The 112,959-nt window shown below is 70.5% G+C and carries 111 protein-coding genes, 3 tRNA genes and 1 other RNA gene (1 of these 115 only partly in view); 54 read left to right on the plus strand and 61 right to left on the minus strand.

Features of this window, described 5'->3' with window-relative positions:
• Together FLW16_RS32880 and FLW16_RS32885 are read right to left on the minus strand one after the other, a co-directional pair.
• The coding region (locus tag FLW16_RS32880; protein ID WP_142564051.1) for a DUF222 domain-containing protein at positions 1-723 on the minus strand (723 nt) is incomplete at its 3' end.
• A 150-nt stretch (positions 724-873) separates the two neighbouring features.
• Positions 874-1,503, minus strand: a complete 630-nt coding sequence (locus tag FLW16_RS32885) for a TetR/AcrR family transcriptional regulator (protein WP_221891407.1) — start codon at positions 1,501-1,503, stop codon at positions 874-876.
• Positions 1,504-1,575: 72 nt separating this feature from the next.
• Between FLW16_RS32885 and FLW16_RS32890 the strand changes: the two genes are divergently transcribed.
• Entirely contained in the window at positions 1,576-3,141 is a 1,566-nt protein-coding gene (locus tag FLW16_RS32890) for an FAD-dependent oxidoreductase (RefSeq protein WP_142564055.1), read from the plus strand.
• Between the two features lie 182 nt (positions 3,142-3,323).
• Positions 3,324-3,980, plus strand: coding sequence for a GNAT family N-acetyltransferase (locus FLW16_RS32895; protein WP_142564057.1), 657 nt, complete (start codon positions 3,324-3,326; stop codon positions 3,978-3,980).
• Between the two features lie 78 nt (positions 3,981-4,058).
• Here the strand turns inward: FLW16_RS32895 and FLW16_RS44050 are convergent, their stop codons facing one another.
• Positions 4,059-4,592: a hypothetical protein gene (locus FLW16_RS44050; protein ID WP_185949700.1), complete on the minus strand. Its 534-nt coding sequence runs from the start codon at positions 4,590-4,592 to the stop codon at positions 4,059-4,061.
• 226 nt (positions 4,593-4,818) lie between these two features.
• Between FLW16_RS44050 and FLW16_RS32910 the strand changes: the two genes are divergently transcribed.
• Positions 4,819-7,815, plus strand: a complete 2,997-nt coding sequence (locus tag FLW16_RS32910; protein WP_142564060.1) for an AfsR/SARP family transcriptional regulator — start codon at positions 4,819-4,821, stop codon at positions 7,813-7,815.
• 257 nt (positions 7,816-8,072) lie between these two features.
• Here FLW16_RS32910 and FLW16_RS32915 read toward each other — a convergent pair whose 3' ends face one another.
• Genes FLW16_RS32915 through FLW16_RS32925 form a run of 3 tightly spaced genes read right to left on the minus strand, consistent with a single transcriptional unit; the run spans position 8,073 to position 10,653 of the window.
• The gene (locus FLW16_RS32915; protein WP_396686883.1) at positions 8,073-9,551 is read right to left on the minus strand and encodes a methyltransferase; all 1,479 of its coding nucleotides are present in this window, start codon (positions 9,549-9,551) and stop codon (positions 8,073-8,075) included.
• Positions 9,552-9,562: 11 nt separating this feature from the next.
• Entirely contained in the window at positions 9,563-10,153 is a 591-nt protein-coding gene (locus FLW16_RS32920; protein ID WP_142564063.1) for a TetR/AcrR family transcriptional regulator, read from the minus strand.
• Positions 10,150-10,653, minus strand: coding sequence for a GNAT family N-acetyltransferase (locus tag FLW16_RS32925; RefSeq protein ID WP_260615829.1), 504 nt, complete (start codon positions 10,651-10,653; stop codon positions 10,150-10,152). Before FLW16_RS32925 ends, FLW16_RS32920 begins: the two co-directional genes overlap by 4 nt.
• A 95-nt stretch (positions 10,654-10,748) precedes the next feature.
• Here FLW16_RS32925 and FLW16_RS32930 point away from each other — a divergent pair, with 95 nt between their 5' ends.
• The 3 genes from FLW16_RS32930 (at position 10,749) to FLW16_RS32940 (ending at position 13,333) form a co-directional block, all read left to right on the plus strand.
• Complete coding sequence (locus FLW16_RS32930; protein ID WP_221891408.1) at positions 10,749-11,216, plus strand: helix-turn-helix domain-containing protein; 468 nt, start codon at positions 10,749-10,751, stop codon at positions 11,214-11,216.
• A gap of 65 nt (positions 11,217-11,281) precedes the next feature.
• A complete protein-coding gene (locus FLW16_RS32935) occupies positions 11,282-12,067 on the plus strand; it encodes an SURF1 family protein (protein WP_142564067.1) in 786 nt (261 codons plus the stop codon).
• Positions 12,068-12,136: 69 nt separating this feature from the next.
• The gene (locus FLW16_RS32940) at positions 12,137-13,333 is read left to right on the plus strand and encodes an amidohydrolase family protein (RefSeq protein WP_142564068.1); all 1,197 of its coding nucleotides are present in this window, start codon (positions 12,137-12,139) and stop codon (positions 13,331-13,333) included.
• 11 nt (positions 13,334-13,344) lie between these two features.
• Here the strand turns inward: FLW16_RS32940 and FLW16_RS32945 are convergent, their stop codons facing one another.
• From FLW16_RS32945 to FLW16_RS32985, 9 genes are all read right to left on the minus strand, one after another.
• The gene (locus FLW16_RS32945) at positions 13,345-14,112 is read right to left on the minus strand and encodes an ABC transporter ATP-binding protein (protein ID WP_142564070.1); all 768 of its coding nucleotides are present in this window, start codon (positions 14,110-14,112) and stop codon (positions 13,345-13,347) included.
• Positions 14,109-14,936, minus strand: a complete 828-nt coding sequence (locus tag FLW16_RS32950) for an ABC transporter ATP-binding protein (RefSeq protein ID WP_221891409.1) — start codon at positions 14,934-14,936, stop codon at positions 14,109-14,111. The genes FLW16_RS32945 and FLW16_RS32950 overlap by 4 nt, the downstream gene beginning before the upstream one ends.
• Positions 14,933-15,763, minus strand: coding sequence for an ABC transporter permease (locus FLW16_RS32955; protein ID WP_142564072.1), 831 nt, complete (start codon positions 15,761-15,763; stop codon positions 14,933-14,935). Before FLW16_RS32955 ends, FLW16_RS32950 begins: the two co-directional genes overlap by 4 nt.
• Positions 15,760-16,737 (minus strand): ABC transporter permease, encoded by a 978-nt coding sequence (locus FLW16_RS32960; RefSeq protein WP_142564073.1) that lies wholly within the window; start codon positions 16,735-16,737, stop codon positions 15,760-15,762. Before FLW16_RS32960 ends, FLW16_RS32955 begins: the two co-directional genes overlap by 4 nt.
• A gap of 22 nt (positions 16,738-16,759) precedes the next feature.
• A complete protein-coding gene (locus FLW16_RS32965; protein WP_142564075.1) occupies positions 16,760-18,325 on the minus strand; it encodes an ABC transporter substrate-binding protein in 1,566 nt (521 codons plus the stop codon).
• A 24-nt stretch (positions 18,326-18,349) separates the two neighbouring features.
• The gene (locus FLW16_RS32970; protein ID WP_142564077.1) at positions 18,350-19,072 is read right to left on the minus strand and encodes a DUF1684 domain-containing protein; all 723 of its coding nucleotides are present in this window, start codon (positions 19,070-19,072) and stop codon (positions 18,350-18,352) included.
• A gap of 97 nt (positions 19,073-19,169) precedes the next feature.
• A complete protein-coding gene (locus FLW16_RS32975) occupies positions 19,170-19,505 on the minus strand; it encodes a YkvA family protein (protein ID WP_142564080.1) in 336 nt (111 codons plus the stop codon).
• Positions 19,506-19,703: 198 nt separating this feature from the next.
• Positions 19,704-20,693, minus strand: a complete 990-nt coding sequence (locus FLW16_RS32980; RefSeq protein WP_221891410.1) for an LLM class F420-dependent oxidoreductase — start codon at positions 20,691-20,693, stop codon at positions 19,704-19,706.
• A 26-nt stretch (positions 20,694-20,719) separates the two neighbouring features.
• Positions 20,720-21,367: a TetR/AcrR family transcriptional regulator gene (locus tag FLW16_RS32985; RefSeq protein WP_231513926.1), complete on the minus strand. Its 648-nt coding sequence runs from the start codon at positions 21,365-21,367 to the stop codon at positions 20,720-20,722.
• A gap of 154 nt (positions 21,368-21,521) precedes the next feature.
• On the opposite strand from FLW16_RS32985, the gene FLW16_RS32990 reads away from it, so the two are divergent.
• The gene (locus FLW16_RS32990; protein ID WP_142564082.1) at positions 21,522-22,130 is read left to right on the plus strand and encodes a hypothetical protein; all 609 of its coding nucleotides are present in this window, start codon (positions 21,522-21,524) and stop codon (positions 22,128-22,130) included.
• A gap of 3 nt (positions 22,131-22,133) precedes the next feature.
• Here FLW16_RS32990 and FLW16_RS32995 read toward each other — a convergent pair whose 3' ends face one another.
• The 7 genes from FLW16_RS32995 to ffs all read right to left on the minus strand — a co-directional run bounded on the left by FLW16_RS32995 (position 22,134) and on the right by ffs (position 28,582).
• Complete coding sequence (locus FLW16_RS32995; RefSeq protein ID WP_142564084.1) at positions 22,134-23,201, minus strand: aspartate-semialdehyde dehydrogenase; 1,068 nt, start codon at positions 23,199-23,201, stop codon at positions 22,134-22,136.
• Positions 23,198-24,472 (minus strand): aspartate kinase, encoded by a 1,275-nt coding sequence (locus FLW16_RS33000; RefSeq protein WP_030508661.1) that lies wholly within the window; start codon positions 24,470-24,472, stop codon positions 23,198-23,200. The genes FLW16_RS32995 and FLW16_RS33000 overlap by 4 nt, the downstream gene beginning before the upstream one ends.
• A 99-nt stretch (positions 24,473-24,571) precedes the next feature.
• Positions 24,572-25,102 carry a DUF5063 domain-containing protein gene (locus FLW16_RS33005; RefSeq protein WP_079320095.1) on the minus strand — a complete coding sequence of 177 codons (531 nt, stop codon included), beginning with the start codon at positions 25,100-25,102 and terminating at the stop codon, positions 24,572-24,574.
• The gene (recR, locus tag FLW16_RS33010) at positions 25,095-25,694 is read right to left on the minus strand and encodes a recombination mediator RecR (protein WP_142564086.1); all 600 of its coding nucleotides are present in this window, start codon (positions 25,692-25,694) and stop codon (positions 25,095-25,097) included. The genes FLW16_RS33005 and recR overlap by 8 nt, the downstream gene beginning before the upstream one ends.
• A 3-nt stretch (positions 25,695-25,697) precedes the next feature.
• Positions 25,698-26,048: a YbaB/EbfC family nucleoid-associated protein gene (locus FLW16_RS33015; RefSeq protein ID WP_079320096.1), complete on the minus strand. Its 351-nt coding sequence runs from the start codon at positions 26,046-26,048 to the stop codon at positions 25,698-25,700.
• Between the two features lie 176 nt (positions 26,049-26,224).
• The gene (locus FLW16_RS33020; protein ID WP_142564088.1) at positions 26,225-28,444 is read right to left on the minus strand and encodes a DNA polymerase III subunit gamma and tau; all 2,220 of its coding nucleotides are present in this window, start codon (positions 28,442-28,444) and stop codon (positions 26,225-26,227) included.
• A gap of 42 nt (positions 28,445-28,486) precedes the next feature.
• Positions 28,487-28,582: signal recognition particle sRNA small type (gene ffs, locus FLW16_RS33025), an RNA gene on the minus strand.
• Between the two features lie 86 nt (positions 28,583-28,668).
• Here ffs and FLW16_RS33030 point away from each other — a divergent pair.
• Positions 28,669-28,754: transfer RNA gene (locus FLW16_RS33030), tRNA-Ser, on the plus strand.
• Positions 28,755-28,862: 108 nt separating this feature from the next.
• On the opposite strand, the gene FLW16_RS33035 is transcribed toward FLW16_RS33030, so the two are convergent.
• Positions 28,863-29,588 (minus strand): SDR family oxidoreductase, encoded by a 726-nt coding sequence (locus tag FLW16_RS33035; protein WP_142564091.1) that lies wholly within the window; start codon positions 29,586-29,588, stop codon positions 28,863-28,865.
• 105 nt (positions 29,589-29,693) lie between these two features.
• Between FLW16_RS33035 and FLW16_RS33040 the strand changes: the two genes are divergently transcribed.
• Entirely contained in the window at positions 29,694-30,539 is an 846-nt protein-coding gene (locus tag FLW16_RS33040) for a LysR family transcriptional regulator (protein ID WP_142564093.1), read from the plus strand.
• A 47-nt stretch (positions 30,540-30,586) separates the two neighbouring features.
• On the plus strand, positions 30,587-31,444 hold the full coding sequence (locus FLW16_RS33045; RefSeq protein WP_142564095.1) for an MBL fold metallo-hydrolase: 858 nt from the start codon (positions 30,587-30,589) through the stop codon (positions 31,442-31,444).
• Positions 31,445-31,452: 8 nt separating this feature from the next.
• Here FLW16_RS33045 and FLW16_RS33050 read toward each other — a convergent pair whose 3' ends face one another.
• Positions 31,453-32,991, minus strand: coding sequence for a phospholipid carrier-dependent glycosyltransferase (locus FLW16_RS33050; RefSeq protein WP_312847173.1), 1,539 nt, complete (start codon positions 32,989-32,991; stop codon positions 31,453-31,455).
• Positions 32,992-33,144: 153 nt separating this feature from the next.
• On the opposite strand from FLW16_RS33050, the gene FLW16_RS33055 reads away from it, so the two are divergent.
• Together FLW16_RS33055 and FLW16_RS33060 are read left to right on the plus strand one after the other, a co-directional pair.
• Complete coding sequence (locus FLW16_RS33055) at positions 33,145-34,005, plus strand: neutral zinc metallopeptidase (protein WP_142564097.1); 861 nt, start codon at positions 33,145-33,147, stop codon at positions 34,003-34,005.
• A 56-nt stretch (positions 34,006-34,061) separates the two neighbouring features.
• Complete coding sequence (locus tag FLW16_RS33060) at positions 34,062-34,358, plus strand: type II toxin-antitoxin system VapB family antitoxin (protein ID WP_142564099.1); 297 nt, start codon at positions 34,062-34,064, stop codon at positions 34,356-34,358.
• Positions 34,359-34,499: 141 nt separating this feature from the next.
• Here the strand turns inward: FLW16_RS33060 and FLW16_RS33065 are convergent.
• The 4 genes from FLW16_RS33065 to FLW16_RS33080 all read right to left on the minus strand — a co-directional run bounded on the left by FLW16_RS33065 (position 34,500) and on the right by FLW16_RS33080 (position 36,117).
• Positions 34,500-34,584, minus strand: a tRNA-Ser gene (locus FLW16_RS33065).
• 61 nt (positions 34,585-34,645) lie between these two features.
• Positions 34,646-35,113, minus strand: coding sequence for a tRNA adenosine(34) deaminase TadA (tadA, locus tag FLW16_RS33070; protein ID WP_221891412.1), 468 nt, complete (start codon positions 35,111-35,113; stop codon positions 34,646-34,648).
• Between the two features lie 17 nt (positions 35,114-35,130).
• Positions 35,131-35,613: a tRNA adenosine deaminase-associated protein gene (locus FLW16_RS33075; RefSeq protein ID WP_142564101.1), complete on the minus strand. Its 483-nt coding sequence runs from the start codon at positions 35,611-35,613 to the stop codon at positions 35,131-35,133.
• A gap of 15 nt (positions 35,614-35,628) precedes the next feature.
• Positions 35,629-36,117 carry a tRNA adenosine deaminase-associated protein gene (locus tag FLW16_RS33080; RefSeq protein WP_030508646.1) on the minus strand — a complete coding sequence of 163 codons (489 nt, stop codon included), beginning with the start codon at positions 36,115-36,117 and terminating at the stop codon, positions 35,629-35,631.
• A gap of 138 nt (positions 36,118-36,255) precedes the next feature.
• On the opposite strand from FLW16_RS33080, the gene upp reads away from it, so the two are divergent.
• The 6 genes from upp to FLW16_RS33105 all read left to right on the plus strand — a co-directional run bounded on the left by upp (position 36,256) and on the right by FLW16_RS33105 (position 40,314).
• Entirely contained in the window at positions 36,256-36,894 is a 639-nt protein-coding gene (upp, locus tag FLW16_RS33085) for a uracil phosphoribosyltransferase (RefSeq protein WP_142564103.1), read from the plus strand.
• A 174-nt stretch (positions 36,895-37,068) separates the two neighbouring features.
• Positions 37,069-37,287 (plus strand): hypothetical protein, encoded by a 219-nt coding sequence (locus tag FLW16_RS33090; protein ID WP_142564105.1) that lies wholly within the window; start codon positions 37,069-37,071, stop codon positions 37,285-37,287.
• Between the two features lie 75 nt (positions 37,288-37,362).
• On the plus strand, positions 37,363-37,539 hold the full coding sequence (locus tag FLW16_RS44055) for a hypothetical protein (RefSeq protein ID WP_167748364.1): 177 nt from the start codon (positions 37,363-37,365) through the stop codon (positions 37,537-37,539).
• Entirely contained in the window at positions 37,536-38,066 is a 531-nt protein-coding gene (locus FLW16_RS33095) for a PH domain-containing protein (protein WP_139575509.1), read from the plus strand. The genes FLW16_RS44055 and FLW16_RS33095 overlap by 4 nt, the downstream gene beginning before the upstream one ends.
• Positions 38,067-38,204: 138 nt before the next feature.
• Entirely contained in the window at positions 38,205-39,527 is a 1,323-nt protein-coding gene (locus FLW16_RS33100; protein WP_142564107.1) for a helix-turn-helix domain-containing protein, read from the plus strand.
• 97 nt (positions 39,528-39,624) lie between these two features.
• Positions 39,625-40,314: a FadR/GntR family transcriptional regulator gene (locus FLW16_RS33105; RefSeq protein WP_139575507.1), complete on the plus strand. Its 690-nt coding sequence runs from the start codon at positions 39,625-39,627 to the stop codon at positions 40,312-40,314.
• A gap of 73 nt (positions 40,315-40,387) precedes the next feature.
• On the opposite strand, the gene dnaN (FLW16_RS33110) is transcribed toward FLW16_RS33105, so the two are convergent.
• The 3 genes from dnaN (FLW16_RS33110) to FLW16_RS33120 all read right to left on the minus strand — a co-directional run bounded on the left by dnaN (FLW16_RS33110) (position 40,388) and on the right by FLW16_RS33120 (position 43,686).
• A complete protein-coding gene (gene dnaN / locus FLW16_RS33110; protein WP_142564109.1) occupies positions 40,388-41,479 on the minus strand; it encodes a DNA polymerase III subunit beta in 1,092 nt (363 codons plus the stop codon).
• 69 nt (positions 41,480-41,548) lie between these two features.
• Positions 41,549-42,196, minus strand: a complete 648-nt coding sequence (locus tag FLW16_RS33115; RefSeq protein ID WP_142564111.1) for a response regulator transcription factor — start codon at positions 42,194-42,196, stop codon at positions 41,549-41,551.
• On the minus strand, positions 42,187-43,686 hold the full coding sequence (locus FLW16_RS33120) for a sensor histidine kinase (protein WP_260615832.1): 1,500 nt from the start codon (positions 43,684-43,686) through the stop codon (positions 42,187-42,189). The genes FLW16_RS33115 and FLW16_RS33120 overlap by 10 nt, the downstream gene beginning before the upstream one ends.
• A 132-nt stretch (positions 43,687-43,818) precedes the next feature.
• Between FLW16_RS33120 and FLW16_RS33125 the strand changes: the two genes are divergently transcribed.
• From FLW16_RS33125 to FLW16_RS33145, 5 genes are all read left to right on the plus strand, one after another.
• Entirely contained in the window at positions 43,819-44,682 is an 864-nt protein-coding gene (locus FLW16_RS33125; protein WP_142564113.1) for an ABC transporter ATP-binding protein, read from the plus strand.
• Positions 44,679-45,428 carry an ABC transporter permease gene (locus tag FLW16_RS33130; protein WP_142564115.1) on the plus strand — a complete coding sequence of 250 codons (750 nt, stop codon included), beginning with the start codon at positions 44,679-44,681 and terminating at the stop codon, positions 45,426-45,428. Before FLW16_RS33125 ends, FLW16_RS33130 begins: the two co-directional genes overlap by 4 nt.
• A 78-nt stretch (positions 45,429-45,506) precedes the next feature.
• The gene (locus FLW16_RS33135; protein WP_260615833.1) at positions 45,507-46,298 is read left to right on the plus strand and encodes a helix-turn-helix domain-containing protein; all 792 of its coding nucleotides are present in this window, start codon (positions 45,507-45,509) and stop codon (positions 46,296-46,298) included.
• A 124-nt stretch (positions 46,299-46,422) separates the two neighbouring features.
• Entirely contained in the window at positions 46,423-46,887 is a 465-nt protein-coding gene (locus FLW16_RS33140) for an SRPBCC family protein (RefSeq protein ID WP_142564119.1), read from the plus strand.
• Between the two features lie 159 nt (positions 46,888-47,046).
• Positions 47,047-47,781: a metallophosphoesterase gene (locus FLW16_RS33145; protein WP_142564122.1), complete on the plus strand. Its 735-nt coding sequence runs from the start codon at positions 47,047-47,049 to the stop codon at positions 47,779-47,781.
• Here FLW16_RS33145 and FLW16_RS33150 read toward each other — a convergent pair.
• Positions 47,778-49,712: a family 10 glycosylhydrolase gene (locus tag FLW16_RS33150; RefSeq protein ID WP_142564124.1), complete on the minus strand. Its 1,935-nt coding sequence runs from the start codon at positions 49,710-49,712 to the stop codon at positions 47,778-47,780. The genes FLW16_RS33145 and FLW16_RS33150 overlap by 4 nt on opposite strands.
• Before the next feature lie 189 nt (positions 49,713-49,901).
• On the opposite strand from FLW16_RS33150, the gene FLW16_RS46045 reads away from it, so the two are divergent.
• A complete protein-coding gene (locus FLW16_RS46045) occupies positions 49,902-51,413 on the plus strand; it encodes an N-acetylmuramoyl-L-alanine amidase (protein WP_142564126.1) in 1,512 nt (503 codons plus the stop codon).
• Between the two features lie 22 nt (positions 51,414-51,435).
• On the opposite strand, the gene FLW16_RS33160 is transcribed toward FLW16_RS46045, so the two are convergent.
• Positions 51,436-52,755 (minus strand): carotenoid oxygenase family protein, encoded by a 1,320-nt coding sequence (locus tag FLW16_RS33160; protein ID WP_185949701.1) that lies wholly within the window; start codon positions 52,753-52,755, stop codon positions 51,436-51,438.
• 14 nt (positions 52,756-52,769) lie between these two features.
• Complete coding sequence (locus tag FLW16_RS33165; protein WP_142564128.1) at positions 52,770-53,327, minus strand: hypothetical protein; 558 nt, start codon at positions 53,325-53,327, stop codon at positions 52,770-52,772.
• 94 nt (positions 53,328-53,421) lie between these two features.
• On the opposite strand from FLW16_RS33165, the gene FLW16_RS33170 reads away from it, so the two are divergent.
• From FLW16_RS33170 to FLW16_RS33180, 4 genes are all read left to right on the plus strand, one after another.
• Positions 53,422-53,970: a PadR family transcriptional regulator gene (locus FLW16_RS33170; RefSeq protein WP_142564130.1), complete on the plus strand. Its 549-nt coding sequence runs from the start codon at positions 53,422-53,424 to the stop codon at positions 53,968-53,970.
• 217 nt (positions 53,971-54,187) lie between these two features.
• A complete protein-coding gene (locus FLW16_RS33175) occupies positions 54,188-54,514 on the plus strand; it encodes a TULIP family P47-like protein (protein ID WP_185949702.1) in 327 nt (108 codons plus the stop codon).
• Positions 54,511-54,756, plus strand: coding sequence for a hypothetical protein (locus FLW16_RS45590; RefSeq protein WP_260615839.1), 246 nt, complete (start codon positions 54,511-54,513; stop codon positions 54,754-54,756). Before FLW16_RS33175 ends, FLW16_RS45590 begins: the two co-directional genes overlap by 4 nt.
• Positions 54,717-54,986, plus strand: coding sequence for an ester cyclase (locus FLW16_RS33180; protein WP_260615852.1), 270 nt, complete (start codon positions 54,717-54,719; stop codon positions 54,984-54,986). The genes FLW16_RS45590 and FLW16_RS33180 overlap by 40 nt, the downstream gene beginning before the upstream one ends.
• 26 nt (positions 54,987-55,012) lie before the next feature.
• On the opposite strand, the gene dnaB is transcribed toward FLW16_RS33180, so the two are convergent.
• Positions 55,013-57,889 (minus strand): replicative DNA helicase, encoded by a 2,877-nt coding sequence (gene dnaB, locus FLW16_RS33185; protein ID WP_260615841.1) that lies wholly within the window; start codon positions 57,887-57,889, stop codon positions 55,013-55,015.
• Positions 57,890-58,180: 291 nt separating this feature from the next.
• On the opposite strand from dnaB, the gene FLW16_RS33190 reads away from it, so the two are divergent.
• Positions 58,181-59,512, plus strand: a complete 1,332-nt coding sequence (locus FLW16_RS33190; RefSeq protein WP_142564136.1) for an MATE family efflux transporter — start codon at positions 58,181-58,183, stop codon at positions 59,510-59,512.
• A 1-nt stretch (position 59,513) separates the two neighbouring features.
• Here the strand turns inward: FLW16_RS33190 and FLW16_RS33195 are convergent, their stop codons facing one another.
• The 7 genes from FLW16_RS33195 to rpsF form a co-directional block, all read right to left on the minus strand.
• A complete protein-coding gene (locus FLW16_RS33195) occupies positions 59,514-60,257 on the minus strand; it encodes an amino acid ABC transporter ATP-binding protein (RefSeq protein WP_142564138.1) in 744 nt (247 codons plus the stop codon).
• A complete protein-coding gene (locus FLW16_RS33200; RefSeq protein WP_142564140.1) occupies positions 60,254-61,162 on the minus strand; it encodes an amino acid ABC transporter permease in 909 nt (302 codons plus the stop codon). The genes FLW16_RS33195 and FLW16_RS33200 overlap by 4 nt, the downstream gene beginning before the upstream one ends.
• Entirely contained in the window at positions 61,159-62,040 is an 882-nt protein-coding gene (locus FLW16_RS33205) for an ABC transporter substrate-binding protein (protein WP_142564142.1), read from the minus strand. The genes FLW16_RS33200 and FLW16_RS33205 overlap by 4 nt, the downstream gene beginning before the upstream one ends.
• Positions 62,041-62,219: 179 nt before the next feature.
• A complete protein-coding gene (rplI, locus tag FLW16_RS33210; protein ID WP_142564143.1) occupies positions 62,220-62,666 on the minus strand; it encodes a 50S ribosomal protein L9 in 447 nt (148 codons plus the stop codon).
• An 18-nt stretch (positions 62,667-62,684) separates the two neighbouring features.
• Entirely contained in the window at positions 62,685-62,921 is a 237-nt protein-coding gene (gene rpsR / locus FLW16_RS33215; protein WP_030508621.1) for a 30S ribosomal protein S18, read from the minus strand.
• An 86-nt stretch (positions 62,922-63,007) separates the two neighbouring features.
• Entirely contained in the window at positions 63,008-63,550 is a 543-nt protein-coding gene (locus FLW16_RS33220) for a single-stranded DNA-binding protein (RefSeq protein ID WP_142564145.1), read from the minus strand.
• Between the two features lie 102 nt (positions 63,551-63,652).
• Complete coding sequence (rpsF, locus tag FLW16_RS33225) at positions 63,653-63,943, minus strand: 30S ribosomal protein S6 (RefSeq protein ID WP_030508619.1); 291 nt, start codon at positions 63,941-63,943, stop codon at positions 63,653-63,655.
• A 271-nt stretch (positions 63,944-64,214) separates the two neighbouring features.
• On the opposite strand from rpsF, the gene FLW16_RS33230 reads away from it, so the two are divergent.
• Positions 64,215-64,460: a hypothetical protein gene (locus FLW16_RS33230; protein WP_260615843.1), complete on the plus strand. Its 246-nt coding sequence runs from the start codon at positions 64,215-64,217 to the stop codon at positions 64,458-64,460.
• A gap of 61 nt (positions 64,461-64,521) precedes the next feature.
• Here the strand turns inward: FLW16_RS33230 and FLW16_RS44060 are convergent, their stop codons facing one another.
• Positions 64,522-64,698 carry a hypothetical protein gene (locus FLW16_RS44060; RefSeq protein WP_179155065.1) on the minus strand — a complete coding sequence of 59 codons (177 nt, stop codon included), beginning with the start codon at positions 64,696-64,698 and terminating at the stop codon, positions 64,522-64,524.
• Positions 64,699-64,877: 179 nt separating this feature from the next.
• Between FLW16_RS44060 and FLW16_RS33235 the strand changes: the two genes are divergently transcribed.
• Positions 64,878-65,669, plus strand: coding sequence for a deoxyribonuclease IV (locus FLW16_RS33235; RefSeq protein WP_142564148.1), 792 nt, complete (start codon positions 64,878-64,880; stop codon positions 65,667-65,669).
• A 49-nt stretch (positions 65,670-65,718) separates the two neighbouring features.
• On the opposite strand, the gene FLW16_RS33240 is transcribed toward FLW16_RS33235, so the two are convergent.
• From FLW16_RS33240 to FLW16_RS33255, 4 genes are all read right to left on the minus strand, one after another.
• The gene (locus FLW16_RS33240) at positions 65,719-66,954 is read right to left on the minus strand and encodes a glycosyltransferase 87 family protein (RefSeq protein ID WP_142564150.1); all 1,236 of its coding nucleotides are present in this window, start codon (positions 66,952-66,954) and stop codon (positions 65,719-65,721) included.
• Between the two features lie 114 nt (positions 66,955-67,068).
• Entirely contained in the window at positions 67,069-68,436 is a 1,368-nt protein-coding gene (locus FLW16_RS33245; RefSeq protein ID WP_142564152.1) for a glycosyltransferase family 87 protein, read from the minus strand.
• Positions 68,437-68,539: 103 nt separating this feature from the next.
• Positions 68,540-71,425, minus strand: a complete 2,886-nt coding sequence (locus tag FLW16_RS33250) for a transglycosylase domain-containing protein (protein ID WP_142564154.1) — start codon at positions 71,423-71,425, stop codon at positions 68,540-68,542.
• Between the two features lie 82 nt (positions 71,426-71,507).
• A complete protein-coding gene (locus FLW16_RS33255) occupies positions 71,508-71,891 on the minus strand; it encodes a DUF5318 family protein (RefSeq protein ID WP_142564157.1) in 384 nt (127 codons plus the stop codon).
• A 125-nt stretch (positions 71,892-72,016) separates the two neighbouring features.
• On the opposite strand from FLW16_RS33255, the gene FLW16_RS33260 reads away from it, so the two are divergent.
• Both FLW16_RS33260 and FLW16_RS33265 read left to right on the plus strand, forming a co-directional pair.
• Positions 72,017-72,655 (plus strand): PadR family transcriptional regulator, encoded by a 639-nt coding sequence (locus tag FLW16_RS33260; RefSeq protein ID WP_142564159.1) that lies wholly within the window; start codon positions 72,017-72,019, stop codon positions 72,653-72,655.
• 13 nt (positions 72,656-72,668) lie between these two features.
• A complete protein-coding gene (locus FLW16_RS33265) occupies positions 72,669-73,748 on the plus strand; it encodes an inositol-3-phosphate synthase (RefSeq protein WP_142564161.1) in 1,080 nt (359 codons plus the stop codon).
• Between the two features lie 93 nt (positions 73,749-73,841).
• On the opposite strand, the gene idi is transcribed toward FLW16_RS33265, so the two are convergent.
• Positions 73,842-74,441 carry an isopentenyl-diphosphate Delta-isomerase gene (gene idi / locus FLW16_RS33270; RefSeq protein ID WP_142564162.1) on the minus strand — a complete coding sequence of 200 codons (600 nt, stop codon included), beginning with the start codon at positions 74,439-74,441 and terminating at the stop codon, positions 73,842-73,844.
• Between the two features lie 101 nt (positions 74,442-74,542).
• Here idi and FLW16_RS33275 point away from each other — a divergent pair, with 101 nt between their 5' ends.
• Complete coding sequence (locus FLW16_RS33275; RefSeq protein WP_142564164.1) at positions 74,543-75,841, plus strand: MFS transporter; 1,299 nt, start codon at positions 74,543-74,545, stop codon at positions 75,839-75,841.
• 15 nt (positions 75,842-75,856) lie between these two features.
• On the opposite strand, the gene FLW16_RS33280 is transcribed toward FLW16_RS33275, so the two are convergent.
• A complete protein-coding gene (locus FLW16_RS33280; RefSeq protein ID WP_142564166.1) occupies positions 75,857-77,119 on the minus strand; it encodes an adenosylmethionine--8-amino-7-oxononanoate transaminase in 1,263 nt (420 codons plus the stop codon).
• Entirely contained in the window at positions 77,120-78,556 is a 1,437-nt protein-coding gene (locus tag FLW16_RS33285; RefSeq protein WP_142564168.1) for a CCA tRNA nucleotidyltransferase, read from the minus strand.
• A 142-nt stretch (positions 78,557-78,698) separates the two neighbouring features.
• Here FLW16_RS33285 and FLW16_RS33290 point away from each other — a divergent pair, with 142 nt between their 5' ends.
• The 8 genes from FLW16_RS33290 to trxA all read left to right on the plus strand — a co-directional run bounded on the left by FLW16_RS33290 (position 78,699) and on the right by trxA (position 88,271).
• Positions 78,699-79,235: an aminoacyl-tRNA deacylase gene (locus FLW16_RS33290; RefSeq protein ID WP_142564170.1), complete on the plus strand. Its 537-nt coding sequence runs from the start codon at positions 78,699-78,701 to the stop codon at positions 79,233-79,235.
• A gap of 46 nt (positions 79,236-79,281) precedes the next feature.
• A complete protein-coding gene (locus FLW16_RS33295; protein ID WP_142564172.1) occupies positions 79,282-81,528 on the plus strand; it encodes a hypothetical protein in 2,247 nt (748 codons plus the stop codon).
• A 93-nt stretch (positions 81,529-81,621) separates the two neighbouring features.
• Positions 81,622-83,220, plus strand: a complete 1,599-nt coding sequence (gene murJ, locus FLW16_RS33300) for a murein biosynthesis integral membrane protein MurJ (protein WP_142564174.1) — start codon at positions 81,622-81,624, stop codon at positions 83,218-83,220.
• Between the two features lie 418 nt (positions 83,221-83,638).
• The gene (locus FLW16_RS33305) at positions 83,639-85,156 is read left to right on the plus strand and encodes a protein kinase family protein (RefSeq protein ID WP_142564175.1); all 1,518 of its coding nucleotides are present in this window, start codon (positions 83,639-83,641) and stop codon (positions 85,154-85,156) included.
• A 60-nt stretch (positions 85,157-85,216) separates the two neighbouring features.
• Positions 85,217-85,807, plus strand: a complete 591-nt coding sequence (sigM, locus tag FLW16_RS33310; RefSeq protein ID WP_142564177.1) for an RNA polymerase sigma factor SigM — start codon at positions 85,217-85,219, stop codon at positions 85,805-85,807.
• The gene (locus FLW16_RS33315) at positions 85,797-86,786 is read left to right on the plus strand and encodes an anti-sigma factor (RefSeq protein WP_185949704.1); all 990 of its coding nucleotides are present in this window, start codon (positions 85,797-85,799) and stop codon (positions 86,784-86,786) included. Before sigM ends, FLW16_RS33315 begins: the two co-directional genes overlap by 11 nt.
• Positions 86,787-86,939: 153 nt before the next feature.
• A complete protein-coding gene (gene trxB, locus FLW16_RS33320) occupies positions 86,940-87,869 on the plus strand; it encodes a thioredoxin-disulfide reductase (protein WP_142564181.1) in 930 nt (309 codons plus the stop codon).
• A 78-nt stretch (positions 87,870-87,947) separates the two neighbouring features.
• Entirely contained in the window at positions 87,948-88,271 is a 324-nt protein-coding gene (gene trxA, locus FLW16_RS33325; RefSeq protein WP_030508599.1) for a thioredoxin, read from the plus strand.
• 97 nt (positions 88,272-88,368) lie between these two features.
• On the opposite strand, the gene FLW16_RS33330 is transcribed toward trxA, so the two are convergent.
• On the minus strand, positions 88,369-88,989 hold the full coding sequence (locus FLW16_RS33330; protein WP_139575468.1) for a GNAT family N-acetyltransferase: 621 nt from the start codon (positions 88,987-88,989) through the stop codon (positions 88,369-88,371).
• Positions 88,990-89,341: 352 nt separating this feature from the next.
• Between FLW16_RS33330 and FLW16_RS33335 the strand changes: the two genes are divergently transcribed.
• Together FLW16_RS33335 and FLW16_RS33340 are read left to right on the plus strand one after the other, a co-directional pair.
• On the plus strand, positions 89,342-90,574 hold the full coding sequence (locus FLW16_RS33335) for a PLP-dependent aminotransferase family protein (RefSeq protein WP_142564250.1): 1,233 nt from the start codon (positions 89,342-89,344) through the stop codon (positions 90,572-90,574).
• Positions 90,575-90,878: 304 nt separating this feature from the next.
• Complete coding sequence (locus FLW16_RS33340) at positions 90,879-91,829, plus strand: D-alanine--D-alanine ligase (protein WP_142564183.1); 951 nt, start codon at positions 90,879-90,881, stop codon at positions 91,827-91,829.
• Positions 91,830-92,586: 757 nt separating this feature from the next.
• On the opposite strand, the gene FLW16_RS33345 is transcribed toward FLW16_RS33340, so the two are convergent.
• The 8 genes from FLW16_RS33345 to rpmH all read right to left on the minus strand — a co-directional run bounded on the left by FLW16_RS33345 (position 92,587) and on the right by rpmH (position 98,221).
• A complete protein-coding gene (locus FLW16_RS33345; RefSeq protein WP_142564185.1) occupies positions 92,587-93,588 on the minus strand; it encodes a ParB/RepB/Spo0J family partition protein in 1,002 nt (333 codons plus the stop codon).
• Between the two features lie 299 nt (positions 93,589-93,887).
• Positions 93,888-94,661: a ParA family protein gene (locus FLW16_RS33350; protein WP_142564187.1), complete on the minus strand. Its 774-nt coding sequence runs from the start codon at positions 94,659-94,661 to the stop codon at positions 93,888-93,890.
• A gap of 322 nt (positions 94,662-94,983) precedes the next feature.
• Complete coding sequence (gene rsmG, locus FLW16_RS33355) at positions 94,984-95,667, minus strand: 16S rRNA (guanine(527)-N(7))-methyltransferase RsmG (protein ID WP_142564189.1); 684 nt, start codon at positions 95,665-95,667, stop codon at positions 94,984-94,986.
• 198 nt (positions 95,668-95,865) lie between these two features.
• Positions 95,866-96,360, minus strand: a complete 495-nt coding sequence (locus FLW16_RS33360; RefSeq protein ID WP_142564191.1) for a R3H domain-containing nucleic acid-binding protein — start codon at positions 96,358-96,360, stop codon at positions 95,866-95,868.
• A gap of 18 nt (positions 96,361-96,378) precedes the next feature.
• Complete coding sequence (gene yidC / locus FLW16_RS33365; RefSeq protein ID WP_142564193.1) at positions 96,379-97,329, minus strand: membrane protein insertase YidC; 951 nt, start codon at positions 97,327-97,329, stop codon at positions 96,379-96,381.
• A 4-nt stretch (positions 97,330-97,333) separates the two neighbouring features.
• Positions 97,334-97,648 (minus strand): membrane protein insertion efficiency factor YidD, encoded by a 315-nt coding sequence (yidD, locus tag FLW16_RS33370; protein WP_079314210.1) that lies wholly within the window; start codon positions 97,646-97,648, stop codon positions 97,334-97,336.
• Positions 97,645-98,022: a ribonuclease P protein component gene (rnpA, locus tag FLW16_RS33375; protein WP_079314209.1), complete on the minus strand. Its 378-nt coding sequence runs from the start codon at positions 98,020-98,022 to the stop codon at positions 97,645-97,647. The genes yidD and rnpA overlap by 4 nt, the downstream gene beginning before the upstream one ends.
• A gap of 61 nt (positions 98,023-98,083) precedes the next feature.
• A complete protein-coding gene (rpmH, locus tag FLW16_RS33380) occupies positions 98,084-98,221 on the minus strand; it encodes a 50S ribosomal protein L34 (protein ID WP_015772801.1) in 138 nt (45 codons plus the stop codon).
• A 434-nt stretch (positions 98,222-98,655) separates the two neighbouring features.
• On the opposite strand from rpmH, the gene dnaA reads away from it, so the two are divergent.
• From dnaA to FLW16_RS33425, 9 genes are all read left to right on the plus strand, one after another.
• Positions 98,656-100,308, plus strand: a complete 1,653-nt coding sequence (gene dnaA, locus FLW16_RS33385) for a chromosomal replication initiator protein DnaA (protein ID WP_142564195.1) — start codon at positions 98,656-98,658, stop codon at positions 100,306-100,308.
• Between the two features lie 522 nt (positions 100,309-100,830).
• Complete coding sequence (dnaN, locus tag FLW16_RS33390) at positions 100,831-101,970, plus strand: DNA polymerase III subunit beta (protein WP_030508588.1); 1,140 nt, start codon at positions 100,831-100,833, stop codon at positions 101,968-101,970.
• Positions 101,971-102,074: 104 nt separating this feature from the next.
• A complete protein-coding gene (gene gnd, locus FLW16_RS33395) occupies positions 102,075-103,019 on the plus strand; it encodes a phosphogluconate dehydrogenase (NAD(+)-dependent, decarboxylating) (protein ID WP_142564198.1) in 945 nt (314 codons plus the stop codon).
• A gap of 241 nt (positions 103,020-103,260) precedes the next feature.
• Positions 103,261-104,448, plus strand: a complete 1,188-nt coding sequence (gene recF / locus FLW16_RS33400) for a DNA replication/repair protein RecF (protein WP_142564200.1) — start codon at positions 103,261-103,263, stop codon at positions 104,446-104,448.
• Entirely contained in the window at positions 104,438-104,971 is a 534-nt protein-coding gene (locus FLW16_RS33405; protein WP_312847174.1) for a DciA family protein, read from the plus strand. Before recF ends, FLW16_RS33405 begins: the two co-directional genes overlap by 11 nt.
• A 367-nt stretch (positions 104,972-105,338) precedes the next feature.
• A complete protein-coding gene (gyrB, locus tag FLW16_RS33410; RefSeq protein WP_142564201.1) occupies positions 105,339-107,285 on the plus strand; it encodes a DNA topoisomerase (ATP-hydrolyzing) subunit B in 1,947 nt (648 codons plus the stop codon).
• Between the two features lie 28 nt (positions 107,286-107,313).
• Positions 107,314-109,815, plus strand: coding sequence for a DNA gyrase subunit A (gene gyrA / locus FLW16_RS33415; RefSeq protein WP_142564203.1), 2,502 nt, complete (start codon positions 107,314-107,316; stop codon positions 109,813-109,815).
• Positions 109,816-110,032: 217 nt separating this feature from the next.
• Positions 110,033-110,740, plus strand: coding sequence for a DUF3566 domain-containing protein (locus FLW16_RS33420; RefSeq protein WP_260615848.1), 708 nt, complete (start codon positions 110,033-110,035; stop codon positions 110,738-110,740).
• A gap of 155 nt (positions 110,741-110,895) precedes the next feature.
• Positions 110,896-110,972: transfer RNA gene (locus FLW16_RS33425), tRNA-Ile, on the plus strand.
• Positions 110,973-111,517: 545 nt separating this feature from the next.
• Here FLW16_RS33425 and FLW16_RS33430 read toward each other — a convergent pair.
• Both FLW16_RS33430 and FLW16_RS33435 read right to left on the minus strand, forming a co-directional pair.
• Positions 111,518-111,754, minus strand: a complete 237-nt coding sequence (locus tag FLW16_RS33430) for a hypothetical protein (RefSeq protein WP_142564205.1) — start codon at positions 111,752-111,754, stop codon at positions 111,518-111,520.
• 11 nt (positions 111,755-111,765) lie between these two features.
• On the minus strand, positions 111,766-112,377 hold the full coding sequence (locus FLW16_RS33435; RefSeq protein ID WP_185949707.1) for a TetR/AcrR family transcriptional regulator: 612 nt from the start codon (positions 112,375-112,377) through the stop codon (positions 111,766-111,768).
• Between the two features lie 54 nt (positions 112,378-112,431).
• Here FLW16_RS33435 and FLW16_RS33440 point away from each other — a divergent pair, with 54 nt between their 5' ends.
• On the plus strand, positions 112,432-112,959 hold the 5' portion of the coding sequence (locus tag FLW16_RS33440) for a hypothetical protein (protein WP_142564209.1). 498 nt of this gene lie beyond the right edge of the window; the window shows 528 of its 1,026 coding nt (coding positions 1-528); its start codon is at positions 112,432-112,434; its stop codon lies beyond the right edge, outside the window.

Here is a 112,959-nt window from a genome sequence, read left to right on the forward strand (position 1 = left end):
GTCTTCCCCGTCGGGGTCGAGCACCGCGCGTAGGTAGCGGCCGGCTTTGGCCACCTCCGCCGCCCCGGCCTTGCCCGCCAGCTCCAGCAGGATCGGCTCGGCCAGGGCGGCGTGCTCGTCACTCAACTGGGCGGTGGCCGTGCAGATCGCCTCCACCACCCCCGCCGCCAACCCACCCTCAGCGAACTTCTCCCGCACCCGGGGCAGACGCGCCAACTCCACCGCCAGCGTGAGCAGGCGGCCCGCCCCCGCGACGCTCATTCCCGCGGCGGCGCGCAGCCAACTACGGGTGGAGGCATGCCCATGCCGCTTGGCCTGCCCCGCACCATGCACCCGCCCCACCCGATCCGCCAACGCGGAGGTGATCCGATCCCGCGCGAACAGCAAATCCTCAGCCTCAGCAAGACAGATGCCCGCATCGTCCGGCAACGGCGCCAACGCCAACGCCTGCGCCGACTCCCGAAGAGAACCCACCAACACCCACGACGACCGGCCCCGACCCGCACCGGCTTCACAACCACCGGCACTATCGGCGCTCGCGTTGTCGCCGGCGTCCTGACTCGCGTCCTGTGGCAGCTCGGGGTCGGTGATCGGGAAATGCTCACGGGCGAGCGAACCTTCGGACAACCACAGAGGGGAATCGGTGGTCAGCCGATCCCACCAGTCCCCGTCGACATCATTCGAACGACGAAGGTGCTCGGGATCAGAGTCGAACAGATCCATCACACCCCCTCAATTGATTCGAAAACCTGTATGAATTCTTTCACTGCTCGTCACTCTCAGCAACCGCCAGAAGCTAATAGTTGGAGCAGCAGGTCAACCCGAAAAAAGGGGCAATAACGGCGCCACTGAGAAAAACGCCGAAGGCGCTACTCAGAAAGCGGCGACGGCGCGTTCGACGGCTTGCAGGGCACGGTCGAGCAGGGTGACGCGGTCGGCGATCACGTCCTGCATGGGATCGCCGGCGCGGATCCTGTCGATGCTGGCGATGTACACGGCGCGATAGGCGGCGACCACCAGGGCGGCCGCGAGCCTCGGAGCCGGGTCGGCGGGGTCGCTTCCGGCCGCCTCGGCAAGAAGGCCGGCGAGCACGCTCTCGAACTCCTCGACCAGTTCCCTCGTCCGGGCCCTGAGCGCGGGCGAGTCCAGGATCACCTGCCAGAACACCTCGTATCCGGGGGCGATCCCGCCGAGCGGGTGGCCTTCCCTGAGCATGCGGAGGAACAGCAGGCGCAGCGCGACGAGAGGGCTCTCCCCCTCGGCTCGCTCACGTACGGCCCGGGTGACCAGCTCGACCGCCTCGGGGTAGCGGTCGAGGAACAGGTCCTCCTTGCGGGGGAAGTAGTTGAAGACGGTCTTGGTCGAGACTCCGGCCGCTTCGGCGACCTCGGCGACCGTGACGTCGTCGAACCCGCGCTGCATGAACAGGCCCGAGGCCACGTCCGAGATGAGCTGGCGAGTCTGCCGCTTCTTCCGCTCCCGCAGCCCCAAGGTCTCCGTCACCCGCCTCATTCTAGTTGCTAAAAACTTATAGTGACAGTAAGTTTATAGCAACGGTAACTACGGGGAGGACGAATGTCGTACGACGTGGTTGTGGCCGGCGGAGGGCCGGTCGGCCTGATGCTGGCCTGCGAGCTGCGGCTGGGCGGGGCGTCGGTCGTGGTGCTCGAACGGCTGACCGGGATCGACCCGACGCTCAAAGCGGGCTCACTCAACACGCCCAGCGTGGAGGCGCTCTACCGGCGGGGCCTGCTGCCCGCGCTGCAGGAGGTGCAGGAGCGGGCGATGGAGCTCGTGAAGGCCTTCATGCGCGGGCATGCCTCCGCCGAAGGGCCGCGCCGGACTCCGCCCAGGTTCGCCGGCCACTTCGCCGGGATGATGCTGAGCGCCGATCTGCTGGACGCCGACGACCCTGACCTGTCCGGGCGGGGACCGGCCACCGAGATCGGCCTGGTGCCCCAGCAGCAGCTCGAAGAGATCCTCGCCGTACGCGCGGCCGAGCTGGGAGTCGAGGTGCGGCGCGGTGTGGAGGTGACGGGCTTCACCGACGACGGCGAGCAGGTCACGGTCACCACGACCGGCGGCCCGGTGCACGGCCGCTGGCTGGTGGGCTGCGACGGCGGCAGGAGCACGGTGCGCAAGCTGGCCGGCTTCGAGTTCCCCGGGACGGACCCGGAGATCACCGCTTACCAGGCCGTCGCGGAGATGGAGGGCACCGATCACCTCGGCATGGGCTGGCAGGCCACACCCACCGGGGTCTACTCCTACGGGCCGGTGCCCGGGCGCATCCTCGTCGCGCGCTTCGACGGCGGCGCGCCCGGCAGGGCCGACAAGACCACGCCGGTGACGACGGAGGAGCTGCAGGAGGCGGTCAGGTACGTCACGGGCTCCGACGTGGTCGTCAAGGAGATCACATCGGTCACTCGGTTCACGGACAACGCGCGGCAGGCGGCGACCTACCGGATCGGCCGGGTGCTGCTGGCCGGCGACGCCGCGCACGTCCACTCGCCCTTCGGCGGCCAGGGGCTGAACCTGGGGCTGGGCGACGCCGTGAACCTCGGCTGGAAGCTCGCGGCGGTCGTACGCGGACAGGCGCCGGAAGGGCTCCTCGACACCTATACGCGGGAGCGGCACCCGATCGGCGCCTGGGTGCTCGACTGGACGCGTGCCCAGATCGCCCTGATGCGTCCCGACGCCCACGCGCGAGCGGCGCGGGCGGTGGTCGCCGACCTGATCGGGACGGTCACCGGCACCACCTACTTCGTGAAGAAGATCTCCGGCGTCTGGCAGCGGTACGACATGCCCGGCGGCAGCGGCCACACGTTGGTGGGACGCAGCGTGCCGGACTACGAGTTCGAGGACGGCTCACGGCTCGCCGACCACCTCCACGACGGTCGCGGCCTGCTCGTCCGCCAGAGCGGATCCGGACTCGACGGCACGGCGGTGGACGGCTACGGAGACCGGGTCGCCACCGTCACTACGGCGATACGCGACCCGCACGCTCCCGGCGCGCTCCTCGTCCGCCCGGACGGCGTCGTCGCGTGGGCGGAGGACCCGGAAACCACCGATTCCGAGGGCCTCGCGAACGCGCTGGGGACCTGGTTCGGCACGCCCGCGGACGTCCCCGCCGCCCTCCGCTGAACCGTTCGCCGGACATCGTGGATCTTTGGCCAAATCTTTACCCTGGCCGCCCGCCGCACGGCACCCGAATCAACGCTCTGACCTGCGGTTTCTCCTCCGAGCACACCCCTTAACCCATACCCCGCCAAGATGTCTCGTGTCATTTGGTATCAGCCGTGGTCAGCAGCCCCCATCATGTGCTCATGCCCGCTTTTGTCACCCTGTCCGGGCGCTCCGTGCGCCTGGAACCGCTCAGCCTCGCGGCGCTCGACGACCTCGTCGCCGCGGCGAGTGAAGACCGTTCGACATACGCCTTCACTCGCGTTCCCGCTGGCCGGGATGAGATGGTCTCCTACGTGGAGGCCGCCTTGGCTGAGCAGGCGGAGGGCCGCACGCTGCCCTTCGCCATCCGGTGGCTGCACACCGACCGCGTGGTCGGTGCCACCCGTCTGATGAACCTGGAGTACTGGCAGGGCCCGATGCCCTGGCCGCCGGGGACGAAGGGCGCGGTGGGCGAGGTCCCGTCCGTCGCGGACATCGGGTACACCTGGCTCGCCGCGTCGGCCCAGGGCACCGGTGTCAACCGGGAGAGCAAGTATCTGATGCTCTCCCTGGCCTTCGAGACCTGGCAGGTTCACCGGATCACCCTCAAGGCAGACGTACGCAACACCCGATCCCGGGTCGCCATCGAGGCCCTCGGCGCACACCTCGACGGTGTGCGACGAGCGGACAGCCGAGGCGCCGACGACACGGTCCGAGATACCGCCTACTACTCGATCCTGAGTCCCGAGTGGCCCGCCGTACGCGATCGTCTCCGCGTGCGGCTGGGCCTCCTGGAAACGGCATCGGAAGCAGCGTGATCACCCAATAGAGAAGAGCGGCCCGTCCCGGAAGGGACGGGCCGCGTCATGCGAGGGGTGCCGGTTGGCGGACGGTCATCAGGCGTCGTAGCCGAAGTCGTCCTCGTAGGCGTTGTAGATGTCGTGCCAGGAGCCGCAGTTGACCGGGAAGCTGCTGTGCAGACCGATCTGGCAGACCTTCGCCTGGACCTGGGCGACGTCGTAGCGCCAGAAGTTGATCTGCTTGTAGCCGCCGGCGCCGCAGTACTTGTACGACTTGATGGTGGAGGACCAGTCGTCCTCGTCGTCGTCCCAGGACGACACGCGGAACTTGATGTACGCGCACTTGCCGCCCTGGCCGTAGGTGCGGTGGTCGTTGTCGTACAGCTTGCCGGTGACGTGGACCCGGTTCGACTCCTCGTCGTCGTAGTTCACGTCGACGTAGCCCCTGGCCTTGGCGAGGTGGTTGGACGACCAGTAGGTGCCCCACCAGCCGTCGTAGTCCCAGTCGTCGTGGTGCGAGGCGGAGGCGGCGGAGGCGGGGGCGGCGGAGGCGGCGGTCGCGAGGGCCGGCAGCCCGAGGGCGGCGACGGCGGTGGCTGCGGCGAGACCGAGGGTGATGGAGCGTCGCATTTCGGTTCTCCTGTTCGAGGACGATCCCCCGATGCGGGGTGCTGTCGGGGTTGCACCTCAGTGATAGGCCCGCCCGCCTGCAACCTGCTTTCAGCGCCCTCACCGTGGTTTGCAGGCTGCTTTCAAGCACCTGAACGCACACTGAACCGGCACGCTCGGTCCTACTGCCGCAGCGAGACACGATCTATCATTTGGTAGGAAAACTTGCCATTGGGAGACAGGTCACATGCCTGATCACGCCGCCGCGGACGGCCTGCGCTTTGCCGTGCTGGGACCCGTCCTGGCGTGGTGTGACGGCATCGAGCTCGACCTCGGCACGCCCTTGCAACGCTCCATTCTCGCGATGCTCCTGCTCAGGCAGGGACACGCGGTCACTCCGGACGAGATGATCGACGGCGTGTGGGGCGCGGACGCGCCGCCGCGCGCGCTCGGCGCGCTGCGCACCTACGTCTCCCGCCTGCGCACCGTCCTGGAGCCTGACCGTTCCCCGAGGACCCCGCCGCGGCTGCTGACCTCCGTGGGGCGGGGATACGCGCTGCGGCTCGACCCCGCCCGCTTCGACCTCGCCGTCTTCGAGCGCGAGAGCGCCGCCGCCGAGTCCGACCGCCGTACGGGCCGGGCCGGGGAGGCCGCCCGGCGGCTGCGCGGGGCCCTGCGCCTGTGGGCGGGCGAGCCGCTGGCCGGCGCGGTCGGCCCGTACGCCGAGCACCAGCGCGACCGGCTGGCCGAGCGCCGGATGAGCGCGGTCGAGACGCTCATGGAGCTCGACCTGGAGCTGGGCCGGCACGCGGAGATCGTCTCCGAGCTGGTCGCGCTCGCCGCGGAACACCCGCTGCGCGAGCGGTTGCGCGCCCAGCTCATGCTGGCCTACTACCGCTGCGGCAGGCAGGCCGAGGCGCTGTCGGTCTTCACCGAGACCCGGCACGCGCTCGTCGAGGAGCTCGGCATCGAGCCCGGGGCCGAGCTGGCCGACCTGCACCGGCGGATCCTCGCCGCCGACCCCTCCCTCGCCCCCACGCCCCCTCCCGTACGGCTCTCGCAGCAGGATGTCCACGATGACGCCGCGACGGCCGAGACCGGCCCGGTGATCGAGATGCCGAGACCGGCGCAGCTCCCGGCGGCCGTGCCCGACTTCACCGGACGTACCGGCCTGGTGCAGAGGCTGCTCGCGCTGCTCCGTGGGGAAGGAGCGGGAGAGGGCGTGCCGATCGCGGCGATGTCGGGCATCGGCGGCGTGGGCAAGACGACCCTGGCCGTCCATGTGGCCCACCTCGCCTGGGACCTGTTCCCCGACGGGCAGCTCTACGCCGACCTGCGGGGATACGGCGCCGAGCCCACCGCGCCCGAGACGGCGCTGGTCGCGTTCCTGCGCGCCCTCGGCATTCCGATGGACGTCATCCCCGACGGTCTGGCCGAGCGCTCCGCGCTGTTCCGTTCGCTGCTCGCCGACCGCAGGATGCTGGTGCTGCTCGACAACGCGCGCGACGCCGAGCAGGTCGAGCATCTGCTGCCCGGCTCGGCCGGCTGCGCCGCGATCATCACCAGCCGGGGCAAGCTGGCCGACCTGCCCGCGGCCCGGCTCGTCGACCTCGACGTGATGGAGCCCGAGGAGGCGCTGTCGCTGCTCGCGGCGGTCGCGGGACCCGAGAGGGTGGCGGCGGAACGGGCCGCCGCCATGGACGTGGTCGCCGCCTGCGGTTTCCTGCCGCTGGCCGTGCGGATCGTCGCAGCCAGGCTCGCCTCCCGCCCGTCGTGGACGGTGGCCTCGCTCGTCCCCCGGCTCGCCGACGAGCGCCGCCGCCTCGACGAGATGAAGATCGGCAACCTGGCGGTCTCGGCCACGTTCGCCCTCGGGTACGGCCAGCTCGACGCCCGGCAGGCGCGGGCGTTCCGGCTGCTGTCGCTGCCGGCGGGCTCGGGCATCTCGGTCTTCGCGGCGGCGGCCGTGCTCGACCTCACCCCGGCCGAGGCCGAGGACGTCATCGAGTCGCTGGTCGACGCCAGCCTGCTGGAGGCGCCCGCCCCGGGCCGCTACCGCTTCCACGACCTGCTCAAGCTGTTCGCCCGGCGGCAGGCGGAGGACGCCGAGGATCCCGCGGCCCGCGCGCTCGCCCTGCGGCGGCTGCTGGGCTTCTACCTGGCGTCGGCGGGCGCGGCGCACCGGCTGGCGTACGAGGGCAGCGCGATCGCCGACAACCTCACCGACCTCGGTGTGCGCGGCCATTCCTTCTCCTCGGCCGACGAGGCCGTGGCCTGGTTGTCGGCGGAGTCCGAGGACATGTTCGGCGCAGTCGCGCAGGCGGCCGTGGCTCAGGACGCTTCGGGCGAGGACCTGCTCGCGGCGGCCGACCTGCTGCTGGCGATGGAGCCGCTGCTGGAGTCGGGCACCAACCAGCGGGACTTCGAGCAGCGCACCTCGGCCCTGCTGACGGCGACCCGCAGGGCCGGCGAGCGGCGCGGCGAGTTGCGCTGCCGCTACGTGCTGGGCCGGGTGCTGTTCGGCGCGAACCGGCTCGCCGACGCCGAGGCCCATTTCCTCGCCGCGCGGACGCTCGGCGAGGAGACCGGCGACCACATCGTGCTGGGCGAGACGTGCAACGCGCTGGCGGTCGTCGCCGGACGGCGGCGCCGCCACACCGAGGCGCTCGAATGGTTCGACCGGGCGACGGCGGTCCACAGGGAGACGGGCAACCCCGCGGGCGAGGCGCTGGCGTCGTGCTACTCCGCCCGCGACCACCTGGGCCTCGGGCGGCCGGACGACGCCATCGCCGCGGCCGAGCGCGGGCTGGCGGTCTTCTCCGAGATCGGCAGCGGCGCGGGGGTGGCCCGCGCCCGCTACCACCTCGGCAACGTGCTGTCCTATGTCGGGCGGCTCAACGAGGCCGTCGTCCACCACGCCGAGTGCCTGGCCTTCTTCCGCGCGAGCAACCAGCGAGTCTGGGAGCAGCGGGTCTGCTACCGGCTCGCCGCCACCTTCATCGCGGCCGGGCGGTTCGCCGAGGCCGCCCGGCACGCCGAGCAGGCGCTGACCGTGAGCCGCGAGATCACCCACCCGTACGGCGAGGCGCAGTCACTGGCCGCCCTCGGCAAGGCCCTCGCGGGTCTCGGGGAGGCCGGCCGGGGCAGGCAGGCCCTGGTCAAGGCCCTCGACATCTTCACCCGGCTCGGCTCGCCCGAGGCCGACGACATCCGCACGCTCCTGCGCGAACAGGTCGAGACCTGAGTCGAGCCGCAGGTCGTCGTCGAGCCGGCTCATCCGGACGTGGTTGATCACATCGACCGCCGTTCTTCGCTTGCGGGGGCTGGAACCGCCCGGCCGGCCGCCCGTCGCCACTGGGGCGCGCAGGGGCCCGGATCCTTCCGGTGCGCCCTGTGGCGACTCGCCGCCTCACGATGACGACCGGCCGGGCTTTCGCGCGGGCTCCGAACCCCCCCGAAGTCCACGCAGGACCACTGTCGCCCGGGCCGTTCAAACTCCGATCAACGGAGGCTTGCAACCGTCAGGAAACCGTCCGCGATCAGGGGGCGCAGCACCGCGGGAGCGTCGCGGAGCACCGCGGCAGGGTCCTCATCGGTCAGCTCGGCGATCGCGGCGAGCAGCGGGCGCGTGGGCAGATCGCCGTCGCACACCCCCGCCAGGGCCGCCTCCACCGTCCCCACGGCGGCCGTACGGCGCGCGCCCCGGGTCTGCCGCAGGGCGATGCGGGAGGGGTCGTCGGCGCCGGGCGGGCCGACGCGCTCCTCCACGACGCCCTCGGCCACCTTCAGACGCGCGTCGAGCAGGTCCTCGTCGGACAGCTCGTGGGCGGCGCGCGCCGCGCGCAGGACCTCCTCGACCAGCGCGCCGGACGGGGGCTCGACCGGCTGCGTCATCTCCTCCACCCGCACGAGCGGGCTCAGCGAGCCGGAATCGTGCAGGGCGATCCAGCCGAAGCCGACGCCGGTCACGTCCATCGACTCGAACCAGCCGAGCCACTCGTCGTAACGCTCCCGGTAGGCCGAGGTGCCGTGCTCCGCGGAGTCCCGTAGCCACAGCTCGACGTACTCGGCCGGGTCCTGCACGTCGCGCTGCACGGCCCAGCCGTCGCAGCCGGTCTCGGCGAGCCAGCCGCCCACCCTGTCCTGCCAGTCCTCGCCCTTGACGTGCAGCCAGTTGGCGAGGAAGCGCGCCTGGCCGCCCTGGGCGAGGTGCCGGGGCGTGCGCCGTACGAGGTCGCGGCAGAACTCGTCGCCGCGCCGCCCGGCCTCCCGGTAGGTGTATCTGGCCTCGGGCGCGATGACGAACGGCGGGTTGGACACCACGAGGTCGAAGCGCTCACCGTCCACCGGGTCGTACATGGAGCCCTCGCGCGCCTCGGCGCCGGTCACGCCGGACAGGCCCCAGCTGAGGCGGGCCAGCCGCAGGGCCCTGCGGTTCACGTCGGTCGCGACGACGTGCTCCGCCCTGGGCGCGAGGTGCAGCACCTGCACGCCGCAGCCGGTGCCGAGGTCGAGCGCCCGGCCGACCGGGGCGGTCCAGCCGAGCTGGGCGAGGTTGGCCGAGGCGCCGCCCGCTCCCACCACGTGGTCGGGCCGCAGGGAGGGGTCGCCGGGCCGCACCTTGCGGTCGGACACCACGTACGCCGGGTCGCCCGTCCCGGTGTCCCAGGGCTGGAGGTGCACGGTGGCCTGTACGGAGTCGCCCAGGCGCACCAGCAGCCCGGCCTCGATGAGGTCCTGCAGCGGGAGGTCGGCGGCGGCCATGCTGACCGGGGCGCCCAGCCACCACAGTCGGATCAGCGTGGCGAGGGGGTCGGCGTCCCTGGTGGCGCGCAGCGCGGGCACGATCTCCTCACGGGCCAGGGCGGAGGCGGCCATGTCGCCCAGCCGCTCACGCACGCCGTCGATCGTGTAACCGGCCTCCACGAATCTGTCGCGAAGCCGCCGGACCAGGTCAGAAGGGGCGTCCACGCCTCGAATCTATCGCGGGGCTACGGCATCTTGAGGCTGTTCCAGGCGGCCTCGCCCAGCTCGCGGATCTCCTCGTCGGTGGGCTGGTGGGCGCCGGTGAACCACAGGCGGCACATCTCCTGCGCGGGGCCGAGCCACAGCACGTAGCACATGGTGGCGGGGACGGGGCGGAGCACGCCGTCCTTCATGTGCGGCCGCCACCAGTCGGCGACCTGCCGGAAGAACTCGCGCCTCGACTCGGCGACCTCAGGCCCGCCGGGCTCGTTGCGCCGGGGCGGGCGCTCGCTGATCAGCAGGCGGGCGCGCTCGGGGTGCTCGCCGCACCAGGCCATGTGCATCGCGACGATGGCCTCGATGCCGGCGCGGGCGTCCTCGTGGCGGACGAGCTCACCGACGAATGCGTCCTGGTACATGTCCAGGATCTCGGCGTAGAGCACGCCGAAGACGTGTTCCTTGCTCGTGAAGTGGTGGTAGAAGCTGCCGACGCTGACGCCGCTCTCCTGCCGGAGGCTGGCCAGGGTGGTGGCCGACACCCCGCTCTGGCTGAACCTGCGCAGGGCGCCCTCGATGATCCTGGCCCTGCCGTCTCGCCCGCTCTTCGCGTTCTTCACATAGTCAATGGTGAACCAACAGAACCTTGTTCTGCAAATGCGAGGTCGGCTTTGATCTCGACGGATGTGCCCTGTGTGTCGATTGTGGCAGAGGGCCAGGCCCTTCGCACCATGGACAGGACCCGCCGGTTCTCGGTCATGACGTCCATGCCGACGACGACCGCGCCGCGTACGGACGCCCGCCGCAGGAGGGTGCGTACGAGCCGCGAGCCCACACCGAGGTTCTGCCACCGGTCGTCCACCACGACCGCGATCTCCGCCTCGCCCTCCGCCAGGTGGCTCATGGCGTGCCCGATCACGGCGTCGCCGTGCATCGCGAGCAGCGCGTCCCGCCTGTCGTCGCGCGCGATCATGGCGCGGATCAGGCTCGCGCTCGGCCGGCCCGGGCCGACGAAGAAGCGGTTCGTCAGCGTGTCCCGAGACAGGCCTTCCACGAAGAGCCGCACCCGCTCCTCGTCGTCGCCGGGACGCGCCGCACGGATGTCCACAAGGGGCCTCACCTGAGTTCCCAACATGGACTCAGCCTCTCGCGGGCGCTCTGAGTCTGTCAAGTAGACTTAGATGCCGGGAGGATGTTGTGGTTACGATGCGCGACATGCGGCGTTATCGGGTGGACAACTGCTCCATCGAGCGAACCCTCGCCGTGCTCGGCGAGAAGTGGACGTTCCTGGTCCTTCGGGAGGCGTTCAACGGCGTCCGGAGGTTCGCCGACCTTCAGACGCGCACCGGCGCGCCCCGGCAGGTGCTGAGCGCGCGGCTGTCCCGGCTCGTGGACGAGGGCCTGCTGCGCAAGGTGCCCTACCAGGAGCCCGGCCAGCGCCAGCGCGACGAGTACCGGCTCACCCAGAAGGGCCTCGACCTCTACCCGATCATGATCGCGCTCATGCACTGGGGCGACCGCTATGTGGCCGATCCCGAGGGAGCGCCGGTCGTGGTGACCCACCGCGACTGCGGCGCGCCCGTCGCACTGCACCTGGTGTGCGAGGAGGGCCACGAGGTCGGCGGCCCGCGCGAGGTGACCCCCCGCCCCGGCCCCGGCCTCCGCCTCGGCACCCCGGCCTGACCGTGTTGACTTTCCGGGCGCCGCCCGGGGGGCGGACCGGTCATGGCGCTGCCTAGGCTGGTGGCGTGTACCGGTTCCTCCTCTCGCGCCGCTGGGTCGGGCTGCACCTGCTCGTGCTCGTGCTGATCCCCGCCTTCTTCTTCCTGGGCAGGTGGCAGTGGGGGCGGTTCGAGGAGCGGTCGGCCGACAGCGCGAGGATCACCGCCAACCTCGCCGCCGCGCCCGTGCCGCTCGACCGGCTGGACCGGACCGGAGCGTCCGTGCCGGAGAGGGACAGGTATCGCCTCGTCACCGCCACCGGACGGTACGACCCCGCCCACGAGCTCGTGGTGCGCAGGCGCACCCTCAACAGCCGCGTCGGGTTCTACGTGGTCACGCCGCTCGTCACGCCGCAGGGCGCCGTGCTGGTGAACCGGGGCTGGGTCCCGGCCGGCGCGACCGCGGACGCCCCGCCGCAGGTGCCCGCCCCGCCCACGGGAGAGGTGACGGTCACCGGACGGCTCCGCCCGGCGGAGACGCAGGACAACACCGGCATCAGGAACAGGTCCGGGCTGCCGTCCGGCCAGATCCTGCTGATCGACACGTCCCGGATCGCCGAGGGCCTGCCGTACGCGGTCTTCGGCGGGTTCGTGGAGCTGACCGCCCAGCAGCCGCAGGGCGGTCCCGCGCCCGAGCTCCTGCCCCCGCCCGACGTGGGCGCCGGAGGCGGGCTCAACCTGGCGTACGCCGTGCAGTGGTGGCTGTTCATCGGGATCGCGGTGGGCGGCTGGGTGCTGCTGGTGCGTCGGGAGGCGCGCGACCTCCGGACGGAGCAGGCGTCACAGGCCGTGACCGTACGCGCCGCAAGGTGAGCGAACGGATACCAACCGGAGACCTCGCAGCTTGTACGGTGTTATCCCTTGGCCCTACCGTTTACTACCGTGACTACGCCGCTGCATCCCGACCCAGAGCCGAGGCGGCGGGACTACGTGATCATCTCGGTCGATGATCACCTGATCGAGCCGGCCGATCTCTTCGAGGACCGCATTCCCGAGAAGTACAAGGATCTCGCGCCCAAGGTCGTGGAGACCGACTCGGGCCACCAGGTCTGGCGGTACAGCGGCGCAACCTATCCCTGCGCGGGGCTGGACGTGGGCGCGGGCCTGCCCAAGGAGCAGTGGACGCTCGATCCCGTCCGTTTCGAGGACATGCGGCCGGGCTGCTACGACATCGAGGCCCGGATCGGCGACATGGACCGGGCCGGGATCTGGGCGGCGCTGTGTTTCCCCGGCATGCTGGCGAGCCAGGCGGGGGTGGCGTTCGGCCGCACCCGCGACCAGGACCTCGGGCTCGCGCTCGTACGCGCCTGGAACGACTGGCACGTCGACGTGTGGGCCGGCACCTACCCCGAGCGCATGATCGCGCTCCAGCTTCCCTGGCTCCCCGACCCCGAGATCGCGGCGAAGGAGATCAGGGCCAACGCGTCACGCGGTTTCAAGGCCGTCGTGTTCCCCGAGTTCCCCACCCGGCTGCGGCTGCCGTCCATCCACAGCCGCCACTGGGACCCGTTCTTCGCCGCCTGCGAGGAGACCGGGACGGTCGTGTGCCTGCACACCGGCGCGTCCTCCTGGGCGCCGGTGCCCTCACCCGACACCCCGGTCGAGGCGATCACCACGCTGATCCCGGCGAGCGCGATGTTCGCCTGCGCCGACTGGCTGTGGTCAGGGGTGGCGCTGCGCTTCCCCAAGCTGCGCATCCTCATCGTGGAGGGCGGCGTCGGGTGGCTGCCGATGCTGGCCGAGCGCGCCGACTACGCGCTCGATCACCCCGTGGCCGGCGAGCCGAGCTGGGAGGGCGGCCTCAAGCCCAGCGAGGTGCTGCGGCGCAACTTCTTCTTCGGCACGCTCGACGACAGCGCGCTGAGCTCGGTGCGGCTCGCCGTTGGCATGGAGCGCGTGCTGCTGGAGGCCGGCTACCCGCGCGCGGAGTCCACCTGGCCCGACACCCAGCGGGCCGTGGCCCGCAACCTCGGCAGCCTGCCGCCCGCCGACATCGCCAGGGTCTCGTACGGCAACGCCGCCCGCCTGTTCGGCCACCCCCTGCCCTCGCGGGCCTGGCTGCGGCAGGAGCAGCTCTAGACCCGCTCTTTTCAAACCACGGGCGGGGGCAGCCGGGGGACGCTGTCGATCAGCCGTCGCGTGTAGGCGTGGCGGGGAGCGCCGAGCACCTGGGCGGTGTCGCCCCGCTCGACGATCCGGCCCCGCTCCAGCACGGCCACCTCCTGGCAGAGGGCGGCCACCACGGCCAGGTCGTGCGACACCATCACGACCGTCAGCGCGCGGGTCTCCCGAAGCTCGTGCAGCAGGTCGACGACGCGTACGCGGGTGGAGACGTCGAGCGCGCTGACCGGCTCGTCCGCGAGCAGCACGCGGGGCTCGCATACGATCGCCCGCGCGATGGCGATGCGCTGCCGCTGCCCTCCGGAGAACTCCTGCGGATAGCGGCTCGCGGCGTCCTCGGGCAGTCCGACCGCGTCCAGGGCCGCCGTGACGCGGGCGTTCATGTCCTCCCTGAGGCCCAGCGACCGGAGGGGTTCGGAGACGATCCTGCCCACCCGCTGCCGGGGGTCGAGCGACGAGTACGGGTCCTGGAACACCGTCTGCACGCCGCGCCGGAACTCCCGCATCAGGGCCCGGTCACGCGGCGCGAGATCCCTCCCCTCGTAGAGGACCTGCCCGCTCGTCGGCCTGGCCAGCCCGAGCAGCAGGCGCAGCAGCGTGGTCTTGCCCGCGCCCGACTCTCCCACCAGCGCGAGGCTGCGTCCGGGAGTGACGGCGACCGAGACGTCCGTGAGCACGGGGGCCGAGCGGCCGTAGGCGAAGCCGGCGCCCCGCACCTCCAGGATGGGCCGGGTCATGGCGTCCCCCAGTCGAGGGCACCGTCGAGACGCCGCGCGCTGCCCACCAGATCCTTCGTGTACGGGTGGCGCGGCGCGTTGACGACCTCGTCGATGCTCCCGGACTCCACCGCCGCGCCGTTCTTCAGGACGATGACGCGCTCGGCGATGCGCGAGACGACCGCCAGGTCGTGGCTGATGAACAGCAGTGCCATCCCCCGTTCCTGCACCAGGCCGTCGAGCAGCGCGAGGACGTCGGCCTGCACGGTGACGTCCAGGGCGGTCGTGGGCTCGTCCGCGATGAGCAGGGCGGGATCGCAAGCGAGGGCCATGGCGATCGCCACCCGCTGACGCTGGCCGCCGGAGATCTCGTGGGGGTACGCCCGGGCGATCCGCTCGGGATCGGGCAGCCGCACCTCCTCCAGCGCGGCCGTCACCGCCGCGTCCAGGGCTCGTCCGCGCAGGCCCCTCCTGCGCCGGAGCGGCTCGGCCACCTGACGGCCCACGCGCATGAGCGGGTCGAGGGCGGTGAGCGGCTCCTGGAAGACCGTGCTCGTCGCCCGGCCGCGCAGCGAGGTGAGCCGCCGCTCCCCCGCCCCCACGACCTCGGTGCGGCCGAGATCGGGCGCGTCGAACACGACACTGCCCGAGACGGTCATCCCGGGAGGCGTGAGACCCGTGATCGCCAGGGCGGTCATGGACTTGCCCGACCCCGACTCTCCGATCAGGCCCAGCCGCTCGCCCACGTCGAGCGTGAACGACACGTCCGAGACGAGGTCGCGGCCCTCGGGGCTCCGCACGTGCAGCCCCGCCACGGTGAGCAGGGTCACCCGATCCCCTGTCACCTCGTCCTCCTCCGGGTCGGGTCGGCCACGTCGCGCACGCCGTCGGCGATGAGGTTGACGCCGACGACGAGGACGACGAGCAGGACGCCGGGGGCGATCACCCCCGCCGGGGCGATGAACACGCTCGCCTGGGCCTCCTGGAGCATCCGCCCCCAGGAGGCGTTCGGGGGCGGTGCGCCCAGGCCGAGATAGGACAGGCTCGCCTCCGCCAGCACGGCCAGCCCGAACTGCAGCGCCAGGTTGACCGACAGCGTCGGCCAGATGTTCGGCAGCACGTGTTCGAGGGTGATCCGGGGCCAGGACGTCCCCGAGGTACGCGAGGCCGTGATGAAGTCCTGGGCCAGGACGCGCTTGACCAGCACCCGGGTGAGCCGGGCCACGATCGCCGACATCGCCAGCCCGATCGCGATGATCGCCGAGCCGAGCGACGCCTCTCGCGCGGCGGTCACGAGCATGGCCAGGAGCACGGTCGGGAAGGCGATGAGGATGTCCAGGAGGGCCGAGATCGTGTCGTCGAGCCAGCGGGTGGCGAAGCCGGCGGCGAGGCCGCCCGCCAGGCCCACGAGCCCGCCGATCAGCACCGACCCCGCTCCCGCCTCCAGGGCGACCCTCGCGCCGATCATGAGCTGGGTGAGCAGGTCCCTGCCGAGCTTGTCGGTCCCGAGCAGGTGAGGCAGGCCCGGGGGCATCAGCCGGTCGCCCGAGGTGTCGTCCGGCGCGTAGGGCAGCCAGAAGAACGACAGGACGGCCACGGCGAGGACGAGACCGGCGAGGACGCAGCCGGCGATCAGCGTCGCCGACCGGGGGACGCGGCGGCGCGTGGTCATGCGCCGTCCCCGGAGAGGTTCCCGCCGAGCGAGCGGCGCAGCCGCGGATCGATGAGCCGCTGGACGAGGTCGGCCGCGAACCCGATGAGCAGCACGGCGAACGTGCTCACCACCAGGATCCCCTGGATGACCGGGTAGTCGTGCTGCGCGAAGCCCTTCACGAGCATGCCGCCGAGCCCCGGCAGCGCGAACACGCTCTCCACCACGACCGCGCCGAGGAAGGTGGTGGCGAGCTCGATGCCCAGGATCGAGACGACCGGGACCACCGCGTTGCGCAGGCCGTGCCGCCACATCGCCCCGGTGAACGACGAGCCGAGCGCCCGCGCCGTGCGCAGATAGTCGCTGCCCAGCACGTCGAGGGTGGCCGACCGGACGTAGCGGATCAGGGAGGCGGACATGACGAGGGCGATCGTGACGACCGGCAGCGTCAGCGAGGTGAGCGCGTCGCCCGGGTTCGCCCAGTCGTCCTGGGGGAACCCACCGGCCGGCAGCACGCCGAGGTGGAGCGAGAACACCGTGATCAGCAGCATGCCGACCCAGAAGACGGGCACCGCGATGCCGAGTTGCGACAGCGCGCTGAGCGCCGAGCCATACCAGGTGCCCGCCCGGTAGGCCGCGACGAAACCGACCGGTACGGCGATCACGACGGCCAGCAGAAAGGCGAGCAGGGTCAGCGGAACCGTCACGACGAGGCGGGCGGCGATCTCGGGGCCCACGGGAAGCGTGCTGACGAACGAGGTGCCGAGGTCCAGCCTCGACATCTCGCCGAGCCACGAGACGAACTGCACCGGCAGCGGCCGATCCGTCCCGATCTGGTGACGGGCGGCCGCGACCTGCTCCGGGCTCGCCCCGACCGACAGCAGCGCGTTGGCGGGGTCGCCCGGAAGCAGGCGCAGCAGCAGGAACAGCACCACGGCGGCCAGGAACAGCGAGACGACGAGGAACGCCGTCCGGCGCAGCAGGTAGACGGTCATGAGTACGTCACAGACGAGGGCGTCAGCCCCGGCCGCCGCTCTTCTTGATGCCGTACGCGTAGAACTGCGAGTTCAGGCCGTTCACGGGGTAGCCCGACAGCGACGAGGACGCCACGACGATCTGCGGGTAGAGGTAGAGCCAGTCGCTGGCCGCGTCGGCGGCGATCTGCCGGTTGACCTTCTTGAGCAGCTCCGTCTGCCCGTCGGCCGTGTCGGACTGCTCGGCCTGCTCGACCCACTTGGTGACCTGCGGGTTGTCGTAGCCCCAGTAGAAGTCGGGGTTGCCGTACCAGACCACGTCGCGGTCGTTGACGTGCTCCTGCAGCGTCGCCGCGAAGTCGCGGTTCTTGTAGACCTTGGTGTACCACTCGTCGGCCGTGATGACGTTGATGTTCACGGTGATCCCGACCTTCGCCAGTTCCGACTTCACGAACGTCGCGACGGTCGGGTGGGGGTCGTAGTTCGGCGTGTCGAGCGTGAAGGAGAAGCCGCTCCCGTAGCCCGCCTCGGCGAGCTCCTTCTTCGCCAGGTTCGGGTCGTACGGGTTGACCGTGGTGAGGTCCTCATACCAGGGGTCGGTGGGCGGCACCATCGAGCCGATCAGCGTGCCGTACTTGCCCCAGATCGAGCTGAGCAGCTTCTTGTTGTCGATCGCCGACGTGATCGCCTTGCGGACGAGCACCTTGTCGAACGGCGCCTTGCGGTCGTTGAACGCCAGCAGCAGCTTGGTCGTCGACTGGCCGTTGTTGACCTTGTAGTCCCCGTTGTTCTCGAAGTTCGCCAGCGCGTCGGGGCTCTGCTCGCTGGTCACGACGTCGACCGCCTTGGTCAGCAGGGCGTTGTTCAGCGCGGTCGCGTCGGTGAAGTAGTGGAAAACGACCTGCTTGTTGGTCGCCGGGGTGCCCCAGTATCCGGGGAAGCGCTCAAGGCTGAGCGAGGAGCCGCGCTTCCACGTCCCCAGCGTGTAGGGGCCGGTGCCGTCCTCCGTGGTCGTCAGGCTCTTGGCCTGGGAGTTGACGATCCACACGTAGCTCAGGTTGTAGACGAGCGAGATCGACTTGCTGGAAAGCTTCACCGTGACCGTGGAGTCGTCCGGCGTGTCGATGCTCTTGATCACAGTGAGGCTGCTCTTGCGGGCCGACTGGGAGTCGGGACCGGTGACCTTCTCGATGCTGTACTTGACGTCGGCCGAGGTGAGCGGCTTGCCCGAGTGGAACTTCACGCCGCTCCGCAGCGTGAACGTGTACGTGAGCCCGTCCTTGCTCACGGTGTGGTCCTTCGCCAGCAGGCTCTCGACCTTGCCGTCGTCGGTGAGCCTGAACAGACCCTCGTAGACGTTGCCGTTGAACGCCTCCGTCGTGCCCTGTCCGCCGCCGGCGGTGTTGTCGAGGTTCTGCGGCTCGTAGAGCGACCCGATCTCGATGGTCGCGTCCGGGTTGTACGCCGCCGTCGCCCCGGCGCCGCCCGCGGAGCCGGAGGACCCTGCCGAACCGGACCCTGCCGAGCCGGAGGAGCCCGACCCGCACCCGGTGAGGGCGAGCGCGAGCACGAGTGCGGCGCCGATCAGCGACGTCGTCTTGCTGTTCACTGTTTCTCCTGGTCGGCGGGGTGATCAGTACGGCCGGAAGCCGTCGCGGAAGACGGGGAGCTTCTCCCCCGCCTCGACGGGCACGTCCAGCCGGTTCCGCGGCGGCGGCAGCGGACAGTTGTAGAAGGGTGAGAAGGCGCACGGCGGCGCGAAGGCGCGGTTGAAGTCGAGGACGATTCGGCCGCCGGGCTCGGGCTCCACCGTCAGGAACCGCCCGCCGCCGTACGTCGCCGAGCCGTTGGTGCGGTCGCCCACGACCAGGAGCAGCGTCCCCTCGTCGTCGAAGGCGGCCAGGTTGTACGGCGTGCCGTCGAGCGTGAAGGTGATGTCGCCGGGAACGGCCTTGTCACGGGTGCTGCCGGCGTCGCGGGCGTGCTCGAAGGGCAGCAGCCGCGCATCGGACACCGGCGTGAAGACGGCCTCGATCACCCACTCGGGGGCGAACGGGAAGACGTCGATGGTCTCGAAGTGGCGGATGGCGGGCGCGTCCGCGTCCCACAACCGGATGCCGTGCTCGGGCTCGCCGGTCGTGATGTGGGTCCGCTCGATCCGCGTGGTCGTGACGCTCGGTGGCCGGCCGGCGAGGGCGTCCTCCAGGGACACCTCCTCGCCCGGGGCCGGCCACAGGGTCTCCACCAGAGCGAGGTTGCCCCGGGGGGCCCGTACGGAGGCCAGCCGCTCCGCCCGCCACGCGTCCCACCCGGCACGGGCGGCTTCGATCGTGGCTGCGGAGGCGCGTAAAGACATGGCGGTAATGCTCGTTTCGGTCGGTCCGTATAAGATCAGCACCGTTGGCGATGTTTGAGCATTACCCTACAGATTAGGTAGGATTTGCGCTAATTGATCACTTTGTGGTCGGCCGCGGATTCCTCTCCCACTCGACGTACTGACCGCTCTCGCCGAGCAGCGCGGTCGCCAGCCACAGGAACACGCCGAAGTCGTCGACCACGCCGATACCGAGGAGGAAGTCGGGGACCACGTCGATGGGCGACACGATGTACGCCACGGCCATGCCGAGCATGGCGATCTTGCCCTTGGTCAGGCCGGGGTAGTCGCCCTTCACCGCGGCGCGGAGCATCCGCGGCACGGCCCGCAGCCGGGCCCCGAATCCCGGCGAGCCGGGCTTGGAGACCTCGCGGTAGGCGCGCCAGGTGGCCGCCGCACGTCCTGCCTTTACCATGAGGACACCTCCAGGGGGAGACCTCTGCCCGCTTTGCCCTCTGGTTAACGTACGGCGGCGCCCTGCCGGTTCCTCAGCCGTCCGCCATCGGGTGCTCGAACGGCTGGGCCATGGTGGGGCGACCCGGGCGGGCCGGCGGGAGCGGTGTCCCGGTCAGCGGAACGGCGTCAGGCGCCGGGCGCGAGCGCCCGTACGGTGTCAGGTTCCGGGCGCGAGCGCCCGTACGGTGTCGGCGAGCGGCAGGTCTCCACCCGGCAACGGAGCCAGCACGGGCGCGTCCAGCCCGGCCGCCAGGTACTCCCGCACCCGGGCCCGGCAGGTCGCCGCGTCGCCGTGCACGACGAGGTCGTCCACCACCTCGTCGGGGATCGCCTTCAGCGCGGCCTTGCGGTCCCCGGCCGCCCACGCCTCCTGCATGGGCCGCAGCAGCTCACCCCGGCCCAGCCACTCGTGGAACGCCGCGTACACCGGCACGGTGAGGTAGGCGGCCAGCAGGCGGCGGCCGATCTCGCGCGCCTTCGCCGCGTCCTCGGTCACCACGACGAAAAGCCGCGCGATCAGCTCGGTCTCCGGCCCCAGCTCGCCCCGCACCTTCCGTACGTCGCCGGGCGACAGCCAGTTGGTGATGGCGCCGTCGGCCTCGCGGGCGGCCAGGCGGAGCATCCCGGGCCGCAGCGCGGCGAGCACGATCTTCGGCGGCGTCGCGGGGGCCTTCTCCAGCCGGAAGCCCTTCACGGCGAAGGTCTCGTAACTCTCGGTGACCTTCTCCCCGGCCAGCGCCGCCCGCAGGAAGCGCAGGGTGTCGCGGACCCGCGCGTACGGCTTGTCGAACTCGCCGGCGTTCCAGTTCCCCACGATCACCGGGGACGACGCGCCGATGCCCAGCACGAACCTGCCGGGGGCGAGGTCCGCCAGCGTGGCCGCCGACATGGCCAGCAGGGCCGGGCCGCGGGTGTAGACGGGGACGATCGCGGTGCCCAGGCGCAGGGACGGCGCCCACTCGGCCGCCAGGGCCAGCGGAACGAACCCGTCCGCGCCGCCCACCTCGGCCGACCACGCGTCGGTGTAGCCCAGCGCGGGCAGCTCGGTGACGAGCTCCTTCGACTCGACCGGCGTCTGCCCGAAGAACGGAATCGTCATGCCCCAGCGGTCCACGGCCACCCCTTCCAAGGTCTCGACCCTGACCATACCAACCGGACGGTATGGAGTCGCGGTCACGCCCGAAGTTCGTGGACCACCTCGATGACCTCCCTGGCCACGCCCTTGATGCCGGGCAGATGCGACAGGCCGACCAGCCGGTCGACGAGCGGGACGACCCGGTCGATCAGCCGGTAGGTGCGCGCGCAGCCGGGCGAGCTGTCGTGGACCCAGAACAACACGACCCCCATCCACAGCAGCCACAGCAGCTCGGGAAGCTCCTCGCGCAGTTCGTCGTCCATCCGCCCGGCCGATCCCTCGACCACCTCCCGGTAGAGCGCGATGGCCGACTCGCGGGCGGGCGCCGACTCGGCGCTGAACGGGCTCAGGGGGTTGCTGGGCTCCGCCGCGTGCTTGAAGAACTTCACCGCGAACTCGTGGTAGGGCTCGGAGATCCGCACCCATTCCCGCAGCACACCCCCGAGCCGTCCGGCGAACGACCGCTCGGCGGCGAACACCTCATGGCAGGCCGCCTCGTGCGTCTCCTGCGCCCGGTCGTAGTACGCCTGGATCAGCTGCTCTTTGGACCTGAAGTAGTAGTAGGCGTTGCCCACCGACACGCCCGCCTCCGCGGCGATGGCACGCATCGTGGTCGCCTCGTACCCCCGATCCCTGAACAACCGGAGGGCCGTCTCGACGATCTGCTCCCGTGTACTCTCGGCCACGCTCGTCACTGTACGGCTCGGGCCCGCGTCCGGTCATGAACCGACAAGATGATCCACGGGTCGCGGCAAACCGCCTCGTGGCAGCGGGCCGACCGGCCCCCGCGTGTGGCATTGAAGACCTCAGCCCCCGTCGTCGACCGAGGAAACGAGGCACGTGGACGTCCGCCCGTCATGGCGGGGGCTGGCCGGCATCGGCACCGCCGTACTGATCTCGCTGCCCATGCAGCACGACAGGGACCCCGTCCCACCGCCGTCCCCGCCGCCCGCGGCCGATCCCGGCGTCGAGGTGAGGGGGGAGGTCTCCCTTCCGCCGCTGCTGGCCGGCACGTTCACCGCCACGGTGAAGACCTGGGACACCACGGCCGCGGACGAGCGGATCGGCCACGCGCGGGCGGCCGGCCTGCTGCTGGACGCCGGGGTGCGCTGGAAGTCGACCGGAGACTGCGCCGACCGCCGCCGTCCGTACTGCACGTCGCTGGAGGCCATCCGGTACGGCACGCTGATGCGCACCGTCGACCTGCGGCGGGACAGCGGCTGTCCGGTGACGGTCACCGGCGGCACCGAGACCGGGCACGCCGACAGCCGCTACAGCCACGGCAACGGATACAAGGTGGACCTCGCGCACAACCGGTGCCTCGACGCGTACGTCACCCGGACCTACCACTACTGGCGCACGCGCGCGGACGGCGCGGCACTGTACCGTGCCGCGCCGTCCGACGTGTGGGCGGACGAGCCCACCCACTGGGATGTGCTGTTCAGGTGACCCTTACGCGAACTCGGTCGCGACCAGGGCGGCGATCTCGGCGGTGTTGAGCGCGGCGCCCTTGCGCAGGTTGTCGCCGCACACGAACAGGTCGAGCGTGTTCGGGAAGTCGAGCGCCTGGCGGATCCGGCCGACGTAGGTCGGGTCGGTGCCCACGACGTCCGCCGGCGTGGGGAACACGCCGTTCGCGGGGTCGTCGAGCACCACGACGGTCGGCGCGGCGTCCAGGATCGCCCGGGCGCCCTCGACCGTGACCTCCCGCTCGAACGTCGCGTGGACGGCCAGCGAGTGGGTGGTCACCACCGGGACGCGGACACAGGTGGCCGAGACCTTCAGGTCGGGGATGCCGAGGATCTTGCGCGACTCGTTGCGGACCTTCAGCTCCTCCGACGTCCAGCCGCCGTCCTTGAGCGAGCCCGCCAGCGGCACCACGTTGAGCGCCAGCGGCGCCGGGAACGGCGAGTCGGCCACGTCGGGCACGGCCTTGCGCACGTCGCCCGCCACGGTGCCCATCGTCCGGTCGCCGGCGACGGCCTCGATCTCGGCGTACAGCCGCTCGGGGCCGGCCACGCCGGCGCCGGACACCGCCTGGTAGGAGGCGACGACCAGCTCGCGCAGGCCCCACTCGCGGTGCAGGGCGCCCATCGCGGCCATCATCGACAGCGTGGTGCAGTTGGGGTTCGAGATGATCCCCTTGGGCCGGTTGCGGGCCTGCTCGGGGTTGCACTCGGGCACCACGAGCGGCACGTCCGGGTCCATCCGGAAGGCGCCCGAGTTGTCCACGGCCACCGCGCCGCGCGAGGCGGCGATCGGCGCCCACTCGGCGGAGACCTCGTCCGGCACGTCGAACATCGCGATGTCGACGCCGTCGAACGCCTCCGGCGACAGCGCCTGGACGACGACGTCCTCGCCGCGCACGCTCAGCACCTTGCCCGCCGAGCGCGGCGAGGCGATCAGCCGGATCTCGCCGTACGCGTCGGACAGGTCGGTGCGGCCGGTCAGGATCTCGAGCATGACGGTGCCGACGGCACCGGTCGCGCCGACGACGGCGAGGGTGGGCTTGCGGCTCATCGTCCGGTACCTCCGTACACAACGGCCTCGACCTGGTCGGCGTCGAGGTCGAACGCGCGGTGGGCGGCGGCGACCGCGGTGTCCACCTCGTTCTGTCCCACGACGACGGAGATGCGGATCTCCGAGGTCGAGATCATCTCGATGTTCACCCCGGCGTCGGCCAGCGCGCCGAAGAACTTGGCGGTGACACCCGGGTGCGAGCGCATGCCCGCGCCGATCAGGGAGACCTTGCCGATCTGGTCGTCGTACAGCAGCGACTCGAAGGCGACCTGGTTCTGGATCTTCTTCAGCGCCGTGAGGGCCGTCTGGCTGTCGTTGGCCGGAAGCGTGAAGGAGATGTCGGTGCGCCCGGTCGCCGCGGCCGACACGTTCTGCACGATCATGTCGATGTTGATCTCCGCGTCCGCCAGCGTGCGGAAGATGGCGGCGGCCTCGCCGACCTTGTCGGGCACCCCGACCACAGTGATCTTGGCCTCGCTCCGGTCGTGCGCGACCCCGGAGATGATGGGCTGCTCCACTTCGGTTCCTTCGCTGTAGGGGTCGGATACGACCCAGGTGCCTTCCCTCGTGCTGAACGAGCTTCTGACGTGAATCGGCAGGTCGAACCTGCGGGCGTACTCCACGCAGCGCAGGTGCAGGATCTTCGCCCCGCACGCCGCCATCTCCATGGCCTCGTCGTAGGAGATCCGCGGGATCTGCCGCGCCGTACGGACGATCCGGGGATCGGCGGTGTAGATGCCGTCCACGTCGGTGTAGATCTCGCAGACGTCCGCGCCGAGCGCCGCCGCGAGAGCGACGGCCGTGGTGTCGGAACCACCCCGGCCCAGCGTCGTGATGTCCTTGCTGTCCTGGGAGACGCCCTGGAACCCGGCCACGATCGCGATCTGACCGGCGTCGACGGCCTCCTGGATGCGGCTGGGCGTCACGTCGATGATGCGCGCCTTGCCGTGCGTCGAGTCGGTGATGACGCCGGCCTGCGAGCCGGTGAAGCTGCGCGCCTCGTGGCCGAGGTTGGCGATCGCCATCGCGAGCAGCGCCATCGAGATCCGCTCACCCGAGGTCAGCAGCATGTCGAGCTCGCGGCCGGGCGGCAGCGGCGACACCTGCTGGGCCAGGTCGAGCAGCTCGTCGGTGGTGTCGCCCATCGCGGAGACCACCACGACGACGTCGTTGCCCGCTTTTTTCGTCGCGACGATCCGCTGGGCGACCCGCTTGATGCAGGACGCGTCGGCTACGGAGGAACCACCGTACTTTTGCACAACGAGCGCCACTGGAATCTCCAACGAATCAGGACGTGGAGCTCACAGTGTACTTGGACGTCCCAAACCGAGACCGGCACCGACCAGCATGTGGACGCTCGGCACTCCGGATCAGACCGTCGTGCCCTCTTCCACGACGTCCAGCCGGGTGTGCGCGACCAACGCCTGCAGGGCCCGCAGCGCCGCGCCCGCGTGGTTGCCCCAGGTGTTGAAGTAGGAGTACTGCCACCACCACAGCGCCTCGAGCGGACGGCCCGCCTGGTAGTGCCGCAGCCCGTGGATGAGGTCGGCCGCCACAGCCGTGAGGTCGTCCGACAGCCGGTAGGGGGTGACCACGGTGTCCTTGTAGGGGTCGAACACCTCGGCGTAGTCGTCCACCGGGCCGAGGCGGGCGGCGAGGGCCGTACGCAGGGGGTCGATGTCGGGGTCCTCGCTCAGCGCGGGCTCGACGTTGCCCTGCAGGATCACGTCCTGGGCGGCCCCCAGCTGGGTGCCCGCGAGGCTGACCTGGGCCACCTCCACCAGGAGAAGCGGCAGCGTCGCGTCGCCGCCCTCACCGCCGGCCAGGCGGGTGAGGCCGTCGATGAAGTTCTGCGCGTGTCCGGCGACGCGTGCGGCCAGGTCGTTCCACTCGTCAGACATCCAGCAGCCTCCGTCCTTCGAAAGCGCGGCCCAAAGTGACCTCGTCTGCGTACTCGAGATCACCGCCCACAGGCAGACCGCTGGCCAGTCGGGTCACTTTCAATCCCAGGGGCTTGACGAGCCTGGCCAGGTAGGTGGCCGTCGCCTCGCCCTCGAGGTTCGGGTCGGTCGCGAGGATCAGCTCGGTCACCTGGCCGTCGGCCAGCCGGGTCATCAGCTCGCGGATCTTCAGGTCGTCCGGGCCGATGCCGTCGATCGGGCTGATCGCCCCGCCGAGCACGTGGTAGCGACCGCGGAACTCACGGGTCCGCTCGATCGCCACCACGTCCTTCGACTCCTCGACCACGCAGATGACGTGCGGATCACGCCGCTGGTCCCGGCAGATCCGGCACTGGTCCTCTTCGGCCACGTTTCCGCAGACGCGGCAGAAGCGCACCTTCTCCTTCACTTCGAGCAGCGCGTGCGCGAGCCGCTTGACGTCGGCCGGGTCGGCCGCGAGGAGATGGAACGCGATCCGCTGCGCGCTCTTGGGACCGACGCCGGGCAGCAGCCCGAGCTCGTCGATCAGGTTCTGGACGACCCCTTCGTACATGCTCTAGAACCCCGGCAGCTGGCCGCCGAGGCCGCCCCCGAGTCCCTGCGCGAGCGGGCCCAGCTTCTCCTGCTGCAGCTCCCCTGCGGCGCGTACGGCGTCCCGTACGGCGGCGAGCACGAGGTCCGCGATCGTCTGCGCGGTCTCCTCCGGGTCGCTCGCGTCGATGGCCAGCGGGCTGATCTCGAGCTCGAGAAGCTCGCCGCTGCCGTTCACGGTGGCGACGACAAGGCCGCCTCCGGCACTGCCCTCGACCTCGGCGTCGCTGAGCTCCTGCTGCGCGGTGACGAGCTGCTGCTGCATCAGCTGAGCCTGCTCCAGCAACTGCTGGAGGTTGACATCCCCTGGATTCACGATGGTTGCGCTCCTCAGCGTCCAGCGACATGTTCGTCGCGACGAGCCTACGGCGTCCGCCCCGGTTTCCGCACCGGCGCGGCGTGCGTGTTCGCGCCGGGTCGCGGGCGGACGGACACCGGTTACCCCACCAGTCTCCGTCCATGCGGCGGCCGTCCCTCGGGCGGGGAAGGCGCTCAAGAATGATCGATTTCCTCGATGATGCGGCCGCCCAGCTCACGCTGGATCAGGGCCATGCCCGACAGCTCGCTGACGTCCGCATCGTCGTCGTTGAGCGGGTCCACGTCGTCGTCAGGACGGGAGGCCCCGCCCGTACGGCCGGGCACCGTCTCCGGCCAGGCCTGCCGTGGGCCGGTCTGGGCGGCCGCCCTGGCCGCCGAGCGGGCGGCGGCCAGGCCGGGGCTCGGCGCGGATCGCGGGCTCGGGGCCGAGGACGGCGACGGCGACGGCGACGGCGACGGCGACGGCGCGTCGTAGTCGTCGGACGGCGCGTCGGGCCACGTCTCGTCGGTCGTCCCGCCGGGCGACGCCGCGGGTGGGGCGGCCTTCCGCTCCGGAGCCGGGGCGGTGGCGGCCTGGGAAGCGGCCGGCGCCGGCGCGGGCGTGGCCCCTGTGGGCGGCATGGCCGCAGGGGGCGTCGCGGCGGGCGCGGCCGGCGGAGCCGTGGGCGCGGGAGGCGGCGTGGGCGTCTGCGGTCCGGACGGCCCGCGGGTGGCGGGGCCGGCCGGGCCGGGACCCGAGCCGCCGACGACGACATCGACACGCCAGGTGCCGCCGAGCACGTCGCCGAGCGCGGCGGCCACCACCTCGTCGCGTTTGCCCTTGAGGAAACCCTGCACGTCGCCCGGCTTCTCGAAGCCGACGGTCACGACGTTGCCCTCGACGCCGAGCAGCCTGCCCTGGGCGTTGAGGATCATCCAGGCCACCCGCTGGCGGTTCTTGATCGCTTCGAGCACCTGCGGCCAGGCCTGCTGCACCGGCCCCCCGCCGGCGGCGGGCGCCTGGGCCTGCTGCGCCTGCGGAGGCGGCGGCGCCGCCCCGGAGCCGGGCCGCACGGGCGTGGGCCAGTCGTCGGCGCTCCGCTCGGCCGCCGGGGCGGCCTGAACCTGCGGTGCCGGTGCCGGTGCCGCAGCGGCGGGCGCGGCGGGCGCCGGAGCGGACTGCGGAACCGCTTGAGTCTGGGGAGCTGCGTGCTGGGGAACGGCGGGAGCCTGCGGCGCGGCGGCGTACGTCCCGGCCGCGACGCCGCGCTCCAGCCGTTCGAGCCGGGTCAGCAGCGCGGCCTCGCCCTGGTCGGCCCCGGGCAGCAGCACGCGGGCGCACATCAGCTCCAGCAGCAGGCGGGGGGAGGTCGCGCCGCGCATCTCGGTCAGACCGGCGTTGAACACCTCGGCCGCCCGGGTCAGCTCGGCGGGGCCCATCGACGCCGCCTGCGCCTGCAGACGCTCCAGTTCGTCGGCCGGCCGGTCGAGGAGGCCGCTGCCCGCGGCCTCGGGAACGTTGGAAAGGATCACCAGGTCGCGGAAGCGTTCGAGCAGGTCGGTGGCGAAGCGGCGCGGGTCGTGCCCGCCCTCGATCACCCGGTGCACGGCCTGGAACACGGCCGCGCCGTCCCGCTTGGCGAACGCGTCGACCACCTCGTCCAGCAGGTCGCCGTCGGTGTAGCCGAGCAGGGACACCGCCCGCTGGTAGGTGATGCCGGAGTCGTCGGCGCCCGCCAGGAGCTGGTCGAGGATCGACAGCGTGTCCCGGGCCGATCCCGCACCTGCCCGTACGACCAGCGGTAACGCCGCCGGCTCGTACGGCACCGACTCGGATTCGAGGATCTCCTCCATCAGCCGCTTCAGGGTGGCGGGCGGCATCAGCCGGAAGGGGTAGTGGTGGGTGCGGGACTTGATCGTCCCGATGACCTTCTCCGGCTCGGTGGTGGCGAAGACGAACTTGAGGTGCGGCGGCGGCTCCTCCACCAGCTTCAGCAGCGCGTTGAAGCCCTCACGGGTGACCATGTGGGCCTCGTCGATGATGTAGATCTTGTAGCGCGCCGAGACGGGGGCGAAGAAGGCCCGCTCACGCAGGTCGCGGGCGTCGTCCACGCCGCCGTGCGACGCCGCGTCGATCTCGATGACGTCGAGGTGCCCCGGCCCGGTGGGGGCCAGCGCGACGCAGGACTCGCACTCCCCGCAGGGGTCGGGCGTCGGGCCCTTCTCGCAGTTGAGGGACCGGGCGAGGATGCGGGCGCTGGAGGTCTTGCCACAGCCGCGCGGGCCGCTGAAGAGATAGGCGTGGTGGATGCGGCCGCTACGCAAGGCCTGGCGCAGCGGGTCGGTGACGTGCTCCTGCCCCTTGACCTCGGCGAATGTCCCGGGCCTGTACTTGCGGTACAGCGCAAGACTCATGCCGCCTCCTCGGAGGGTCGACCCGGCCGGCGTACCCGCTAACTGAGAGACCCCTCGCACACCCGCCAGAGCCCGCTTATCCTTGCTGCCTTCCGGCCCTGGGGAGGTTCACAGGATGACGCCGCGCGAGGGGTCCGCTGGACAGTCTAGCCACTCGACGGGTGTGCGCGGGCCGTCGAGACAACAGTCGAAACCACGCCGGAAAGTGGGCTAAGCTGTCCGACGGAGGATTCGCCTAGTTGGCCTAGGGCGCACGCTTGGAAAGCGTGTTGGGGGCAACCCCTCAGGAGTTCGAATCTCCTATCCTCCGCGCTTGGTTGAGCGGCAAGAACACGAAAGGCCCGGTCCATCCAACCGGGCCTTTCGTGTGTCCGGACCTCACGATGCCGTCCAGGCCGGACGCGTGTGACGCCGTACGTCACCAGGGCACCGGCCCGGCGTCGTCGAAGAACCCGCCGGTCGGGCCGTCGTCGGGCAGGGTCGCGAGCCTGATCGCGATCGCCGCGCCCTGTTCGGGCGTACGGACGCCGCGGAAGCCGTTGAGGTCGGTCGCGCAGAAACCGGGACAGCCGGCGTTGATCAGGATGTTCGTGTCGCGCAACTCCTTGGCGTACTGCACGGTGACGGCGTTGAGGAACGTCTTCGACGGCGCGTAGGCGACGGAGATCGGGCCCGTCTCGGCACCGGGAGTGGTCTGCCGGGTGAGAGAGCCCACGGTGCTGGACATGTTCACGATCCGCGGCGACGCCGAGCGGCGCAGCAACGGCAGCATCGCGTTGGTGACGCGGATGACGCCGATCACGTTGGTCTCCACGGCCGCCCGCATCGTGGCGGGGTCGACCGTGGTGGGCGTCTGCGGCATGCCCCCGGTGATCCCGGCGTTGTTGACGAGCACGTCGAGGCGTCCCGCGCGCTCCTCGATCAGCCCGGCGGCGGCGGCCACGCTCGCGTCGTCCGTCACGTCGAGCGGCACGCCGAACGCGTCGACGCCTGCCGCGCGCAGCTTCTCCACGGCGCCCTCCCGGCGCCCCTCGTCCCGGACGCCGACGCCGACGCTCCAGCCGAGGGCGCCCAGGCCGGCCGCGATCTCGTATCCGATCCCCTTGTTCGCGCCGGTGACCAGCGCGATCGTTCCTTCGCTCATGGATCTCATCCTGGCCGCGCCCACTGCGGAACCTCCAACACCGTTTGGGTGGGCATCGATACCTTGCGGATATCGATCGCTCGCTTCCGGCGATACTGTGGCGACATGGAGACGCGTGAGCTGCGGTACTTCGTCGCCGTCGCCGAGGAGTTGCACTTCGGGCGGGCCGCGCAGCGGCTCGGAATCGCGCAGCCGCCGCTGTCGCGGGCGATCGGGCAGCTCGAACGGCGGCTCGGGGTGACATTGCTGGACCGCACGAGCCGCACCGTCACGCTGACCGAGGCCGGGTCGGTGCTGCTGCGCGAGGGCCGGGCGGCCCTCGACGCGGTCGAGGCCGCCGAGCGCCGCACCCGCCGCGCCGCACCCGCGACCGGCCGCCCCGGCCTGGTCCTCGTCACGAAGGCCGGGGCCTCCGCCGAGCTGCTGCCGAAGCTGCTCGACGCGTACGCCGCCGAGCCCGGCGCGGTCGCCGTCGACGTGCTCCTGTGCGGGCCCGGCGAGCAGGAGCGGCTGCTGCGCGACGGCCGGGCCGATGTAGGTCTGCTGCACCGGCCGTTCGACTCGATCGCCGGGTTCGACTTCGAGGAGTTGTGCACGGAGGGACAGGTCCTGGTGCTGCCCGCGGCGCACCCCCTCGCCGGCCGGGCCCATCTGCGGATGGCCGACGTCACCGCGCTGTCCGGCCTGCCCACGCCGCGCTGGCCCCGCTCCGACGGCACATACCCGGACGGCCCCGGCCCGGAGGTCCGGGACAGCGCGCAGCTTCTGCAGTTGATCCTGCTCGGCCGGGCCTCGGCGGTCCTGCCGGAGTCGTCCCGGGCTCATCTGCGCCACGACCTCGCCGCCGTGCCGGTGCTGGACGCGCCGGCGGTGACGACGGTGATCGCATGGCCGCCGCACAGCCGGTCGCACGCCGTCGCCGGGCTGGTCCGGGCCGCGACCCGCCTCTAGCCATAACGGCTGGACAGCCGGAGGACGGAGAGAGGAGGGTGGGCCGAATGGAACAGATCGACTTTCCGGCGATTCCGAAGGCGGGCGACCTCGACGTCCGGTGGATTCACGGCTCGGAGTCGGCCAAGCACAACACCGACCCCGACATCCAGGTGCACCGGTATGACGAGCACACGTACGTCCTGCGCCAGAACAAGGCGATCAACTACGAAGCGCCCTTCATGTTCCTGATGTTCGGGAACGCCCGGGCCCTGCTGCTCGACACAGGCGCGACGGCGTCACCCGCGTACTTCCCGCTGCGCCGGACGGTGGACGAGATCGTGGACCGCTGGCTGGCCGACCACCCCCGCGAGGGCTACGGGCTCATCGTCGCCCACACGCACGGCCACGGCGACCACATCGCGGGCGACGGCCAGTTCCGCGACCGCCAGGACACGGTCGTCGTCGATCCCGCCGTGGAGCACGTGCGCGAGTTCTTCGGGCTCGGCGACGATCTCGACGTTCCCGGGACCGTCGACCTGGGCGGCCGCGTTCTGGACGTGCTGGCCAGCCCCGGGCACCACGGATCCGCGGTGACGTTCTACGACCCGCCCACCGGTCTGCTCCTGACCGGTGACACCGTTTACCCCGGGCGGCTGTACGTCGCGGACTGGCCGGCGTTCGAGCAGACCATCGACCGCTTGGTGAAGTTCGCCGAGGCCCGGCCCGTCACCCACGTTCTCGGCTGCCACATCGAGATGACCAAGGTGCCGGGTGAGGACTACCCGATCCGCACCACCTATCAGCCGGACGAGCCGCCGCTCCAGATGACGGTCGAGCACCTGCGGCGGATCCGCGACGCGCTGGCGGAGATCGGGGGCCGGCCCGGCGTCCACGTCCATCCCGACTTCATCGTCTACAACTAGGGGTCGGATCAGATCCAGCCGCGCAGCAGCATGCGGCTCAGCCAGGCGTCGTACGGCACAGGCACGGCGGTGAGCACGGGCGACAGCCACCAGAAGTTGATGAGCGCGAGCAGCGTGAACGCGCCCGCCACCGCCGCCCCCGTCGAGCGCCGCGCGGCCGGCGCGCCCGGTGGCCCGAGGACGAGCCCGCATGCCAGCGCGATCGCGAGGACCATGAACGGCACCGCCGGGAGCGCGTAGAACAGGTACATCGTGCGGTCGTCGGCCAGCGCGAAGTAGAACCACGGCAGCCATCCCGCCGCGTAGGCGAGCAGGACGGCGCCCGCCCTCCAGTCACGGGTCCTCGCGTACCAGACCACCATCGCGATCAGCGCGAGCAGCCCGCCGTACCAGATCACCGGGGTGCCGGTCCCGAGGATCGCCTGCGAGCAGGAGGGCGCGCCGCACGTGCCGCCGGGCGCCTGGTAGAAGAACGCGACCGGCCGCAGCAGCAGCGGCCAGGTCCACGGGTCCGACTGGTAGTCGTGGTGCCTGCTCAGCCCCTGGTGGAAGCCGAACACCTGACTCTGGTAGTCCACCAGCGAGCGGAGCGAGTCGAAGACGAAGTAGGCCCAGCCGTTCGAGGTCGCGCGATCCCAGTTGCGGCCCCACCCCCCGGCGGAGGCGAACCACCCGGCGAACGATGCGACGTACACGACGGCGGGCACGGCGCCGAGCCAGGCGAGGCCCAGCGGCCAGTCGAGGCGGACCGCCTGCCGGTACGGCCGGCGCAGGCCGACGGCGCGCCTGGCCCCGCAGTCCCAGACGAGCGTCATGATCGCGAACGCCATGACGAACAGCACGCCGGTCCACTTGGTCGCGGTCGCGGCGCCCAGGCACAGCCCGGCCGCCAGCCTCCAGGGCCGCGGGCCGAGCCGGGGAGCGGGCCCGTTCAGGGCGGAGGCGCGATACCACTCCGTCAGGCGGGTGCGGGCCGCGTCGCGGTCGGCGACCAGGCAGGCGAAGCCCGCGAGCACCCAGAACGCGAGGAATACGTCGAGCAGCGCCGAGCGCGACAGCACGAGATGCAGGCCGTCCAGCGCCAGCAGCAGGCCGGCGAGGCAGCCGAGGAGGGTCGAGCGGGTCATCCGGCGGGCGGTCCGCGCCAGGACCAGCACGCTGAGCGTGCCCACGAGCGCGGCGACGCACCTCCACCCGAAGGGCGTGACGCCGAAGAGCCACTCTCCCGCGCCGATCAGCCATTTGCCGAGCGGAGGGTGGGCGACGTAGGCGCCGCACTCCTCGAACGTCCCGCACGCCTTGAACACGTCCGTGCCGCCGCGTGCGAACACCTGGTCGGCGCCGTCCGCGAACTGCCGCTCGACGCCGTACCTGATCAGCGAGTAGGCGTCCTTGGCGTAGTAGAGCTCGTCGAAGACGAGCGCGTGCGGCACGTCGAGACGGAAGAACCGGAGGAACCCCCCGAGAGCGGCCACGGCCAGCGGGCCGAGCCATCCGCGCCCACCCGGCATCGGCGGCACCAGCCGAGGTAAGGCGGTCAGAGGCACGCGGTGATCCTAACCCGGCAAAACGCGAAGATCAGGGTAAGACGGATCCGGCATGGCGGACCGTCAGGCATGATCGCCGCCATCCGGGGCAGTAGGCGGCCAGCAAGCGAAGCGGGAAAAACAGTGTCGGCAACGCCATCGGGAGCGTCGCAGATGGATTTCGATGACCGAGCGCAACTCGACACCTCGCAGGTCGAGGACGTCGGCGGTGGAGGCGGGTTCCGCGGCGGAGGTCTTGCCATCGGCGGCGGAGCCGCCGGCATCATCGCCCTCATCGTGGCCCTGATCTTCGGCGTCAACCCCGGCAACATCACGGGCGGCGGCGACGAGCCCGCCGGCCTGCAGCCGAGCAGCGACCTGAGCGCGCAGTGCAAGACCGGCGCCGACGCCGACCAGTCGGAGAAGTGCCGGGTCGTGGGCGTCGTCAACAGCATCCAGAAGTACTGGGGCGAGCAGATCCAGGGATACACCGGCGCGAAGACCACGCTGTTCTCCGGCGGGGTGCAGACCGGCTGCGGCGCCGCGGACTCCTCCGTCGGCCCCTTCTACTGCCCCAATGACAAGCACGTCTACCTGGACCTGTCGTTCTTCGACGAGCTGCAGTCGCGGTTCGGGGCCAAGGGCGGCCCGTTCGCCCAGGCGTACGTGATCGCCCACGAGTACGGCCACCACGCGCAGGACCTGCTCGGCACCATGAACCAGGTCGGCCAGGACCAGGGCGCGGAGAGCGGCTCGGTGCGGCTCGAACTCCAGGCCGACTGCTACGCGGGCGTGTGGGCCAAGAACGCGGTGGACACCGGCTTCTACGCCAAGCCGTTCACCGACGCCGACATCCAGGAGGCGCTCGACGCCGCCGCCGCGGTCGGCGACGACCACATCCAGGAGCAGGCCCAGGGCAGGGTCAACCCGGACGCGTTCACCCACGGCACCTCCGCCCAGCGGCAGAAGTGGTTCACGAACGGCTACTCGTCGGGCGACCCCGCACGCTGCGACACCTTCTCCGGGAGCGTCTGAGACCCCCGGCAGAGCCTCGGGCGCGAACCTTTGCGTCGTCTCCTAAACTACATACCGTGATCTTTAAGTTGGTCGGTGACGGACGGCCCTATCCCGAGCACGGACTGTCGTCCCGCGAGTGGGCGCAGATCCCGCCCCGGCAGGTCCGGCTCGACACACTGGTCACCACGAAGGCGGTGCTGGACCTGCACTCGTTGCTCGCCAAGGACTCGACCTTCTACGGCGATCTTTTCCCGCACGTGGTGCAGTGGAAGGGCGAGCTCTACCTGGAGGACGGCCTGCACCGCGCCCTGCGCGCCGCCCTCCACCAGCGCTCGGTGCTGCACGCCCGCGTGCTGGAGCTGCAGGACTAGACGCTTTCCGGGCGAGATCCTCTGCCTGACTGCTTCGGCAGCCTTACGCGCGCGCTCTGGCCGGCCGTGCCAGGCCGGTGACCCCGGGACGCGAAAGAGCCGCCGACCCCTGTGATCGGGATCGGCGGCTCTCAGGTCGAGCGGTGGAGGTGGGATTTGAACCCACGGTAGGTTGCCCTACACACGCTTTCGAGGCGTGCGCCCTCGGCCACTAGGCGACTCCACCGCGCAGCAGCTTACCGGACGAACACCACTGCGCGTGCATCCGTTTCCGTCCGCCCGCCGAGTCAGGCGCGGCGGCCCGAGAAGAACTCGGTCAGCACGGCTGCGCACTCGCCGGCCAGCACGCCCATGACCACCTCGGGCCGGTGGTTGAGCCGACGGTCCCGCAGGACGTCCCACAGCGATCCCGCGGCCCCGGCCTTCTCGTCCACCGCGCCGTACACCACGCGGTCCACCCGGGCGAGGACCGCGGCGCCGGCGCACATCGTGCACGGTTCAAGCGTGACGACGAGCGTGCAGCCCGTCAGCCGCCAGTCGCCGATCCGCGCCGCCGCCGCGCGCAGGGCGAGCACCTCGGCGTGGGCCGTGGGGTCGGCGCTCGCCTCGCGGTCGTTGCCCGCCGCCGCCAGCACCTCTCCCACCACCGAGCCCGGCCGCGGCGGGCCGAGCACGACGGCGCCGACCGGCACCTCGCCGCGCCCGCCCGCCCGTACGGCCTCCGCCAGCGCCAGCCGCATGGCGGCCTCGTACATGTCCGGCGGCGAGCCGGTCACCGCAGGCGGTCGAGCTCGTCGGCGAAGCCGAGCCGTTCGGCGATGAGGGAGAGGATGTCGGCGGGCAGCACACCCTCCTCCATGCTGAGCTCCACGAGCTCCTCCGCGCTCAGCGAGAAGTCGTCGAGCAGCTCCAGGTCGCCGACCGGGCGGATGCCGAGGTCGGGCGCGTCCTTGTCCACCACGACGCCGGCCAGCTCGGCGAAGATCTCGCCCAGGGGGTCGTTCTGCACGGCGTGCGCGTCGGAGATGAACACGCGAGGGTCGAGGTCGCCCTCATAGCGAATGATCGCGAACCACTCGTCCTCGACCTCCACGCAGAGCAGCGCGAGCTCGTCGCCGTTGAGCCCGAGGGCCTCCTGCAGGGCGTCGCTCAGATCGTCGGCGATCTCGGCCTCGCCGAGATCGACCTCGGCGCCGGCCCAGCGGCCGTCGATGCGGGCGAAACCGGCGGAGAAAAGGTTGGATCTGGAGGGCATTGCCGTCTCCCCAGGTCAGCCGATGGCGGCGTCGACGGCGCGTTCGAATGGCTGGGAGAAACCCAGCCGCGCGGCGATGCTGGACAGGACCTCGTCGGGCAGCAGGTCGAGGTCGCCTGACAGCGCGCCCAGCTCCATCTCGTCGAGCCCGAGGTCGGCGAAGATGGACAGGTCCCCGGCGGGAAGCACGCTGTCGAGCTCCTCCTCCTCGGGCACGGGCACGTCGAGGTATTCGAGAACCTGCTGCGCCAGCGGCCACTCCCAGGCGGCCGTGATGTCCGAGAGGAAGACGTCCACCTGCTCGCCGAAGACCCGTAACGCCACGAAGAAGTCATCCCCTACGGCGACCATGCCAATCGTGGTTCCCATGCTGGGGGTCTGGCGGAGGGCGTGAATGAGTCCGTCCAGGTCGGAGGTCAGCGCCACCGGGAGCATCTCCGCCTCCCAGCGGTCCTCCTCGCGATAGACGACGATGGCGAAGTCAAGAGTGTCCACGTCTGTCATCGTCTTCCCCACCGCACGGTCTTCACGCAGGCAATGGTCGCAGAATCGGAGTCGTACCGTACGGTGCTCACTCCAAATCGTGATCAAAGACTCAGCCGACGTCGAGGGTTTGCCCAGGAGACGGTAACTTCTGTTCCCATGGAGACCCTCGTCGTCGACCACCCGCTCGTCGCCCACAAGCTCACCACTCTCCGCGACGTGCGGACCGACTCGCCGACGTTCCGCCGCCTGGCCGACGAGCTGGTCACGCTGCTCGCCTACGAGGCCACCAGGGACGTCCGGGTCACCGACGTGACGGTCGACACACCGCTCACCCCCGCCCGCGGCGTACGGCTGGCGCGCCCCGTGCCGCTCGTGGTGCCGATCCTCCGCGCGGGGCTGGGGATGCTCGACGGGATGACCCGGCTCCTGCCGACCGCCGAGGTGGGCTTCCTCGGGATGATCCGCGACGAGTCCACGCTCAAGGCCCAGACCTACGCCACGCGGCTGCCGGAGGACCTGTCCGGCCGCCAGTGCTACGTGCTCGACCCGATGCTCGCGACGGGCGGGACCCTCGCCGCGGCGATCCACTTCCTGTTCGACCGCGGCGCCCGGGACGTCACCGCGATCTGCCTGCTGGCCGCGCCCGAGGGCATCGCGTACCTGGACGAGGCGTTCCGCGGCGGCGACCGCCCGATCCGAGTGGTGACGGCCGCCCTCGACGAACGGCTGAACGAGAACGGCTACATCGTGCCCGGCCTCGGCGACGCCGGTGACCGCCTGTACGGCGTCGTCTGATTTCCCGGGGGCCTGATTTCCCGAGGCCTGATTTCCCCGGGGTCTGATTTCCCTTCCTATCCGCGCGGTCCGTCCGCATCTCACCCCTGGTTACACTGCGCGCCCAGTAGGGTACGCAGTGTGATGACGACGTCACCTCGCGCTCTCGCGAGCGGCGCGCCACCAGGGAGAGCGATGATCCAGCATCCGGCCGACGAGCACTACGAACAGCTCGAGGCCCTGCTCAGGGACGAGTTCGCGGGGGTGCATCCTCCCGCGACGGTGACCCGGTGCGTTCAGGCCGCCCACCACGGCGCCATCGAGGTCACCGGACACGCGCACCCAGCACTGGTCGAGCGCATCGCCCGCAAGCATCTGCGGGTCCTGGCGACCGCCGCGACGGAGCGCGGCTGACGGCCGTCACGATCACGAAAACCCGTTGGCGGTTAGCCGCTTTACCAAACGGGGCGTCTGGGTAATGTATTGGTCATGGGAGTGGTGACGGCGGTGCAGGCGAAGAAAGTCATCAAGTGGACGCTCATCGTGTCGGCGGGGTTCTACCTGCTCACGAGACCGACTGACGCGGCCCACACGGTCCACGGGGCCTTCACAGGAATCGTCAGCGCGGCCGATTCGATGGCGCAGTTCTTCGCCACCCTGACATGAGACTTGTGACCCACGGGGATTCGGCCCCGTCGTCGGTCAACCGTTACCTCCTCCCCCACGAACACCAAGTCATCATGGTCCGGCGTCACCCCGCCGTCCTCCTGCGCCCGGTCGCCGAGATCTTCGGTGGGCTCATCCTCGCCGGAATCCTCAGCAAGTTCCTGAGCGACAACGGTGCGAGCCAGGCCCTCGCCCTCGTCTGGTGGGCCTGGCTCCTCCTGCTGGTTCGATTCGTCTGGAAGGTCGCGGAGTGGTCGGTCGACTACTTCGTCGTCACCTCCCAGCGCATGCTTCTCACCACGGGCCTCATCACGCGCAAGGTCGCGATGATGCCCCTGAGCAAGGTCACCGACATGAGCTTCCAGCGCTCGCTCCTCGGCCGCATGCTCGGCTACGGCGAGTTCGTGATGGAGTCGGCCGGCCAGGATCAGGCCCTGCGTACCGTCCCCCACATCCCCTATCCGGAGACCTTGTACCTCGAGGTCTGCCAGATGATCTTCCCCAGCAAGGACGGGGACGACGACTGACCGACGGTCCGCCGTCCGATATCTCGACACCGTGATCGAACCTTCATCGTCGTGATTCTTGACGGAGGGTTACACGATTCGGTCGCTTCGTGCCATTATGGCGACACTATTGACCCTTCCCCCGCCCTGAGAGACCAGATGCCGAGTCAGGGAACCATCGGCGACCGCGTCCGCGGATTGCGGTTGAGCAGGCGCATGTCACAGGCCCAGTTGGCCGGACCCGACCTGTCCGACAGTTACGTCTCACTCATTGAGTCCGGAAAGCGGACGCCAACACCGGTCGTCGCCCGGCTGCTCGCCGAGCGGCTCGGTTGCACCACCGAGTTCCTGCTCCACGGGATAGAACCCCGGCAGCGCATCGACACCGAGCTCGGCCTGCGACATGCCGAGCTCGAGCTGTATCACGGCGATCCCGCCGTGGCGGCCGACCGCTTCGGCGAGATCGTCAAGGCGGCGGGTGAGGACAACGCGATGCTGGCCGCCCACGCGCGCCTCGGTGTGGCGCGGGCGCTGGAGGCCCAGGGCCGCATCGGCCGGGCCGTCGAGGCGTACGAGCGGCTGCGCCGCGAGGCCTCCGCGCACCCCGAGCGCCTTGCGGATCTGCCGCTGACGGTCGCGCTGTGCCGCTGCTACCAGCGGGCCGGCGACCGGCTGCGGGCGCGCGACCTCGGCGCCCACGCGCTCGGCCAGATCGACCGGCTCGGCGTGATCGAGGGCGAGCTGGCCGTCGAGCTGGCGCTCGCGCTGGTGGAGGCCGAGACCGGCCTGCCGTACGTCGAGCGGGTGCTGTCGACCGCGGGCCCGGCGCACGCGAGCGACCGCAGCGCGGAGATCCTCGCGCTGTGGCAGGCCAGCGTCACGGCGGCCGAAGGCGAGGACTCGGCGCTGGCCGTGCAGCTCGCCGAGGACGCCCTCGCGGCGGGCCGTCCGGCCCGGATCGCCGTGCGCCGCGCACGCATCGCGATGCACTGGGCTCGCATCACCGCGGCGGATCCCGAAGGCGCCGATTTGGACCGAGCCAACGAACTCGCGAAGTCCGCGGCGGACGTCTTCGCGGGGTTCCCGGCCGAGCGGCAGGATCACGCGCGGAGCCTCGTGGTGCTGAGTTTCGTACGGTTCCGGACCGGAGACGCGGAATCCGCAGCCGAACTCGCCGGTCAGGCGCTGGATCTATTGGACGGCGTCAAGGGGACCACCGCGGCGACCGCGAACATGGTCCTGGCCGAGATCGCTTTGGCACGGTCCCAAGATCCGGCTGTCGCGCTCGACCACGCGCACGACCTGCTGGACGGCGAGGCGCCCGACCGGGAGACCGCCCGGGCCTGGCGCATGCTCGGCGACCTGTGGGGTCAGGCCGGTGCCCTCGACCGGCAGTCAGGGGCATATCGTAGAGCTCTGGAAGCGGTCGGAATCCGCGTGAACATACCGGGCTCCATGACCACGACGGTGCTCGCTCGATAGCCTCCTGGGGCTCCGGACTTGTTCTGGAGGCTCTGGAATAATGAGGGTCTACCACTCATTCCATCATCGGATGATTGGCAACCCAAAGGAGGCTGACGTGAGCCTGCGGACGGCGCAGCGGGCGTCTCTCGTGGACCAGGTGATCGACCAGCTCAAGGAGCAGATCACCTCCGGCTCCTGGCAGATGAATGCCAAGATTCCCACCGAGACGGTGCTCGCAGAGCACCTGGGAGTCGGCAGGAACACGGTCCGTGAGGCGGTCCGCGCGCTGACCCACGCCGGGCTGCTGGAGTGTCGCCAGGGCGACGGCACGTACGTGCGGGCCACCAGCGAGCTGTCGGGTGCGATGGCCAGGCGGCTGCGCGCGGCCGAGCAGCTGGAGATCCTGGAGGTCCGGCGCGCCCTGGAGGTCGAGGCGGCCCGGCTCGCGGCGACGCGGCGGACCGACGAGGACGTCGCGTCGATCGAGGCCGCGCTGGCCGCGCGCGAGAAGGCATGGTCGGACGGCGACCCCGAGGCGTTCGTCGAGGCCGACCTCGCCTTCCACGTGGCGGTCGTCGAGGCCACGCACAACAGGGTGCTGATCGACCTCTATGTCGACTTCTCCGCGGCGCTGCGGGCGAGCATCGCGGCCGCCGGCGGCTCCCTGGAGCAGAACTACATCCCCCACGACGCGATCGTGCGCGCGATCGCCGCCGGCGACGCCACCGCGGCCGAGCGGGCCGGTCACGCGTGCATGGAGCACATCCTCATCGCCCTCACCGACTCCGCCACCCTCACCTCCTGAGCCCCCCGCCCGGCGGGTCCGTACGAACGGCACCCGCGGGCCCATCAGGTGAGCACAGTCAGGCGAGCACGGCTCAGCCGAGTCGCAGGGACATGACGAGGTAGCGGAAGCCGGGGTCCTCGCCCTCGTCGGTGATCAGCGCGGGGCGGGTCGGCGAGTCCATGTGGATGCGCGCCCGCCCGGTCTCGACCCCCGCCAGCCCGTCGAGCAGGAAGTGGGGCTGGAAGGCGATCTGGATGTCCGGGCCCTCCAGCTCGGCGTCGACGACCTCCGCGCCCCTGCCGATGTCACCGCCCCCGGCCTGGATCAGCACCTGTCCCTGGGAGAACGACAGCCGGACCGCGGCGTTGCGCTCGGCGACCAGCACGACGCGCTTGACGGCCTCCACGAACGGTCCCACCTCCACGTCCGCGTGGATCGTCCACTGCGCGGTCAGCCGGGACCGGTAATCGATGAACTGGTCGTCCAGCAGCCGCACGGTCGTCGTACGCCCCTGACTCTCGAAACCCGCCACGTTGTCGCCCAGGCCGATCGCCACCTCGCCGCCGCGCAGCGACCGGGCCACCTCGACCAGCACCCGCGCAGGCACGACCACGCCGTGCTCCGCGTCCTGCCGCTCGGGATGCCACAGGAACTCGGCGGCGGCGATGCGGTAGCGGTCGGTGGCGGCCATCGACACCCGCACGCCCTCGATGTCCACGCGGATGCCCGTCAGCATGGGCAGCGTGTCGTCGCGGCTCGCGGCGGCGGCCACCTGCCCGACCGCGGTGGCGAAGGCGCCCCCGCCCACGGCGCCGACCTTCGGCGGCATCGGCGGCATCACGGGAAAGTCCTCGTCGGGCATCGTGATCAGCCCGAACTCCGCGCTGCCGCAGGTGAGCACCGCCTCCGACCCGCTTCTGACGATCTCGACGGGCCGGGCGGGCAGGCTCCGGGTGATCTCGGCCAGGACCTTCCCGGGGATCAGCACCCGCCCCGGCTCGGCGACGTCGGCCTCGACGTCGGCACGGGCCGAGACGTCGTAGTCGAAGGCGGACACCCGCAGGTCGTCTCCCGCCTCCAGCAACAGGCCCGCGAGAACGGGCACGGCGGGCCGGGCGGGCAGCACCCGCGCCGCCCACGCCACCGCGTCGGCCAGAACGTCGCGGTTAACCTGGATTTTCATCCCGACCTCCTGCCTGTGCCACGACTCGGCTCCAAAACTAGCGCCCGGCACCGACAATCCCGGCGTGCCCTACTTGCTGTTGAGGAAGGCGAGCACGGCGAGGACGCGCCGGTTGTCGTCGTCGGAGGGCGCCAGGCCGAGCTTGGTGAAGATGCTCGCCGTGTGCTTGCCCACCGCGCTGTCGCTGAGGAACAGCCGCTGCCCGATCGCGGCGTTCGACCTGCCCTCGGCCATCAGCTCCAGCACCTCGCGCTCCCGGGGGGTGAGGCGGCCGAGCGGTTCGTTGCGCGCGTTGCTCGCCAGGAGCCGGGCGATCACCTCGGGGTCCATGGCCGTCCCGCCGCCCGCGACCCGGCGTACGGCGTCGACGAACTGCTCGCCGTTGAACACCCGGTCCTTCAGCAGGTAGCCGACGCCGCCGGACCCGTCGGCCAGCAACTCCCTGGCGTACAGCTGCTCGACGTGCTGGGAGAGCACGAGGACCGGCAGGCCGGGCACCTGCCGCCGCGCGGCCAGGGCGGCCTGCAGCCCCTCATCGGTGAAGGTCGGCGGGAGCCGCACGTCCACGACGGCCACGTCGGGACGCTCGCCGACCAGGGCGGCGAGCAACTCGGGGCCGGACTCGACCGCCGCGACCACCTCGAAGCCGTGCGCGCGCAGCAGTGCGACCAGACCCTCCCGCAGCAGGTGCAGGTCCTCCGCCAGCACTACCCGCACGTGCCGCCCTCCGCTTCCCTGGTCCGCACCGTCGTCGCCAGCGCGACGGCCAGCAGGCCGCCGCCGAGCAGAATCATGCCCACGATGACCGGCCACTGGAAGGGCTCGGACACGTACAGGCCGAGGAACCACGACTTCACCGGCGATCCCACCAGCTTGAACACCATCGCGACCAGCCCCTGCGGGAACAGCGCGATCGGCCACAGCCCCCAGCACAGGCGGCCGAAGTAGCGCCACGGGGTCGTCGGCGCCGGCCGCACCCGGAACGCCCGGGGCAGTTCGATGACGGCCGTGGTCGGGCCGCCCACCGGGCTGTTCACCGCGAGGACGCCGTCGAACGCCCCGAGCCTGCGCTCGATGCCGCGCAGACCGGTGCCCTGCTCGGGGTCCGCGCCGCCGTGACCGTCGTCGGTCACCGTCACGCGCAGCGCCGGGCCCTGCGCGCTCACGTCCACCCACACCTCGGTCGCGTCGCCGTGCCGGGCGGCGTTGGCCAGCAGCTCGCTGACCGCGAAGTACGCCGCGGACTCCAGAGGGGCGGAGGCGCGCTCGGGCAGGTCGACCGTGACGTGGGTGCGCAGCGGGCTGTCCAGGGCGAGGGCGCGTACGGCGTCGCCGAGGCCGCGCTCGGCCAGCACCGGGGGATGGATGCCGCGCACCAGCCGCCGGATCTCCTGCAGCGCGGTCGCCGAGGCCTCCCTCGCCTTGCCGAGCAGCGCCCGGGCGGCCTGCGGGTCGCTTTCCAGCAGTTGCTCGGCCGCGCCGATGGTCATGCCGATCGCCACCAGACGGGCCTGGGCGCCGTCGTGCAGGTCGCGCTCGATCCGGCGCAACTCCGCGGCCTGCGAGTCGACCGCCTCGGTGCGGGCGGCGTCCAGGAGGCTGACCCGCTGGGCCAGCCTGGCCTTCTCGGTGGGCCCGAGCAGCGCGGCCGCCACCTGGCCGTGCAGGCGCACGGCCCACGGCGCGTACCAGCGCGCGCCGATCACCGCGAGCAGGATCCAGACCGCGCCCATCACCGGGTCGCCTCCGGCCGCCCACGCGACGCCGTACGCGACCGCGAGCAGCGGAGCGGCGGCCACCAAACCGCCGGCCAACGGCGCGGAGAGCAGGAAGGCGAGGTCGCGCCAGGTGGCGGGATCCTTGGTCATCCAGTTCCACCGCTTGTTGAAGGCCGGGATCGTGGGCCTCTTGTACAGGGTGCGGCCGTCGCGGTACCAGCCGTCGGCCTGCGGAACCGGCGGGGGCGGCGCGGGCCGGTACGGGTCGTCGATCGGTATGCCCGACCAGCGGGCGGCCAGCCCGCGTTGCAGCCGGGTCACGGCCCGCGCGAGCCGTACGGCCGGGGGGAAGACGGGCACCAGGCCGACCAGGAAGGTGAGCAGCACCGCCGCCAGCACCACCAGGCCGGCGGCCAGGCCCAGCAGGGCGAGGCCGGCGAGAGCGGCGCTCCGCAGCAGGGCGATGAGGGTCGGGCGAGCTGAGGTCACGGGTCCAGTCTGGAGGCCGGCGCCGGGCCGGCACAGTGGCCGAAGCCGCCCGATGGGGGTGGAGGAAAGTGCACCCCCATCGGGTCCGCAGCCGCATTCTCCGCGGACCGTCCGATTCCTAGCGTCTTGGCCATGGCAATCATCACCGTGGACCACCTACGCAAGGCGTACGGAACGAAGGTGGCGGTCGAGGACGTGTCGTTCTCCGTGGAGGAGGGCGAGGTCTTCGGCATCGTGGGCCGCAACGGGGCAGGCAAGACGACGACGGTCGAGTGCGTCGCCGGGCTGCGCACCCCCACCGCGGGCACCGTCACCGTGGACGCGGACCTGAAGGAGCAGGTCGGCGTGCAGCTCCAGGAGTGCTCGCTGCCCGACAAGATCCGGGTCGGGGAGGCGCTGGCGCTCTACGCCTCGTTCTACTCCCGTCCGGCCGACTGGCGGGCCCTGGCCGTGGAGGCCGGGCTCGATCTCCGCGCGCCCTTCGGCAAGCTGTCCGGCGGGCAGCGCCAGCGGCTGTCGGTCGCGCTCGCGCTGGTCGGAAGCCCGCGCGTCGCGATACTCGACGAGCTCACCACCGGCCTCGATCCGCAGGCCCGCCGCGACACGTGGGACCTGGTCTCGCGGATCAGGGAACGCGGCGTGACCGTGCTGCTGGTGACCCACTTCATGGAGGAGGTGGAGCGCCTGTGCGACCGGGTCGCGGTCATCTCCCGGGGGCGGGTGCGGGCGGTGGACACCCCCGCCGGGCTGGTCGCCCGCGCCGGCGGCGAGCAGCGCCTGATCTTCCAGACCGACGATCCCGTCGACGGCCTGCGGGCGCTGCCCGAGGTGGCGTCCGTCACCAGGAACGGCGCGGAGGTCACCGTCACCGGCACCGGCGACGTGCTGAGCGCCGTCACCGCCGTGCTGCCCCCGTCCCGCACCCGGGGGCTGCGCATGGAGCGCACCACCCTCGACGACGCGTTCCTCGTTCTCACCGGCAAGGAGGAGTCATGACGAAAGCGTTCGGAAAACTCGCGGCCGTGGAGGCCCGGCTCTTCCTCCGCGAGCCGATGGCGGTGTTCTTCGCGATCGTGCTGCCGGTGGGACTGCTGCTGGGGCTCGGCACGACGATCCCCGGCTTCCGCGACGCGGATCCGTCGCTCGGCGGGCAGCGGCTCGTGGACGCGCCCTTCACGGCGATGATGGTGCTGCTGTCGGTCGTGACGCTCGGGCTCAGCGTGCTGCCGGGCAGCCTGGTGATCTACCGGGAACGCGGCGTGCTGCGGCGGCTGTCCACCACGCCGGTGCGGCCGGGCGCGCTGCTGACGGCCCAACTGGTGATCAACGTGGTCGTGTCCGTGGTCGCCACCACGCTGACGCTGGTGCTGGGTCACCTGGTCCTCGGGGTGCCGTTCCCCGTCTCGCCATGGACGTTCGCCGGGGTCTTCGTCCTCGGTTCGCTCACCATGCTCGCCATCGGCCTGCTGCTGGCCGCCGTGGCGCCGAACGCCCGGGTCGTCCAGGGAGTCGGCTCGGCCCTCATGTTCCCCCTGCTGTTCCTCGCCGGGATGTGGCTGCCCCGGCCGCTCATGCCCGAAATCCTGCGCCGGGTCAGCGACTTCACGCCCACGGGCGCCTTCGGGCAGGGACTGATGGACGCCCTGGGCGGGCACGCCCCCCAGCCGCTCCACCTCGCCGTACTGGCGGGCTGGGCGCTGGCCGCGGGTCTCGCCGCGGCCCGGCTGTTCCGCTGGGAGTAGCCGATGGGGCCCTGGCGGCCCGGCGCCTACCTCGGGGGTAATCGCCGGGCCGATCGGCGACCGGATAGCGTCCAGGGCGTGACCGTCGCAACGCTCTATCAGCGGCCGTTCGGGGAGCTCCTGCGCCAGTGGCGCGAGCACCGGCGGCTGAGCCAGCTGGAACTGTCCAACCGCGCCGAGATCTCCACTCGGCACATTAGCTTCCTGGAGACCGGCCGGGCCACGCCAAGCCGCGACATGGTGCTCCACCTCGCCGAGCACCTCGACCTTCCGCTCCGCGAGCGCAACCACCTGCTGCTGGCCGCCGGATACGCCCCCGTCTACACCGAGTCGTCGCTCGCCTCGCCGCAGATGGCGGCGGTGTACGAGGCGATCCGGCGGCTGCTGTCGGCCCACGACCCCTACCCGGCGGTGGTGGTGGACCGGGTATGGAACCTCGTCGACGCCAACGACGGCATCGGGCTGCTCGCGGAGGGGATCGACCCCGACCTGCTGAGCAACGTGCTGCGGGGAAGCCTCCACCCAGAAGGACTCGCCCCGCACATCGTCAACCTGGGCGAGTGGCGGGCGCACCTGCTCGGCCGGCTGCGCCGGCAGATCACGCTCACCGCCGACCCGCAGCTCAGCGAGCTGTACGCCGAGCTGCGCGACTACCCCTGCGACCAGCCGGAACCCGAGGTGGAGCTGCCCGGCCCCGGAGACATCCTCGTGCCGCTGCGCGTGCGGCGGGCCGGGCGGGAGCTGTCGTTCTTCAGCATCGTGGCGACCTTCGGCACCCCGCTCGACATCACGGTCTCCGAGCTGGCCATCGAGTCGTTCTACCCGGCCGATCCCGCGACGGCCGCGTTCCTGCGCGGCACCTCTTCGTGATCGTCCAGAGATCATCCGGCGTCCGTGTGGCGATCCGGTCTTGCCACAATTCCCCCATCAAGCCGTGCCCGAATCAGGGGGAGGCCGGGGTGGGGGGGAGACCGGGGTGGGGGGAGAGACCAGGGTGCCCACACGGGTGCTGACCAACACGTTCCACGTGGACGCCGCGCCGGAGAAGGTGTTCGAGCACCTCACGACGCCCGAGAGTTACATCGGCCTGTCACCGCTCGTGGTCGCCGTGCGGGACGTCGACACCTCCGAGCCGGGGGTGGTGCGCTACACCTCCATCGAGCGGTTCCGCTTCCTCGGCCTGAAGTACGACAACCCCATCGCCGTCACACTGCTGACCGAGCGCCTGGCCGGGGGGCTGTCGGTGCGGGGACAGGTGCGCAGCCCCGGCGGCGTACGGATGGGCTACCGCTTCGACCTGTCCCCGGAGGCCGGCGGCACGCGGATGGACGACCGGCTGGACCTGAGCGCGCCGTGGCTCGTGATGGGGTTCGCGGCGGGCCAGGCGCGCAAGGTGCAGCTCGCCAGGGCCCGGATCCTCGCCGAACGGCTGTCCGGGCGGTCTACGCACGGTGTGTGAACGACTCCAGCGACTCCGCGCGCCGGATGTGGTCGAGCCGGTGACATCCTCCTGTCACGATCTCGATGAGAAACGCGTCACACCGCGATGTTCGCGGTCCTGACCGCCGCTCTCTCGCGTGAGAAGCTGGAGCTCCCACCATCCGCCCGGAGGTATCACATGCTCGTGCTGGCGCACGTCAGCGACATCCACATCGACGGAAGCGAGCGGAACACCTCGCGCGCCGCCCGCGCGCTCACCTACGCGCGGTCGCTGCGGCCCGACGCGATCGTGCTCACCGGCGACCTGGCGGACCACGGCGCGATGGAGGAGTACGAGACCGTCCGCGAGCTGATCGCCGGCGACGACGTGCCGCTCGTGCTGTGCCCGGGCAACCACGACGCGCGGGGCAACCTCCGCAAGGTCCTGCTGGAGCAGGACGGCGACCACCCGGTCAACCAGGCGCTCAACCTCGACCACGCGACGATCGCGCTGTGCGACTCCAGCATCCCCGGCCGGCCCGAGGGCGCACTGGACGACGACACCCTGGCCTGGCTCGACTCCGTGCTCGCCGCAACGCCCGGCGTCCCCGCCTTCGTCGGCATGCACCACCCGCCCGTCGCGCTCGGCATCCCGTACGTGGACGACATCCGGCTCGGGCGGCCGGAGGGGCTGGCGGAGGTCCTGGGCCGGCACCCGCACGCCATCGCGGTGCTGGCCGGGCACGCCCACACGGCGGCGGCGACGACGTTCGCCGGGCTGCCGCTGCTGGTCGCGCCGGGAGTGGTCAGCACCGCGCTGCTGCCGTCCGAGACCTCGGCGCACCCCCCGGTCGACCACGACCTGCCGCCGGCCGTCGCCCTGCACGTGCTCGACGACGGCCGGGTCACCACCCACTACCGGCCGGTCCCCTAGACCTTCGTGATGCGGACGGCGTCGGCGACGACATAGCCGGTGGCGGAGGTCCACCGGCTCACGCCGACCACCTTGGAGGTCCCCGCGGTCAGCGTGAACGTGCCGAGCGAGCGCCACTGGCCACCGCCCGTCCGCTGGTCCACCGACACCGTACGGCTGCCGCTCGACGTCGCCACGATGTACGGCGTCGCGCTGTTGTAGCCCGGGTCGGACGGATACCAGACCTCGACCCGGTAGCTCCCGGCGCTGGGGATCGTGGCGGTGAACCAGGCCGGATCGCTGGCCGCCACCGGGGTGGCGAAGCGGTAGTCGGCGCCGTACCGCTGGGCGGAGTAGGCCGAGACGCCCCAGGCCGAGCCCGCGCTGAAGGACGTCCCGGCGTTGTCGACCACGATGCCGGACGCCCCGGTGGACGTCGCACCGCCGCTGGGCGCGCTCTCCTGCCGCCACCGGTCGAGCGCGGTGACGTAGTAGGTGGCGGTGCCGGTGGCCGTGGTGTCCGTGTAGCTCGTCTGCCTGGTCGTCGTCAGCAGGTTGCGGGCGTCGGCGAAGGAGCACGGGTCGGCCGTCGGGACCGCGCCGTCGACCCGGTAGACCGCGTACGAGGAGCCGTTGCCCTGCCAGGAGAGGGCGACCCCGGTCGAGGTGCGGACGGCGGAGGTGATCGAGGGGGCCGCGGGCACCCCACCGGTGCCCCGCGCGGGCGGAAGCGCCGGCCTGGAGTAGTGGGCCGACACGAGGGCCGAGAAGCCGCCGATCCGGTCCGCCCTGACGTCCTTGGCGCTGAAGTAGACGTCGCCGGCCACCTCGGGGTGCTTCCTGTTGTCGTAGAGGTGGTCGCTGAGCTCGGATGGGTCCTGCCAGGCGGCGTCCTGGCCGCTCGCCCCGACCCGGTAGGCGGCCTGGCCGACGACCAGGCCGACGCCGGTTCCCCTGACGACGTCGGACCACCACGCGGTGAGCACCTCGTACGCCGCCGGGCCGTAGCCGATGTGCCAGTAGATCTGCGGCGCGACGTAGTCCACCCAGCCCTGCTTCACCCACAGTCTGGTGTCGGCGTAGATCGCGTCGTACGACTGCAGCCCGGAGGTCCGGGAGCCGAGAGGGTCGGTGGCGGAGTTGCGCCAGATGCCGAACGGGCTGACGCCGAAGGACACCCATGGTTTCGCGGCGTGGACGCGCTGGTCCAGCTCCCGCACGAGCCGGTCGACGTTGTCGCGGCGCCAGTCGCCGACGTCGGAGAAGCCCGCGCCGTACCGGCTGAAGGTGGCGGAGTCGGGGAGGGCCTCGCCGCTCACCGGATAGGGGTAGAAGTAGTCGTCGAGGTGAACGCCGTCGATGTCATACCGGGTGACGGCGTCCGTGATCGCGTCCTCGATGAAGGCCCTGACCTCGGGGATGCCGGGGTTGTAGTAGAGCTTGCCGCCGTACGCAAAGCGCCAGTCGGGATGCACACGGGCCGGGTGGGTGGCGACCAGCTTCGCCGGATCGTCGTCGTTGGCGACGCGGTAGGGGTTGAACCAGGCGTGCAACTCCAGGTCGCGGGCGTGGGCCTCGGCGACCAGGAACGCCAGGGGGTCGTAGCCGGGGTCGCGGCCCTGGGTGCCGGTCAGCCACTGCGACCACGGCTCGTACGGCGAGGGCCAGAAGGCGTCGGCGGTGGGCCTCACCTGCACCATCACCGCGTTCATGTGCCTGCTGACGGCCAGGTCGAGCCAGGAGCGCAGCTCGGCCTGCTGCGCGGAGACGCTCAGGCCGGTGCGGCTGGGCCAGTCGATGTTGGCGACCGTGGAGATCCACATGGCGCGCAGCTGCCGCTTGGGCGTCGCGGGGTCCGTGGCGCAGGCCGCCGCGGCCGCGGACCGGGGAGTGACGAGAGTGACGACCAGGACGATGAACGTGGCCAGGAGGGTACGCGGGAGCGTGGTCACGAAGGGAAGTTTCAATGCCTTCCCTTGACCGCGCAATAGTCTTCACCCGATCGGAGGGGGCCCAAATCCGGTCACGGCACGACGGTGAAGGCGGAAAGTTTCTTCTTACATAGCTGTGATGTCAATTATCGACATCGTGTCAGAACTGGCATACCGTGCAGCCGTCACCCCCCTCACCAGGAGCCCCGCATGAGTCTCCCCCTCACCCGATTAGCCGCACTCACCGCCACCGCCCTCGCCGCCTTCGTCCTCGTCCTCACCGGACGCCCCGCCGTGGCGGCCGGGCCCACCCCGCTCCCCGCGGCGTTCGACCGCGCCGCCGCCGCACACGACGTGCCGCGCGACCTGCTGGTCGCCGTGGCCTACGCCGAGACCCACCTCGACGACCACGGCGGCAAGCCGAGCGCGAGCGGCGGCTACGGCGTCATGCACCTGGTCAGCAACCCCACGGTCCACGCCCTGGAGAAGGCCGCAGAGCTGACCGGGCTGCCCGCCGAGACGCTGCGCTCCGGCACCGAGGCCAACGTCATGGGCGGCGCGGCCCTGCTGCGCGCCCACGCCGACGAGCTCGGCCTCGACGAGACCGCGAGGAAGGACGCCGGCCGCTGGTATCAGGCGGTGGCCAGGTACTCCAACGCCGCCTCGCCCGAGGTCGCCCGCCTCTACGCCGACTCCGTCTACGAGCAGCTCGGTCTCGGGATCAAGGCCCGCGGCGTCACGGTCGCGCCTCGGGAGGTCACCGCGGACCGCGGCGCCTACGCCAAGGTCCGCGACCTGAACTCACCGGTGGAGACGCTCAGCACCGACTACGGACCCGCCGCGTGGGTGCCGGCCAGCTCCGCCAACTACACCGCCTCGAGCCGCCCGTCGAGCTACGCCATCGACCGGGTGGTCATCCACGTGACCCAGGGCTCGTACGCCGGCACGATCTCCTGGTTCCAGAACTCCGCCGCCCAGGTCTCGGCGCACTACGTGGTGAAGTCGTCGAACGGCGAGATCACGCAGACGGTGCGGGAGAAGGACATCGCCTGGCACGCGGGCAACTGGTCCTACAACACCCGCTCCATCGGGATCGAGCACGAGGGGTACATCAGCGACGCCTCGTGGTTCACCGACGCCATGTATCGCGCCTCGGCGGCGCTGACCCGCGCCATCTGCGACAAGTACGGCATTCCGAAGGACCGCGCGCACATCATCGGCCACAACGAGGTGCCGGGCGCCACCCACACCGACCCCGGCTCCTACTGGAACTGGACGACCTACATGAACTACGTGACCGGCGGCGGCACCCCGTCGTGGTCGGCCACGGTCGACAACTCGAGCGGCCAGTTCACGGCGAGCGCCAACTGGGGCACCTCGTCCTACTCCGGCCAGCGCTACGGCGCCGACTACCGGTTCGCGAACCCCGTGGCCGCCAGCGACCCGGCCTGGTATCAGGTCGCCGTCCCCAGCGCCGGCACCTACCGGGTCGAGGTCTGGTATCCGTCCGACCCCGGCTACAACTCCTCGGCGCCGTACATCGTGGCGACGTCGAGCGGCAACCAGACGGTCTACGTCGACCAGCGCTCCGGCGGCGGCACCTGGCGCAGCCTGGGCACGTTCTCCCTCAACGCCGGCACCTACAACGCCGTCGGCGTCAGCCGCTGGACCTCCGGCACGGGCTACGTCGTGGCCGACGCCGTCCGGGTCACCCGGGTCTGATCCCCGTGCGCGTCCGTACGGCTCACGCGCGGAGGATGTCGCCGGGGATCTCGTCGGGAATCCACGAGCCGTGGAACCCGGCGGGCACCCGGCGCGGCAGCCGTACGGACGCCACCTGGGCCAGGTCCGACGCGTCGAGCACGAGCAGCTCGGCGCCGTGCTCGGTGCCCGCGATCGACAGCAGCCAGCCCTCGTCCTCGGCCTTGGCGCCCGAGGCGGGGACGAACACGGCCTCGCCCGGCGAGCGCTCGCCGGTCTGGTGCGCCCGGCTCGTGCCGTTCGCGGTGTCGTACTTCACGATCGCGCCCTTGCTGACCGCGTAGATGTAACGGCTGGTCAGGCCGGTGCGCGTCTCGTTGATCGTGGGGAACTCCACGTCCAGGTCGTCGAGCGGCTCGTCCTTCGCGACGCCGGTGGCGGGGTCGAGCGTCCAGCGGTGCAGGGCCGCGCCCCCGGTGTGGGCGGCCGGGTTGACCGCGCCGCCGATGGTCGGCCAGAAGCCGCAGAACGCCCCCGGTGAGTAGCGCACCGCGTCGACGACGAGGCGCCCGTGCTCGTCCTCGCTCGCGTTGCCCACGTGGAAGACGTAGCAGGGGTCGATCTCGAACCACCGCACGTCACCGGTCCTGCGGCTCATCACGCCCAGCCGCGCGCCGTACGCGTCGTCCCACCGGTACGGCATGCCGCGGCCCACCAGGTCGAAGTCGAAGACGACCGGCAGGTCGAGCCACACCAGGTGGTGCTTCGTGATCGCGAAATCGTGGGCCATGGTGGGCCCGGGCACGTCCACCGGCCGGCTCTCCACCAGCTCGCCTGCGGCGGACAGACGGTGGTAGGTGAGGTAGGGCCTGGCCCAGCCGTACCCGAAGAAGTGCAGCTCCCCCGTGATCGGGTCCTCCTTCGGGTGCGCGGTCATCGCCGTGGCCAGCCGCCCCCCGAAGTCGCACGGGCCGACCGTGTCGAGTTCCGGCGTCATCTCGTACGGCAGGCCGTTCTCCACGAGCGCGAGGATCTTGTCGGCGTGCCGGATCACGTGGGTGTTGGCGGGGACCGCCGCGAGGTCGACGCCGCGCTCGTGCACGTACGGCGCGCCGGCGAAGCGGGTGGTGCGGACCCAGCGGTTGCGGTACCACTCGGCCCGTCCGTCGCGCAGCCGGACGCCGTGGATCATGCCGTGGCCGACGAACCAGTGCCCGGGGTCCTCCCCGGGGCGGGGGTTGGGCCCGTTGCGGAAGTAGCGGCCGGTGAGCTCGGGCGGGAGCGTGCCCTCGATCGGCAGGTCGATCGCGTCGATCTCGTCGGGCACGGGGGCCAGGCGGCCGGTCAGGTAGGAGGCGGTCATGTCGGTGATTCCCTTCAGGCGGCGTAGCGGGCGCGGACGATCTGGGGGTAGCGGATGGTGAACAGGGCGGGGAGCGCGAAGCCGCAGACCTTCACCGCGATGATCGCGGCGGTGGCGTGCGGGGCGAAGGCGAGCAGCAGGGCGAGGCCGACGGCGTTGAGGGTGAAGCCCACCGCCCACACGGCGGTGATGACGGCGTTGACGCGGTAGAACAGCGGGGTCGCGTGCACCTCGGGAGCGGTCGTCCGGCGGGCGATGCCCAGCGTGAACGGCTTGCGGATGGCCAGCGACCCCCAGGCGGTGAGCGCCAGCCAGGCCACCGAGACGGCCGGGCCGTACTCGCCGAAGGGCGCCGGCGTGACCGTGAACGCGGCGAGCGTCAGACCGGCGAAGAACACCCCCGAGCTGAGCTCGATGACCATCTCGTCCCATCCGCGCCCCGCCCGGCGGTCGACGGCGAGCAGCACGAGCGACACCAGGAGGGCGGCCGCGGCTCCGAATCTGGCCTCACCGTTCGTGCTGAGAACGGCGAAGGCGATCCAGGGGAGGAAGGTGAGGACGTAACGGAGCACGGGGGGTTCCTTAGATTCGACGTTCCACTAGTGACATGTCGAAAGTAGAACCTCCACTGGCGACATGTCAACACAGGAATGTACGATCGGACCCATGAGCCTTCGTCATGCCATGCTCGGCCTCCTGTCGGCCGGGCCCGCCAGCGGCTACGACCTGTTGAAGACCTTCGAGCTGTCGCTGGAGAACGTATGGCCCGCGACCCAGAGCCAGCTCTACGCCGAGCTCGGCCGGCTGGCCAAGGAAGGGCTGGTGCGGGTCGTGGCGGAGGGCCCGCGCGGGCGGAAGGAATACGAGATCACCGAGGAGGGCCGGGCCGAGCTGCGCCACTGGCTGGTCGAGGTGCCGCCCACGATGAACCGGCGCAGCGACATGCTGCTACGGGTCTTCTTCCTCGACCAGGTCGGCACGGGCGCCGCCCGCGGCTACCTGGAGCGGCTCGCCGAGCGTGCCGTCCACGAGCACGACCAGCTCCTCGGCATCCGCGAGTTCGTCATCGGCCAGGGCGACGACGCGCTGCGGTTGTACGGCGACATCGCGCTGGAGTGGGGCCTGCGCCTGACCGCCGCGCAGCGCGACTGGGCCGAGTGGGCCGCCGGACGGGTGGCGGCGCTGGAGCAGGAGGACCCCCGCCCACGCTCCTGACGAGCACGACAACTCGGCATACATCGGATGGCGATCCGGCCGGGTCATGCTCCTGCCATACCGCGATCGGGGCGCGGTGCGGGGGAAGCGGGGTCACGGCTCCGGGGGCGCCGGCGGGGGCCGGTGCGGAGCCCGTGACCCGGTCGTGGCGGCGTCCCGCAGCACGCGGGACGCCGCAGGGCGGCACGGGGATGACAGCGGCGGACGGGGACGACCCATGGATCTATCTGCGCGTCTGGGGGCATGGCGCGTCCTGCCCGGCGACCCGGGAGACCTGCTGCGGCTGGCCCTGCCGATCGTCGCGGGAGGCGTCGCGGGGGGATCCGGCGACGTGATCGAGCTCACCGGCGCCACCGCGGTGGTGACGGTCTCCCTCCACCTCCTGCCGGGTGAGGTGGGACGGCCCAGGGACCTCGCGTTCGACCTGACCAGGGCCGGTCGGCCGGGCGACGTGCCCGTGCCCGGCGTGGTCACCCTGTGGCGCTCACCGGCCCGGCGAAGGTCCTCGACCGGCTCGGGGAGACCGGGCGGGACATCGTCGTGAGCGCCGTCGCCGAGCACCTGGTCGCGCACGCCACCGCGCTGTCGTACGCGCTCGCCCAGGTCAACCTGGTCGCACCGGGGCAGGGCGGCCGGCTGGACCCGGTCCGTTCGGCGTTCTGCTACTCGCGCAGCCTCGCGCCGGACGACCCCGGGCACGTCGCGGTGCTGAGCGTCACCGACGGCCGGGCGCGGCGTTCGACGCGATCGCCCAGCAGCTCGCCGCGTTCGACCCGTTTCATCTGAAGGTCGAGGAGATGATCGGCGAGGGCGACCGGGTGACCGTGCGGCTGACGATGTCGGGGGTGAACTCCGGCTCTCACCCGCGAATGCCGGAGCCCACCCACCGTTCCTTCACCGTCGAGGCGATCTTCATCCTCACCCTGCGGGAGGGGAAGATCTCCGAGATGCGCGCGGTGAGCGACCGCCTGGGCCTGTTCCTCCAGCTCGGCTGGGACTGGCCCGAGGTCGACTGACCCGTGAAGCCTTCAGTCCGAGGGCGTCAGTGCGTGGCCATGTCCACGAAGCGGCTGTAGTGACCCTGGAAGGCCACCGTGACCGTGGCCGTGGGGCCGTTTCGGTGCTTGGCCACGATCAGGTCCGCCTCGCCCGCGCGCGGCGACTCCCGCTCGTACGCGTCCTCCCGGTGCAGCAGGATGACCATGTCGGCGTCCTGCTCGATGGAGCCCGATTCACGTAGGTCTGACACTTGTGGGCGCTTGTCCGTACGCTGCTCGGGACCACGGTTGAGCTGCGAGATCGCGATGACCGGCACCTCGAGCTCCTTGGCCAGCAGCTTCAGTGCCCGGGACAGCTCCGAGACCTCCTGCTGGCGGCTCTCGGTCTTCTTGGGCGAGCTCATGAGCTGGAGATAGTCGACGATCACGAAGCGCAGGTCGTGGCGCTGCTTGAGGCGGCGGCACTTGGCCCGGATCTCCATCATCGACATGTTCGGGGAGTCGTCGATGAACAGCGGCGCCTCGGCGACCTCGCCCATCCGGCGGGCCATCCGCGTCCAGTCGTCGTCGCTCATCATGCCCGAGCGCATCGTGTGCAGCGCCACCCGCGCCTCGGCGGACAGCAGACGCATGGTGATCTCGTTGCGCGACATCTCCAGCGAGAAGATGACCGTGGTCATCTGATGCTTGATCGCCGCCGACCGCGCGAAGTCCAATCCCAGAGTGGAGTTGTGCGTGGGGATGCATGACCTGCCGGCCAGGTACATGTGGTCGGCGTTGTCGACCTCCACACACCTCACCGGTACGGAAGGCACCGGGCGGACGTCCACGATGTAACGCACCCGCGTAGTCGGATGGGCCTTCGTCACCTGCCTGGCGGCCTTACGCGCGAGCCGGAAGACCTTCTCCGCCGGAGTGAAGTTGATCATGTAGCAGACAGACGACTCCGCGGTCCTGCCCTTGACGGCCTTCGTCCTCATCGTGGCCTTGTAACCCAGGCTGAGCACGAGTTCGAGTGCGTCTTCCGCGAGCCTGCGGTTCGTGAGCGCGAGCTGCACCTGCCCGTTGCGGTTCACGTAGCCGTCGGTGTCCAGGAGCCCGGCCAGAAGGTCCCGTCGCTGGCGCTCGGCCGCACGCAGGTACGACCGGGGAATCTGCTTGTCACCGAGCACGCCGAGGCCGCGCAGGATCGCCTGCACGCTGCCGTGGTCGTCGTGGCACTTCTGACAGCGCCTGCCCCCCGAGGAGGGCCCGCCGCAGTCGCCGCACACCGGAGCGGGGACCGGCTCCGAGACGAACCGTGCCCTGCCGCCGCAGGACCGCCCGCACGTGCACACCTGGGAGGTCTTGGGGACGAACGCCTTTCCACAGACGACGCAGGCGTGCTCCGGCGACGGCTCCGGCTCCGGCTCGGGGAGCTTCAGCGAGTAGGTGATGCCCGTGCCCAGCCGGTCGACCCGCAGGCCCTCGAACTCGAGCTGCGCGACGATCTCGGGCTCGACGGTCGTGATCCTCGCGCCGTCGCTGTGGCCGTCCCCGAGCCAGACGCCCAGGGCGTACGGCGATAGGGGCAGCTCTCGCTCGGGCAGGTCGAACGCTTCCGCGACGGCGACGGCGTGGTTCGGCCGGTTGTCCGACGAGGCGCAGCGCAAGGTGGCGGCGATCTGCTCGGTGGTCACGATGTCGCCGTGGACAGCGGTCGTGGCCGCATTCCTCGGCCTGCTCACGTGTTCGTGCAGGGTCTGGAACAGGTTCCTGCGCGAGTACACGGGCGTGTTCCACACATAGCTTCGGCGCGGGCCGCTCACCGAACGCGGCGCCTTCCCTGCCGCGCCGGCTGTGCCCTGCACTGTGTGGAGGACGTGCCGGAATTCCGACCCGACGACGGCCATCGCCTCCTGATGGGTGATGAGCTCGTCGGGAAGGGCCAGCGCCGTGGCGTAGGCGTCCTCCACCTTCCGCAGTGCGGCGGAGGACCAGTAATGGCTTGTCCCGCTCCCCGAGCGCTGCCGACGGCCGGCGCGTGTGCTCGTACGCCACTGGTGCTGGGCGTCGGCCACGATGACCGTGCCGTCGCTGAACTCGACCTCGTAGCAGGGCCTGTCCGTCATGACGTCCGTGGCGGCGACGACGCGCGTCGGACGGCCGTCGGCGCCGATCAGATGGTCGCCGACCCGCACCTCCCCCATCGTGGTCCACCCGTCGGGCGTGGGCAGAGGCGTGTCGAGAGCGAGCGCCTTGCCGATCGCCGGGCGGGCGGCGACGACGATCATCTGGCCGGGGTGGAGGCCGTTGGTCAGGGCGTCGAGGTCCTGGAAGCCGGTAGGGACGCCGACCATCTGGCCACCGCGGCTGCCGATGGCCTCGATCTCGTCCAGCGCCGACGGCATGATCTCCGACAGCGGGAGGTAGTCCTCGGACGTGCGGCGCTCGGTGACCTTGTAGATCTCGGCCTGCGCGCGGTCGACCAGGTCGTCGACCTCCTCGCCCTGGCCGCCGTACCCGTAGGAGACGATGCGGGTGCCGGCCTCGATGAGGCGGCGCAGGACGGCCTGCTCGCGGACGATCTTCGCGTAGTAGCCGGCGTTGGCGGCGGTGGGCACGATCGCGGTCAGCGTGTGCAGGTAGGCGCCGCCGCCGACCCGGGCGACCTCGCCGCGCTTCTGCAACTCGTCGAAGACGGTCACCGAGTCGGCGGGCTCGCCCCGGCCGTACAGGTCGGTGATCACCTCGAAGACGATCTGGTGGGCCGGCCGGTAGAAGTCGTCGGCGCGCAGCACCTCGATGACGTCGGCGATGGCATCCTTGGACAGCAGCATGCCGCCCAGCACCGACTGCTCGGCCTCGATGTTGTGCGGCGGCGTCCGCTCGAACGTCGAATCGGAGCCTCCCGGTCCCCCCGGGAAGTCGAGCACGCTCACCCTCACACCCCCTGCCCAGCGGTCACAGCATCCCCAGCCCGGTGCGCAAGTCTCCCCAACCCCAGGGCCAGGCGGCAACTTGACCAGTGGACAACCCTGTGGACAACGTGTGCAGTCCGCTGCCGTGACATGTGAAAACCCTGGGGACGACCCTGTGGACAGCGATGTGACCGCATCCGCGAAGCCCGCTCCCACCTGGGATTTCGATATCCACGGCCTGTGGAGGAAAGAAAGTCACCGGAGATCTGCGATACCGATCGAGCATGACTCCGTAAGCCGCAAAATAGGTTTATGCCACTTACCTCCGGAACGGGACACGGCCGTGCCCACGACAGGGAGATCCTCAGGCTCGCGATCCCGGCGTTCGGGGCACTGGTGGCCGAGCCGCTCTTCCTGCTCACCGACTCCGTCATCGTCGGCCACCTTCCCGATCCTGCGCTCGGCGCTCTCGGCGTGGCCAGCGCGGCCCTGTCGGCCCTCGTCGGGCTGTGCGTGTTCCTCGCGTACGCCACCACGGCCGCGGTCGCGCGGAGGCTGGGGGCGGGGGACGTCAGGCAGGCGATGCGCCAGGGGATGGACGGCCTGTGGCTGGCCGCGATCATCGGCCTGGCCGTCAGTGTGGCGTGCTGGCCTCTTACTCCGTTTATCGTACACCTGTTCGGAGCGACCGGCCAGCTCGCCGCGCAGGCCGTCACCTATCTGCGCATCAGCCTGCTCGGCACCCCCGGCATGCTGCTGGTCCTCGCCGGCACCGGCGTCCTGCGCGGGCTGCAGGACACCCGCACGCCGCTGGCCGTGTCCGTCGCGTCGTTCGCACTGAACGCACTGCTCAACATCTGGTTCGTGCTCGGCCTCGGCTGGGGGATCGCAGGATCGGCCTGGGGCACGGTCGCCGCGCAGTCCCTGGCCGCCGCGGCCTACCTCGCGCTGGTCGTACGGACCGCCCGCGCCCACGGCGCCTCGCTGCTGCCCGACCTCGCGGGGGTGCGGGCCGCCGGCGCCGCGGGGTTCGCCCTGGTCGTCCGTACGGCATGCCTGCAGGCCGTGCTGCTCGTCGCCACCTCGATCGCCACCCGGATGGGCGACGACCAGATCGGGGCGCACACGATCGCCGCCCGGATCTGGACGTTCCTCGCCTTCGCCCTCGACGCCATCGCGATCGCGGGGCAGGCCATCACGGGCCGCGCGCTGGGCGCGGGCGACACCGCGGGCACCCGGGCGGCCACCAGGCGCATGGTGATGTGGGGCGTCGGGTGCGGCGTCGTGTTCTGCGCGGCCGTCCTGCTGGCGCGCCCGCTGGTGCCCGCCCTGTTCGACGCGCGGGGCGCGGTGGCCGCCGAGCTGCTCGCCGTGCTGTGGCCGGTCGCGCTCCTGCAGCCGATCGCGGGCGTCGTGTTCGTGCTCGACGGTGTCCTCATCGGGGCCGGCGACCAGCGCTACCTCGCGTGGGCGGGGCTGTGGACGACGCTGGCCTACCTGCCGTTCGCCGCCGTCGCGGGCACCCTGGTCGCCCTGTGGCTCGCGCTCGGCGTCTGGATGGCCGCCCGGCTCGTCACGCTCGCCCTCCGCGCGTACGGCACCGCTTGGATGGTCACCGGCGCCTCGGGGACGACGGCCGCCTGACTCACATGCGGCGGGCCTCCAGCACGCGCTGGAGGAACGCCCGGGTGCGGGGATGCTCGGGCGCGCTGAAGATCTGCTCGGGCGGGCCGCTCTCCAGCAGCACGCCGCCCTCCAGGAAACACACGGTGTCGGCGATGTCGCGGGCGAACCCCATCTCGTGGGTGGCCAGGATCATCGTCATCCCGGTCTCCTTGAGCTCGCGGATCACGCCGAGCACCTCGGTGACCAGCGTGGGGTCGAGCGCGGAGGTGATCTCGTCGAGCAGGAGCAGGCGGGGGTCGGTCGCGACCGCGCGGATGACGGCGACCCGCTGCTGCTGGCCGCCGGACAGCCGGTCGGGGTACTCCCCCGCCTTGTCGGCCAGCCCGAACCGGTCGAGCAGCTCGCGCGCCCGCGCCTCGGCCTCCTCGGGCCGCACGCCGTGCACCTTGCGCGGCGCGAGCGTGATGTTGTCGAGCACGGTCATGTGCGGGAACAGGTTGTAGGCCTGGAACACCATGCCGATGCGGCGGCGCACGTCGTCGGGGTCGGCCCGCACGTCGGTGATCTCCGCGCCGTCCAGATGGATCGCGCCGTCGTCGATCGTCTCCAGCAGGTTGACGCAGCGCAGCAGCGTCGACTTGCCCGAGCCGGACGCGCCGATCAGGCAGACAACCTCGTGCGGGGCGACCTCCAGGTCGATCCCGCGCAGCACGCTCAGCCCCTGGTAGTGCTTCCAGACGCCCTCGACCTTGAGCAGGCTCATGCCGTGCCGCCTCCCGTCTGGCGCCGTTCGACCCGTGCGGCGAGATGATCGGTGAACCGGGCCAGCGGCACCGTCATCAGGATGAACAGCAGCGCGGCCACCAGGTAGGGCGTGTAGTTGAAAGTGGAGGCGACGTGGATCTGCGCCTGCCGCACCGCCTCCAGCGGGCCGAGCACGGAGACCAGCGCGCTCTCCTTCTGCAGGGCGACGAAGTCGTTGAGCAGCGGCGGGATCACCCGGCGGACGGCCTGCGGCAGCACCACATAACGCATGGTCTGCCCGTGGCTCAGGGCCAGCGACCGCGCCGCCGCCCGCTGGCTGGGGTGCACCGACTCGATCCCCGCCCGGAACACCTCCGCGACGTACGCGCTGTAGGACAGCACGAGCGCGATGATGCCGAGTGCCACCGGGTCGCTCGGCGCGCCCTGCAACTGGAGCGCGGGAATGCCGAACCCGACCAGATAGATGAGCAGGATGGTCGGGATGCCGCGGAGCACGTCGGTGTAGAGCACGGCGAGCGCGCGCAGCGGGAAGAACACCGGCGAGCGCAGGCCGCGCACCAGTGCGATGAGCAGCCCCAGCACGAGGATGAACACCTCGGCGATGAGGAAGATCTTGATGTTGAGCAGGATCCCGCGCAGCACGTCGGGCAGTGCATCGACGAACGCCTCGGGGCTGAAGAAGGTCTCCCGCACCCGCGGCCACCCCGGCGACGAGGTGACCACGACGACCAGGGCGACCAGGACGACGATCGTGGACGCGGTGGCGACCGAGGTCGACCGCCGCGCCCGGCCGCGCAGCTCCGCCTCCCGGCGGAGCTGCCGCTCGCTCTTCACCCACACAGGCCCCGCCTGCTCCGCGTCTCCCGTCGGCACGGGGGAGGCGGCGGACTGCCCGTCGGTCACTTGAGCTCCGGCGCGCCCGCGGCGGCGGTCAGCCACTGGCTCTCGATCTGCGCCAGCTCACCGGACGACTTCAGCTCGCCGATCGCCTTGTCGACGCAGCTCACCAGCGAGCTGCCCTTCTGGAACAGCAGGCCGAACTCCTCCGGCTCGCCGCCGTTCGCGGCGAACTGGCCGACGATCTTCGAGCCCTTCACCTGGGCGGCGGTGACGTAGAAGGCCGTCGGCAGGTCGACGACGATGGCGTCGATCTGCTTGTTCTTCAGCGCGTTGACCGCGTCCACCTGCTGGTTGAACACGCTCGGGTCCTTGCCGGGCTGTATGACCGACCGCACCGCCTCCAGCGCGGTCGTGCCGGCCTGCACGCCGATCTTGGCGTCCTTGAGCTCGGCGAGGCTCGTGGCGGAGGCGAACTTCGTGCCGTCGAGGGCCACCACGCCCTGCTTGACCGTGTAGTAGCCCTGGCTGAAGTCGACGGCCTTGGCCCGGCTGGGGGTGATGGAGATCTGGTTGATGTCGAAGTCGAACTGCTTGGGCCCGGGGGCGAACGACGAGTCGAACGGCACGACCGCCCAGGCGACCTCGTCCTTGGTGAAGCCCATCTTCCCGGCCACCGCGTAGGCGACCGCGCTCTCGAAGCCCTGGCCGTTGGAGGGGTCGTCCTCCTTGAACCACGGCTCGTACGCCGGCTTGTCGGTGCCGATCGTGAGCTTGCCGGGAGTGGTGAGCTTCAGGCTCTCCTTGGCGCACGCGTTCGCGGCGGCGGAGCCGGCCGGGCTCGCGGCGGCGCTCGCGGTGGTGGAGGTGTCGTCCGCCGGAGCGCAGGCGGCGGCCGCCAGCACGAGGGCGCCGGACGCCAGCAGGAGTGAGGGACGGCGCATCACAGCCTCCATCAGGGGGTCTTTCTACGAAATCCGCTAAATCGGACGGCAAGATACTAGCGTTCCGTATAACCCCTGTTTACCTGAGGGGAATCGCCTCGTCGCCGTGCGGCTCAGAAAAGCGCGAAGGGCCCCTCTCCGGCGGACGGAGAAGGGCCCTCGACGGACTGCGACGGGTGTCAGCCCGCGACCACCTCGACATCGAGGGTGGCGGCGACCTCCGGGTGCAGCCGGACGCTCACCTTGTGGGTGCCGACGCTCTTGATCGCGTTGCCGATCTCGATGCGACGGCGGTCGAGCTGCGGACCGCCGGCGGCCTTGACGGCCTCGGCGATGTCGCCGGTCGTGACCGAGCCGAACAGCCGGCCCGAGTCGCCCGCGCGGGTCTTGAGCCGCACCTTGAGGGCGCCGAGCTGGCCGGCGACCTCCTTGGCGGAGCCCAGGTCGCGGATCTCGCGGGCGGCACGCGCCTTCTTCAGCGAGGCGATCTGCGACTCGGCGCCGCGGGTCCAGCGGATGGCGAAGCCACGCGGAATGAGGTAGTTGCGGCCGTAGCCGTCCTTCACCTCGACGACGTCGCCGGGAGCGCCGAGGCCGGAGACCTCAGTAGTGAGGATGAGCTTCATTGTCCTGAGTCTCCTTTCTCAGCGCGCGGTGCTCGTGTACGGCAGCAGGGCCATCTCACGGGCGTTCTTGATAGCGGTCGCCACGTCGCGCTGGTGCTGGGTGCAGTTGCCCGTCACCCGGCGGGCACGGATCTTGCCGCGGTCGGAGATGAACTTCCGCAGCAGCCCCGTGTCCTTGTAGTCGACGTAGGAGATCTTGTCGTGGCAGAAAAGGCAAACCTTCTTTTTGGGCTTGCGGATTGCCGGCTTCGCCATCGTGGTGCTCCTCTCAGAGCCCCGCATGTCGCGGGAATGGTCGCTCGGTTGTGTTTACGTTGGTGGGACCGGAAGGCCCCGGTGACCTAGAAGGGCGGTTCGTCGCTGAAGTCGCCGCCGAAGCCGCCACCGCCGCCCTGCGGGCCGCCGAAGCCGCCGCCACCGCCGGAGCCGTAGCCCCCCTGCGGAGCGGGCGCCGCGGTCGCCCACGGGTCGTTGGCCGGGCCGCCTCCGAAGCCGCCGCCACCGCCACCGCCCTGGCGGGAGGTCTTGTTGACCTTCGCCGTGGCGTTGCGCAGCGAGGGGCCGACCTCGTCGACCTCGACCTCGTAGACCGTGCGCTTCTCGCCTTCCTTGGTCTCGTACGACCGTTGGCGCAGCCGTCCCTGCACGATGACCCGCATGCCGCGCTGGAGGCTCTCTGCGACGTTCTCCGCCGCCTGCCTCCAGACGTTGCAGGTGAGGAACAGGCCCTCGCCGTCCTTCCACTCGTTGGTCTGCCTGTCGAGGAACCGCGGAGTGGACGCGATGCGGAACCGGGCCACGGCCTGCCCCGTCGGGGTGAAGCGCAGCTCCGGGTCGTCGACAAGATTGCCGACGATCGTGATTTGGGTGTCGCCTGCTGCCATCGGTCGCTTTCGCCTTCCTATCCCGTCAGCTGAGCCGTCAAGGGCTCAGAGTACGGCCCGGCCCCGACAAACCGCCGGGGCTTCGGGTTCTGCCTGTGGAGCTCAGTGGAGCTCGGGGCGGATGACCTTGGTGCGGAGGATGCCCTCGTTCAGGTTGAGCTGACGGTCCAGCTCCTTCACGGTGGCGGGCTCGGCGGTCAGGTCGACCACGGCGTAGATGCCCTCGGACTTCTTGGCGATGTCGTAGGACAGGCGGCGACGGCCCCAGACGTCGACCTTCTCCACGGTGCCGCCGTCGTTGCGGACGACGGTGAGGAACTGGTCGAGCGACGGCTGCACGGTGCGCTCGTCGAGGGACGGGTCGAGAATGACCATCATCTCGTAGCGACGCATGAGTGATCCAACCTCCTCTGGACTCTTGCGGTCACGACGCCTTGCCGTGACAGGAGGACCCTGCGCCTCGCGCCGGGCGGCCAAGCCCCCGGCCCTTATCAGACGCAGTCGAATAAGGCTACCAGCCACTTGGCCGTACCCGGCCCGGAGAGTGAAACTGGAGGTCGGAGAGGGGGTAGGCGCGATGCGACACGCCATCGGCCGCAAGAGAAGGCACCCCGTTCATCTCACGCTGAACACGGACGGCAGGCCGCACCCGCGGGAGAACGCGATGACGATCGCGACGCTGGTGTGCGGCCTGGTGGCGTTCGTCACGGGCTTCATCGTGATGGCCCACATGATCGCGTCATGGGTGGGCGCGATCGGGTTCTGGGGCGGCCTGTACGCCCAGTTCGTCTCGTCGACCACCAGACAGCGGGCACTGATCATCGTGGGGATCGTGGGGTCGTTCGTCGGCGCCGCGCTGGGCATCGCGCACGGGGGCTTCTTCCCCCGCGGATTCACCCTGCGCGGCTGAAGCCCACATGACGCGGCTGAAGCCCACACGACCGAAGCCCGGGCGGTTGAGGCGTGGCCGGTCAGCCGCCGATGTGCAGATCCACGCCGAGCAGTACGAGGAACCACAGGAAGACCGCGATCAGAGCCTGGGCGACCTGCTTGAGAAGGGTGGGGGTGATGTAGTTGTGGAGCCAGGCCACGTAGAGGCCGACGAGGATGTAGATGAGAAGGATGAAGCTGCCTAAGCGATATCTCATGCTCGTCTCCTTGACGACGAAGTAGTATCGCGCGCGGGTTTCGGGGCGCGCGACACGCGACTGCCCTGGTTCGCACTTTTGAAACAGCGTGTCCTCTTGAAACGCTCTTGGAGAGCGCATAGAGTTCGCCCTCCGCGTCCGGCAGCCCCTTAACACGCAAGCGATGGTGGAGGAACGGCATGGACAGCCACAGTGGCTCCCGCCCGCGGATCGGAGCCCACGTCGACCAGGACGACCCGCTGGCGCACGCGGCGGCCCGCGACGCCGACGTGGTGCAGTTCTTCCTCGGCGACCCCCAGGGCTGGAAGGGCCCGGTGACACCCGCCACCGCCGACGCCCTGCGCGTCTCGGACGTGGACGTCTACGTGCACGCGCCGTACGTCATCAACGTCGCCACCGCGAACAACCGCATCCGCATCCCGAGCCGCAAGCTGCTCGACGCGCACCTCAAGGCCGCGGCGGCCATCGGCGCCAAGGGCCTGATCGTCCACGGCGGGCACGTCAACGCGGGCGACGACCCGCAGACCGGCTTCGACAACTGGCGCAAGGTCTTCGAGCGCACCGAGTGCCCGGTACCCGTGCTGATCGAGAACACGGCCGGCGGCGGCAACGCGATGGCGCGCAAGCTGGAGCGCATCGCCCGGCTGTGGGACGCGGTGACGGCGGGGGCGCCGGACCCCTCGGTCGTCGGCTTCTGCCTGGACACCTGTCACTTCCACGCGGGAGGCGAGGAGCTCGCCGGGCTCGTGGAGCGGGTGAAGGCGATCACGGGCCGCATCGACCTCGTGCACTGCAACGACTCGCGGGACGCGTTCGACTCCGGGGCCGACCGCCATGCCAACCTCGGCAGCGGGCAGATCGACCCCGAGTCGATCCTGGAGGTCTGCCGGGCGGCGGGGGCGCCGATCGTGGTCGAGACGCCGTTCGAGGGCCAGGCCGACGACATCGCGTTCCTGCGCAAGCACCTGTAGACACTCGCACTCGTCCACACCCTGTGGATAACTCTGCGGATTGAAACCCTCAGGAAGCGGGTACGGCCGCCCGAACGTCTTGCTCGTCCCTCACCCGCCCGGGCCTGCGCGTGGCGCGCCACAACTGCACGTACGACGTGACGGCCGCGGCCAGGAACACGAGGTTGCGCAGGACCAGCACGAGCGTCCCCGGCAGGGCGCCCGTCCAGCTGTAGTCCTGCTCCACCCAGGGATACATGATCCCCGTCAGCAGGGCGGCCACCATGACGAGCAGGGCGGCCGGCCGCTGCGTCGGGCCCGGCCCGTCGCGCCGCACCGACAGGATGACGGCGGCGATGCCGATCACCCACACGAGGTACTGCGGTGACAGCACCCGGCTGGTGGCGACCAGGAAGAGCACGGTGGTGAGGGCGGCGTCGTAGTACGACCTCGGGCTGGGGGCCGCGCGCAGCCACCACAGGCCGACCAGCGCCAGCGCCACGGGCGTGGCGGCCAGGCTCAGCATCGCCGCGACGCCCACGCCGCCGCCGACGGCCTCCATCGCGCCGTGCTGGTAGGTGGTGTAGCCGTCCCACCAGCCGAGGGCCCGGGCGAGCGCGAAGGGCGTGGCGGCCAGCGACTCGATCTGCAGCCCCCGCTCCTCCTGCGCGGTCAGGAAGTCCAGCGCGTGCGGCAGGGTCAGGGCGGCCGCGCCGCATCCCGCCACCGCGACGACGAGCGTGAGCCCCGACGCGGTCAGCAGCTCGCGCCACCGCCGCAGGCCGGCGAGCAGCGCGACCGGCCACACCTTCACGAGGAGCCCGACGCCGATGAGCGACCCGCGCACCGCCGGGTTGGCCGACGCCGTCAGCGCGAGCACCGCCACGAGCGTGACCATGAGGTCATACCGGGAGACGAGCACCGGGCCGAGCAGGGCCGCGCCTACGGTCCACGCCCACGGGCCCGTACGGCCGCCACCGCGGCGGGAGGTCGAGAACCACCAGAGCAGGAGCAGGATCGCGAGGTCGCACAGCGCCGCCAGCAGGTAGAAGGCGACGTGGTAGCCCAGCGGCAGCAAGCGGGGGGCGAGCAGCGGCAGCGCCGCGAACGGCGGATACTGCCACTTCTCGTCACCCGCGGGGAACTCCCCCTCCATCAGGACGTCGGACCAGGCGCGGTAGAGGGTGACGTCGTTCCTGAAGGCCTCGCCGTGCCCGGTCGGGATGGTCTGGGTCGCGACGAGCAGGAGGATTCCCCTGGTCGCGGCCCACACCAGCAGCAGGAGCCATGGTGGCCTCCGGCGCATCGCGTCTCCCCCGTTCGTCGCGCACACTCTCACGCGACGCTACGCGATGCCTCCGCTCGGACGGCTCCTGGCCGCGCCGCGACGGGCGCGAAATCCGATGTAAGTTTCACGCGCTCACGCCGTCTCCGGCTGCTGCCGCGCGCCCCGCGCGAGGAGCGAACGGCGCAGCACGAGACGGTCCTCGGCGTGGTCGAACACCCCGCCGGACGGGTCGTCGGCCTCCCCTTGGCGTACGACGTCGTGCTCGGGCCGCAGGATGTCGCGGACGACGAGCGCCATGAGGATGACGATGGTCAGCGCCCGGGCCCAGACCGACAGGAAGTAGGGGTCGTCGCCGATGCCCTCCCCGGCGTGGTCCGGATACTGGCTGACCAGGTAGAGCCAGATCGAGAAGAAGTACCAGCACTCGGCGACCTGCCAGGCGGCCAGCGCGCCCCACCTCGGCCTGGCCAGCACCGCGAACGGCACCAGCCACAGGACGTACTGCGGCGACCACACCTTGTTGGTGATCATGAAGGCGGCCAGGGCGAGGAAGCACAGCTGCATCAGGCGCGGCCGGCGCGGAGCGGCGAGCGCCAGCACGGCGACGCCCAGCAGCAGCACCGCCAGCGCGGCCATAGCCATGGTGTTCAGCTTCTCGGCGTCGCCGAGAAAGGCCAGGAAACCCGGCCTTTCCATGCCGAACCACTGGGTCTTCTGGAAGAAGAACCACAGCCCGCCCCAGTCGGCGCCGCGCTCGCTGCTGAACGCGTAGAACTTCTTCCAGCCCTCGAAGTTGACCAGCATGATCGGCACGTTCACCAGCAGCCACGCGGCCGCGGCCGCCGCGGCGGTCTTGAGGAACGGCACCCACTTCGCCGTCCGCACCGTGAGCAGGAACAACGCGCCGAAGAACATCAGCGGGTAGAACTTGGTGGCCACGGCGAGCGCCAGCAGCACGCCGGCGAGCCACGGCCGGTGACGGGACCAGGCCAGCAGACCGCCGAGCGCGAGGGCTCCCGCGGCCAGGTCCCAGTTGATGTACGCGCAGAGGATGACGGCCGGGCCGACGGCGTACCAGAGGGCGTCCCAGCGGCGGGCCGGCCCTGCGAGCGCGGCCGTGAGCAGCACGCCCGCGACCAGCGAGATCCCCATCAGGACCACGGTGACGTCGTAGAACACGACCCCGTCGCCGTGCGCGAGCCTGCGGGCGAACTCCATGATCCCGCCGATGCCCACCGGATATTCGACCGGGTAGTCGACGTACGGGACCTTGCCCTCGTTGAGCTTCTCCGCCCAGAACAGCGGATAGATGTCGGTGTAGCAGAAGTTCGTGAACTGCCCGACACCGCCGTTCCAGGCTCCGCCGAACCGGCAGGGATATTTCCACAGATACGCGAGAACGGCGCCGAGCCCCGCGAGAAGCCCGAGAGGCAGGTACGGCACCGCCCGCGCGGCGACCCCGGGCAGCGGGGCGGAGTCGTTCGTGGTCCGGGTCGTCATGCTCGGTATTGCACCATTCAACGCCTCGGCTTGGCGACTCCGCGCACCGAAAGGGCCCGCGGCGGAAGTCGCCGCGGGCCCCTTCAGGACACCGGATCGCGGATCAGGCGCCGCTGCCGCTCCTGCCGTTTCCTGACCCGGTCGGCATGGCGGCCGGGGGCTGGTTGATGTTCAACGGGACGTCGTCGCCCCCGGGGCCGCCGTCCTGGCCGCCCCCTCCCTGGTCGTGGCCGAGGCCGTCACCGCTGTCGCACCCCGGGCCGCCGTCGTAGCAGCCGCCGTCGTCGGGGAAGTCGGTCGGGAAGTCCGTCGGGAACCCGCCGTCGTCCGGTTCGGGCGACGGGCTCGGCGTCGGGCTCGGCACGATGTTCTCCGGACTGCCCAGCCCGGCCTTCTGCGGGAACTGCTCGACGGGCTTGCCCGCGAGCGCATCCATCATGAACGTCCGCCAGATCGTGGTCGGCGGGCCGGCGCCCTCGAAGCCCAGTGACACCTCATGCGGACGCGTGTACGGGTTGTTGGGGCCGTACTTCTTGCTCTCCTTCCCGCCCGGGGTGGTCGGGCAGTTGGAGTAGATCGGCTCCACGACCTTGCCGCTCTTGGTGACGCACTGCTCGCGGTACATGCCGACCGCGACCGACAGCTGCGGAGTGAAGCCGACGAACCAGGCTTCCTTCTCGTCATTGTTGGTGCCGGTCTTGCCCGCGGCGGGGCGGCCGATGCCCTTGCCCGCCGCCGTACCCGACTTCAGGACCTCCTCCATGGCCGCCACGGAGTCGGCCGCCGCCTCGGGCGTGATCACCTGCTTGATGTCACGCCGTTCGGTGATGACGACCGCCTTGTCCTTCCGGACCTCCTTGACGACGTGGTAGTCGACATGCTTGCCCTCGTTGGCGAAGATCGAGTAGCCGGCGGCCTGCTCGACCGGGGTGACCAGGGCGCTGCCGATGGAGAACTGGTACTGGTGCTCCTTGACGTCGTCCTCCAGCCGGGTCTTGTCGAGCCCCGCCTCCTCGGCGATCTGCTTCACCGCGGTGAGCTGCCCGACCGTGCCGTTCTCCTCGTCCAGCTTGTATGCCATGGAGGCGAAGGCCGTGTTGATCGAGTGCGAGGTCGCATAGATGGCGTTGATGGCGGCGGGCACGGAGTGGCCGTTGGTGATACCGCCCTTCGCCTGGCCCGGCAGTTCCTTGGGCACGGTCTGGTTGCCGGGCAGCCAGCTGTTCAGGCTGTACCCGGCGTCCAGCCAGGCGGCCAGCACATACGGCTTGAAGGCCGAGGCGGCCTGTTTCTTCGAGTCGAACGGCTCGTTCCAGGGGTCCTTGACGTAGTCGTTGCCGCCGTAGAACGCGAGCACGCGCCCCGTCTTGGGATCCACGGCGGCCAATCCGGCGTGGAACTCCTTCGACATGCTGGACGTGGTGGCGGTCACCGCCTTCTTGGCGGCCTGCATGAGCTTCTTGTCGAAGGTCGAGACGATCTTGTAGCCGCCGCTCCTGACCTGGTCGGGCGACAGGTTCATCCGGGTCTTCAGCTCTTGCAGCACCTGGACGATCATGTAACCCCTGAGGCCGCCGTACTCGTCCCTGGTGTTCGCCGGGACGGTCTTGGGGAACTTGGCCGTGCTCGGCAGGTTGCCGTACTTGGCGGGGTCGAGCTTCGCCATGGCGTTGACGACGTCCTTGAACCGGCTCTGCAACCGCGGGGAGTCGGCGTCCAGGGCGGGCGTCTGGATGCGCGCGGCGAGGTAGGCGCCCTGTTCCACGGTGAGCTTGTCGACGTGCTTCTTGAAGTACGCCTGCGCGGCGGCCTCGATGCCGTACGCGCGGCCGAAGGGCACCGTGTTGAGGTACTGGAGCAGGATCTGGTCCTTGGGCATCTCCTTGTCGAGCTTGACCGCGACGAAGATCTCCTTGATCTTGCGCTTGATCGACACTTCCTGGCTCAGGCCGTCGTAGTAGTTGCGGGCCATCTGCTGGGTGATGGTCGAGGCGCCCTGGAGCTGCTGGCCGGTGGCCGTCATGTAGACCGACCGGATCATGCCGGGGATCGAGATGCCGCTGTCCTCGCGGAAGGTGTTGTTCTCGATCGCGATGACGGCGTCCTGGACGTGCCGCGGCACCTTGTTGATGCTGTCCAGGATGACGCGCGGGGTGCCCACCTTTCCGATCAGCGTCTTGCCGTCGCTGTAGTAGATGGTGCTGCCCTGGGCCACTGCTTCCGCCTGGGTCGCGGTCGGCGTCGGGGTGTTGGCGTACGCCACCGCGATCATGCCGAAGAGGCCGGCGACCAGCACGGTGAAGGCCGCAACGAGGATCTTCCAGCTCGGCAGGAAGCGCTTCCAGCCCCTACGGCGCGGCTTCTCGTCGTCCTCGTCGAAGTCACGCGGATCCCGGGGGCCGCGCCCGCCGGGACCTTCCGGACCACCCGGACCACCGGGGCCTCCGGGACCGCGGCCACCCCGGCCCGGGGACCTGCGGCGGCGGCCGCCGGTCTGGATCGCCTCGGTGCTCTGCCCGTCCGCGCCCCCGCGGGCGTCGCGGCGGAGGCCGCCCGTCGGCATGCCCATCGCCTGGGTGCGCTCGTCCCCGCCGGGAACGCCGGGCCGACCGGGACCGCCTGGACCGCCGGGGCCGGCCGCGTAGCGCGGGTCACGGCCCGCCGGTGGGCGTCCGCCGCCCACCGGACCCCGGGATCCCTGCTGCGGTCCCTGCGGCGAGCCCGGAGGCACCGCGTTCATGGCGGCCGTGTCCTCGAAGGCGGCCGCCTCCCTGCGGCGCTGCTCGGGTCCTCCCTGCCGGGAGGCCCGGGGCGGCTGTGGGGCCGGTCCCCTGCCGGGCTGTCGCGGCGGGGCGGGCTCGCCATACTCGCCGTACTCGTCGGATTCCCTGGGCGAGCGACGGCGGCGCCCAGGGCGGGCTGATCCACCGGAGCCCGAGGCGTCCTCGGGACGGCCGGTCGGCTCCGGTCCGTAGCTGCTGTAAGTCACGCGTCCTCGTCAGATGGTTCGGGGAATTGATCGACGTCGGCCGGCAGGCCGGCGGGCTGGCCTCCTGGAGGTGGAGGTCGCCCTACAGAGAAGGGCCCGGGGGATCGGCTGTTCCGAGGACGAACGACACCGCCAGGTGGTTCCAGGAACAACCTTGGCAGACCTCCACCACGTAGACCCGGAATTCGCGGTATTCCCGGGCCATCGCGGTGAGCTCGGCCAGCCCTTTTGCCTGGCCGGCCACTCGTCCTAGTTCATCCCCATATACGTATGTGACGTTGGTCACGTTCCTTCGTTCGCATATGGGGCACATGCGACTCGTCGGCTCTCCGTGGAACCGAGCCGCGCGCAGCAGGTATGGCTGGGCGTCACACACGTCCCGCGCCCGCATGCGGCCGGAGCGGACGGACTGTACGGCCGCCCGCTTAGCGAGGCCGTAGTCCACGACCGACCGCTGTGACCACATGTGGCCAGATTACGACCCTTTGCCAAATCTTGCCCAACCGTTGACCCGTTGCCATATATGACACCCCGACGTATCCTGCGGATGTATCGAGTCGATACATCGGTCGGACACAGGAGGTGGTTCCAGTGACGGGCTCTCGTGGAGGTGTGCTGGAGCTCGCCGTCCTGGGATCGCTGCACGAAACGCCCTTGCACGGATACGAGCTGCGCAAACGGCTCAACACGCTGCTCGGCATGTTCCGTGCGTTCTCCTACGGCTCGCTGTATCCCTGCCTCAGGGGTCTGCTCAACGAAGGCCTCATCGCCGAGGAAGAGCCTCCTGAGGACACGGTTCTCGGCCGCAGGTCGAAGATCGTCTACAAGATCACGGCGGAGGGCAAGGAGCGGTTGCAGGAGCTGCTCAGCCAGTCGGGCCCGTCCTCCTGGGAGGACGAGAGCTTCGGCATCCACTTCGCCTTCTTCCGTCACACGGAGGCGGAGGTGCGGCTCCGTATCCTGGAGGGCCGCCGCAGCCGCCTGGAAGAACGCCTCGACCGCGTCCGTGAGGCTCTCGCCCGTACGAGAGAGCGGCTGGACAGTTACACGCTTGAGCTCCAGCGCCACGGGCTGGAGTCGGTCGAGCGCGAGGTCCGCTGGCTGAACGAGCTGATCGACTCGGAACGGCGGAGCCGTTCGGCTCCCGGCGAGGGGGATCACCCCCCGGATCTCGCGCAAGCCGTACAGGAAGAGACCCAGAGGGCGGACACGCCCGAGGCAGATAGGTAAAGGAGCGAGTGCTATGGGTTCGGTGCGCGTAGCCATCGTCGGTGTGGGCAACTGCGCCTCATCGCTGGTGCAGGGCGTCCACTACTACAAGGACGCGGATCCGGGCAGCCGTGTGCCGGGCCTGATGCACGTGCGGTTCGGCGACTACCACGTCGGTGACGTGGAGTTCGTCGCGGCCTTCGACGTGGACGCCAAGAAGGTCGGCCGCGACCTGTCGGAGGCCATCGTCGCCTCCGAGAACAACACCATCAAGATCTGCGACGTGCCGCCGCTCGGCGTCACCGTGCAGCGCGGCCCGACCTTCGACGGGCTGGGCACGTACTACCGCGAGATCATCGAGGAGTCGGACGAGCAGCCGGTCGACGTCGTCCAGGCGTTGAAGGACGCCCGGGTCGACGTCCTGGTGTCCTACCTCCCGGTGGGCTCGGAGGAGGCCGACCGCTTCTACGCGCAGTGCGCGATCGACGCCAAGGTGGCCTTCGTCAACGCGCTGCCGGTCTTCATCGCCTCCGACCCCGAGTGGGCCGCGAAGTTCACCGAGGCCGGCGTCCCGATCGTGGGCGACGACATCAAGTCGCAGGTCGGCGCCACGATCACGCACCGGGTGCTGGCCAAGCTGTTCGAGGACCGCGGGGTCGAGCTGCTGCGCACCTACCAGCTCAACTTCGGCGGCAACATGGACTTCATGAACATGCTGGAGCGCACCCGCCTCCAGTCCAAGAAGATCTCCAAGACCCAGTCGGTCACGTCGCAGATCCCGCACGAGATGGCCAAGGCCGACGTCCACATCGGCCCGTCCGACCACGTCCCGTGGCTGGACGACCGCAAGTGGGCCTACGTCCGCCTCGAGGGCAGGTCGTTCGGCGACACCCCGCTCAACCTGGAGTACAAGCTCGAGGTCTGGGACTCGCCCAACTCGGCCGGCATCATCATCGACGCGGTCCGCGCGGCCAAGATCGCTCTCGACCGGGGCATCGGCGGCCCGCTGCTGTCGCCCTCGTCCTACTTCATGAAGTCGCCGCCGGAGCAGTACTCCGACGACGACGCCCGCGAGGCCGTCGAGAAGTTCATCCGCGGCGAGGTCGAGAGCTGACGTCCGTCGTCCACCGCGTGTCCCGCCCCGGCTCCGCTCGATCGGACCGGGGCGGTCCCGTGTCCCGGGGTCTCCGGCGCGTCTCAGCCTGTCTCAGTTGTTCGAGGTGAGCGGGCGCGCGGCCGGCGGCAGGGCCGCGGCGTCGGCCACCGGCCAGGTCAGCGGGTCCGGCCCGAGCGCGACGAGCTGGGGCACCTGCTCCCGGGCCCAGGGCGAGATGTCCAGCTCCCCGCTCATCACCTCGGCGGCGAAGCGCGTCCAGGGCTCCCACCGGACCTCGCCCACCTCCTCGGCGTTGGGCGCGGCCTCTTCGGTCACCACGGCCCGGTAGACCGGGCACAGCTCGTTCTCCACCGTGCCGTTGTCCATCACGGCCCGGTAGGAGAAGCCCGGCAGGATCAGGTCGACGGACTCGACGGCCAGGCCCAGCTCGAACCCGAGGCGGCGGATCACCGCCGACGACGTCGACTCGCCCGGCAGCGGGTGCCCGCAGCAGCTGTTGGTCCACGCGTCGGGCCAGGTCAGCTTCGAGCCCGCCCGCCGCGACAGCAGCACGCGCCCCCGGTGGTCGAAGACGTAGCTGGAGAACGCCAGATGCAGCGGCGTGTCGGCGCCGTGGACGGTGGACTTGGGAGCGGTGCCGATCGGGTTGCCCTCGCCGTCGACCAGCACGACATGTTCCTGTGAAGTCACTCTGCGAGAGTACGTGATCACCTTGATGCGAGTGAGACGTAGGGGGCTTTATCAGGGTTGATCCTGATGCCCGGACGTGATCGTCCGCGTAGGCTGTCGCCGTGTCCTACGTCTCCGATCTGCGGGTGGTCCTGCAGAGCCGAAACTTCCGGCGGCTTTTCGCCACGCGGCTCGTCTCGCAGTTCTCGGACGGGATCTTCCAGCTCGCCGTCGGCGGCTACGCGGTCTTCAGCCCGGAACGGCAGGCGAGCGCGACCGCCATCGCGGCGGGCCTCGCGGTGCTGCTCCTTCCCTACAGCGTCCTCGGGCCCTTCGTCGGGGTGTTCATCGACCGCTGGTCACGGCGGCAGATCCTCGTCATCGCGCCGATCGTGCGGGGGGTGCTGCTGGTGCTGGCCGCCTGCCTCGTCGCGGCGGGGGCCTCCGACGGCGTCTTCTACGCGGCGGCGCTCGCCGTCCTCGCGGTCAACCGCTTCTTCCTGTCGGCGCTCAGCGCGTCGCTGCCCCATGTCGTGCCGTCGGAGCACCTGATGATGGCCAACGCGGTCACGCCCACCTCGGGCACGGTGGCGACGTTCGTCGGGGCGGGCGCCGGCATCGCGCTCCGCATGACCGCCGGATCGGACGACAAGGGTGTGGCCGTGCTGCTGGTCTGCTCCGGACTCGTCTTCGGCCTGAGCGCGCTGATCGCGCGGACGATGGAGCGCTCCCTGCTCGGCCCCGCGTACGACCCGGAGCGCCCGCAGGCCCGCGAGGCAGTACGGCACGTGCTCGCCGGCCTGGTGGACGGTGCCCGGCACATCGCGCACCGGCGCTCCGCGGCGGCGGCCCTCGGCGGCATCGCGACGCACCGCCTCATGTTCGGCATCTCGACCGCGGCGGTGGCGATGCTCTACCGCTACCACTTCACGACCGACCCCGACGACGCGCTGCGGGGCATCGCGCTCGTGCTGGGCGCCGTCGGCGCGGGGAGCTTCGCCGCGGTGGTCGTCACCCCGTGGGCCACCGATCGGATCCGCATCGAGATCTGGGTCCCGATGATGCTCGTGACCTGCGGAGTCCTGGAGTTCGCGCTGTGCGCGACGTTCCAGGAGTGGGCGTTCTTCGCCGCGGGCCTGGTGATCGGCGTCGCGGGACAGAGCGTGAAGATCTGCGCGGACACCGTCGTGCAGCGCGACGTCGAGGACGCCTATCTCGGGCGCGCCTTCTCCGTGTACGACATGCTGTTCAACGTCATGACGGTCCTCGGCGCGGTGCTGGCGGCGGCGCTGCTGCCGCCCGACGGCAAGTCCTATCTCGCGCTCGCCGTGATCGGCGTCGGCTACCTGCTGGGCGCGGTGGTGTACCGGCTGATCCTGCCCTCCGCCGTACGCAGGCCGCCGGTCCCCGCCGCCGACTGACGTCCGCCGACCGGCTCAGAGCGCCGCCGTGGCGGCGACCATGGCACCGGTGATGCGGGCGACGTCCTCGGGCGTGCAGGCGTAGGGCGGCATCGTGTAGATCAGGCTGCCGAAGGGCCGCAGCCACACGCCGTGCTCCATCACGATGTCCTGAATTTTCGCGACATCGACGGGCTGGTCGGTCTCGATCACTCCGATCGCGCCCAGCACCCGTACGTCCCGTACGCCGGGGGCGTCCGCGGCCGGGGCGAGACCGTCGAGCAGGGCGGCCTCGATGCGCGCGACCTCCTCCCGCCAGGGCCGCTCGGCGAGCAGGTCGAGCGAGGCGCCGGCCACGGCGCAGGCGAGCGGGTTGCCCATGTAGGTCGGGCCGTGCATCAGCACACCGATGCGGTCGGCCACCCGCGCGGTGCACAGCGTGGCGGCCAGCGTCATGTAACCGCCGGTGAGCGCCTTGCCCACGCACATGATGTCCGGCCTGATCCCGGCGTGGTCGCAGCCGAACATCTCCCCCGTACGGCCGAAGCCGGTGGCGATCTCGTCGGCGATCAGCAGGATGCCGTGCTCGTCGGCCAGGTCGCGCAGCCGCCGCAAGTAGGCCGGGTGGGAGAACCGCATGCCGCCGGCGCCCTGCACCACGGGCTCCACGATGATCGCGGCCAGCCGGTCCGCGTTGGCCTCGACGGCCGCGGTCAGCTCCGCGAGATACGCCTCGTCGGGACCTGCCGCCGAAGGGACCGGGCGGCGGCCGTAGTCGTGCGGCGGCATCGGCGCGAAGACGTGCCGCGGGAGCATCCCGGTGAACAGGTGGTGCATGCCGTTGACCGGGTCGCAGACCGACATCGCGGCGAACGTGTCGCCGTGGTAGCCGCCCCGCACGGTCAGCAGGGTCGAGCGCCCGCTGTACTGGACCGCCATCTTGATCGCGACCTCGACCGCCACCGAGCCCGAGTCGGCGAGGAAGACGCGGTCGAGCCCGGTCATCCCGGCCAGCCGGTGCGCGAGCCGTACGGCGGGCTCGTGGGTCAGGCCGCCGAACATGACGTGCGCCATGTCGTCGATCTGGTCGCGCGCGGCCTGGTTGAGCCGGGGGTGGTTGTGGCCGTGGACGGCCGCCCACCAGGAGGCCATGCCGTCGATCAGCTCACGGCCGTCGCCGAGCGTGATCCGCACGCCGTCCGCCCGGCGGACGACGTGCACGGGCACCCCCGACGGCACGGCCGTGTACGGGTGCCAGACGTGCTCCCGATCGAGCCGGAGGACCTCCCCGGCGTCCACCTACGAGACGATCCCGTTGTCGTGCGCCCAGGCGAGCAGGGCCTGCCGCGCGGCGTCCTTGCCGATCATGCCCTGGTCCATGCGGACCTCCAGCATGTGCTTGTAGGCCCTGCCGACGACCGGCCCAGGCGGCACGCCGAGGATCTCCTGGATCTCGTTGCCGTCCAGCTCGGGCCGGATCTTGGCCAGCTCCTCCTCCTCGGCCAGCCGGGCGATGCGCTCCTCCAGCTGGTCGTAGGTGCGCGACAGGGCCTGCGCCTTGCGCTTGTTGCGGGTGGTGCAGTCGGCCCTGGTCAGCTTGTGCAGGCGTTCGAGGAGGTGTCCCCCGTCGCGGACGTAGCGGCGCACGGCGCTGTCGGTCCACTCCCCCGTCCCGTAGCCGTGGAAGCGCAGGTGCAGCTCCACGAGCCTGGACACGTCGGACACCACGTCCTTGGGGAACTTGAGCTCGGTGAGCCGCTTCTTGGCCATCTGCGCGCCGACGACCTCGTGGTGGTGGAACGACACCCGGCCGCCGGGCTCGTTGCGCCGCGTCTTCGGCTTGCCGATGTCGTGCAGCAGGGCCGCCCACCGCAGCACCCGGTCGGGGCCGGCCGTCTCCAGCCCGATGGCCTGCTCCAGCACGATCAGCGTGTGCTCGTAGACGTCCTTGTGCCGGTGGTGCTCGTCGATCTCCAGCCGCAGCTTGGGCAGCTCGGGCAGGACGTGGGCGGCGAGCCCGGTCTCCACCAGCAGCGCCAGCCCGGCCCTCGGGTGCGCGCCGAGGATCAGCTTGTCGAGCTCGTCGCGGATGCGCTCGGCCGAGACGATCTCGATGCGGCCGGACATCGCGGTCATGGCCTCGACGACCTCGGGGGCCACGGTGAACCCGAGCTGGCCCGCGAACCTGGCCGCCCGCAGCATCCGCAGCGGGTCGTCGTCGAACGACTGCTCGGGCCTGCCCGGCGTCCGCAGCGTCGCGGCGGCGAGGTCCGGCAGCCCGCCGTACGGGTCGACGAACTCGTGGCCGGGCAGGCGGACGGCCATGGCGTTGACCGCGAAGTCGCGCCGGGCGAGGTCGCCGTCGAGCGAGTCGCCGTACATCACCTCGGGCTTGCGCGAGGCGGGGTCGTACGACTCGCTGCGGTAGGTGGTGATCTCCAGCAGCCAACCGCCCTTGCGCACGCCGACCGTGCCGAAGTCGATCCCGATCGTCCAGACGGCGTCCGCCCAGTCCTTGACGATCTCCAGCACCCGCTCGGGGCGGGCGTCCGTGGTCAGGTCGAGGTCCTTGCTCGCACGGCCGAGGAGGACGTCGCGGACGGAACCGCCGACCAGGGCCAGCTCGTGCCCCCGGGCCGAGAACAGCTCACCGAGCTCGTCGGCGACCGGGGCGATCCGGCGGAACAGTTCGTTCACGGCGCGCTGCTGGCTGTCGCTCAGATTTGAAACGGACAAGGCTGGGTAGGTCCTTCGGTCACGGAACAGAAACTCTCCCCCGATGGCCCAGGTGTTCGGGTGTCACCCAGGGGAGACACACCTAGCGATCACCAGGCCACGGACGGTTCGGGGGCGCTGGACGACGCAAGGAGCACACGAGATGAAAGACGCTCTCGCGATTCACCGCTGGCTCCTCGCCCACCAGATCCACCATGAGATCGTACGTCTTCCGCGCCCGTTGACATGCTCGGACGAGCTTCCCGAGGTGCTGGGGGTCACTCCCGAGACGTGCCTGTGCGTGTCGCTGTTCGAGGTGTCGGCGCGTGGGCGGACACACGAGGTGGCCGTGGTGAGCGCGGTGAACTCCTGTCCCGGGCCGGCGGAGGTGGGCGCCGTCCTGCGCGCACACAGGGTAACCCCCGCGTCCGCCTTCACCGTGAACTCCGCGACCGATTACGCGCACGGCCTGGTCTGCCCGCTGCTGCTGCCCGACGATCTGACCGTCCTGGTGGACCAGCGCCTGATGGAGCGCATCGATCCCGACGAGGTCGTCCACACCGCGACCGGCGAGCGCCGCACCGCGTTGCGAGTGCGTGCCATCCACCTGTTCGACCTGGTGGCGGGCAAGCCCGTCGATCTGACCACCGCCCACAGGAGGGGTCTCGCGAGCCTCGTGAGTCCTATGCGGACCGCGTAGCCAATAGCATTCTGGACGTGCGCCGTACCTCACCGCCGGCCGGCACATGATCCGTAAGGCCGCGCTGCTGACATTGCTGACCGCCCTGCTCGCCTCCCCCGCGGGCATGGCCGGTACGGCTGCCGCAGCGCCTCCTCCGGGTCGTGTCGCGGCCGCGGCTCCGGCCGATCCGCTCCTCGTCAGCGAGATCACGCCGGAGGTCGTGCGCGTCGCCACCGCCCCCATCACGGTCTCGGGGACCGTCTCCGGCACGCCGGGGTCGTTCGTCCGGGTCGCCGTCCGCTACTCCCGGGACAGGCCGTTCGCCTCCCGCGCCGAGATGGCGGCCTACCTGTCGGAGCAGGGGTACGCCACCACCAACTGGAACACCAGGGTCCAGGCCACGGCGCTCGACCAATCGGGCAAGCTGCCCTTCCGGTTCACCGTGACCCCCGGGGAGCTGGGCATGCCCCGGCCCGGGGTCTATCCCTTCGAGATCGAGATGACGGACGCGGCGACCGGGCAGCGCCTCGGAATCGAGCGGACCTTCCTGACGTACGCCCCCAAGGGCGAGCAGATCCCCAAGGTCAAGCTGGCCGTCGCCCTGCCGATCGTGGACCGGCCCCACCGGGCCGACGACGCGACGTTCATGGACGACGACCTGTCCGCCTCGCTCACCTCAGGTCGCCTGGCGTCGCTGCTCCAGACGGCGCAGGACACCGGCGACGGGGTGACCTGGTTCGTCGACCCCGCCCTGCTCGACGACGTGCGCGTCCTTTCCTCCGGCACCAGGAGCGTGCGCGGCACGCGCAGGAACGCCGACCCGGCCGCGGGCCAGTGGCTGAACGGCCTGCGCAGCGCGCTGACGGACAAGACCGTCGTCGCCACGCCGTACGCCGACCCGGACGTGGCCGCGCTGGTCCACCACGGCCTCGACAAGCAGGCCGCGGCGTCCATCCAGCGCGGGGCGTCGCTCGCGACCGAACTGCTCGGCCGGGAGATCCACGGGACCACCGCGTGGCCGGCCGGCGGAAAGATCGACCGCGACGCGGTGGACGAACTGGCGATGTCGGGCGTGACGTCCGTGCTGCTGTCGGGGGACGCGCTGCCGCCGCGGGCCGCGGCGCAGGACACAGGGCAGGACGCGCTGCAGAACGCACAGTCCGTGCCCCCGCCCGCGCAGACCACTCCCGACGGAGCGGCCAGGCTCGACACCGTCGCGGACAACCCGCTCACCGCGCTGCTGGCCGACCCCACGCTCAGCGAGGTACTCGGCGGGAACGTGTCCGCCCCCGGCGCCGCGATGCTCGCGCGGCAGCGGTTCCTCGCCGAGACCGCGATGATCGCCTTCGAGCAGCAGACCCAGCAGACGGGCCAGGCCGGACAGACCGGCCAGACCGGGCAGGGCACGACGGCGAAGCCGGTCTCGCGCACGGTGATCGCGGCCCCCGAGTCCCACCTGTGGACCCCCGACCCGGCGTTCGTCTCCAGCCTCCTGCAGGCCGCCTCCAGCGCCCCCTGGCTGCGCATGACCTCGCTCGACTCGGTCAAGCCCGGCAGGGCCGGGGTGCCGCGCGCCGACCTGACGTACTCCGAGCACGACCGCCAGGCCGAACTGAGCCGCTCCTACCTCGCGACCGTACGCAAGCTGGAGCGCAAGGCCGACGCCGTGGCCACCGTCACCGAGGAGCACACGGACGTCTTCCACACGGCCATACTCCGGCTCGCCTCCGCCTCCTGGCGGGGCGACGGCAAGCGGGCGCTGTCCTTCGCCGGGCAGGTGCAGAAGGCGATCGACGAGCGCATCGACGACGTGTCCGTGCTCGACACCCCGCGCGCGGTCGCGGGAAGCAACGGCCAGGTCCCGGTCAGCGTGGCCAACAACCTGGACAAGGACATCGAGATCAAGATCCGGGTCACCTCGGGCAACAAGGCCCGGCTGGCCATCGACTGGGACAACGGCGTCTACACGACCCCCACCACCAAGATCCTCGCGGGCCGCAGCCAGCTCGTGAACGTGCCGGTGATCGTACGCAACGAGGGCGGCGACGCGAGCATCTCGGTGCAGTTGCTGACCGACGGGGACGAGAAGTACGGCAGCGCGGTGCGCGTCGTGGTGCGCGCGACGGGCTACACCGGCATCGCCCTCGTCATCGTGGGGGCGGCCGTGGTCATCATGCTGGCCGCCGTGGTGATGCGCATCCTGCGCCGCAGGTCGCGCAAGGCGTTCCCGTTCGACGGGCCGAGCGACGAGGACGGCCCGCCCGGCGACCGGCAGGGAGCCGTCCCGGCCGAGCGCACCCAGTCGCCGTAGTCTGGACCGCCGTACTCTGGACCACCCTGAAGTCCGGGACCACTGGAGGAAGGCGGCCACCCGATTCCGGCCGCCGTGAACCGAAGGACAACCATGAGCAGGATGCTGCGGGCCAGCGCGATCATGGCGGCCGGGACGATGGTCTCGCGGCTCACCGGCTTCGTCCGCACGGCGATGCTCGCCGCGGCCATCGGCACCGTCGCCCTCGGCGACGCCTACAACGCGGCCTACCAGATCCCCTACATCCTGCTCGACCTGCTGCTCCAGGGCGTCCTCAGCGCCGTGGTCGTGCCGGTGATCGTGCGGGCGCAGAAGCGGGATCCCGACGGAGGGCAGGCGTTCGAGCAGCGACTGATGACGCTGGCCGTGGTGGTGCTGACGGCCGTCGCGGTGATCGGCGTGCTACTGGCCCGGCCGATCATGGAGCTCTACACCGCCTCGAACTGGTCCGACGAAAAGGTGGCGGTGGCCACCACACTGGCCAGGTTCCTGCTCCCGCAGATCGCGTTCTTCGGGATCGGCTCGCTGGCCGGGGCGATCCTGAACACGCGGGACAGGTTCGCCGCGCCCATGTGGGCGCCGGTGCTCAACAACATCGTGGTCATGGGCGTCCTGGCCGCCTACTACGCCGTCGGGACGTCCGACATCGAGAAGGTGAGCGAGCGCGACCTCATGCTGCTCGGGCTCGGCACCACCGCGGGCATCGTGGCCCAGGCGCTGGTCCTGATCGTCGCGCTGCACCGGGTCGGCTTCCGGTTCCGCCCGCGGTTCGGGGTGCGCGACACCGGACTCGGGGAGGCGGCCAGGACCGCCGCGTGGACGTTCGCCTTCGTCGGCATCAACCAGATCGGGTTCTGGGTCACCACCAAGCTCGCCACCGGCGCGGGCGACCGGGCGCCGGGCGCCGGCAACAGCGCGTGGGCGTACGCGTTCCAGCTCTTCCAGCTCCCGTACGGGATCATCGCGGTATCGGTGATCACGGCGATGCTGCCCAGGATGAGCAGGCTCGTCGCGGACGGGGACTTCGCCACGGCCCGCGGGGAGTTCTCCTCCGGGGTGCGGCTGGTCTCCTCCGTCATCGTCCCTGCGGGGCTGCTGCTGATGGTGCTCGGCCCGGCGGTCACCACGCTGATCTTCTCGTGGGGCCACATGACGACGGCCAACGCGATCTACATCGGCCATGTCCTGCAGGTGTTCGGCGTCGCACTCGTGCCGTTCTCGATCTTCCAGCTCCTGCTGCGGGTCTTCTACAGCTTCAGCGACACCCGCACCCCCGCGATCATGGCGGGGGTGAACGTGGTCATCAACGCGTCGCTCAGCCTGATCGCCTACTTCACGCTCCCCGACCGGTACATCGTCATCGGACTGGCGTTCGCCTACCTGATCACGTACGTCGCGCTGACCGGGGTCGCGTGGGTGCTGGCGAGCCGGAAGATCGGCGGGCTCGGCGGCCGGGAGATCACCGCCGGCCTGGGCCGGATGTACGCGGCGGCGATCCCCGCCGCCGCGCTGGCGCTGGCGGTCCTGTGGCTGACCAGGGAGGTCACCTCGATCACCCCGGTCACCTCGGCCGTGGTGCTCGTGGTGGGCGGCGGCGCCGGGCTGCTGTTGTACATGCTGGCCGCGCACCGGCTGCGGGTGCCCGAGGTCCGCTCCATCATTGGACTTGTCGCAAGCCGGGTAGGACGGTAAGAGTCCTCAAGAACGACCGGCAACTGGAAGGTAACCCGAAAGTCCGATTCGGACGTCTTCGATCGGGAAGGCGGGCACAAGCGGCACGGCACTAGCATGGTGCGCCTGGGAGTGTTGAGACACACCCAGGGAACGTCCCGCAGAACTTGCCCTACCGATGGATTTCGGCCGGGCGGGCGACCGCGAGGCGGAGGAGGACCTGCGGCGGCGGCGCCGTGCGGGCCTGTTCCGGCCCCGCGGATGCTCGTCTCCGGGGTCTCGCCGACCCGGCGGTGCTCCGCTCGGCGACCACGGCAGGCAGGAGGTCTTAGGGGCGCGATCTGGAGTTTCGGACCGGCGAGCGGAAGCGGGAAGGCGTGGGCGGAACCACCCGGCATCGGCTGATGCATGCCGACGGGCCGCGGAGCGGGGCGGCCGCATGAGCATGTCCACGGTCGAACCGGGGACCCGGCTGGCGGATCGGTTCCGCCTGGAGGACAGAGTCCACGAGTCCAGCGGCGCGACCCTGTGGAAGGCCCTGGACGAGATCCTCGCCCGGCCGGTCGCGGTCCACACGTTCGCGCCCGACTTTCCCCGGGTCCAGGAGGTGGTCACCGCCGCCCGCCTGGCGAGCCGCCTGACCGACCCCCGCCTCACCCAGGTCTTCGACGCGGCCGACGAGGACGGCACGGCGTACGTCGTGAGCGAGTGGGTCAGCGGAGACTCGCTCCTCGACCTGCTGGAGAGCGGGCCCATCGAGCCGGAACGGGGCGCGGCGCTGGTCGCCGAGGCCGCCGAGGCCCTGGCGCACGCGCACGCGGCCGGGCTCACCCACCTGCACCTGACCCCCGGCCGCCTGGTCTGGACGAGCGGCGGCACGGTCAAGCTCCTCGGCCTCGCCGTCGACGCCGCGATCCTCGACCTGAGCAGCGAGGAGCCCGCCCGGGAGGACGCCGAGGGGCTGGGCCGCCTGCTCTACGCGGCGCTGACCGGCCACTGGCCCGGCGACTCCGACTGCGGGCTGCCCGCCGCGCCCCTGGACGACGGCAAGGTCTGCACGCCCCGGCAGGTCACCGCGGGAGTCCCCGGCTACCTGGACGCCATCACCTGCCGCGCGCTGCTGCAGGAGACGCGACGGGGGCAGCCGCCGCTGGCCACCCCGGCCGACGTGGCCGAGGCACTCGCCGAGGTGCCCCGCCCCGCGCCGGCGCCGGTCACCACCGCGCCGCCCGCGCTGAACCTGCGCAGCGAGGCGCCGGACGGACTCGGCATGTCCACCATGCCGCCCCGCATGCCGTCTCACCTGGCGCACCAGATGACGATGGCCCCTCCGCCGCCGCGCCCGCAGACCGGCGCCGCGAGCAAGGTCCTGCTGACCGTCATCGTCCTGCTCGTGATGGCGGCCGTCGGCGTGGGCGCCTGGACCGTGGGCAAGAACCTCGGCAACACCCCGAGAGGCGTGGCCCAGTCGGATTCCGCCGCGTCTCCCTCCCCCTCCCGCAAGCCGGTCACCGTCAAGCCGGTGAGCGCGACCGGGTTCGACCCCCTCGGTACCGACCGTGCGGAGAAGCCGGAGATCGCCCCGCTCGCCATCGACGGCAAGCCGTCCACCGACTGGCACACCGACAGCTACAGCACCGCCGACCTGGGACGGCTCAAGGACGGCGTCGGGCTCCTCCTCGACATGGGCAAGCCGGTCCCCGTCGCCGACGTGGTCGTCTCCCTGGGCGACGCGGGCGGCGCGACCGTGCAGCTCAAGGTGGGCGACGCGGCGGAGCTGTCCTCGCTCAAGACGGTGGCGGAGAAGAAGGGCGCGTCGGGTTCGGTGACGCTCACCCCGGAAAAGGCCACTACGGGTCAGTACGTTTTGATCTGGTTCACCCGGCTTCCCCCCTACAACGGGCAGTATCGTGGCACTATCTACGAAGTAACGGTGCATTCCCCCGGATCGGCATAGCAGGGACTTGTGAATTCCCCACCAGACAATCCCCCGACGGCTGAGCACGCGCGACGCGCGATGTCCGATGCCGATCTGCTGGCCCGCCACCTCGGCGGTGACCCTCACGCGTTCAGCGAGATCGTCAGGCGGCACCGCGACCGGATGTGGGCGGTCGCCCTGCGTACCCTCGGGGATCCCGACGAGGCCGCCGACGCGGTGCAGGACGCGTTCGTCTCGGCGTACCGGAAGGCGGGCAGCTTCCGCGGGGAAGCGGCGGTCACGACGTGGCTCCACCGCATCGTGGTCAACGCCTGCCTCGACCGCATGCGCCGCAAGTCGGTGCGCCCGGTCGCCGACGACGAGCTCATCGAGGCCGTGGAGCGCGAGGTCCCGGCGACCGACCAGGCGGGCGAGCGCGAGGTCTCCCTGGAGGTCACGGCGGCGCTCAAGCTGCTGCCGCCCGACCAGAGGGCGGCCCTCGTGCTGGTCGACATGATGGGGTACGGGGTGGACGACGCGGCGGCGGTGCTGGGCGTCCCGCCGGGCACCGTGAAGAGCCGCTGCGCACGGGGCCGCGCCAAACTCGCCCCGATTCTTTCGCATCTGCGGAACCGATCCGACCTCACTCGCGTCTCATCCGGGAAGGGAGCAGAACTTCGTGACGGGTGACACGCACTACGACCTGGAGGTTCTCGCCGAACTGGCAGAGGGTCTCCTCGACGACACGACGGCCCGGCGGGTCCGCGAGCATCTCGCGGTCTGCGACCCCTGCGGGGAGAGCCTTGCCGACCTGGCCGCGGTCCGCGAGGTCCTGGCGGCGATGCCGGTGCCGGCGATGCCTCTTGGCGTCGCCAGGCGCATCGACCAGGCGCTGGCCGCCGAGGCTCCGGACTGGGACCGCGTCCTGCGGGACGCCCCATGGGACGACGCTCCACAGGAGATCGCTCCGTGGGACAGCGCTCCATGGGACGACGTTCCGTGGGAGACGGCCGAGCCTCCGGTCGCGACCCCGGTGGGAACCACCGCGGAAGCCGCTGCGGAGACACACGCGGAGCCGGAGCGCGAGCCGGCGCCGGTGGCCGCTACGGCGGCTCCACTGGGCGTCGTCGCCGACGACGGGACGATCGTGCCGGCCAGGCGCCGATCCGGAACGCGTACGGCGGGCCGCAAGGCGTCCAGGCGGCGCACGTGGGCGCTGCCGGCGGCGGTCGCCGCGGCGGCGGCCGTCGTGATCGGGAGCGGCGGTCTCGCCACCGGCCTGCTCTCGTTCGGCGACTCGCCGTCCCAGCAGGTGGTGAGCCAGGGCGATCCCGGCCAGAGCCCGGCCAAGGTCGAGGCGCTGACCTACTCGACGTACGCCAGCGGCCACAACTACACCAGCCGGGAGCTGCGCGGGCCGCTGCTGGGTTACTTCGGCGTGGCGCCCGGCTCGGGCACCAACGACGACGAGGACCTCGACACCTGCGTCAAGCGGTTCTCGACCCAGCTCGACCGCACGCCGATCGGCGTCGACAAGGCCCTGTACAACGGCAACGAGGCCACGGTCATGGCGTTCTGGGAGGACAAGAGCAGCAACGCCGTCCGGGTGGTCGTGGTGGACTCGCAGTGCCACAAGTTACGGCCCGAGGTTCTGGCCTCCTGGAAGTGACCACTCGGCGCGAGCCGTACCATCAGCAGTGACGAAGCCCCCCGCGACCTCCGGGGGGCTTCGCCGTATCGGCGGACCGGCACCGGGAATGACCGGGGCCTAGGATCTGTTGACGGCACTGCATATCAACCGGGAGCGAAGAAGGCGGGTCCGTTGAGCGACGTTCGTAACGTGATCATCATCGGGTCGGGGCCGGCCGGCTACACGGCGGCCGTCTACACCGCGCGCGCGGACCTCAAGCCGCTCGTCTTCGAGGGGTCGGTCACCGCCGGCGGGGCGTTGATGAACACGACCGATGTGGAGAACTTCCCCGGGTTCCCCGACGGCATCATGGGCCCGGACCTCATGGACAACTTCCGCAAGCAGGCCGAGCGGTTCGGCGCCGAGCTGGTGGCCGACGACGTGGTCGAGGTGGACCTCGAGGCGAACCCGAAGGTCGTCAAGACCTACACCGACACCTACTACGCCAAGGCCGTGATCCTGGCCACCGGGTCGCGCTACCGCGAGCTCGGGCTGGAGAACGAGAAGCGGCTGTCGGGGCGTGGCGTGTCGTGGTGCGCCACCTGTGACGGGTTCTTCTTCCGCGACCAGGACATCGTGGTGGTCGGCGGCGGCGACACGGCGATGGAGGAGGCGATCTTCCTGACCCGGTTCGCGAAGTCGGTGACGGTGATCCACCGCCGCGACTCGCTGCGCGCCAGCAAGATCATGCAGGATCGGGCGTTCGCGAACGAGAAGATCCGCTTCGTCTGGGACAGCGAGATCGTCGACGTGCTCGGCGAGGAGCGGGTCTCCGGGGTGCGGGTGCGCAACGTCAAGACCGGCGAGGAGTCCGACCTGCCGGTGGGAGGCGTGTTCGTGGCGATCGGGCACGAGCCGCGCACCGACTTGCTCAAGGGCCAGGTCGATCTGGACGAGCAGGGGTACATCGTGGTCGATTCGCCGTCGACGCGGACGAACCTCGACGCGGTGTTCGCGGCCGGGGACGTCGTCGACCACATCTATCGTCAGGCGATCACGGCGGCCGGGACCGGATGTGCGGCGGCGCTGGACGCCGAGCGCTGGCTGACGCTGAACGCCTGAGTCCCGGCATCGGGAATGCGGGGACCGTCCCCGCGGTTGTCTGCACCGCCACACCACTCATGCAAGGGGAGAGATACCGTGGGCGCGATCAAGAGCGTGACGGACGCGAGCTTCGAGGCCGAGGTCCTCAAGAGCGACAAGCCGGTTCTGGTCGACTTCTGGGCCGAGTGGTGCGGTCCGTGCCGTCAGGTCGGGCCGATCCTCGAGGAGATCGCCGCCGAGAACGCCGACAAGCTGACCATCGTCAAGCTGAACATCGACGAGAACCCGGTCACGCCGCGGGACTACGGTGTGCTCCAGATTCCGACGATGAACGTCTACAAGGGTGGCGAGGTCGTCAAGCAGATCATCGGCGCCAAGCCGAAGGCCATGCTGCTGCGCGAGCTCGACGGCGTCATCTGACGCCGTTTCCGCCGGCACCACCCGAAGGGCCCCCCGTGCGTGCGGCGCGGGGGGCTCCCGCGTTCTCAGGTGGCGTGTGGGACGGCCGGAAGCCCCCTCAGACGGGCCGCAGGGCCCGCTCAGGGGACATCGACCCCAGCAGGCGCTCCAGCGCCACCTCGACGTCCTCACGCCACGACACGGCCGTCTTGAGCTCCAGCCGGAGCCGGGGGAAGCGCAGATGCGGGCGCACGGTCTTGAACCCGACCGACAGCAGATAGTCCGCGGGCAGCACGCAGCCGCCCGGCTGCTCCCACTTCAGGTCGCCGAACGCCTCGATCGCCCGTACGCCACGGCGGGTCAGGTCCTTGGCGACGCCCTGCACGAGCATCCGGCCCAGCCCCCCGCCGGTGAACTCCGGCACGATGTGCGCGGTCATCAGCAGCACGGCGTCCGAGCTGACCGGGGAGGTCGGGAACGCCACCGAGCGCGGGACGTACAACGGCGGGGCGTAGAGCACGAACCCGGCCGCCACACCGTCGACGTAGGCGATCTTCCCGCAGCTCCCCCATTCGAGAAGGGTCGCGGAGATCCACGCCTCCTTCTCCAGGGCCGGGTCGCCCGCCTCCACGGCTCGCTCGCCGCTGACGGGGTCGAGCTCCCAGAACACGCACCGCCGGCACCGGCGCGGCAGGTCATCGAGATTGTCGAGGGTGACATTGACCAGCCGACGCGACACGTGATGCCCCAATCCCCGTCAGGAGTCCTGCCAGAAAAGCGCGCGAATACGGCGTCTCCAGCTCGCATCGTAACTCAGCGGAAGGGCGGGAGCGGGTGCGCCACAACGTCCGCAGGCGACCATTAAAGGGGTTGGCCGGACCGAAACCAGTGGTGCGGGAATGCAAGAAAAGGGGCCCTTGATGGTCAATACCCTGTTGTGATCGGAGTGGCGCGTTACCGTACTCTGGATTTCTCGGCTACATGATCGGAGGTGGACCGTGGCACACGAGCTAGATCACGGTCGGACGAACGTGACCCACGGGTCGCGCATTGACGCCTACGTCGACAGGTACGCCGCCCGCGCTGCCGGGATGGTCGCCTCCGAGATCCGAGCTCTCTTCGCCGTCGCGTCGAGGCCCGAGGTGGTCTCACTCGCCGGCGGCATGCCGTACGTCAACGCGCTCCCCCTCGACCTCGTCAGCGAGCTCGTCGCCGACCTGGTCACCTCGCGCGGTTCCGTCGCCCTGCAGTACGGCTCCGGGCAGGGCGACCCCGCCCTGCGCGAGCAGATCTGCGAGGTCATGCGCCTGGAGGGCATCGAGGCGAACGCCGACGACGTGGTCGTCACTGTGGGTTCGCAGCAGGCTCTCGACCTCATCACCCGGATCTTCATCGACCCCGGCGACGTCGTGCTCGCCGAGGGACCCTCGTACGTCGGGGCGCTCGGAACGTTCAGCGCCTACCAGGCCAAGGTCGTGCACGTCGCCATGGACGACCAGGGCCTCATCCCCGAGGCTCTCGCCCAGACCGTCTACGCGCTCCAGGCGGCCGGCAACCGGATCAAGTTCCTCTACACGATCCCCAACTTCCAGAACCCGGCCGGCGTGACCATGAACGAGGTGCGCCGCCGCCAGGTGCTGGAGATCTGCCGCCGCGCCGGCGTCCTCGTGGTGGAGGACAACCCGTACGGCCTGCTCGGGTTCGACGGGGAGCCGATGCGGGCCCTGCGGGCCGACGACCCCGAGGGCGTCGTCTACCTCGGCTCGTTCTCCAAGACCCTCGCCCCCGGTTTCCGCGTGGGCTGGGCCCTCGCCCCCCACGCCGTACGCGACAAGCTGGTCCTCGCGATGGAGTCGGCGGTGCTGTCGCACTCGTCCTTCACCCAGCTCGCCGTCGGCCAGTATCTCGCCACCCAGCCGTGGCGCGAGCAGATCAAGTCGTTCCGTGAGCTGTACCGCGAGCGGCGTGACGCGCTCCTGGGCGCGCTCGATGTGCTCATGCCGCCCGGCTGCACGTGGACCCGCCCCGCCGGCGGGTTCTTCGTCTGGATGACGCTCCCTGAGGGGCTCAACTCCAAGGCGATCCTCCCCCGTGCGGTCGCCGAGCGGGTCGCGTTCGTGCCCGGCACCGGCTTCTACTCCGACGGCGGCGGCGCGCGGAACATGCGTCTGTCGTTCTGCTACCCGGAGCCCGACCGCATCAAGGAGGGCGTGCGCCGCCTGGCCGGTGTGATCGAGCAGGAGCTCAGGCTGCGGGACACGTTCGGCACGGGCTCCACGCCGGGGCACGCCGGCGTCGACACTCCCGGCCCGGATCTCGCCTAGACGGGGTACGGCCGCTGCCCCACATGACGGAGGAGCCGCCCATGGCACTGCTCATGGGCGGCTCCGGCACAAGTACGACCTTGTCTGAGACGTGACGCGGCGGCGCGGGCGGGGCACTAGCCTGTTCAGGCTGGCCGTACTGACTTCTCGAGGCGAGAAAGGCCCTCTTCGTGAGCGAGCGAACGATGACCCAAGGATCGCCCCCTGCGCGTCCGTGGAGGGGGACGCGACCCGGGCCAGGCGAGACGGACCACCGCTGGATCACAGCCGGTGCCGTGGTGGAGCACATCGGCGGTGAGGCGCCATGAGCGATCTGGGCCACGTGCTCATCCTCGCGGGAGGGCTCTCCTACGAGCGTGAGGTCTCCATCCGTTCGGGACGCCGCGTCGCGGAGGTGCTGCGGGCGGCCGGTGTCGACGTGGAAACGCGCGACGCCGACGCCACCCTCGTGCCCGCCGTACTGGCGGACCCGCCGGACGCGGTGTTCGTCACCCTGCACGGCGGCGCAGGAGAGGACGGCGCCATTCGCTCGGTGCTCGAACTTCTCGGCGTGCCCTACGTCGGGGCGACGCCGGACGCCTGCCGGGTCGCCTTCGACAAGCCCACGGCCAAGGCGGTCGTCCGCTCCTGGGGGCTGAACACGCCCGACTCGGTGGCGCTGCCCAAGGAGACGTTCCACGATCTCGGCGCCACGGCCGTGCTCGCCCGCATCATCGAGCGGCTCGGCCTGCCGCTCTTCGTCAAGCCCTCGCGCGGCGGTTCCGCGCTGGGCGCCTCCATGGTGCGCACGGCGGAGGAGTTGCCCGCCGCGATGGTCGGTTGCTTCGCCTACGGCGACACCGCGCTCATCGAGCAGTACGTCCAGGGCGTCGAGGTCGCGGTCTCCGTGGTGGATCTCGGCGACGGGCCGGTCGCCCTGCCGCCGGTGGAGATCGTGCCCGACCGAGGCGTGTACGACTACGCGGCCCGCTACACGGCCGGGCAGACGGAGTTCTTCGCCCCGGCCCGGCTCTCCCCCGAGGCCACCGAGGCGTGTGCGGGCATGGCGGTCGCCGCCCACACCGCGCTCGGCCTGCGGGACATCTCCCGCACCGACCTCATCGTCGACGCCGCCGGCAAGCCGTACTTCCTCGAGGTGAACGTGGCACCCGGCATGACGGAGACCTCTCTGCTGCCCATGGCCGCGGAGGCGGCGGGCCGCGATCTCGGCACGCTGTGCAAGGGACTCCTGGAGCTCGCCGCCATCCGAGGCTGATCCCGCCGCCGTTTCACGTGAAACAGCCCCCTCCAGGCTCGCCCGGAGGGGGCTGTTTCAACTCCCGAGGCCGATGCTCCCAGGTGTTCTGGGGGCCGAGAGGGTCCCTTGGCCGCTACGGTGACTGGCCCGGAAGGAACCTCCGGTCCTCGCGGCCCACTCCGCTCCACTCACGTGATTTCCTCGCAAGCTCGGAAGTTCCGCAGAGCCCGGTCTGGGCCTTCGCTGCGGGTTAACGCTCCCCTGCGCCCCGCTCCCTCGGTCCCCGGCGATCGTCGGTACAACAGCGCACCAGAGGCGCCTGACGGGCATGCCACGGCTGCGGCGCCTACAGAGACGGGCTCACTTCCAGGTGCCGTGCGTCTGCGCGGCCTTCCGGAGAGGCGCCTGGTGCCAGACGGAAGATGACGGAGGCGAGGTCCGGTCACCGTGGCTCCGCCCGTGGCGGCTCACCCGCAGCACCAGCAGACCGCGACCCGGCCGCACCGCCGCCCCTCCCCCGGCAACGACGGGAGCGCCAGGAGTGTCCGACCTCGGGTGGGTGGAAGACGAGCGCGTAGGTCGGCACCGGCCCCGGCCGCATCCGCCCCCTTCAAACGGCCGGGGGCGTTCACGCAACTGGCGGCGAGTGAACCGGATGCGAACGTGGCCGCAGCGGGACAAGCAATCGGCCCGGCACCCCCTATAAGGAGGCCCCAGGCGCGATGTTTCACGTGAAACCTGCGGCAGATCGCGTGTGCTACCGCAGTATCTGTGGTTACTCCGCCGCGATGCCCCTGCTTCGCATCGCGTGAGCGGCCTCCGGCGCCATCGTGTCGATGATGCGCTCCAGGTCGTCGATCGTGGAGAACTCGACCACGATGCGCCCCTTCCGGCTGCCGAGATCGACCTTCACCTTCGTCTCGAAGTGGTCCGAGAGCTGCGACGCCAGCTCGCGCAGTGCTGGAGCGGTCGGCTTCTTCGCCCGGGGCTTGCGTGGAGCCGGCCCCGCGGTCGCCTCGCCCAGAGCCACGATCTCCTCGACGGTCCGGACCGACAGTCCCTCGGCCACGATTCGGGTCGCCAGGTGCTCCTGGGCGGCGGGGTCGGTCAGCGCCAGCAGCGCCCGCGCATGCCCGGCGCTGATGACCCCGGCCGCCACCCGGCGCTGCACCTCGGGCGGAAGGTTCAGCAGTCGCAGCGTGTTGCTGATGTGCGAGCGCGACCGTCCGACCTTCCTGGCGAGCACCTCATGGGTGGCCCCGAAGTCGTCCAGAAGCTGCTGGTAGGCCGCCGCCTCTTCCAGCGCATTCAGCTGCTCCCTCTGGAGGTTCTCGATGAGCGCCTCACGGAGCATCTCGTCGTCCTGGGTGCTCCGGACGATCGCGGGGATGCGGTCCAGCCCGGCGATCTGCGAGGCGCGCCACCTCCGCTCCCCCATGATGAGCTCGAAGCGGCCGTCCTCCACGGCGCGGACGACGACCGGCTGCAGCAGGCCGACCTCCTTGATGGACGCCGCGAGCTCGTCGAGCCGGTCCTCGTCGAACACCTCCCGCGGCTGCCGCGGGTTCCGGGAGATGGAGTCGACCTCGATCTCCTGGAAGTAGGCGCCCTCCACTGGACGCAGGCCCACCCTGTCCGTCCCCGCTCCGTCCGTCCCCGGCGCGGCCGACGGCGGACCGGCAGGCGGAACGCTCGCCACGGACGCCGGATCGACGATCGGTCCCGTGGGGATCAAAGCCCCAAGACCCTTGCCCAGTCCCCGACGCTGCTGGCTCACCGCTGCTCCTTCATACCCGCACAGAAGGCGGTGCCCAGCGACTCGGGGTCACTGGGCACCGGCACGCACACACCAGGAGAGAGTACCGCTGCGAAGCCCTGCCATGAGTCTCCGCGCATCCCGCCGTGCACAATCCCGCCGCCGGACCCCGGCGCGTGGCCGGGCGTAAGGAGCGGAGCGGGCTTCGCGAGGACCGGAGCTCTTGCCCGGCGCAGTGACGCCCCGACAAGCGTCCCACAGCCGTGAACACCCCGAAGGCACGGCGGCACGGCGCACGTCCGGAGCGCCGTCCGGCTCGGTCAGGCGCCGGCGAGGGCCGCCGCCCGATAGGCGATCTCGCGAGCGGCGCCCATGTATGCCAGTGCCCCGCTCGATCCCGGGTCGTACGTCATGACCGACTGGCCGTAGCTGGGCGCCTCGGAGACGCGGACGCTCCTGGGGATGACGGCGTCGAGCACGGTGTCGCCGAAGTGGGAGCGCACCTCCTCGGCCACCTGGGAGGCGAGGCGGGTCCGGCCGTCGTACATCGTGAGCAGGATGGTCGAGACCGCCAGCGTCTGGTTGAGGTGCGCGCGCACCAGTTCCACGTTCTGCAGGAGCTGAGTGAGGCCCTCCAGGGCGTAGTACTCGCACTGGATAGGAATCAGCACCTCCTGGGTCGCCGCCATGGCGTTCACGGTCAGCAGGCCCAGCGATGGCGGGCAGTCGATGAGGATGTAGTCGAACTCCATCGAGTCGAACGAGGCGAGTGCTCGCCGCAGGCGGGTCTCCCGGCCGACCATCGGAACCAGCTCGATCTCCGCGCCAGCGAGGTCGAGCGTGGCGGGAGCACAGTACAGATTGGGCATGTCGGGGACCGGCTTCACGATCTGCGACAGCGGCATGTCGTCCACGAGGACCTGGTACACCGACGGCATCCCCGACCGGTGTTCCGTCGCCAACGCCGTGGACGCGTTGCCCTGCGGGTCGAGATCGACCACGAGAACGCGCTGGTCGTGCATGGACAGCGCCGCCGCGAGATTGACGGCCGTGGTGGTCTTCCCCACGCCGCCCTTCTGGTTGGCCACCGTCATCACGCGACACCGGGAAGGCCGGGGCCAGGCCCCCTCGTCGCGCGTCGAGTAACCGACGGAAGGCGCAGCCGCCTGCGGGGGCGCGGCGGCTGTTTCACGTGAAACCACAGAACTCAGTGCCTCTCGTACCAGCGGCGAATCGCCAGAGTTAAGGGGGGTCTGGGACACGGTCGTCGTCCTTTCGACCGGCGAGACAGGGGGACGAGGCCAGCCCACCCCGGAGGACCGGCCTGCTGTCGCGATCTCCCAGCGTAGGGGGAGCCGAGTCTCCGGCCAACCCAGGCCCGCTGTCACACCGCCTGATCCGGCGTCCGCCACCGGCTCACCTCTTTCGTCGCCTCCGCGTGTCCGTCGTTCGCGGAGACCGTCCGGCGACGACGCGAACGAGGGTCGCGGGCGGCTCGACCTTACCGCGCCCCACTGTGACCAGCTCGACGTGCCGCACGCCGAACGACTCCAACTGGGGGCGAGCCGCGTCCAATTCCTCCTGTGCCCGCTCCCCCTTCATCGCGAGCAACTCCCCGCCCTCGTGCAGCAGCGGCATCGACCACGACAGCAGCCGGTCGAGCGGCGCGACCGCCCGCGCCGTCGCCACGTCGAAGAGGCGCTTGCGCGCGAGCTCCTCGGCCCGCCCGCGCAGCACCTCCACGTTGTCGAGCTTGAGCGTCTCGACGCACTCGGACAGGAACACGGTGCGGCGCAGCAGCGGCTCCAGCAGCGTCACCGTCACATCGGGGCGCACGATCGCGAGCACGAGCCCGGGCAGCCCGGCACCTGAGCCGATGTCGACCAGAGTCGAGTCCGGCGGGACCGCCTCCTCCAGGACCGCACAGTTCAACAGGTGCCGATCCCAGATGCGGGGCACCTCACGCGGCCCCAGCAGTCCCCGCACCACGCCCGGCCCGGCGAGCAACTCGGCGAACACCCGGGCCCGCTCCAACGCCTCACCGGTGAAAATCTCCCGGGCCACCGGGGGCGCCTCGGGCAGCTCGTTGCTCTCCGTCATCACTCACTCATCCAGGAACGCTCTCGGCCAAGGGTAACCGTCCTTTCCCCCCGGCGACGGCCGGCCGTACATCCGGCGGCCGTCGGCCGTGCGTGCCGGCCGAAGGGGCAGGGCGAGGAAGGGACGTACAGGACGGAAAAGCCGCCGGTCCCGGATGTGGGACCGGCGGCTTCCCCGCGTCGGAACTGTGAAAAGCGGTCAGGCAGGCAGGACCACCACGAAGCGGCGGGGTTCCTCGCCCTCGGACTCGCTGCGCAGGCCCGCAGCGGCGACCGCGTCGTGAACGATCTTGCGCTCGAACGGCGTCATCGGCTTGAGCGCCTTCGGCTCCCCGCTGCGCTTGACGTCGTCGGCAGCCGCGGCGCCTACCTTGGTGAGCTCGGCCCGGCGCCGCTCCCGATAGCCGCCCACGTCGAGCATGAGTCGCGAACGCTCCCCCGTCTGGCGGTGCACGGCCAGGCGCGTCAGCTCCTGCAGCGCCTCCAGCACCTCCCCGCCGGGGCCCACGAGCTCGTCGCCCTTGATGCCCACGATCGAGACCACCGCACGGTCTCCCTCGACGTCCATGTCGATGTCGCCGTCGAGGTCGGCGATGTCGAGCAGGCCCTCCAGGTAGTCCGCCGCGATCTCGCCCTCCTGTTCCAGGGCTTCGACGTCGGGAGCAGGCTTGAGGGTCTCCTCAGCTTCGGTCACGTCCGGACTCTCCTTCTCCTACGACTTCTTGCTGCCGGTGCGCTTGCTGCGAGGCTGGCGCGCCGGCTGCTGACGGACGATCTTGGGGGCGGGTTCGGGCTCAGGCTGCGCCGGCGCCTTGGGCTTTCCCACCAGCTTGGTGAAGATGCCGTTCGTCGGCTCGGGAGTGGTGACGTTGCCCTTCTCGTCCACGACCGGCATGGGGTGACGGCTGTAGAACCAGTGCTGCTGGCCGAGCGTCCACAGGTTGGTGGTCACCCAGTAGAGGATCAGGCCGAGCTGGAAGTTCAGGCTGAAGACGGCGAACAGCGGCGAGATGTACATGAGGAGCTTCTGCTGCTGTGCCATGGGGTTGTCCGGCATCTGCGCCATCGAGCGCTTCACGCTCTGCCGGACGGTGAGGAACGTGGTGCACGAGCTGACGGCCACGAAGCAGGCAAGCACGATCTTCGTCATCAGCGGCTGGGCACCGAGACTCTGGATGACCTCGGAGCTGTCGAAGAACTTCGCCGTCAGCGGCGCGCCGATGACATGCGCGGTGCGCGCGCTGTTCACCAGCTCCTTGGTCATGCCGAAAACGGCCCTGTCCTCGGCGATGGCCCGCAGCACGGTGAACATCGAAATGAAGATCGGGAACTGCGCGACGATCGGGAGACAGCCCCCAAGGGGGTTGGCGCCGCCCTCCTGATACAGCCGCATGACCTCCTGGTTCATGCGCTGCTTGTCGTTCTTGTACTTCTTGCGCAGCTCCTGGACCTTGGGCGCCAGCTCCTGCATCTTCCGCGACGAGCGCATCTGCTTCATGAAGAGCGGGAAGATCAGCAGACGCATCAGCACGGTCAGCGTGATGATGGTCAACGCCCAGTTGAGACCGCTGCTTGAGGGGATGAAAGTGCTGTAGCCGGCGTGGATCTGGGTGATCACCCAGGCCACCGCCGTGTACAGCCAATTCAGGAATGGCAGCTCCACCGAGCTAGCTCCCTTGCGTTTCGTCGTGAGACCGGACTCGGCGTGGGGGCACCGGGTCGAAACCTCCAGGATGGAACGGGTGACACCGTCCGATACGCCTGACGGTCAGCCATACCCCGCGCGCCGCTCCATGAACGGCGACGGCTTCCAGACCATAGGCACTGCAGGACGGCTCGAACCGGCACCTCGGCCCCAGCATCGGGCTGATGAAGGCGCGGTAGAACCGGATGATCGCGAGCAGCACTCGGGCGACCGGCCCGGTCGCGGGCCGATCGGCCTCCCCGGGCACCACGGCCGGGGTCGGTTGCTGCGCTGTCATGACCGTCCATCCGTCGGGGTCCGGGAATCGGACCCGCGCCGCCGGAGTAAACGACTCAGCGCGACGTCGAGTTCGGCGGCCAGGTGCTCGCTGCGCGCGGACGCGGCCGGTGGATTGGCGCGTACCACCAGAAGGCTACCTCTCGGCAGCAGCGGCAGGCGGCTCCGCACGAGGTGTCTCAACCTGCGCCTGACCTGGTTCCGCACCACGGCGCCACCGACCGCCTTGCTCACGACGAAACCGACCAGCGGTGGCTCGTCGGCGTCACGCAGGTTCAGGTGTGCGACCAGGGTGGGACGCCCGGCGCGCCGCCCACGGCGAATCGCGTCGGCGAACTCGTCACCCCGCCGCATGCGGGACGCGGACGGCAGCACCGGGCCTTCCTCGACGTAGGGCCGCCCGCTCCGCTCGGCACGGGCGGGCGGCGTCTGATCGTCAGACCGTCAGCTCGGCGCGGCCCTTGCGGCGGCGCGCGGCCAGGATGGCGCGGCCGGCCCGGGTGCGCATGCGCAGCCGGAAGCCGTGGGTCTTCGCGCGGCGACGGTTGTTCGGCTGGTAAGTACGCTTGCTCACGGGTGGGCTCCAGGCGTCAAGTACGTCCGCGGCGTTCCGCGGGCGCGGTACATTCCATGGTCACGGCTCGTCAGATGCGCGGGCATGCGAAATAGCCGTCGCGTGATTAGCCGACCGGGATACGTTACGGGCCCACCGTACGTCAGGTCAAACCGTACCCGTGACGCCAAGCGAGTACGGCGAGCGACCATGGGCCGTTAGGCTGTGGACAACGCCTTGAACGCAGGTTGCGCACACCGCTACCGTCGGCCGTCCGGCCCTTCCCCCCATCAGCGTGAATGTGCCCGGGGAGGATGCACGGGCTGTGCACATCATGTGGATCATATGTGGATGGCAGCCGGACGCGGGCCGGTGCGGCGAGGCGTACAGGACTGAGAAACGACACGGATCGCGGCGGGCGAGCGGGGCCGCGTAACGAGAGGAGGGGCCGAGCCATGGAAGGCGTCGATCTCAACGCTGTATGGGCTCGGGCGCTCAGGACCCTGCTCGACGAGGGCGTCTCGGGGCAGCAGAGGGCGTTCCTCCAGATGACGCAGCCCTCCGGCCTCATCAACGACACGATTCTCCTGGCGGCCCCCAACGACTTCGCCAAGGAGGTCATCGAGGTACGGCTGCGCCCGCTGATCGTGCACGCGTTGTCGCAGGAGCTCGGTCGGCCCGTGCGGATCGCCGTGATGGTGGATCCCGGCGCCGGGCTGTCCGCCGCCTCCGACCCCGCCGTGGCGCCGCCGGCCGACCATCGTCCACAGGTGCCGTCCACAGATTATCCACAGCCTCGTCCTCAGGCTCCGCGCTTCCCCTTAGCCGAGGACGGCCCGATCCGGCGCGACGCCGAGCAGCACGGGCCGCACTATCCACAGGGCCAGCAGTATCCACAGCCGCCGCAGCACATGTCCCCGCCGGACCACCCGCAGCGGCCCGGCGGCTACTCCCCCGAGCCTCCCGCCGCGCCCAAGCCCGAGCCGGTGCCGGGCCCCGTGTCCGGTCCTGTGCCCGGCGGCCCCGGGCAGAACCGCTGGGACTCCCGCGGCGGCCGCACCTCCGGCGAGCCGGCCCGGCTGAACGCCAAGTACACGTTCGAGACGTTCGTCATCGGCGCGAGCAACCGCTTCGCGCACGCCGCCGCCGTCGCGGTCGCCGAGGCCCCCGCCAAGGCGTACAACCCGCTGTTCATCTACGGCGACTCCGGACTGGGGAAGACCCACCTGCTGCACGCGATCGGTCACTACGCGCAGAGTCTGTACGACGGCGCCCGGGTGCGGTACGTGAGCTCAGAAGAGTTCACCAACGACTTCATCAACTCCATCCGGGACCACAAAGCCGACGGGTTCCGCTCCCGCTTCCGGGCTGTGGACATCCTCCTCGTGGACGACATCCAGTTCCTCGAGGGCAAGGAGCAGACGCAGGAGGAGTTCTTCCACACCTTCAACACCCTCCACAACGCCAGCAAGCAGATCGTCATCTCCAGCGACCGGGCGCCGAAGCAGCTCGTGACGCTGGAGGACCGGCTGCGCAACCGGTTCGAGTGGGGGCTGATCACCGACGTCCAGCCGCCCGAGCTGGAGACCCGCATCGCGATCCTGCGCAAGAAGGCGATCCAGGAGGGCCTGGCCGCGCCTCCCGACGTGCTGGAGTACATCGCCAGCCGCATCGCGACCAACATCCGCGAGCTCGAGGGCGCGCTGATCCGGGTCACCGCGTTCGCCAGCCTCAACCGGCAGTCTGTGGACATCCAGCTCGCCGAGATCGTCCTCAAGGACCTCATCAGCGAGGACGCGAGCCCGGAGATCACCATCTCCCTCATCATGTCCACAACCGCCGAGTACTTCGGCGTCTCGCTCGACGACCTGTGTGGAAGCTCACGCTCGCGCGCCCTGGTCACCGCCCGCCAGATCGCCATGTATCTGGCCCGCGAGCTGACCGACCTGTCCCTGCCCAAGATCGGCCAGCAGTTCGGCGGGCGCGACCACACGACCGTGATGCACGCGGAGCGTAAGATCCGGTCGCTCATGGCCGAGCGGCGCTCGATGTACAACCAGGTCAACGAGCTGACGACACGGATCAAGCAGCGCGCACGCAACGCTTAGTACACAGCTGTGGATAAGTCTGTGGATCAAAAATTCCGCCCTCGGCGGCGGCTCCGTGCGTTACCCCCACCCTCTCCGGCCCGCCAACGCGCCGTCCCCACTTGGGGACAACTTTGGGGAGAACCTGGGGATCACTTGGGGAATACCCGTGGACGGGCTGGGGACGCCCTGTGCGTACTCGTCACACACAGCTCAGCTGTCCCTTTTACCCCGTGGACAACCGGTGGAAACCTCGTGGATTACTCGTGGACAGAGGGCCCTTCACCTGGGGACCGGGTGTGGGGACAGCGGGACCGCCCACAGTCCACAGGGGGTCCGTCCACGGTTCCCCCACACCGGCAGTGGATGAATCAGCTCCACTGAGCTGCGAAAATGCTCGACATCCACATATCCACACTGCCTAATAGGACGACTTGTATCTCTCTCTAAGGAACTCAAGAACCATAGAAGGGGTTCTGGAGGCACACAGGTGCGGGAGAGTGAAGACTTGACGAAGCAGCGACACCCAGGAGGCTGATCCACGTGATGTTCCGGATCGATCGCGACGTGCTCGCCGAGGCCGTGGCGTGGACGGCACGGAGCCTTCCGGCCCGTCCCTCGGTGCCGGTGCTCGCCGGCATGCGGCTTGAGGTGACCGACGACCAGCGGCTGAAGCTCTCCGGCTTCGACTACGAGGTCTCCGCCGAGGTGACCCTCGACCTGCAGACCGGGGAGCCGGGCGTGGTGCTCGTCTCCGGCAAGCTCCTCGCAGAGATCACCCGCGCGCTCCCCGCACAGCCGGTCGAACTGGTTGTGGACGGAGCTAAGGCCGTCGTCACCTGCGGCAGCGCCCGGTTCACACTTCTCACCATGCCTGTGGAGGACTACCCCTCCCTCCCGGCCATGCCGCCCGCCGCCGGACGGGTCGGCAGCGACGTGTTCGCCTCCGCCGTCGGCCAGGTGGCCGTCGCCGCAGGCAAGGACGACACCCTCCCGATGCTCACCGGCGTACGGATGGAGATCGAGGGCGACACCGTGACCCTCGCCGCCACCGACCGCTACCGCCTCGCCGTACGCGAGCTGAAGTGGCAGCCCGAGCAGCCCGACTTCCAGGCCGTGGCCATGATCCCCGGCCGTACGCTGGCGGACACGGCCAAGGCGCTGGGCGGCACCGGCGCGGAGGTCGAGATCGCGCTGAGCTCGGCCGGCGGCACCGGCGAGGGCATGATCGGGTTCTCCAGCTCCGGGCGGCGGACGACGACCCGGCTGCTCGACCCCGAATTCCCCAAGTACCGCTCGCTGCTGCCCACCGAGTTCTCCGCGCGCGCGGACCTGTCCACAGCCTCGTTCGTCGAGGCGGTCAAGCGCGTCGCGCTCGTCGCCGAGCGCAACACCCCCGTACGGCTGGCCTTCCGCGGCGGAGAGGTCGTCCTGGAGGCCGGCAGCGGCGACGAGGCGCAGGCCGTGGAGGCGCTGCCGGTCGAGTTCGACGGCGACGAGATCAACATCGCCTTCAACCACCAGTTCCTGCTGGAGGGCCTCGGGGCGATCGACTCCGACGTCGCGCGGCTCCAGTTCACCACGCCGACCAAGCCCGCCATCCTCACCGGGGGCAAGCCTGTGGACGACGGGGGGAGCGAGGACTACCGCTACCTCATCATGCCCATCCGCCTGTCCAGCTGACGCGGGCAGAACACCCCGGGCGTACGATCTCCTGCGGGCATGGACCCCTGATGCATGGGTACGCGTGCCTCGGTGGACGACGCAGATGTTGAGGGGTGGCTCAGATGCAGATCGGCATGATCGGGCTCGGCAAAATGGGCGGGAACATGGCCGAGCGGCTGCGGCGCGGCGGCCACGAGGTCGTCGGCTACGACCGCGATCCCTCCATCAGCGACGTCGGCAGCCTGAAGGACCTCGTCGCGAGGCTTCAGGCACCGCGCGCGGTCTGGGTCATGGTGCCCGCCGGGGCGCCGACGCGGAGCACCGTCGAGCAGCTGCGCGACCTGCTGTCGGACGGTGACATCGTCATCGACGGCGGCAACTCGCACTATCTGGACGACCAGCGGCACGCGGCCGACCTCCGCACCCACGGCATCGGCTTCGTCGACGTGGGCGTCAGCGGCGGCGTGTGGGGCCTGCAGAACGGCTACGCGCTGATGGTGGGCGGCGACGACGAGCACGTCGGGCGGCTCATGCCGGTCTTCGAGACGCTCAAGCCCGAGGGCGAGGACGGCTTCGTGCACGCGGGCGGCGTGGGCGCCGGCCACTTCGCGAAGATGGTCCACAACGGCATCGAGTACGGCATGATGCAGTCCCTCGCCGAGGGCTGGGAACTGCTTGAGGCCAGCGACGTCGTCACCAACGTCCCCGACACGTTCCGGAGCTGGCGGCACGGCACGGTCATCCAGTCCTGGCTGCTCGACCTGCTGGTGCGGGCCCTGCAGGAGGACCCCGACCTCGCCGAGCTGAAGGGCTACGCGGAGGACTCCGGCGAGGGCCGGTGGACGGTCCAGGCCGCCGTGGACCACGCCGTGCCCCTGCCGGCCATCACGGCCGCGCTGTACGCCCGCTTCGCCTCGCGCCAGGCCGACTCCCCGGCGATGAAGATGGTCGCGGCGCTGCGCAACCAGTTCGGCGGGCACGCGGTCGCCTCGGTCGAGGGCCAGACCGGCAAGGGCGCCGACGCCCCCGGCGCCGACGTCACCCCACCGGTGGAGGCCGAGAGCTGACGCGCGGTCAAGCCTCGGCGTCCCCGCGCTGCGGCCGGGCCGGCTTCGCGCCGCCGGCCTTCGGTTCGTCCACAAGGGTGTGAATTCCGGGGTCGTCCGGGTACGCGGCCCGGCGGCGCCGATCTTCCACAGGCTGTGGACGAATCACCCCGCACCCACTCGCTTCTCCACAGCGGGCCGTTTCTCCACAGCGCGTCGTGGCCGGGACACGAAGGCCGGGCACCGGCACTAGCCTGGCGGGGTGCACGTGGCGAGCCTGTCCCTCACCGACTTCCGGTCCTACCCGGAGGTCGAACTCGTGCTGGAACCGGGGGCGACGGCGTTCGTCGGGCCGAACGGGCAGGGCAAGACCAACCTGGTCGAGGCGCTCGGCTACATCGCGACCCATTCGAGCCACCGCGTGGCCACCGACGCGCCGCTCGTACGGCACGGCGCGCAGCGGGCGATCGTGCGCGCGGGGGTGGTCAGGGACGACCGCCGCGCGCTGATCGAGATCGAGATCAACCCGGGCCGGTCCAACCGTGCCAGGGTCAACCGCTCGCCCGTCCCCCGGCCGCGCGACGCACTCGGCCTGCTGCGGACCGTGCTGTTCGCCCCGGAGGACCTCGCACTGGTCAAGGGCGACCCGTCGGAGCGCCGCCGTTTCATGGACGACCTGCTCGTCGCCCGCGTCCCCAGGTTCGCGGGCGTGCGTGCCGACTACGAGCGCGTGCTCAAGCAGCGCAACGCGCTCCTGCGTACGGCCGCGGCGACGCGGGTGGGTCGGCGGCGCGGCGGCCGCAGGCAGGAGGACGACGCGGCCTTCGCCGCCGCCGGCGCGGGAGACGTCCTGAGCACGCTCGAGGTCTGGGACTCCCACCTGGTGCGCCACGGCGCGGAACTGCTGGCGGCGCGGCTGAGCCTGGTGGACGCGCTGCGTCCTCTCGTGGCGAAGGCGTACGCCACCCTCGCCCCGTCGTCGGGACTGGCCGAGCTCGAATACCGGCCGTCGGGGTTATCCACAGATATCCCCACCCTGGGGACAAACCGGGAACTACTGGCCGAGCACCTGCGGGCGGGCCTCGCGGAGGCGCGTCAGGCGGAGCTCGAACGCGGCGTGACCCTCGTCGGCCCGCACCGCGACGACCTGCTGCTGCGGCTGGGCGAGCTGCCGGCCCGGGGCTACGCGAGCCACGGCGAGTCGTGGTCGTTCGCCCTCGCGTTGCGGCTGGCCGCCTATGACCTGCTGCGGGCCGACGGCGGCGACCCCGTGCTGATCCTGGACGACGTCTTCGCGGAGCTGGACGGTCAGCGGCGCAGGCGGCTCACCGAGATCGTCGCCCCGGCCGAGCAGGTGCTCATCACGGCGGCGGTGCCGGACGACGTGCCGCCCGAGCTGGCCGGCGCCCGGTTCGACGTGATGGAAGGGAGCGTGACCCGTGTCCGATGAGATATCCACAGGCGGTGGACAGTCCCCGCAGGGCGCGGCCGCGCGGGGTGCCGCGATGGCGCGGGAGAAGCTGGCCCAGGCGAAGGCCGACGCGCTGAAGCGCGGGCAGCTTCCGCGCACCGAGCCGCGCCGCCGCTCCGGCTCGGGCGCCCAGCGACGGGACTCCGGCGACCCGTTGCCGTTCGGCCGGGCGATCCGCGACCTGCTCGCCGCCCGGGGATGGGAGCAGCCGGTCGCGGTGGGCGGGGTGTTCGGCCGCTGGGCGGAGATCGTCGGCCCAGAACTGGCCGCCCACACCAGGCCGGAGAGCTTCGAGGACGGCGAGGTGCTGGTCGCCGCCGACTCGACCGCCTGGGCGACGCAGGTCCGGCTGCTCGCGTCCACCCTGGTCAGGCGGTTGAACGAGGAGCTCGGCGACGGCACCGTGACCCGCGTCAAGGTGCACGGCCCCGGCGTGGGTCACCGCCCGGAGGGCGGGCTGCGCGTACGCGGGAGCCGTGGGCCGGGCGACACGTACGGCTGAGCGCGAGGCGGCGAGCGCCGTCCGGGGCCCGCACCGGCGGGCGACGATCTGAAAACCGGGCCGAGGGGAGCCCGAACCGGCCCAAAATCGCGTGTGAGGCTCCGACCCCCGTTCCGTGTGGGGGGTGCTCAGAAACATGATCGTCAAGCGACAGGGCATCACAGCCCCCGTGAATGCCACCTGATGTCCGTCGGACCGGTAGAATGTAAACGGACTCAAGGACACGTCCGGTTTGCGTCACCCCGGTCCCATGGGCCGATTTCCCTTGGGTGTGCGCATCGGGGCACTCACGACGGTGACGGGCACGGCAGGGGCAGCCAATCCACGGTGTCGCCCGCCGCGTGTCCGCGGCAGGAGGATTTCGCACTTGTCCTACGACGCTAGCTCTATCACCGTTCTCGAAGGGCTGGAAGCGGTCCGCAAGCGCCCTGGCATGTACATCGGTTCCACCGGTGAGCGCGGGCTGCACCACCTCGTCTACGAGATCGTCGACAACGCGGTCGACGAGGCGTTGGCCGGCCACAACGACCTGATCGAGGTCACCCTGCTCGCCGACGGCGGCGTGCGCGTGATGGACCACGGACGCGGCATTCCCGTGGGCATCGTCGCCGCCGAGGGCAGGCCGGCCGTCGAGGTCGTCTTCACCGTGCTGCACGCAGGCGGCAAGTTCGACAGCAAGTCGTACGCCGTCTCAGGCGGCCTGCACGGCGTGGGCGCCTCGGTCGTCAACGCGCTGTCGACGCGCCTGGAGGTCGAGGTCCGCACCGACGGCCACGTGTGGCGGCAGAAGTACGTGACGGCCAAGCCGACGGCCCCGCTGGAGAAGGGCGAGCCGACCGACGAGCACGGCACGACGATCAGCTTCTGGCCCGACCCGGACATCTTCGAGACGACCGCCTGGAACTTCGAGACGCTGGCGCGCCGATTCCAGGAGATGGCCTTCCTCAACAAAGGCCTCATGATCAAGCTGACCGACGAGCGGCCCGACCACATCATCGACGGCGCGCCCAAGGTGGTCACCTACCACTACGAGGGCGGCCTGTCCGACTTCGTCACCCATCTGAACTCGAAGAAGGACCCGATCCACAACTCGGTCATCGACTTCGAGGAGCACGGCGACGGCATCTCGGTCGAGATCGCCATGCAGTGGAACGCCTCCTACAGCGAGTCGGTCTACACCTTCGCCAACACGATCAACACCGCCGAGGGCGGCACCCACGAGGAGGGCTTCCGCGCCGCGCTGACGACCATCGTCAACCGGTACGCGCGCGAGCAGAAGTTCCTCAAGGAGGGCAAGGACGACAACCTCAGCGGCGACGACGTCCGCGAGGGGCTCGCCGCGATCATCTCGGTGAAGCTGGCCGACCCCCAGTTCGAGGGCCAGACCAAGACGAAGCTGGGCAACACCGAGGCGAAGTCGTTCGTCCAGAAGGCATGCAACGACCACCTGCGCGACTGGTTCGAGCGCAACCCGGGCGAGGCCAAGGAGATCATCAACAAGTCGCTGCAGGCCTCCCGGGCCCGCATCGCCGCCCGCCAGGCGCGCGACCTCACCCGCCGCAAGTCGCTGCTGGAGAGCGGCAGCGGCCTGCCGGGCAAGCTGGCCGACTGCCAGTGGTCGGAGCCGGAGAAGTGCGAGCTGTTCATCGTCGAGGGCGACTCGGCCGGCGGCTCGGCCAAGGGCGGGCGCGACCCCAAGTTCCAGGCGATCCTCCCGCTCCGCGGCAAGATCCTGAACGTCGAGAAGGCCCGGATCGACAAGGTCCTCAAGAACAACGAGGTCCAGGCGCTCATCACGGCTCTCGGCACCGGCGTCCACGACGAGTTCGACATCTCGAAGCTGCGCTACCACAAGCTGATCCTGATGGCGGACGCCGACGTGGACGGCCAGCACATCACCACGCTGCTCCTGACGCTGCTGTTCCGCTTCATGCGCCCGCTGATCGAGGCCGGGCACGTCTACCTGTCCCAGCCGCCGCTCTACAAGATCAAGTGGGACCGCAAGGGTGAGGACGCGTCGTACGCGTACTCCGACCGGGAGCGGGACGCGATCATCGAGGACGGCGTCGCCCGCGGCCGGCGCGACCCCCGGCTCCACGACGGTGTGCAGCGGTTCAAGGGTCTGGGCGAGATGAACGCCTCTCAACTGTGGGACACCACGATGAACCCCGACACCCGGGTGCTGCGCCAGGTCACCCTCGACGACGCCGCCCAGGCCGACGACCTGTTCAGCGTGCTGATGGGCGAGGACGTCGAGGCCCGCAGGAACTTCATCATCACCAACGCCCGCGACGTCCGGTTCCTCGACGTCTGAGCAGCGTGGCCAAGCAGAAGGACTTTTCGTGACGGAAGTGAACACGCCGCCTGGGCCCCCCGCCGATCGCATCGAGCCGGTCGACATCCAGGCCGAGATGCAGCGCAGCTACATGGACTACGCGATGTCCGTCATCGTGTCCCGCGCGCTGCCCGACGTCCGCGACGGCCTCAAGCCCGTGCATCGCCGCGTGCTGTACGCGATGTTCGACGGCGGTTACCGGCCCGACCGCGGCTACTTCAAGTGCTCCCGCGTCGTCGGCGACGTCATGGGCTCCTACCACCCCCACGGTGACACGTCGATCTACGACACAGTCGTACGCCTCGCGCAGCCGTGGTCGCTGCGCTACCCGCTCGTCGACGGCCAGGGCAACTTCGGCTCGCCGGGCAACGACCCGGCCGCCGCGATGCGGTACACCGAGTGCCGCCTCGCGCCGATCGCCATGGAGATGCTCCGGGACATCGACAAGGAGACCGTCGACTTCCAGCCCAACTACGACGGGCGGTCGCAGGAGCCGGTCGTCCTTCCGTCGCGGTTCCCGAACCTGCTGGTCAACGGGTCCGCCGGCATCGCCGTGGGCATGGCGACCAACATCCCGCCGCACAACCTCCGGGAGGTCGGCGAGGCCGTCAAGTGGGCGCTCGACAACCCCGAGGCCACCGACGAGGAGCTGCTCAACGGGCTGCTCGCGCGGGTCAAGGGTCCCGACTTCCCGACCGGCGCGCTGATCGTCGGCCGCCGCGGCATCGAGGACGCCTACCGCACCGGCCGCGGCTCGATCATCATGCGGGCCGTCGTCGAGGTCGAGGAGGACCCCAAGGGCCGGCAGTGCCTGGTCGTCACGGCCCTGCCGTACCAGGTGAACCCGGACAACCTCGCGCTCACGATCGCCGAGCTGGTCAGGGACGGCAAGATCACCGGGATCGCGGACGTCCGCGACGAGACGTCCTCGCGCACCGGCCAGCGGCTCGTGATCGTGCTCAAGCGCGACGCGGTCGCCAAGGTCGTGCTGAACAACCTCTACAAGCACACCCAGCTTCAGACCACGTTCGGTGCGAACATGATCGCGCTGGTGGACGGCGTGCCGCGGACGCTGCGGCTCGACCAGTTCGTCCGGCACTACATCACGCACCAGATCGAGGTCGTGGTCAGGCGGACCCGGTTCCTGCTGCGCAAGGCGGAGGAGCGGGCCCACATCCTGCGCGGTCTGCTCAAGGCGCTCGACCGGCTCGACGACGTCATCGCCCTGATCAGGCGGTCGCCTTCGGCGGCCGAGGCGCAGGGCGGCCTGATGACGCTGCTGGACATCGACCAGGTCCAGGCGCAGGCCATCCTGGACATGCAGCTGCGCAAGCTGGCCGCGCTGGAACGGCAGCAGATCCAGGACGAGTACGACGGCCTGATGACGCAGATCGCCGACTACCAGGACATCCTGGCCTCCGAGCCCCGGCAGCGCCGGCTCGTGTCGGACGAGCTCGGGGAGATCGTCACCAGGTATGGCGACGAGCGGAAGACCGAGATCATCGCGTACGAGGGCGACATGTCCATCGAGGACCTGATCGCCGAGGAGGACGTGGTCGTCACGATCACGCGCGGTGGCTACGCCAAGCGGACGAGCACCGACCTCTACCGGGCGCAGCGGCGCGGCGGCAAGGGGGTCAGGGGCGCGCAGCTCCGCCAGGACGACATCGTGGAGCACTTCTTCGTCACCACGACGCACCACTGGCTGCTGGCCTTCACCAACAAGGGCCGGGTCTACCGCTTCAAGGCGTACGAGCTGCCGGACTCGGGCCGGGACGCCCGCGGCCAGCACCTGGCCAACCTGCTCGCCATGCAGCCCGACGAGCACGTGATGGAGATCCTCGACCTGCGGGACTACAACGTCGCGCCCTACCTGGTGCTGGCGACCCGCAGCGGTCTGGTGAAGAAGACGCGGCTGTCCGAATACGATTCGCCGCGATCCGGTGGCCTGATCGCGATCAATCTGCGCGAGGATGACGAGGTGATCGCCGCCCGTCTCGTCTCCGAGGGTGATGACCTGCTGCTCGTGTCCAAGAACGCGCAGTCGATCAGGTTCACCGCCTCGGACGAGGCGCTGCGCCCGATGGGCCGCGCCACCAGCGGTGTGATCGGCATGCGGTTCGTGGACGGTGACGAACTTCTCGCGATGAACGTCATGAACGACGGCGACGACGTGTTGATCGCGACCGAGGGTGGGTATGCGAAGCGGACACCCGCCGACCAGTACCCGGTCCAGGGCCGGGGCGGCAAGGGCGTACTGACGGCGAAGATCGTCAGCGCTCGTGGCAAGCTGGTCGGAGCCGTCATGGTGCGTCCCGAGGACGAGGTCTTCGCGATCACCTCTGCCGGCGGGGTGATCCGTACCAGCGCCGGCGAGATCAAGCAGTCGGGCCGCCAGACCATGGGCGTCCGCCTGATGAACCTGGCCGAGGGTGACAGCGTTGTGGCCCTCGCTCGCAACGCCGAGTCGTTGGAGACCGAGGAGAACGGGGCAGGAGGCGAGGCATGAGCGAGCGTAGCGAGCGAATCGCCGAACACAGTGCGATCCGCGGATGCGCACCCGAGCCGTCAGACGAGGGCGTGGCATGAGTGACACCGGCGGGCCCCGGACACCCGGCGGCAAGCAGAGACCCACGGGCGCCCGCCCGGCGTCGTCTTCGAACGGCGTTACCGCGCGGACGCACGATGGCGGTAGCGTCGCCAAGGTGGCTTCCGAAGGAGATGACGTGACCGCCGCCGACAAGGCGAAGGCCGACGACACCATGCGCATCCGGACCTCGGCCGCCGACCAGCCATGGAAGCGGCAGACGGCCACGGACGGCGCGTCCGACAACGGCAGGTCCGAAGGCGGCGGAGCGACCGCGCAGTACCCCCGGCCCGCCGGGCTCGGTACGTCCACACCCCCTGTGGACAACGGCCGTCCGTCTGTGGACAACGGTCATCCCCCGGCGGACGGTGGCTCCGTACGCGGCTTGAGCTTCGGCCCGGCCGGAGACCGCGCCGAGTCCTCCTCCAAGAAGGACAAGGACAAGGACAAGAAGCTCGGCGTGCGCCCGCCGCGCAAGGCCCATCTGGTCCTGCGCAGGATCGAGCCGTGGTCGGCGATGAAGTTCAGCTTCGTCGTGTCGCTGGTGTGCTTCGTCGTGCTGTTCGTGGCCGTCGCCGTGCTGTACGGCGTGCTGTCGGCACTCGGCGTCTTCTCCTCGATCACCGACACCGTCAACCAGCTCACCAGCGGTGCCGGTGGTGCCGGGGCCGGCACCATCGACATCGCGAGCTGGTTCGAGCCGGTCCGCATCCTCGGGTACGCGGCCCTGCTTGGCGCGCTGAACGTCGTGCTCATCACCGCGTTGTCCACCCTCGGCGCCGTGATCTACAACATCTCCGCGGACCTCGTGGGCGGTGTCGAAGTCACCTTCAGCGAAGCCGAGTGACCCCACCGGTACGGCTGGCCGCCCCCACGAGCGGCCCGCCGTACGGATGCGCCTCGATGGCACGACCACAGGCCCGGACCCGGTAAGCTTTTCCTCGTTCGGAACGACGGATTCGCCACCGGAAACGGGATGCGGTAACGTTCGTTGCGCGGTGCGGGGCTATAGCTCAGTCGGTTAGAGCGCTTCCCTGATAAGGAAGAGGTCCCAGGTTCAAGTCCTGGTAGCCCCACCACGAAGTACCAGCTCAGAGGCCAGTTCCCAAGATCAGGGACCTGGCCTTTTGATCGTTTGCCATCGATTTGCCATCACGGGCGTCCGGCACCAGGTAGCAGACATCGATCCACATCGACAGGTCCTGGCAGCCGATCTTCCCTGCGCGCGGATGGGGTTGAACGCCCGTGAGGTCATGAACGGCATCACTGGCAATGTCATAGCCATCCTGTACGTTCCGTGATGTGGGCCTTACACAGGGGTTGGATTCACCGAGGACTCTCTTGCGACGCTTCCTGGATCGAGAGATCACCGCCGGAGCGAGGCAGGTTCGGTCCACGTACCTTGCGCAGCTGCCTCCGAAACCGCTTCTCCTGCCCGGAGAGGGAGTCGGCTACGAGGCAGGGACGGTCGGGACTGCTCTCGATCAGCGCTTGCGCCTGTGCTTCACCTGCAATTCGCCTGTCGACATGGCGACCCTGCAGGGCATCGACAACTGCCGAATCCAGGCGAGGAGCACCCTCGCAGGCGAAACCTGGAGTCGGCGCAGAGCTCGGTCGGTCGCTGTCAGATGAACTGCCCCGGCTCGTCCAGTCCCTGGATCTTGCTTCGCGGACGCTCCCGATGCTTCGAAGCGACGACGAGGAGGAACGTCTCGCCCGCATGTTGCTGTGCGCCGCATGGTTCGCCCTGAACTACCGCAACCCGTTCGCGTTTCCCGACACGCCTCTTTTCAAAGCCATCCAGGGAGACGCGGAGTCCTTCGACTTCGAGCGGGCCCCTGGCCACGGCGGCGCCTGCCATGCGGGCATCTCCTACGTGTCGTCTCGATCGTGGCTTGCGAGCAGGGGTAGGACGATCTGGTCGACGATCTCGGCGAGTGCGGTCTCAGGCAGCGGACGGTGATGGACGAGCGTCTCCACGGCGACGAGCGTGATGGGCGCGACGGCGACCCGGGCCGGGATGCGGGCGTGGTTGATCTCGCCGCGTAGCACAGCGCGTTGGAGCAGGGCGTCCATCTCGCTCGTACCGGCATGGCTGACGCGCTCGCGCAGGTAGTCGGTGAGATCGCTGTCATCTGCCCGGCCGTCGCCGATGACTTGAAGGACGGGGGCGAGCTCGATCATGCGTGAGCTGACCAGGCGGAGCAGGGTCAGCAGGTCGGCGCGCAACGAGCCGGTGTCAGGTATGGGCGGGGGTGCCGGCACCTGCTGACGCATGGCGGCCAGCACCAGGTCACGTCGATGCGGCCAGCGGCGATAGAGCACCGTCCGGCTCGTCTGGGCGCGGGCGGCCACGGCGTCGTAGGTGAGCTCGTGGTAGCCGACAGCGCGCAGTTCCTGCCAGGCCGCCTCCAAGAGGACCGTCTGCAGTTCCGCGCCCCGGCGGCGCCTGCGCCGGGTATCGTCCATCTCCGTTTTGGGCACACCACGTATCTTATATTCTACTTTAAGAAACATAACGAACCTTGGGGGAGAGTCATGCGTGGCAAAGGCGTGCAGTACGACACCGGTACCTTTCCCAACGGCGACAGCAGCCGCAGCCTCTTCGACCCGGCGACCGTCGCACGCGAGATGCGCATCATCGCCGACGACCTGCACTGCAACGCCATCCGGATCACCGGCGGCGACCTCGATCGGCTCACGACCGCCGCCCAGCACGCGGCCGAGGCCGGACTGCAGGTCTGGTTCTCACCATTTCCCTGTGAACTCACCGAGCAGCAGATGCTGCCCTACTTCGACGACTGCGCCGACCGGGCCGAAACGCTGCGCCGCCAGGGCGCCGACGTCGTGCTCGTCACCGGGTGCGAGCTGAGCCTGTTCGCCCGCGGTTACCTGCCTGGCGACACCTTCACCGAACGCATGCAGGCCCTGCGCGCCGCGCCCGAGGAGCGCGCCGCGGCACTGGCCGCGCTCCCCCGCCCCGTCAACGCCTTCCTCTCCCAGGTCGCCGCCTCCGTACGCCCCCGCTTCGGCGGCCCGCTCAGCTACGCCTCCATCCCCATCGAG

It is taken from the genome of Microbispora sp. KK1-11, from assembly GCF_006874435.1.
GTDB classification, from domain to species: Bacteria; Actinomycetota; Actinomycetes; order Streptosporangiales; family Streptosporangiaceae; genus Microbispora; species Microbispora catharanthi.

What these genes read in the sequence shown, in the direction of transcription:
- rsmG (WP_142564189.1), bottom strand. Translation starts at nt 95,667, where the DNA reads ATGACGGAGAGCAACGAGCTGCCCGAGGCGCCCCCGGTGGCCCGGGAG.
- FLW16_RS33125 (WP_142564113.1), top strand. Translation starts at nt 43,819, where the DNA reads ATGGCAATCATCACCGTGGACCACCTACGCAAGGCGTACGGAACGAAG.
- FLW16_RS33095 (WP_139575509.1), top strand. Translation starts at nt 37,536, where the DNA reads ATGAGACTTGTGACCCACGGGGATTCGGCCCCGTCGTCGGTCAACCGT.
- FLW16_RS33040 (WP_142564093.1), top strand. Translation starts at nt 29,694, where the DNA reads ATGGAGACGCGTGAGCTGCGGTACTTCGTCGCCGTCGCCGAGGAGTTG.
- rpsF (WP_030508619.1), bottom strand. Translation starts at nt 63,943, where the DNA reads ATGCGTCGCTACGAGATGATGGTCATTCTCGACCCGTCCCTCGACGAG.
- FLW16_RS33075 (WP_142564101.1), bottom strand. Translation starts at nt 35,613, where the DNA reads ATGCCCTCCAGATCCAACCTTTTCTCCGCCGGTTTCGCCCGCATCGAC.
- FLW16_RS33170 (WP_142564130.1), top strand. Translation starts at nt 53,422, where the DNA reads ATGAGCCTTCGTCATGCCATGCTCGGCCTCCTGTCGGCCGGGCCCGCC.
- FLW16_RS32960 (WP_142564073.1), bottom strand. Translation starts at nt 16,737, where the DNA reads ATGACCGTCTACCTGCTGCGCCGGACGGCGTTCCTCGTCGTCTCGCTG.
- FLW16_RS33255 (WP_142564157.1), bottom strand. Translation starts at nt 71,891, where the DNA reads ATGTGGTCACAGCGGTCGGTCGTGGACTACGGCCTCGCTAAGCGGGCG.
- FLW16_RS44055 (WP_167748364.1), top strand. Translation starts at nt 37,363, where the DNA reads ATGGGAGTGGTGACGGCGGTGCAGGCGAAGAAAGTCATCAAGTGGACG.
- sigM (WP_142564177.1), top strand. Translation starts at nt 85,217, where the DNA reads ATGTCCGATGCCGATCTGCTGGCCCGCCACCTCGGCGGTGACCCTCAC.
- upp (WP_142564103.1), top strand. Translation starts at nt 36,256, where the DNA reads ATGGAGACCCTCGTCGTCGACCACCCGCTCGTCGCCCACAAGCTCACC.
- FLW16_RS33190 (WP_142564136.1), top strand. Translation starts at nt 58,181, where the DNA reads ATGCCACTTACCTCCGGAACGGGACACGGCCGTGCCCACGACAGGGAG.
- rpsR (WP_030508621.1), bottom strand. Translation starts at nt 62,921, where the DNA reads ATGGCGAAGCCGGCAATCCGCAAGCCCAAAAAGAAGGTTTGCCTTTTC.
- FLW16_RS33350 (WP_142564187.1), bottom strand. Translation starts at nt 94,661, where the DNA reads ATGACGGTGGCCAACCAGAAGGGCGGCGTGGGGAAGACCACCACGGCC.
- FLW16_RS33100 (WP_142564107.1), top strand. Translation starts at nt 38,205, where the DNA reads ATGCCGAGTCAGGGAACCATCGGCGACCGCGTCCGCGGATTGCGGTTG.
- FLW16_RS33220 (WP_142564145.1), bottom strand. Translation starts at nt 63,550, where the DNA reads ATGGCAGCAGGCGACACCCAAATCACGATCGTCGGCAATCTTGTCGAC.
- yidD (WP_079314210.1), bottom strand. Translation starts at nt 97,648, where the DNA reads ATGACAGCGCAGCAACCGACCCCGGCCGTGGTGCCCGGGGAGGCCGAT.
- FLW16_RS33305 (WP_142564175.1), top strand. Translation starts at nt 83,639, where the DNA reads ATGAGCATGTCCACGGTCGAACCGGGGACCCGGCTGGCGGATCGGTTC.
- FLW16_RS32930 (WP_221891408.1), top strand. Translation starts at nt 10,749, where the DNA reads ATGCGGCGTTATCGGGTGGACAACTGCTCCATCGAGCGAACCCTCGCC.
- FLW16_RS32945 (WP_142564070.1), bottom strand. Translation starts at nt 14,112, where the DNA reads ATGACCCGGCCCATCCTGGAGGTGCGGGGCGCCGGCTTCGCCTACGGC.
- FLW16_RS33145 (WP_142564122.1), top strand. Translation starts at nt 47,047, where the DNA reads ATGCTCGTGCTGGCGCACGTCAGCGACATCCACATCGACGGAAGCGAG.
- FLW16_RS33035 (WP_142564091.1), bottom strand. Translation starts at nt 29,588, where the DNA reads ATGAGCGAAGGAACGATCGCGCTGGTCACCGGCGCGAACAAGGGGATC.
- FLW16_RS46045 (WP_142564126.1), top strand. Translation starts at nt 49,902, where the DNA reads ATGAGTCTCCCCCTCACCCGATTAGCCGCACTCACCGCCACCGCCCTC.
- FLW16_RS32895 (WP_142564057.1), top strand. Translation starts at nt 3,324, where the DNA reads ATGCCCGCTTTTGTCACCCTGTCCGGGCGCTCCGTGCGCCTGGAACCG.
- FLW16_RS33265 (WP_142564161.1), top strand. Translation starts at nt 72,669, where the DNA reads ATGGGTTCGGTGCGCGTAGCCATCGTCGGTGTGGGCAACTGCGCCTCA.
- FLW16_RS44050 (WP_185949700.1), bottom strand. Translation starts at nt 4,592, where the DNA reads ATGCGACGCTCCATCACCCTCGGTCTCGCCGCAGCCACCGCCGTCGCC.
- FLW16_RS33245 (WP_142564152.1), bottom strand. Translation starts at nt 68,436, where the DNA reads ATGACGACCCGGACCACGAACGACTCCGCCCCGCTGCCCGGGGTCGCC.
- FLW16_RS32980 (WP_221891410.1), bottom strand. Translation starts at nt 20,693, where the DNA reads ATGGTCAGGGTCGAGACCTTGGAAGGGGTGGCCGTGGACCGCTGGGGC.
- FLW16_RS32975 (WP_142564080.1), bottom strand. Translation starts at nt 19,505, where the DNA reads ATGGTAAAGGCAGGACGTGCGGCGGCCACCTGGCGCGCCTACCGCGAG.
- FLW16_RS33430 (WP_142564205.1), bottom strand. Translation starts at nt 111,754, where the DNA reads ATGGCAGGCGCCGCCGTGGCCAGGGGCCCGCTCGAAGTCGAAGGACTC.
- FLW16_RS33005 (WP_079320095.1), bottom strand. Translation starts at nt 25,102, where the DNA reads ATGTCTGACGAGTGGAACGACCTGGCCGCACGCGTCGCCGGACACGCG.
- FLW16_RS33205 (WP_142564142.1), bottom strand. Translation starts at nt 62,040, where the DNA reads ATGCGCCGTCCCTCACTCCTGCTGGCGTCCGGCGCCCTCGTGCTGGCG.
- FLW16_RS33020 (WP_142564088.1), bottom strand. Translation starts at nt 28,444, where the DNA reads ATGAGTCTTGCGCTGTACCGCAAGTACAGGCCCGGGACATTCGCCGAG.
- FLW16_RS33240 (WP_142564150.1), bottom strand. Translation starts at nt 66,954, where the DNA reads ATGCGCCGGAGGCCACCATGGCTCCTGCTGCTGGTGTGGGCCGCGACC.
- FLW16_RS33195 (WP_142564138.1), bottom strand. Translation starts at nt 60,257, where the DNA reads ATGAGCCTGCTCAAGGTCGAGGGCGTCTGGAAGCACTACCAGGGGCTG.
- FLW16_RS32970 (WP_142564077.1), bottom strand. Translation starts at nt 19,072, where the DNA reads ATGTCTTTACGCGCCTCCGCAGCCACGATCGAAGCCGCCCGTGCCGGG.
- FLW16_RS33080 (WP_030508646.1), bottom strand. Translation starts at nt 36,117, where the DNA reads ATGACAGACGTGGACACTCTTGACTTCGCCATCGTCGTCTATCGCGAG.
- FLW16_RS33045 (WP_142564095.1), top strand. Translation starts at nt 30,587, where the DNA reads ATGGAACAGATCGACTTTCCGGCGATTCCGAAGGCGGGCGACCTCGAC.
- FLW16_RS33290 (WP_142564170.1), top strand. Translation starts at nt 78,699, where the DNA reads ATGAAAGACGCTCTCGCGATTCACCGCTGGCTCCTCGCCCACCAGATC.
- FLW16_RS33055 (WP_142564097.1), top strand. Translation starts at nt 33,145, where the DNA reads ATGGATTTCGATGACCGAGCGCAACTCGACACCTCGCAGGTCGAGGAC.
- tadA (WP_221891412.1), bottom strand. Translation starts at nt 35,113, where the DNA reads ATGTACGAGGCCGCCATGCGGCTGGCGCTGGCGGAGGCCGTACGGGCG.
- FLW16_RS33090 (WP_142564105.1), top strand. Translation starts at nt 37,069, where the DNA reads ATGATCCAGCATCCGGCCGACGAGCACTACGAACAGCTCGAGGCCCTG.
- dnaN (WP_142564109.1), bottom strand. Translation starts at nt 41,479, where the DNA reads ATGAAAATCCAGGTTAACCGCGACGTTCTGGCCGACGCGGTGGCGTGG.
- FLW16_RS33130 (WP_142564115.1), top strand. Translation starts at nt 44,679, where the DNA reads ATGACGAAAGCGTTCGGAAAACTCGCGGCCGTGGAGGCCCGGCTCTTC.
- FLW16_RS32995 (WP_142564084.1), bottom strand. Translation starts at nt 23,201, where the DNA reads ATGAGCCGCAAGCCCACCCTCGCCGTCGTCGGCGCGACCGGTGCCGTC.
- FLW16_RS33335 (WP_142564250.1), top strand. Translation starts at nt 89,342, where the DNA reads ATGGTCGCCTCCGAGATCCGAGCTCTCTTCGCCGTCGCGTCGAGGCCC.
- FLW16_RS33295 (WP_142564172.1), top strand. Translation starts at nt 79,282, where the DNA reads ATGATCCGTAAGGCCGCGCTGCTGACATTGCTGACCGCCCTGCTCGCC.
- FLW16_RS32910 (WP_142564060.1), top strand. Translation starts at nt 4,819, where the DNA reads ATGCCTGATCACGCCGCCGCGGACGGCCTGCGCTTTGCCGTGCTGGGA.
- dnaA (WP_142564195.1), top strand. Translation starts at nt 98,656, where the DNA reads ATGGAAGGCGTCGATCTCAACGCTGTATGGGCTCGGGCGCTCAGGACC.
- FLW16_RS33175 (WP_185949702.1), top strand. Translation starts at nt 54,188, where the DNA reads ATGGATCTATCTGCGCGTCTGGGGGCATGGCGCGTCCTGCCCGGCGAC.
- FLW16_RS32955 (WP_142564072.1), bottom strand. Translation starts at nt 15,763, where the DNA reads ATGACCACGCGCCGCCGCGTCCCCCGGTCGGCGACGCTGATCGCCGGC.
- recR (WP_142564086.1), bottom strand. Translation starts at nt 25,694, where the DNA reads ATGTACGAAGGGGTCGTCCAGAACCTGATCGACGAGCTCGGGCTGCTG.
- FLW16_RS44060 (WP_179155065.1), bottom strand. Translation starts at nt 64,698, where the DNA reads ATGAGATATCGCTTAGGCAGCTTCATCCTTCTCATCTACATCCTCGTC.
- FLW16_RS32890 (WP_142564055.1), top strand. Translation starts at nt 1,576, where the DNA reads ATGTCGTACGACGTGGTTGTGGCCGGCGGAGGGCCGGTCGGCCTGATG.
- gnd (WP_142564198.1), top strand. Translation starts at nt 102,075, where the DNA reads ATGCAGATCGGCATGATCGGGCTCGGCAAAATGGGCGGGAACATGGCC.
- FLW16_RS33235 (WP_142564148.1), top strand. Translation starts at nt 64,878, where the DNA reads ATGGACAGCCACAGTGGCTCCCGCCCGCGGATCGGAGCCCACGTCGAC.
- FLW16_RS33230 (WP_260615843.1), top strand. Translation starts at nt 64,215, where the DNA reads ATGACGATCGCGACGCTGGTGTGCGGCCTGGTGGCGTTCGTCACGGGC.
- murJ (WP_142564174.1), top strand. Translation starts at nt 81,622, where the DNA reads ATGAGCAGGATGCTGCGGGCCAGCGCGATCATGGCGGCCGGGACGATG.
- FLW16_RS33160 (WP_185949701.1), bottom strand. Translation starts at nt 52,755, where the DNA reads ATGACCGCCTCCTACCTGACCGGCCGCCTGGCCCCCGTGCCCGACGAG.
- rplI (WP_142564143.1), bottom strand. Translation starts at nt 62,666, where the DNA reads ATGAAGCTCATCCTCACTACTGAGGTCTCCGGCCTCGGCGCTCCCGGC.
- FLW16_RS33340 (WP_142564183.1), top strand. Translation starts at nt 90,879, where the DNA reads ATGAGCGATCTGGGCCACGTGCTCATCCTCGCGGGAGGGCTCTCCTAC.